Here is a 114,052-nt window from a genome sequence, read left to right on the forward strand (position 1 = left end):
AGAAAATCCGATTTTTTAGGAAAAACGGAATTTTTTTTCGGATTTGGGTCTTGACCTTCCCACTATTGGAAGGTTATGTTTATGAATATCGGAGAAGTTGCCAAATTATCCGGAGTAAACCCGAAATTGGTCCGGCATTATGAGTCCATCGGATTGGTGTCCAAGCCCATTCGTGCAGAATCCGGATACAGATTGTATTCGGAAAAAGACATACACACATTGAGATTTATCAAAAGAGCAAGAGGCCTTGGATTTTCCTTAGCTGAGATCAAGCAACTATTGGGACTTTGGAAGAATAAATCCAGGGCAAGTGCTCAAGTAAAATCTTTGGCTATGACTCATGTAAAAGAAATGCGGGCCAAAATTTTAGAGTTACAATCTATGTGCGATACGCTTACTCATTTAGCAAAACATTGTCATGGAGATCACAGACCGGATTGTCCTATCTTGGAAGAGTTAGAAGGAGAATAGGCCCCTTCAAACTCTTTTAGCTTCTTGAGAGAAAGACGAATGAAGTAGAAAGAAACGGCTACCGAAACTACTGCAGAGATAAAGAACATACTTTTTGGTCCGGAATAAAACCAGATCAACCCGCCTAGATTACTCGCTATCAATGCGGCAATACTATTCAAACCCGCAAATGTTCCGATAGCGGAAGCTGAATCCGTCGTGGGAGTAATATTTGTGATCAATGCTTTGGAAATTCCTTCCGTGCTGGCAGCATAGATCCCATATAAAAAGAATAAGGAATAAAAATGGATTTTATTTTCCGCAAATGCCATCCCACCATACACAAAAGCAAATACAAATAAGCCGAAGATCAAAGTAGGTTTGAGTCCAATTTTGTCCGCTAAGACACCTGCAGGAAGAGAAAATAAAGCGTAAATTAAATTATAAAATATGTATATTCCGATTACTTGAGAATCTTCTAAACCTTTACTTTTTGCCATTAAAAGCAGGAAAAGATCGGAGCTATTCACTAGTCCGAAGAATAAAAGTCCGATCACTAATTTTTTATATGAGATCGGTGCATTCTTCCAATAGATAAAATAAGAGAGAAAATTCGATTTCTCTTGTGTTGCTAGTTTGGCTTTTTTATTTTCTTTTAGAAGACCCGAGATCAGAAATGCAGAAAGCCCCGGGATTGCCGCTATAAAAAATAGGACCGAATAATTCTCCGGATAAAAATACAAAAACACTAAAGCGAATGTTGGGCCGATCACCGCTCCTAAGGTATCCATAGAACGATGGAATCCGAAAACTGTACCTTTGGTTTCAGGCGTTGCCTCGTCTGAAAGTAATGCGTCTCTTGCACCGGTTCTGATCCCTTTACCCAATCGATCCATGGTCCTGGATAAAAAGATCCAAAGAGGAAAAGTGAAAAATCCCATAATCGGTTTGGAGACAGCGCTTAATAGATATCCGAACTGAACATAAGGAACTCTCTTACCGTTTTGGTCCGAGAGTTTTCCGAAATATCCTTTGCTAAGTCCTGCTATCGCTTCTGCAAATCCTTCCAAGACTCCGATCAGGACTACGGAGAATCCTATACTTTTTAAATAAAGAGGCATGATCGGATATAACATCTCACTGGATACGTCCGTAAAAAGACTGATGAAGGAAAGTATCCAGACTGCTTTGGTGATTTTTTTCATTCTGCCCCTTTTTGATAAATGCTAGTTGTATTTCGAATAAAAAAGGATTTTTTATTAAAAGAATCTTATATATTTTGAGTATTATGGACGAACATTCTCATCACAAGCATAGCCATCAACCGGTAACGCAAAAAGTTTCCGAATCCGTAAAACCGTTCAGAAAAATAGAATATGTTTGTCCTATGCATCCTGAAATACGTCGAGACCAGCCGGGGGATTGTCCGATCTGTGGAATGACTTTGGTGCCTCAAGGAGGGGAGCCCGACTCTGATGCTGAAGATAAGGAGATCCGTTCTTTATTCGGTAAATTCGTATTATCCTCTATCTTGACGCTTCCTTTATTTTTTCTAGCGATGTCGGAGATGTTTTTTCCTCATTCCATTCATGAATTCACTTTCGGTTTTGGGGACCGTATACAATTCGTCTTATCTTCTCTGGTATTCTGGGGACCAGGATTCTTTTTAGTGAGAAAAGGTTTAATTTCCTTCAGGAGTATGAATCTGAACATGTACAGCCTGATCCTAATAGGAGTAGGTGCGGCTTACTTATTCTCCACTGCGGCTCTCTTCTTTTCCGATTTTTTTCCAGACTCTCTTCATTCTCACGGTAAGACTGCCTTATATTTCGAGGCAGCTTCCGTTATTCTCACCTTAGTTATATTAGGCGAATACCTTCAAGCCAGAGCCCAGAGAAGGACTGGAGGCGCAATCCAGGCTTTATTAGGATTATCTCCTAAAACTGCTCATTTACTCGAAGGAAATTCGGAAAGAGAGATCAAAATAGATGAGATCCGTGTGGGAGATAGACTTAGAGTTAAGCCTGGAGAAAAAATTCCCATTGACGGTAAGATAGAAGAAGGTTCCAGCTATGTGGAAGAGTCTATGCTGACTGGGGAACCTCTTCCCGTAAAAAAAGAAAAAGGGGATCGTGTATTCGGTGCTACCATAAATCAAACAGGAAGCTTTGTTTTGAGAGCGGATAAGATAGGCTCTGAAACAGCACTATCACAAATCATTCATATGGTGGAAGAAGCTCAGAGAAGTAAGGCACCTATTCAAGGTTTGGCGGATCGTGTGGCAGGTTGGCTTGTTCCTTTTGTTCTTTTGATCTCTGTGATTACTTTTTGCATTTGGTATTTTTTCGGTCCGGAGCCTTCTCTTCCTTATGCTATTTTAAATTCATTATCCGTTCTGATTATCGCTTGTCCGTGTGCTTTGGGACTTGCAACTCCTATTTCCGTAATGGTGGGAGTAGGCATTGGAGCTCAAAATGGAATATTAATACGAAATGCGGAAGCATTGGAAAAAACGGAGAAGGGAACGGTTCTATTTACGGATAAGACCGGAACATTAACGGAAGGGCGCCCTAGAGTAACGGAAGTTTATCCGGAGAATGCGCAAATCTTAAAATTGGCCTCTGCTTTAGAATCAAGGAGCGAACATCCGATCGCTAAAGCAATCGTTCGTAAAGCGGAAGAGTCAAACGTTTATATCCCGGATGTAACCGATTTCTCTTCGATTACGGGTAACGGAGTGACCGGTAAAATAGAAGGCAAATCTGCATACGTTGGTAAGAAAAAATATTTAAACGTAAAAGAAATACCGGAAGATCTATTAAAGAAAGAAGAAGTTTTTTTAAACCAGGGAAAGACTGTAGTTTGGGTCGCCGAAGACGACAAATATTTAGGTATTATCTCAGTCACGGACCCGATTAAGGAGACCACTCCTAAAGCAGTTTCGGATATCGGATCTTTTGGAATAAGGATCGTAATGCTCACTGGGGATGCAAAAACTTCCGCGCAAAAAGTCGGAGACCAAATCGGAATAAAAGAAATCTATTCTGAATTAAGTCCGGAAGGGAAGAAGGAGATCGTAAAAGCGGCAAAAAAAGAAAACGAGGTCCTACTTGTAGCAGGCGACGGCATTAACGATGCTCCGGCGCTCTCCGAGTCGGATGTGGGGATCGCTATGGGATCCGGGACGGAAATTGCGATCCAAAGCGCGTCTATTACTTTGGTTAAAGGTGATCTATTAGGAATATCTAAAGCGATTCGTTTGAGCAAAGCGACTATGAATAATATAAAAATGAACTTATTCTTTTCATTCGCTTATAATTTTCTGGGAATACCGATCGCTGCAGGACTATTATATCCTTTTTTCGGGATATTACTTTCTCCAATGATAGCAGGAGCAGCAATGAGTTTGAGTTCTGTTTCCGTAGTGATGAACGCACTTCGTTTGAGAAAGACTGAATTATGATCCTTCAGGCGTAAATGGATCAAAAACTTTTAGGAGTCTCCCCAAGAAGGATCTTAGTCCTTAACCAAAGGGGGATAATCCTTCCGATACGAGTGGCAAACGCGGTTCCAAAGGGAAAACGATTTTCTTTCCATTCTTTTTGGAAACCTTTTAAAATGAAAGCCGCGGCCTCTTCTTCGCTGATTTGATTGGGTGCAGGTATTCCATCGTTTTTTACAGCTTCTGTGTCCACAAAACCCGGATGTAAGGTTTGGATCCTAATATGTTTGAACCCGAAATGTTCCAACTCCATCCTTGCGGTTTCTAAGAATAGACGTGCAGCTCCTTTGGAAGCGGTGTAATCTCCTTGCATCGGTATTCCGAAATAAGTCGCCAAAGAATTCATATGAGAGATCATACAGGTTTCTTTTTGTTTTTTCATCTGGCGCATAAGTGGTACATAAAAGTTAATTAAAGAACCGTAATTTATGTTCATACAATCTAGGATTGTCTTGGCGGTTGCCGTTAATGTGTTTGAAGGGGGACCGATCCCAATATTAAGTAAAGCGATGTCGATCTTACCGTATTTTTTTACAATCTCTTGTACTACGAATTCCGCGTGAGCTTCATCCCTTCCGTCTCCTGCAAAAGTAATACATTCACTTCCTTGTTTTATGATCTCTTGAGAGACCTGTTCTAGGAGACTTTCTCTTCTTGCGGTTAGTATGATCTTGTTCTGGAATTTAGCCAGGGCCAATGCGGTTGCTCTACCTATTCCGGAGGAAGCTCCGGTGATTAAGATCACTTTATTTTTATAATCCATTTGACTCCGAGGCGAAGGAAAATAATTAAATATAATGCGAGCATTTGCTCACATTTGTAAAGCAAAATCTTGACCCAGCCAGGGATGCGAAAGGCACGAGCGTCCTAGCGCGTAAGGACAGATAGCTGATAGTTTCGGCATGTCCTCGGTCACGCCTCCGGCTATCTCGGACTTGCTTACTCCTCATAGGTCGTTCGCAAAGGCGGATCAAAAACTTTTAAGATAGTGGCTTTTTGTCTTTGTCGAAGAACTTTTTGTGGATTAGGTCTTGTATGAGATCTTTGTCTTCTTCGGAAAGGCTGATGAAGATTACGTTCGCTTTTTTTCCGGAGACTCTGATTACTTCCGATTCAAGTTCCATGTTTTTGCCGTTGATATTTCCGAACAGGATGATCCTGTCTCCTTCGAAAACGGAAGTGCGAGTCTCTATGCCTGCTCCTCCAGTTCCTATATCAACGATGAATACAGGAAATCTTTGGGTCTTACCCTTGACTATAAAATCACCATCAATGGTGATCTTGACGCGAGCGTTCTTCCTCTTCTGTTGAGAAGGGTCCCGGTATTCGTATTTGTCGTCGAAAAGGGAATTAGTGCCCGCCATACGACAATCATGCAGAAGTTCGAAATTCAGTCAAAGTGAAATTGTAATCTTCTTCAGCTCCCTCTTCACAAGGCTGAGAATTCTTGTAAGAGAAATAAACAGAAGCTCCATCTAAAACAATTAAAGTCCTGGAAACGGAATGTGCGTCTCTTCTGTGCATACAAGGGGATAGAGCGCCTTGCTCCGGTAGATGCGAAGATAAGAAAGCCTTAGCAATGTTTGTAAAGCCTACGGCATTCGGAAGGGAAGAAGGACGAAAATTTGCATCGAAGGTTTCTCTTCTGACTACCTGGGCTTTCGGCCCTTGTGTAAAAGAACTTCCGAATACTGTAAATGTTTCAGAGTCTGTTTCTGTTTGGTAAGTCTTGCCGTCCCAGATAAAAATTTCGGTCTTCTCTTTGCTTACCTTGAATAGTTTGAATGGATAATATTTTTCCAGCTCAGAGTCTGTATAAGATTCAGGTGTTCTTTGTCCAAGTAGAATGGAGCGGACTAGTAGTCCTCTGCTCACAGGATTACGCAGCAATTTTAAAGTAGCTTCGTAGTAATTTAATAGGCAGATGATTTCTCCGGTTTGGGAAACCCCGATCCAGGTACCTCCTGCTTCTCCGTCGATTGGAGCGATCGCTTTTCCTAAATCGGATTCGAGTAGTTGTGGAGAAAGAGAAGGCTTTCTTTTGAAAGACTCGTCTCGATTAAATCCGACTCCAAGTATACCTTTGCTTGGATCTCTATATATCAAGGAAGTGCACATTTTATTTTCCTACGCTCAGGAAGAAATCCACTCTTTCGTTCCGATCTACTTCGTAAGCTCCGTTGCCTGGGATCAAAGGTAATGTTTCTCCATAACCTCTGTATCTATATCTTCCGAATTCATAATCTTTTCCGAATAAGGATTGGAATACCTTCTTCGCTTTTTCTTCGGAAGCTCTTAGATTGTATTCGTCATCTCCTCTATGAGATGTGTGGATCTGCAACTCTGCTTTGTATCCGGGAAATTTACTTAAGACAGATTTTAGTTTAGAAGGTAATGTCCACCATTTATCTTCATAGATGCGATTCGGAACGGAGAATCTGAACCCGTCTTTTTCTTTTACGACTAGAATATCAGTTTTGATATCTCCTAGTTCTAATTCTTCTTCTCCGCCGAACACGTCTTTGTAGGAGAGAACAAATCTGAGCTCTGCAAGAGATCCGATTTTTCTGCCCTGATCGTCCAGTCCGTACCAAATCAACTTGTCTGGGCCGTTCCCGGTCCCGGTCCAGCTTCGGACGATCCTCTCTTCTTGTTTGTCCCCGTCGTAGTATGATTCCATAATATTGATCTTCCAGGACACGATTGGAAGCCCCTTGGATCTTAGACGGATCTCAACCAAGTCTTTTTGCCAATCTCCATCAGGAGTAAATCCACCGGGAGAAACATCGTAGGAGAATTTTGGTCTATGGTCTGAGAGAAGGAATTTTTTAGGAATACTTGTGTATTTGTCGTATCTATTGTATACCGTTAGACGATATAGATAAGTTCCGGGACCTAACGGTTTATTTTCCTTGTTTTTTGGCTCCCAGAGCAGTTCGGCGGGAGGCTCTCCTAGTGATTTTTGGGAGAAAACTATATTATCTTCTTTTGCTTCGTTCTTAAAAATTTCCAATTCATACGAATCGGATTTAAGTTTAGAAGAAACGTATGAGTTAAACTTAATGCGATTTAAAGGGTTGCTTGGATCGGAAGGGAATAGATCTCCCTCTACATTTAAATCTACTCCGGAAGAATCATTTTTGACCGTCAGGTTTTCGATTTTGTCTATGGATTCGTTTCCTGCAGGATCTCTACCTGTGAGTTTGTATGTATATAAACCGGGAGGGACCGGTCTGCCGTTGGAGTCCGTTCCATCCCATACAAGTTGGAAAGGAACTTCTCTATATCTCCAGGTATAAGCTTTTAGGGACCTGCCTTCAAAATCTAGAAATTCTCCGATAAATATATCCGCAGATTCTCCGGAGGCTTTTTGTTGTATGATGATCTTGGATAAATTCCTGTCTTCGCTTAATAATAACCTGATTTTGCAATTTGCTTCTGCTTTGGGAGGTCTTGCATCCAGATAAAATGTAGACTCTTCGGAGAGGATCCTTTCTTTATTTGCAGTGAGCAAAAATAACTGATAGGTATAATATCCATCTCCAACCGGAATTCCATTCTCATTTTCTCCATCCCATTCCAGGATAGAAGGCAGATAAATATCTTCCGGGGCGAATTCATTCTCATCTGAAAAAAGTGTGAATCCTTTTTTGCGGATCTTTCCTGCTTCGAATTTTCGGACAGTTTCTCCGGAGGCGCTTCTGATCGTTAATTCCCAGTCCTGTAGTTTTGGCAAAGATGAAGTTTGTATCTTGAAACGTAGAATGTCGGAGATGCCGTCCCAGTTCGGAGAGAAGGAGCCGGATTCCGTGCTGATAAGTGAATTTGCGGAAACCGAATAGGAGAGCAAAACTCCTAAGAGACCTAAAAAAGGAAAAAGTTTTCCGAACATGCTACTAGAAAATTCCTTCCGAGAAAAAATGCACTTATGTTTTATCCTCTAGTTTTCTGTTACGGATCGATCCCAAATGAGTCCCAGCATCGGTGACCTTGGATTTTTCGGTGTAACGTTTTAAAGCAAATGTGACCGAAGCAAATGCGATCTCTTCCCAAGGGATTTCTTCCGGAGAGAATAATTTTACTTCTTCGGATTCAGGACTTTCCGAAAAAAGTCCATCTACTAAGTTTGCGAGAAAGAACATATAAACTTGGCTGATATGAGGAATGCTGTATACGGAATGAAGTCGAATTATATCTATCTTCGCGTTTGCCTCTTCCGAGGTTTCTCTTGCGGCTCCTTCCTCTACAGTTTCTCGGTTTTCTAAAAATCCTGCCGGTAAGGTCCAGTATCCTTTTCTTGGTTCGATTGCACGTTTGCAGAGTAATATTTTTCCTTCCCAGACAGGGATGGTACCAACGATTACTTTTGGATTCTGGTAATGTATAGTTCCGCAGTTCTCACAAACATATCTTATGAGACTGTCTCCTTCCGGGACTTTTTGGATTACTTCAGAGCCGCAAACGCTGCAAAATTTCATGCTTTAGAAAACCTTCTCCAAGCCAGGATCGCTTCTAATAATAACCAAACGGTTAAAAAAATCAAAACTCCTCCAACTGTCGCGAGTAAGTAACTAGGAGACTTGGAGAATAAGAAATCGTAGAAGTTAATAACCATTGCCCAGAGAGTAGCGCCTAATACGAATATCATCGGTATAAAACTGATCCAGGTCTTTTTCTTAGAATACAGCAGATAGATTGAGATTACAAGCAAAGCCAAACCTGCTAATAACTGATTTGTGGTCCCAAATAGTTTCCAAAGCGCTAGGCCGGCTGTAGTCTTTTTACCTCCTTGGTCTATCTGTAAGAATGCAAAAAAACCGATTGCAACACAGGCAATGATGCTGGAAACATAACGATTTCCTAAAGTTTTTTTAATCGTTTCCGATCTGAAACTTTCCGCAATTTCTTCTATATTATATCTTAACAATCTAGTCGCAGAATCCAGTGAAGTTAACGCAAAACTCACGACAACTAACGCGATGAAACCTTGTGCAAAACTTTCGTCAAAACCTAATTGAGAGATAAATCTTCCTGTTCCGTAGATATAAGCTCCTACGGAAGGCGCTAAACCTTGGATCCCGGACCAAGATTTATAGAAAGAAGACCATTCTCCTGCGGATGCAAAACCGATCGTGCAGGCGACAACTGATGTAAGACCTAAAAGGGATTCGCCGATCATTCCACCGTATCCGATCACTCTTGCGTCTATTTCTCTATCCAATTGTTTTGCAGTGGTTCCGGAACTTACCAAAGCGTGGAAACCGGAAACTGCACCGCAAGCAATCGTGATAAACACGAATGGAATAATGTCCATATCCACTTTTTCAGTGCGGATCGCTTCCGCGTTAAAAGAAGAAAATTCTCCGAAGATGCTGCCCTTCACAAAGCCGAAATAGATAGCGATGATCCCTAAATATAATAAAAAGGAATTGATATAGTCCCTACTTTGGAGAAGCAGCCAAACCGGAGTCACAGACGCCAAAAAAGCATATGCAAGAAGTATAATTTTCCAGATCGGAACTCCCGGAGACTTATCAATATCGTTCAGACCTGTCCAGGAAAGAATGGAATCGTTCATTCCAAGCACCATTACTACTAAGGTGAGTGCCACGGAAGCAAACGTAAGAGGCCCAAGTTTCATTCCTTTTTTATAATGAAGCCAACCGACCAAAATTGCAAACACCATGATCCCTGCAGTAGGAATTACAGCTTCCGGAAAATGACTTCTGAGTTTTATCGGAGAAGAAGGAGTTTCTACCCTAACTTCGGAAGGATGCACATGGTCCTTGATACTCGGAGTAGTTTGAGTTTGTTCGATTTTAGGAGGAGACGCGATTGGAGGCTGCTTCAATTTGGGATCCGCAGAAAACATTTCCGCCAGAACGATCACGAACACACCCATTGCCAATGCGACTAAGAAAAAAATGATCGCATGAAATAAACTTCTCGCTCTTGGCCCTAAAAGATCCTGAGCAACTTGGCCTATTGATTTTCCTTGGTTACGAACGGAAACTACGATTGCTCCGAAATCATGTACGCAGCCGATGAAAATTCCACCGAATACCACCCAAAGCATTGCAGGCAACCATCCCCAGATCACTGCAACCGCAGGCCCTAAGATGGGAGCAAGCCCAGCGATAGAGGCATAATGGTGTCCGAATAGAACTGCAGGTTTTGTAGGAAGATAATCCACGCCATCGTTGAACTTATGGGCAGGAGTATCACCTACTGTGTCTTTGAGTTGGAAGATGGACTTGGATAAAAATCCGGAGTAAAACTTATAGCCTAAAAAATAAAGAGTGAAACAACCGAAAACCGCGAGAAGGGGTAACATGTGGGAAAAATCTCGTTTTATGCGGTCCGGATCAAATCTTTTTTCTCGGGAAAATGAATAGACAAACTCAGGTTCAGGCAGAGGGTCTAAGTATAGGTTCTCGCTTTGAACGCCCGTAGTTTCGATCAGGTCAAATCATCCTTAGAAGACGTAATCTTCGAATTACAGTCCGGGAGCAATGATTGTGAATGGTTCATTTCCTCCGAAAAACTGATCGAAATTTTAGAGATCCGACGAGAGGATTATTTTAAACTTCTATATACTCTTCGAGGAGAAAGGGAATATTCTTCCAAGGGTTCCCAAGGATTTACACAAGACAATGCGGATCTTCTCATATTATTATTGGAGAAGGTCCTAAAAATAGAAGGCTTGGCCTACGAATTTGCAAAGGGCGGAGTATATTTCGACGATGCCTATCTGGATGAGTTTCGCGCTTATTTGAAGGAAATCGTTCTTTCCAAATTAGAAAGACATGATCTGGACAAGGAACTTCTGCTTTTACTTATCTCTTCCACCAAAAAATTCGAAGACGCATTCGACTCATACTTCGACGATAAATTCGATGTGCAAAGATTAGTGGACAATGGGATCACTGAATTTTTGGACAGAAAAGGCTTTTCGGGAGATTACGGAGCTGATGTATTCTTAAGAAGTTATTTCTTTCAGATCTTAAATACAAAGTTATTCCCAATCCGCCAAATCACTTCAGAATACAGAGACCGCGCGTATTACGAAATTTTCGGAAGATTTAGAGAAGAAGAGAAAGAAAAGACTAAAAAGAAAAAATCCAACTTCCGCAAAAAATTCTCTTCGAAATCATTTTACGAAGATGAAGACGCAGAAACAAGAGAACATCGCGAATTTTTAGGTCTCTCCGAAGAATATTCGAAAGCTGAATTAAAAAATAAATACAAAGAGATGATCAAAAAATACCATCCGGACGTAAACAAAGAAGGTCTGGAAATGACACAAAGGATCATCGCTTCATATAACTTTTTAGTAATGAAAGATCGCTAATTAAGGATTTGTTTCCTTTCTTGGCAATACCTTCCATTGATGATCCGCTTTTATAATATTTCCCGGTACATCTTTTTCCCAAAAACCGTGAACCTTCTCGTTATAGTTTAAATATAACTTTCCGGAGACAATTTTCCAAGCTTTAGGATCAGTTTCGTAAGCTTCTCCGTCTCTCATTGCGTAAGCACAATAACCTCCATACTGAGGAGCGAAATTTTCGGGAGCCTTCTTAAAAGATTCCAAATTTTTTTCGGAAGAGAATTTCCAGTCTGCACCTTTCCAACGAAAACTGAATTTAGGATTTCCTTCTTTAGGTTTGGATTCCGTAAAATAAGCAACCGGATCGTAACCATGAATGGCGGTCTTTCCGTCTTGTTTGAAAACAGGATCCACGAGTTGTCTACCTGAGCAATCCAGGAGAATTAAAAATACGATCGGTAAAAAATACGACTTGTTCATGTATCCTTCTTCGGATCGAATCGAAATAGGTTACATCGGAGAATATATGTCTTCCATTGGAGTGGGCTTAAGAAAAGAACATTATCCTTATTTAAGAAAGGGTGAACCTGTCAAAATTTCTTGGTTCGAAGCAATCACCGAAAATTATATGGATACCCAAGGTCGTCCCTTGGAAATGTTGGAGTTCATCCGCAAAAATTTTCCAATCGCTTTACATGGAGTTTCCTTATCCATTCTGGGCGGAAGTTTTCCTAATAAAAAATATTTGGAAAGATGGAAAGAGCTCATCCATAGAATTGATCCGTTTTTAGTTTCGGATCATCTTTGCTGGACGGAACAATCCGGAAAGTATCTACATGATCTTTTGCCTTTTCCATTCACAAATGAATTTTTACAATTTGCGATAGATAGAACGCAGCAAGTCCAAGAAATTTTAGGTAGAAAGATCCTATTGGAGAATGTCTCCACTTATTTGAGTTTTCCTCAAAGCGAAATGACCGAATGGGAATTTATTTCCGAACTTTCTAAAAGAAGCGGCTGCGGAATTCTATTAGATATAAATAATATATATGTAAATTCGATCAACCATGGATTTTCCGCATTTACATATTTGGATTCTATTCCTTGGGAGAATGTGGGCCAGATCCATCTTGCCGGCCACACAGATACTGGAGAATTTCTATTCGATACTCATTCTAGGCCGGTTGCAAAAGAAGTATGGGATTTGTTCTCTTCCTTTTCGGATAAGATCCGAGGAATTCCAATCCTATTAGAATGGGACGAGGACATACCAAGTTTTCCCGAAATGGAAGCAGAAGCACTCAAAGCAAAATTCATACTGGAATCTGTGCCTAAATGAACCCGGAAGAATTCAGGAAAATTTTTTCGAGCACGCTTTTAGGAAAAGAAGAAGGTCCGCTATTGTTGGATTTCCTACTGCCTGGCGGGAAATTGGATGCTAATTCCGCGATCTCTGTTTATCAAAACGGTTACAGCGCCAGATTTACGGAAGCCTTGGGAGAAAAATACGAAACAGTTTGGAGAATCCTGGGAGACGAAGATTTTTTTGAAACAGCAAAGAGCTTCATTAAGGAGCACTCATCACATTCTTATAATATATCCGATTATGGAGAGAAATTCCCGGACTTTTTAAAGAAGAATTTTCCGGAACATCCAGTGTTGGCACAGATTGCCGATTTTGAACTTTATGTTTTTAGGATATTCCATCTTTCTAAAAATGAAGGAACCGACTTACAAAACGGTTTGCACCAAGGAGAAACGGAAGATCTAAAAGTTGTTTTTCATTCTTCTATCTTATTTTTAGAATATTCGTATCCGGTATATCAGTTATGGAAGTCCGAAGACCAGGAAGATCTTCCTCAATTTTTAAAGGAAAAAAAACAATATTTGGTCTTAGGAAAAAAAGGGTCGGATCTATTTGTTTCGGAGATCGAAGAATGGGAATGGTCCTTCGGTAAAAGTTTGCACGAAGGAAAAAGTATTTTAGGATCTTTGAAAATTTGCGGAAGCCCTCCGAAAGGACTCGGATCTATTTCCGAATTCCTTTCGGGAATGACCAGAAATGGTTTGGTCATTCAGGTTAGCTCTTGAATGTACCTTTTTTGGAATCACATTCTTTTTTGGTAAGAGAGATCCAGCCTTCTCCTTTGCAGGAATTTTTTCCAGCACAGCTATGGCCTTTTCCTCCACAATCTCCGGTTCCTTTACAGGAATTGATCCCGTAACATTCTCCTTTTGGTTCTTCCGTCTTTGCCTCTTTCTTTTCTGCCATCACTCCTGTGGTAAATAAACCGGTAAGAGCAGCTCCTATAATCATACTTTTGGTTAGATCGTTCATGTTTTCGTTTCTCCAGACGACTTAATCGAGATCGGACTTATATTATTCGATCTGTTTTCATTTCGCAGAGAAAAGTAGAAGGTTACGTGTAAAAAAGGGGAAAGGGAAGAATGTGGGAAGATATCAGAAGATCGGGACCTTCTTCGAAAGCCCCGATCGTATAAAGTATTATTCTGGAAGTGCTTCGCCTTCGATACGGATAGAAACTTCTTCACCGATCAGAAGTCCGCCTTTTTCCAAAGGTTTGTTCCAAGCGATATCGAAATCTGCTCTTTTGATCTTAGTTTCCGCTTCGAAACCTAGGTGAGTGTTTCCCCACGGGTCTTTTGCAGAACCGGCAAATTTAACTTCAAGAGTAATCGGTTTAGTAACTCCTTTGATAGTCAATTCTCCTTGGATCTTGGAAACTCCGCCTTTTTTAACGGTCGCTTTTTTAGCTTTGAAAGTAAGAGAAGGATGATCTTCTACATTGAAGAAATCTTTTCCTTTCAAATGTCCGTCTCTTTTCTCATCGTTAGTGTGAATGGAAGCTGCTTTGATGGTTACGTCCAGGTCGGTAAGAGTGCCGGTAGCTTCGTCATAACCGAATTTTCCGCTGAAGTCTTTAAAACTTCCGGATACGTTAGAAATGGTAAGGTGTTTGATCTTGAAGCCAACGCCGGTGTGAGCGTTATCTAATTTGAAATTTCCGGCTTGAAGGCTGCCGAAAGTTAAAAGTACCAGAAGGCTAGGGATCAGATAAAGTTTCGTTTTCACGAGTGATTTTCTCCTTTGAGAATGTTTGGGTTTTAGACTGATCTCCTGGTGTAATTATCTAAATTACAAGTAAAAATACAAAATTTATTTCGAAAAACTGAAAAGGCAGGTGTTTGTACCGGCAAGAATTCGTTTCATAAATTAGGGGGTGGGGGATGCTTGCCTTCGATGAAAACAACCGGAATTTCAAAAGGATTCTTTCTATTTAGCGTATTTTATTTCGGGATCCTAATTCTACTAAAACCTTGGGAGGCGCTTTTTTCAGATCAGTTTTTGAAATACCACCAAGCCTATTCCATGTTCCAATCCGGTTTTAGCACCGAAAATCTAATCTATCCTTCCTTGGATCTGGATCCTAGTTACAGTTATTTTCTTTGGAAAGCACCAATGGTTTTCCAAATCGGAGATAGAATGATTGGTCAATATCCGATCTTTCTTACACTTCTGATCGCGCCTTTTTTAGTTTTCGGTTGGGTTCCAATCGTTTCCATTTTGATGGGAATATTCAATCTTATCTCTGCTTATATTTTGAGAAGGTTCTGGGAACTTTCCTGGTTCTGGCTCACCTTTACTTTTTTCGGAACATATATCTTTTTGATGGGACCCGAACTTTCGGAACATCCTCCTCTTCTTCTTTTAGAATTATTAGGACTCACTTTCTTCTATAAGACTGAAGATAAAATTTCAAATAAGCTTATCGGAGGAATTGCTTTAGGACTAGGAGTCTGGCTTAGATTGGAAGTTTTGATCTTTTTTGTGATCTTCTGGGCTAGCGGTTGGATCGTTTTCGGAAAAGATTGGTGGAAAAAATCTTTTTGGTTCTCCGTGTCTTTTTCAGTTATTGTACTACTTCTATTCTTATTCCATACTTTGGATTACCAACATCCAATCGGTCCTAGATATTTCCAAAATTTTAATACTGGAGAAGACCAAGGAACCGTTCTTTCCAGGGCATTTACGATCCTCGTTGGGACTTATTCCATGCCAGGACTTTTGATCTATTTACCGATACTTCTTCCTCTTCTATATTTCTTTGTTAGAAAAGCCAAAGAAGGAAAGATCCAAGCCTCTTTTTATCATTTAGGGATCAGCGCTTATGTATTTATTATAATGATCGCATTCCTCGCTCCGAACGATGGAGTTTCCAATTGGGGACCTAGATATGTTGGATTGGCATTGATCCCATTCGTTTTGGTTTTGAAAGAAGTTAGTGAGATCTCCGAATGGAAACTAGGAAAATCCGGCAAAAACTTAGCGTTTTCGATTTTAGTAATTTATTCTTTTGCAATGACCTTGGTCGGATTTGCGAATTACCAAAGAAGTTCCAAAGAGATCAGATCAATCCGTTCTATTTATACGGATTCCCAAGCTTCTAGTTTGCTATTCCTGGACGATGTTCTTTGCGGATCTATCGGGCCTTCTTATTTCCAAAAAAGAGTATTATGTATTCATAATGAAACTTCCGCACAAGGAATGGATACTATCGTATCTTTCCTTTCTAAAAAACATCCCGGCGAAAAAGTAGGATTTATCTCTTATTCCGATGCTGTGGTAGAATATGCAGCAAAACTCCCCGAGTCCAATAATATTCTGATGCACAAATATCGTATGAAAGTATTATCAGAGGCGGAGATCCGTCCAGTTTGGTTGGAGTTATTCAGTCATGCTTGGAAAGAGGGAGAAGTGAAAACGAAAGGTCTTTGGGAATATCGAGAATACGAAATTCCCAAAGAAGAAAAGACTATATTAAGAAAATAGATTGTATCTTAGGATACAGTAGATTGCTCTAAATCCGTCTTTCCAACCAATCTTTTTACCTTCTGCGTACGTGCGTCCATAGTAAGAGATCCCTACTTCGTAAATACGAATATCAGGGATCTTTGAGATCTTTGCAGTGATCTCCGGTTCAAATCCGAAACGATTTTCTTTGATATCGATCCCTTGGATGACTTCTCTGCGGAAAGCCTTATAACAAGTTTCCATATCAGTCAGGTTAATGTTCGTGAACATATTGGAGAGTGTGGTCAGGAATAGATTTCCGAGGCTATGCCAGTAGTAAACAACTCGATGAGGTCTTCCACCCATGAATCTACTTCCGAAAACCACATCCGCTTTTCCCTTGTAGATCGGATCGATCACATTCGGAATTTCGAACGGATCATATTCCAGGTCTGCGTCTTGTACGATGACTATATCACCTTTGGCAGCTTTGAATCCTGTACGGAGTGCGGCGCCTTTTCCCTGGTTCTTCTCGTGGAATACAAGTTGGTCCACCAACTTCTTAAAAGGAGCGGTTTGTAGGAGTTCCCTAGTTCCGTCCGTGGAAAAATCGTCCACAAGGATGATTTCTTTATCCTTGTATGGGACCTTTTTTACGGTTTCTAAAATGTTTTTGATGGTCTGTTTTTCGTTATAACAGGGAATTACAATGGAAAGTTTCATTTAGCGTCCAGACCGACTAAGTCGCTCATCCGGAAATCCCGGATGATATTTTCGGCTTTAACGATTATTTTTTCCAATGCGATACCGAAAAGTAAATTCTTATACGCTTCCGAAGCTTTCGGATAGTCCCTATCGTTGACTTGTACGGTCATTCTGTCGCTGACCCTGTTTTTCTCCACACATTCCAATGCTGTTTTTCTGAGGGCAGCGAGTGCAATGCATACTTCTTTAAGAATATTCTGGGAATCCCTTTCCATTGCAGATTGGTTTCCATTCGCATCTAATAATGCCTTGATATGTTCGGAAATACGAAGAGAAGGCATTCCTCTTTTTGTGACCCCGACCCTTTCAATCATTGAAATACTATCTTGGAAGCCGGAGTATTCAGGAGTTCCTCTAAATATATGGATTAGAACAGGTAGATCGGTTTCTGCGAATGAGGTCATGGCTCCGTAAAAATATCTCATTTCCGGTCTGGCCAATGGATGGAAATCCACCTTTTGGTATTTGGAAAGTTTTTCCTCTTGTTCGTCCAGGATACGATTGATCGTTTCTCCTTTGGAGGCGTTCCTTCTTTCCGTCAGTTCTTTATGTTTAGTTTTGATCTTTTCCAGAAAGTCTACTTCGTCTTTCAGGAAATTGTCCAGGTTTCCCCTATGTTTCAGGGTTTGGATATAACGATCCTCGAAACCTTTGGCGTCGAAAACTTTCGGACTTTGTTTGGCCCCTTCCCGGTATTCGGTTCGGAGTTTTTCTACGATTGTTTTTATCTCTTGATCGCTAAGTGCCATGCAAAAGGTTTCTATCCTTCGCTATCGGCCCATTTTTGCAAGGAGATAAGTAGTCCACCTATATCTTCCGAACAATATAATAAGGCGCTTCTGGCATCCTTATACATCTGTTGTTGGTTATAAGCTACTTGTTTTAGATGATTTTCGTTTTTTGTGTTCAGTACATTTAATGCGTTCAGGACCATTTTTTTGAGTTTTCTGGCCAGATCCAGAAGAAGCTCCTGCATTTCCCAACGGATCACTAGTTTTAATTTTTCCATATCGGAAGTTTTGGACTGCAATGCCTGTTTACGATGGGATTCGTACTTTGCTATATAATAGGTAATAGATCTAGGATAAGAAGTCAGCTCTTTGTGATAGTTTAATATCTTGTCCAACTTTTGGAAGAACTCGATATCGAATTCTCTAGCGAGATTTCCCACTATGTTTTTGTTTTCGGAAGGATCTCCGGTTGCTTCGAAAATTTTGGAATTGCGAATATTGTTTAGTACCGATTCGATCCTGTCCTTGATCTTCTGGAATTGTTGAACACTATCTTCTATATATTTGGTTTCTCTATTGGAGCCTGCTTCTATATTGTCTATAAAAACGGGAGTATCTTCTTTTCCGGTATCAGTAACAATTCCTGCATCTGCGATATTCAGATCTACTTTGGAAAGGTCGAATATATCGTTTTGGACAGAATTCATTCTTGCAGATAGATCAGGACCTTCCGTAGCGGTGATATCTAATTCTTTTGGAGAGTTGGGAGTATAAGCAGGCTTTTCCAAATTTGGCTTATTATGTTTTGTTTTTTCAGCCAGGTTTTCCACCCAATCAGCACTAGGATGTTTTGTATTTTTAAGAAGATTTGATAATTTTTCTAGATCTAAAGGATTGGATGTCGCCTTAGGATTTACTCTACCAAGTTTAGGTCTATTTGCTTCCGCTTCGGAAGCTTTTTGAAGAGTGATCCGAATGATCTCTGCCTTTCTACTATCTTTATTGAAACGAACGGCGAAACGGTTTCCGTTCCTATCCAAATATTTGGTTCCTAATTGAGCCAAAGAAAGTTTATTCGGATCGATCTCGTCGATCGAGTTCACGATGATATAGTCTTGTGTTTGTCTGGATATCATGCGAGGCGTCCTTGGATCTTCCTATAGGACGAATAATTAATTTCCAATCTTTCGGATTACAAAAAATAGAAGTAAAATCATAGTAAGCAAAGCAAAAAATTTTCACAGACTGTAGTTTAGTAAATTTATTTCAAGTATCCCTCAGTTGAGGTAATGACAAATAACGCAACCGCCAAATTCGAAATGACTTCTTGTATGTAGCGTTGGGATGGCGTATCCGCCGAGACTTGGGCGGATTTTTACGCGACAGCGATCGTAGCGGAAATCCCGCGTAGCGGATTGGAGCGTAGAGCGCGGCGCGAGCAAAGCGAAGCGAGTCGCCCATCATTCGAACAAAAGAAGTAAAAGCTCGTTGACAGGCTGCCTGGGTACGAAAATCTGGGTCTAATCCCTGAATAGGAAGTAGAGATCCTTGGCGAATATTAAATCTTCAGAAAAAGATATCCGTAGAACGAAACGCAGAAATGCGGCGAATTCTCAAAACAGGAATCGCCTTAGGACCCAAGCTAAAAAGATCCTAAAAGCGCTCCAAGACGGAGAGAAAGACTCCTTAAAATCTTTGTTCGGACAATATTCTTCTCTTCTGGACAAAGCTGCGAAAACCAACCTGATCCACTCTAAAAATGCAGATCGCAAAAAGAGTCGGATGGCATTGCGTATCAATCAGGCTGCAACCGCATAATAACCGTAATCATTACGGGCGATTAGCTCAGCTGGGAGAGCGCCTCCCTTACAAGGAGGATGTCGGCAGTTCGATCCTGTCATCGCCCATGTTCTCATCCCAATTTAAAAAACATTCCTCGGAATCATGGCTCTAAATCATCAAAAACCGGTCTTCCAACACCCGGATTTGATGGTTTCAGTGTCCGGAATCCGGGGAATCATTCCCACCGGATTAAGTCCCGACGTAATTTTCCATTCACTCATGGCTTTTGGGTCCAGACTCAAAGGTAATACAGTAGTCATCGGAAGAGATTCTCGTCCGAGCGGTGCTTATATAGAAAATATCGCGATCGGGATTATGCTCGCAATGGGCAAAAATGTGATCCGTTTGGGGATTGTTCCTACTCCTACTGTCAAAGCAGTGGTGGCCCAGTCCGGTGCTGCCGGTGGGATCATGATCTCCGCTTCTCATAATCCGGTGATCTGGAATGCATTTAAGTTTATCGGCCCAGGCGGATTTTTTACAAATGCGCAAGATCTAGAAGCTCTGTTAGATCTGGTCCGAAAAGAAGATTATAAACCTTTCCAATTCAAACCGAATACAGATGTGGAAGATGGAACCGACAGGATCCAAGCGCATATCGACTCCGTTTTAGCTCGAGTAAACGTATCTGCGATCAAACGTAAAAAATTTACGGTATTTCTGGATGCAGTCAACGGCGGGGGGAGTTTCGTTTTACCTGAATTGTTAAGTCGCTTGGGTTGTAAGGTGATTTTGCAACATTGTACTCCTGATGGAACATTTCCTCGTCCACCTGAACCTACACCTGACGCACTCAAACAATCTTCTCGTCTGATCAAAAAATCGAAGGCAGATATCGGTTTCGCTTTGGATCCGGATGCGGACAGACTTGTAGTTTTATCTCCTAAAAAGGGAGCTATCTCAGAAGAATTAACTCTTCCTCTGAGTTTTATGTCCTACCTTGCTTCTAACTCTCTTCCGAAGAAGGCGTCCATCACTGTGAACCTTTCCACAAGTTTTGTGAACGATTGGGTCGCTGACTCTGTTGGAATTCCGACTTATCGATCTAAGGTGGGAGAAGCCAACGTTGTTGCAGAAATGATACACCGTAAGTCGGTTTTTGGAGGAGAAGGAAACGGAGGAGTCATCGATCCGGCGATCCCTTCTTTCGGTAGAGACTCTCTTTCGGGGGTGGCTCATATACTGAATCTGCTTGCCCTAAAGGGGGAAGATGCTGAAACTGTGATAGGTAGTCTTCCTGCAGTCCATATGCGTAAAATCGCCTATAAGATCGCGGGGCAGAAGACGGAGCAGATTTATTCTAAGTTTCGCAGCGCCTTCTCCGAATATAAAGAAGATTCGAGAGACGGTTTACGTTTAGCGAACCAGGACTCTTGGATACATATTCGACCTTCGAATACCGAGCCGATCCTCCGGTTGATTGGAGAGGCCAGAACCAAAAAGGATCTGGAATCCCTTTTAAATAAAGCCGGAAAGATCATGGAGAATTCATAATATATGTGTGGAATCGTAGGATACGCTGGCGATAAGAACGTAGAATCTGTACTCATAGTAGGGCTCATCGGTTTGGAGTATCGTGGATACGATTCGGCCGGGATCGCGGTCCTGGACAGGGGAGAAATCCAAGTCCGTAAACAAAAAGGCAAAATTAAGGATTTGGAAAATTACCTAAAGGAACATCCGATCCGAGGTAATGTTGGGATTGGCCATACTCGTTGGGCGACTCACGGGGAACCGAACCAGATCAATGCTCACCCTCATACTGATTCCAAATCTACCGTTGCAGTAGTTCATAACGGAATTATAGAAAATTATTCCGAACTCAGACAAGAGCTCAAACAAAAAGGGTTCGTATTCCATAGTATGACGGATACGGAAGTTCTTCCCAATCTTTTGGCGGAGAGCAGAAAAAAAGGTAAATCCAACAAGGAAGCTTTTTTAGAATTATTTAATAGAGTTCACGGAAAATGGGCAATCGCAGTCGTATTCGACAACGAGCCGGATCGTGTGTATTTTGCACAAGATGGTGCACCTTTACTTTTAGGAAGAGGTAAGGAAGAATATTATCTGGCTTCCGATATTTCTCCCCTAACTAGGAACTGCAGAGAAGTTTATTATATCAATTCCAAGGAATGGGGATACTTTACGAAAACCGAATGTAAAATTTTCGGATTCGACGGTGCCGAGAAGGAATTCGAATTTAAGACCCAAGATATCAAATTCGAGGATGTCGACAAAGGCGGCTATCCTCATTTTATGATCAAGGAGATCCACGAACAACCGGGGATTTTCCGTAGGATCATCCAATCCCGTATCGCAGAGAACGGTGAGATCGAATTCCCTGAGAGTACGATCTCCAGAGAGATGATGTCTAAGGTAAACCGCATCATCATCCAAGCTGCAGGAACTAGCTACTATGCAGGAATGCTTGGAAAACATTATCTGGAAAATTTCGCAAAGATCCAAACAGATACCGAAACTTCTTCGGAGTTCCGTTACAGAAATCCGGTAGTCGAAGGAGATACTTTGATCGTAGGGATTTCACAGTCCGGAGAAACTGCAGATACTCTTGCTTCTTTACTGGAAGCAAAAGCGAAGTTTATCAAAGTCCTTTCTTTGGTGAATAATGTGAACTCTACAATCGCAAGAGAATCGGATTCTTTTATCAGAACGGATGCAGGTCCTGAGATCGGTGTTGCGAGTACAAAAGCATTTACTGCTCAGGTAATCAACCTTCTTCTTTTTTCATTATACGTTGCTCGTTTGAAGTGGATCGTTTCCGACGAAGAATTAAAAACCCTTTTAGAAGAAATCAGACTTCTCCCTGGTAAAATGGAAAGAATTTTGGCTCAGGCCCATATTCTAGAAACTTGGGCCGCCGATTTTACTAAGACGAAAGATTTTGTATTCTTAGGTAGGACTTACAACCATCCTGTTGCGTTGGAAGGTGCCTTGAAATTAAAAGAAGTCTCTTACATCCACGCTTCCGGTTATGCGGGCGGAGAATTCAAACACGGACCGATCGCTCTCATTACAAATGAAGTGCCGGTTGTATGTATTGCGACCAAATCAGAAATTTATAGTAAAATGCTTTCCAATATCCAGGAAATCAAGGCCCGAAACGGGATCATCATCTCCATCGTAACCGAAGGGGATAAAGAGGCAAGAGAGCTTTCAGACTATTGTTTTGAAGTTCCGGACTGTCCGGAAATTTTGAGTCCGATCCTGAATGTTCTTCCTCTCCAACTTCTGGCCTATTATTCTGCCGTGGCTAGGGGTTGTCCTCCGGATCAACCTAGAAACCTAGCGAAGTCCGTCACAGTGGAGTAGTGAGCGTGGGCAGAATTCAGAGAATTTGGATCGATGAGAGGGAAACTCCTCCCGGTTTGGGAGCCTTGACCAGGATCCGATCTTTCTCGGAGATTCGAGATGGGGTTTTGACTCCGCTCCAACGTTTAAAAGAGCAGTATCCCGATTCAAAGATACTGTATTCAAATTCCAATTCTGCCTTCCAGAAAACATTCTTCGAAAGAAATCCGAAAATATCTGAATACGATGGTAAGGATGTAGATCTAATCATCCGTCCTGAGGAATTTCTACCTTGGAAATCCTTGGATTCCGTAGGCAAAAACATAGAGCAGGATTTGGAAAATCATAAGGACCTACGTAAATGGGCCCGCAAACTCAAGGTAAAATCAGGTGATTTCCAAGTAGTAGGAAAATCAAAACACGTTCATATCCATCCATCCGCTAAAATTTATCCAGGTGTCGTCATTGATGTAACCTCAGGGCCTGTGATCATTGATAAAGATGCAAAAGTAACTTCTTTCAGCTTTTTAGAAGGTCCGTTATACGTAGGCCAAGGCACTCATGTGGACAATGCGCGAATCACCGGAAATACTTCCATTGGGAACGTGTGCAGGATAGGCGGAGAAGTCGGCGACAGTGTTATATTAGATTTTACGAATAAACATCACGAAGGGTTCCTCGGGCATTCCGTGGTGGGAAGTTGGGTCAATCTGGGAGCGTTATCCACTACCTCCGATCTAAAGAACAACTACGGTGTGGTCAAGATCAGAGAAGAACATTCTGAGGTCACAACCGGTTCCATCAAGTTCGGTTCTATTATTGGAGATTTTTCCAAGATAGGGATCGGAGTGATGTTGAATACAGGAACAGTAATAGACTTCGGATGTAATGTGATCTCTTCTAGGGCGAGCGGATATCTTCCTCCTTTTATTTGGGCGGATGGACAACCTTATATCTTAGATCTATTCCTTCGTGATTCTCGCAAGATTATGGCAAGAAGGAACAGAGAACTTTCTCATTCCGAATCTGAACTTATTAGAATTTTATACGAAACCAAGGTCCGGAAATAAAAAAGGACCGGAGGCTCCATGGAAGTTTTGGAATCGCGTATTAGTACGTCTTCCCCTGAATATAAAGAGAATTTCAAAGATCTTTCAGAGAAGGTCGCGGATTTACGTAAACTTCTCCAAAAAGCCGGACAAGGCGGAGGAGAAAAATCCATCCAGAAACATAAGGGCCGAGGAAAGCTCACTGCAAGAGAAAGGATACAAGGACTAATAGATCCGAATACTCCTTTCTTGGAATTCTCTGCGTTAGCAGGGGAGAAGGTTTATGCGGATGATGTTCCTTCTGCAGGGATCGTAACTGGGATCGGTAAAATTTCAGGAACTCCTTGTGTAATCGTTGCGAACGATGCCACAGTAAAAGGTGGGACTTATTATCCACTTACTGTCAAAAAACATATCCGCGCACAAGAGATTGCGTTAGAGAATCGTCTTCCTTGCGTGTACCTTGTGGATTCGGGAGGAGCATTTCTTCCGATGCAGGATGATGTATTCCCTGATAAATGGCATTTCGGTAGGATCTTTTATAACCAAGCAAATCTTTCCAGAATGGGGATCCCTCAGATCTCTGTCGTAATGGGAAGTTGTACAGCAGGTGGCGCGTACATTCCTGCAATGTCCGACGAATCAGTGATCGTAAAAGGAAACGGTACTATTTTCTTAGGCGGACCCCCTCTTGTAAAAGCTGCAACTGGAGAGATCGTTACTCCGGAAGAATTGGGTGGCGCCGATGTTCACTGTAGGATTTCAGGTGTGACCGACCATTATGCGGAGAATGATCCGCACGCACTCGAGATCGCTAGACATATCGTTTCCAGTTTGGGAGCGAGGGCAAAGAAATTAGAAGAGCAGATCTATTATGAAGAACCTCTTTATCCGTCCGAAGAAATCTACGGGATTATCCAAAAGGATATTCGCAAACCTTATGATGTGAGAGAAGTGATCGCGAGAGTGGTAGACGGTTCCAGATTCCAAGAATTCAAAAAATATTATGGAACTACGATAGTCACAGGTTTTGCGAATATTTACGGAAAGACTGTGGGTATTATTGCGAACAACGGAGTTCTATTTTCCGAAAGTTCTTTGAAAGCGGCTCATTTCATCCAGCTTTGTAACCAGAGAGAGATCCCTTTACTCTTCCTACAGAACATCACAGGTTTTATGGTAGGGAAGAAATACGAGAACTCAGGGATTGCAAAAGACGGCGCCAAAATGGTAAACGCAGTCTCTACATCTGTAGTTCCTAAATACACTGTTGTGATCGGTGGTTCTTATGGAGCTGGAAATTATGGAATGTGCGGACGCGCATTCGGGCCTAGATTTTTGTGGATGTGGCCAAACGCTCGAATTTCCGTGATGGGAGGAGAACAGGCGGCAAACGTTTTACTCACTGTGAAGCAGGAACAATTGGAGAAGGAAGGGAAATCGCTTTCCGCTGCAGAACAAACAGAATTCAAGAGACCTATATTAGAAGATTATGATAATCGCTCTTCTTGTATTTATTCTACCGCAAGACTTTGGGACGATGGTGTTCTGGATCCTGCTCGTACAAGAGAAGCATTAGGTTTGGCATTGTATTCCGACCTTTCTCCTAAAGGTATAGAACCTTCTTACGCAATCTTCCGGATGTGATTTTCCTCCGGAAGAATGATACCTAAGTATCGTTTTTACTTCTAAAATTTTATTTTTCTGGCAGATTCCAAAAATCTGCCTAATATGTACGCAAACTGCTAGGCTGCATTTGGGAATTTTCTACCGGAACTAGGGAAAAGACTGCCTCAGATAAAAATTCGGGTCTCTTTTTCTAGAGAAAACCTCATTTAAGCGCCTTCAGATTCCTATTCTGCTTTTTTAATCTTTTTTTGGACTAATTTTTAATTCAGGTACTCTTCTTGCATCATTTCGATTAAACATATTTCGAGATGAGATTTGAGAAAATGAAAATTGCCCAAAAACTTATCGCGCTCTTGATCTTAATCGCTCCAGTACTGATCTGGGGTCAAGACGCCACACCAGCACCAGCCGCACCTGCTGCCCCCACTTTGGATAAAGGGGATACCGCATGGATGATCGTGGCTTCCACTTTCGTGTTCTTCATGATCCCAGGACTCGCGCTGTTCTACGGCGGTATCGTAAGATCTAAGAACGTTCTTTCTACAATGATGCATAGCTTTGTTGCGATACTTGTCTTAACTATTCAATGGACAGTATTCGGTTACAGCTTAGCATTCTCCGGCGATAGCCCATTTTTCGGTGATTTTCAACTTTTACTGTTGAACGGTATTACCGACGAAACATTGGAAGGAACGATCCCGAAATACATTCACTTCCTATTCCAAGGAATGTTTGCGTTAATCACTCCGGCCCTAATTTCCGGTGCGATCGCAGAAAGAGTGAAACTTTCCGGTTATATCGTATTCATTCTAGCATGGTCTACCTTGGTTTACGATCCAGTCGCACACTGGGTATGGTCCGCTAACGGTTGGCTTTTCAAAAAGACCGCTCTTGATTTCGCGGGTGGAACAGTGGTTCACTTGATTTCCGGTATCGCAGGTTTGGCCGCAGCAATCGTACTCGGAAAACGTAAAGGAGAAGGTCCTGCACTTATCGCTCCGAACAATTTGACTTACACCTTGATCGGTGCAGGATTCCTGTGGTTCGGATGGTTTGGATTTAACGCAGGTTCCGGTCTTGCTACAAATGGTCAAGCTGCCAGAGCTTTCGTTGTAACTCTTGTCGCTCCTGCAACAGCAGGTGCCGTTTGGTTATTGATCGAATATCTTCACACTAAAAAAGCTACTGCTCTTGGAGCAGCTTCCGGGATCGTTGCAGGTCTGGTTGTGATCACTCCTGCTGCAGGATTCGTGGACGCTACCGGTGCATTGATTATGGGAGCAATCGTATCTCCTATTTGCTACGGTGCTATCCTTTTGAAAGGTAAACTCGGATATGATGACTCCTTGGACGCTTTCGGAATTCACGGCGTTGGTGGAGCTATCGGTGCGATCCTTACAGGTGTATTTGCACTTGCGAATTATATTCCTGAAGGAGTTACTCGCGGAGACCAAATTATCGTTCAGATCATCAGTGTTGTTGCAACCGGTGCTTACTCTGTCGTAGTATCCTTGATCTTGGTCTTTATCATCGACAAAACAATCGGATTCAGGATTTCAGAAGAGAAAGAGATTGCTGGACTCGATTCCGAGATTCACGGAGAAAAAGGTTATATTATATAACCTTTTGAATTTATACATTAAGTAAAGGAGAGCATATGAAATTAATCGTAGCAATTATCCAGCCCCATAAACTGGAAGAGGTTAAAGCGGAGCTTACTAAGAATGAAATTTATAGACTTACCGTAAGCGACGTGCAAGGCTACGGGCAGCAAAAAGGTAAAACCGAAGTATTTCGTGGACATGAATACCAAGTTAACCTTCTTAGAAAAGTAAGATTGGAGATCGCGGTTAACGACGAGTTCGTAAAACCTACCGTTGATGCGATCTTAAAAGCTGCCAAAACCGGCGATGGAAAGATCGGAGACGGAAAAATTTTGATTCTTCCTCTCGAAGATGTGATCCGCATCCGCACCGGAGAAAGAGGAAGCTCAGCGATTTAATTCTTCCCCAATACGAGTCGAAACTAGCTTCGGGGTCGGTGATACCGGCCCCATTTTTATGTACGAACTTAATATCGTCTGTTTTTTGTTAGACGATCTGTTCTCAAAAGTGTATATCTAATCGGTGCGTCTCATGATTAGATCTCTAAAATACTTCACTGTAGCATTTTACACGACATTCTTATTAGGGTGTTTCTCTAATTATCAATCCGCATATGTAAATAATGGTGCAGGTCTTAGGATACGTTCCGCTCCAAAACTTTCTTCCGAGAAGATGGGAACGGTCCCTTATAAAGGAGAAGTAAAGATCCTCGAGAAGGACCAAAGATTGGCCCATATAGATGGATTCGAAAACTATTGGTATAAGGTTAAAAGTGAAGAAGGAGAAGGATGGGTTTTCGGAGGGTATTTAAGCTTTAAACATCCTGACTTTTTGCCTCCAGGTTCTAATTCATATACTGGATTAGTTTATCATCATCCAATTCAATCTATAAAACTAATTCGTACTCATATCATAAACGAAGGCTTGTACTTAAATATTTACCAAGCGGATCCAAAACATATCTTCGCGTTTTTAGAGAGAAAGAATCAAATCTCCGAAAATATAACCGAATGGAGGATCTTGCATGCGATCACTTTGGACATTCCTCAAAAAGACGAAGAGATATTAAATCGGGTTACTGCCCAATGTTTTACTCCTGGACTGGATGGAAAAGAGATCATACTTGCGATCTTAAAAATACAAATGCGCAAGACAGGTGTAACGATCGGAAATCACTACGAGTTGGCGTTGGATAAACTGAAAGTCCGTAAGGCATGGACTTTGAGTGAAGATGAGCTGTTTCTACAGCCGGTTCTGAAAACGAAAGGAATAGAATGTACTATCTTCGATCCAGGGAACCAGCTGAAGGCGATTTCGGATTAAAATACTACAATTTCAATCTTACAAAACTATCCCTTCCGGAAAGATCCTTTTTTAGATCCGCTTCGGAGTATCCGAGAGAAAGTGCAGTTTCTTTTAGCCAAGTGGAATATCTAGGATGCGTTTCTAAATATAATCTGCCTTCTGGTTTTAGTTTGGACTTCGCTTCTGTTAGGATCTTAGTATGGAATCCTTGGAAATCGGATACAAATAAGGCAAGATGAGGCTCATAATCTGCAACGTCAGGCATGATTGTAGATTTATCTGCTTCAGGGATATAAGGCGGATTAGAAACGATCAGATCGAATTTGGTTTCGCCTGGAATGGGGGAGAGTAGGTCTCCATGATAAAGTTCGAAACTTCGTTCCGTATTTAAGATTTCTTGAATATTCTTTTTGTTGATCTCTAATGCAGATTCGGAAGCGTCCGTGAAGGAAACATTCCATTCTTTTCTGGCCTTGGCTAGGCTGATCCCAATACAACCGCTTCCTGAGCATAGGTCCAGGACTTCTAAGTTGTTTTCTTTGTTTGGATATTCTTCTAATACCCAGGCGACTAGTTCTTCCGTTTCCGGTCTTGGGATCAGGACTGACTCGTTTACATGGAATTCCGAATCGAAGAACGCCTTCTTCCCTATGATATAAGCTGTAGGTCTGAATTTGGATCTTTGGACGATCCTTTCTCTATATTCGTCTTTTTCAGTTAAGGAAAGTGGCCTTTCGAAATCTATATAGAGTTTGACTCTTTGGATCTTGAGTAGGTCTGCGAGTAATATCTCCGCGTCCAATCTTGCGGAAGGTATGTTTTTCTTTTTTAGAAATTCTTCCGATTTCTTGAGTAGGTTCAGAACGTTGTCTTGGGAATCTGCCATGATTTGATGGTGGCCCCGAGAGGATTCGAACCTCCGACCAAAAGTTTAGGAAACTTCTGCTCTGTCCACCTGAGCTACGGGACCTTTATCTTTAGAACGCGGGTTTTCTGTTAAGAAGGTTTGCGCTTCTGAGAGACTATTCTCTGGAAGTCGTTAATATTGTGAATTACGATTTTGTCGGAGTATATCTCGATTTTACCGCTTTTAGCGAATTGGTTTACTACCTTCTGGACTTCTCCCACCGGTTGGGCGCACCAATCTGCCACATCTTCTACGGTAACGTTGAGCACGACTTCTTTGAATTCGGTATGCGTATGCATCTTTTCATACAACATTAAGAATACGTCGGCTACTTTTCCGATGATATCATCCAATAATAGAATGAGCAATCTTCGTTTTGCGTCGTAAATCCTTACGGAGAATATTGTGAGGATCTTGAGTGCAAGTGTAGGGTTCTTGGTCATCAATAGTTCGAAGTTTGCTCTATTGAAATTCAGGACTTTCACTTCTGAGATTGCGATTGCGGTCGCACTTCTAGGTTGTTCTTCTAAGATCGCCATCTCTCCGAAGATATCTCCTTGTTCTAAGATATCTAAGGTTTTAATGGAATTCCCCACAGTTTTGGTGATCTTTACCTTTCCGGCTTGGATCAAAAAGAAATCGTTTCCTGGTTCATTTTCGCAGAATATGATCTGGTTTGGTTCGAAAGTTTTTCCGAACTTTGAGAACATCGACTCGAGCATTAAATCCATTTAGGCGCTGAGCTCCTTGGCTTTTTGGCGAGCCTTTTGGGAGAGACTGTCTCTTTCCGGAGGGAGTAATGCTACCTTGCCGAATAACATCCCCGCTCTCTGACGATCTCCTTGTTGTTCCGCTATCTCCGCCAAATGAAATAAAGACTCTTTTACAGATTCTCCGGATGGATGCTTTTTAATATAAGCGGAGAAGGTATTGCTCGCAGTATCCAAATTGTTCAGCTTGAGAAAACAAACTCCCATTTGGAAAAGCGCATTGTCTACGAGCTTCTTCTCGCTATCATATTTGAAATCTGTACGGACCATTAGGTCTTTGAATATACCGGCAGCTTCTTCAAATTTTCCTACGTTCAAGAACGTATGAGCCCGGTTATAGAGAGAGGTGATCGTATTGTCGGTGCCTGCTCCCATATTCGATTTTTCAGCGGCAGGCTTCATAATATTCTGCAGATTTTCCTGGGACATAGGCGCTCTGGTAGAAGCAGCATCGTAAACGAGAGGAGGCATATTGATCGGGTAAGGTGTTCCCTTTCTTGCTAGGTCTTGCAATTCAGTTGCTCTTCCCGCGTAAGGTCCACTCGGATAATGTTCCAGATATTTTCCGAACCCGTAAGCAGCGTGTTCGAAGTTATTGTTTTTATAAAATACTTCGGCAACGTTCATGAGTTCGAATGCAGGGTTTCTAGCTTCTGCCTGACCTAAGATCTCTCTCAATTTTTTGTGAACCAGTCGCAATTGGCTGGAGAATACTTTCATCATCTTTAAGATCAGATGAGTTTTTTCGGCTACGAATGTTTCGAAGTCTGAAAGTTTGAAGACTAGGACGGTTGCTCCGCCTACAACCTGAGCGGTTTCTTCCCTAGGATACTTTCCGAGTGCGGATTTGACTCCGAAAAATTCTCCCAGTCGCACGTCTTCTTTGACCTCGTAACCGGAATCGATCGCGGTGTACGTGAGAACGACTCGACCTTGCCTGAGGACATAGATATCCTCCGATCGATCTTTCTCGAAGTAAATAATAGAACCGCCTTTATAAGTTCGGATTATGGGCCCAGCCAAGACCGTTACCTTCCACTCTAAATCTCACCCGACAGGAAAAAATGCCAAATCCTTTTTGTAACCAAGGGCCCGGGTGACCGATTCTAGCAACCCTAGGGGGTCTCCTGCAAGGTATTTATCGGTTCCGGCGATCTTAATTTCGCGCCCTGTCACACCAGTTTCGTCAAAAAAATCTTTCAAAGAAAGGTCGCCGTAGGAAGGTTTCCCATCCTTCACTACCAAACGTACGGATTTAAGATCCGCATTGCAAAGTGTTTGGTATGCGTCTTCTTTTTCGGAAGAAAGAACTAAAAGATCCGCCTTTTTTCCGATTTCCAATTTGCCCAGGTCGTTCTCTACCCGAAGAGCCTTTGCAGGATTTTCAGTGACCATCTTAAAAACAATTTTAGGATCCAATTCTTTTCCATATTCTTTGGCAAAAAATTCCCGAGCGGATTTAATCTCTTGGAAAATATTTATGGACCCGGACATCGGAGAGTCGGTGCCCAAACTCACATTGATCCCCGCTTCCAGGATTTCCTGAATAGGGGCCGTTTTACCGAACATAAACAAATTGGATTCAGGGCACCAAACCAAGCTTGCCTTTGTTTTGGAAACTATTTGGATATCTTTCGTATCGAATGCGATCCCATGAACGAGTACAGTATTTTCTCCCAAACAGCCTAGAGAGTTTAATTCTTTTAGCGCGTTTTTGGATTCTTCGTCGAATCCTTCGGAGATATGGGTTACAAAGGGAAGGTTCCCTTCTTTTGCCCTTGCATATTCTATCTGAGGTCCGTCTCCCCAGCCGAGAGAATAAGAACAGATGCTATGAGATAGAGTAAAACGTTCCAGGATACGAACCGGAGATTTATCCAGAAACGGTTTTTGGACGAAATGGGGAATATGGTCCAAAACGGAAGTCACACCGCTTATCAAATTTTTATAAGAACCTAATAAATAAAGCTGCTCCGGCTCGAGCTGTTGTCTTTCTGCATATACAACGGAAGATTTGAGATCATTATCCCAAGGAAGCCAATTCAAATAAGGACGGTTTGTTCCAACCTTCGGAAGATAAGTCCCAAGAAGATGGTCATGAGCGTTGATGAGACCTGGATAAACGAAATTTCCTCTTAGGTTGATCCTTATAGGTAAAACATCTTGCGGGATGCCGGAGGAAATAGAAGAAATCCTTCCGTCCTTGATACGGATAGTTGAGTTTTCCAATACTCCTTGTGGAGTTACGGCCTTAGAATTTACGATTTCCCATTCCATTCAGTGCAAAAACCTAATATACTTTATAGCCGCGATCAGTATTTCAAAAGTGGGATCGGATCCACAGCTTTGGTGCCTTGGTTGATCTGAAAGTAAAGTCCTTTGCCTTCTTCCAATTCTCCTAAGGATTCTCCCGCTTTTACCGTTTCGCCTTCTTTGACGGAAACGGATCTGAGATTTGCATACACGCTGGAATATCCGCCTTTATGCTCTAAAATAATATATTTCCGATAACCGTCCATTTGGTCCAGTACAACTACTTTACCGGACCGGATCGGATGAACATCCTTATGTCTGCTCGCCTTGAACAGAACTCCCTTGTTCGGATAATGAGATAGATTAGAATAAGGAAGTGAAACAGGGGGAAGTACTTTTAACGGAGGATGGAACTTAGGACTTCCGAAAGAAGGTACGTCCTCAGGCAGATTTTTTTCTATCTTAGAAGAATAGGATAGGTTTTGAGGGATTTTCAGTTTTTCTCCCGCTTTCAAACCTTCATTTTCTTTTTTGCCATTCCATTCTAGAAGCATTCTCCAATCCAATCTGTACTTTTGGGAGATAGAAAACGCAGTCTCCTTTGGCTGGACAGTATGGATCTTTAATTGAGTTCCTGCAGAATTGATTTTAGAAGGAAAAGAAATTAGGAGCATCATTCCGAAACATATCAGACGAATGAAATGAAGCTCTCGCATACTCTAAAATATCGGCAAATTTTGTTCCCCACCAAAAAGAAAAGGGAGCCCGATTGGCTCCCTTTTTTCCAAAAAGAAAGATATTCTGAAAGATCAATCTTCGTCTTTGGAGTTCGGTTTGTATTTTTTCATCAATTCTTCCGCTACGTTTCTAGGAACAGGAGCGTAACGAGAGAATTCCATAGAGAACTCCGCCTTTCCTTGGGTGGAAGAACGGATCACAGTAGAATACCCGAACATGTCAGAAAGAGGAACTTCTGCTTCCACTTTGCAATATCCGTCTTGCTCAGTGGTGTTAAGGATCATTCCTCGTCTTTGGTTCAAGGAAGCAAGGATTGGTCCTTGAAATTCTGCAGGACCGTCTACTTCTACTCTCATGATAGGCTCAAGGATCTGAGGATTTGCTTTGCTGAAACCTTGGCGGAATGCATAGCGTCCTGCGATCTGGAATGCCATATCGGAAGAGTCCACATCGTGGTAAGAACCGTCGTTGATGGTCAATTTTACCCCGATGATAGGGAATCCGATCATACTTCCACGATCCAAACAGCTCTTGAATCCTTTATCCACAGAAGAGATAAATTCACGAGGGATTGCTCCTCCCACGACACTGTTTACGAATTCGTAATTCTTATCTTCTTCCAATGGGATAGGCTCGATAAATCCGGCAACACGACCGAACTGACCTTGACCACCCGTTTGTTTTTTGTGGGTATAGTCAAAGTCCGCGCGGCTTGTGATAGTTTCACGATAAGCAACCTGAGGAGCACCGGTGATCAGCTCCACCCCGTATTCCCTTCTCATCCTTTCGATATAAACTTCGAGGTGAAGTTCTCCCATCCCTTTGATGATGGTTTGTCCGGATTCTTGGTCTACGTGAGTTTGGAACGTAGGATCTTCCTTGGTAAAGCGGTTGAGAGCTTTTGCCAAGTTGTTCAGGTGTTTGGATTCTTTAGCTTCGATTGTAAGAGAGATTACCGGAGCTGGAACGAACATGGACTCCATGGAAACGTTCATTTTTCCGTCGGTAAAAGTATCCCCGGAAGCACAATCGATACCGAATAATGCGATGATATCACCAGCTTCTGCGTAGTCGATATCTTCCATCTCGTCGGAGTGCATACGACATAGGCGACCAACGTTGTGTTTCTTGTTGTTCGACATGTTGTAGATGGTCATACCTTTTTGGATCTTTCCCTGGTAGACACGAACATAGGTCAACTGACCATACCGTCCGTCCTCGAGTTTGAACGCGAGGCAAACGAGTGGTTTGTCTTTATCGGAAGGTAGAACTACTTTTTCGGATTCGTTTTTAACGTCCAAAGCGGAGTTAACAACGTCGACAGGAGAAGCCAGGTAATCCAAAACTCCATCCAGAAGTTTTTGAACTCCTTTGTTTTTGAAAGCAGAACCCATGAAAACTGGGGTAAGTTTCAAAGAGATCGCTCCGTTGCGGATCGCAGTTTTAATTTGCTCTACTGTAGGTTCTCCTTCCAGCATAGCCTCAGTCAATTCGTCTGAGAACATAGAAGCAGCATCTAAGAGTTCTTCTCTCTTCTTCTGAGCAAGTTCTTGTAGTTCAGCAGGAATTTCCTTTTCAGTGATTTCCATTCCGTCTTTTCCTTCGAAATAAACGGCTTTCATAGTAACTAAGTCTACGATACCTACTAAGTCTCCTTCGAGACCGATAGGGATTTGAACTGGAACTGCGTTATGCTTTAACTTCTCGCGTAATTGGTCGATCACGCGGAAAGGGTTAGCTCCTGTACGGTCTAGCTTATTAATAAAAGCTACACGAGGAACATTATAACGACGCATCTGTCTGTCCACAGTGATGGACTGAGATTGAACTCCGGAAACTCCGCAAAGAACTAAGATAGCGGAATCCAGAACCCGTAAGGAACGCTCTACCTCAACGGTAAAGTCCACGTGGCCCGGAGTATCGATGATATTGATGGTATAATCTTTCCACTGGCAGTAGGTAGCTGCGGATTGGATCGTAATCCCTCTCTCGCGCTCCAATTCCATACTGTCCATTTTTGCGCCGACTCCATCTTTACCACGAACTTCGTGGATCGCATGGATACGGTTAGTATAGAATAGAATCCTCTCGGTCAGAGTGGTTTTCCCTGAATCGATATGGGCGGAAATTCCGATGTTCCTAGTTTTTAGGAGTTTTTCGGTAGGTTTGAAGTCCGCAACTGCAGTGCTCATTAGAGTCCTCTTTAAAAAGTTCACACGGAAAACACTATTACACTCTTTAACAGAGCAGAATAAAAACTTTACGTGGATACTAATCTGACTGGGTTCCCTGGGTAAAGGAACCCTAATTCTTACCAATTTTCGGAAAGGACCGCGTTTGTAAAGATCCTTTCCAAGAACAGATTGCAGGTTTGGTCCCGAGACTAGGAAATTCATTGCCCAGGTTTGCCAGGGTCAAAATAGTTTCTGGAAGGGTAGTTTTTCCCCTCTGCATGAGCCCATACAAATTCCTAAAACGAAACGTAAACCGAATCGCCAGGGCGTTTTTGCTACTTTCCGTAGCAAGGATACTTTGCCTAGCGTTTGCGGGAGCGATCTTGGTTGGGTCTTTTATGATCTATGCTTCGGAAGAAGGTAGGATTTCCTACGCGGATTCATTCTATTTAGCCTCTTCCGCTATCTGTGTTACGGGGCTGACTACCGTTAGCATTAGCGAGCTAGTATTCTCCACCCAAGTGATCATCATGTTCTTATTCCAGATCGGTGGATTGGGAATTATCACATTTACTGTTCTTGTAGGGATCTTAGTTGTTCGAGGGCTTTCCAGAAGTACTAGGATCGCAGCATTTGTATTCGAGGCAATAGACTCTCACGAATCATCAGACGGAAAGAGTAAGAATGCTCCTTATGTCCGAAGGATCTTATTATCTATTTTGAATATATCCGTTTCGATAGAATTGTTGGGTGCATTCTTATTGTATTGGGCAATGCCGGAAGATCTAAGCGGATTGCCTGGAGATCCGAACCGAGTTTTTTTAAGTCTGTTCACAGCAGTTTCCGCATTTAATAACGCCGGATTTTCCATAGTAGACGATCTTACATTTTTATCCAAAGAGCCACTTTCTCTTTTAGTGGTAGAAAGTTTAGTAGTGATGGGAGGTATCGGCTTTCCTGTTATCCTATTCTTTGAAAAAACATTACTCGAAGCATTCAGGAACGTAATGCATAGGGTAGAAGTAGTCATGGAAACCTATCTCATGTCTCGCGCATTAGAGGAAGGTAAAGAACCTTCTTGGATCTATCTCATCCTGATCCGAATGTCTTTCTGGGCAGAGGAAAGATTGGCTCTGTATAGAAAGGCGCTTAAGGGAGAAGCAAACAGGATCCAAATGAAACTTCTACTTTATGGAACCTTAATATTGGTCCATGTGGGAGGGATCGGAGTATTGATGTCGGAATGGGACAATCCTGAGACCATAGGAAAATTCGACTTCGTAGACAAATTATTTAACTCATTCTTCCTTTCCGTATCTTCCAGAACTGCAGGATTTAATACATTCGATCTTTCCGAGATAAGAAGTCCGACCTATGTTCTTCTTTGTTCTTTAATGTTTGTGGGAGGCGGTCCTCAGGGAGCTGCGGGCGGTATTAAGATCACAACATTTGTAATTCTATTAATGTATCTAAGGAATGTGATCAATCCTCAAGCAAGAGTGACTATCATGGGAGAAGAAGTTTCTAAAAACTCGATCGCGATCTCCACTCGGATCTATTTTCTTGCAACCATTTCAATTGTGTTCTTTATGTTGGTGATCACGATTGCAAACGGACATAGACATGGGATAGAAGAAATATTTTTCGAAGTCATGTCCGCTTTCGGTACTGTAGGATTAACAAAAGGACTAACTCCTTATATCACAGGAGTAGAAAAGTTTTTATATCCTTGTATTATGTATGTGGGAAGAGTAGGAGTATTTACTCTTTTGATCGCATTTACGGGCCATTCCGGATTAGGGACCTTGGGGGCGCAAGACGACGGAGTCAAGATCCAAGTAGGATGATAACTCCACCCTTTAAGAGAGTTGGTGAGCTTCTGCCAACTTGAAATAATAGATATAACGATCCATCTTCAGATCATGAACTACTGAAAGGAGTTCATAACCTAATGCTCCTAACGGATCGAATGCATCTTGCGTTAAAGGGTCCTTGCTTTCCACGATCTTGTATGTGATTTTCCTATGCATAGTGGAAATTTGATAAGCTAACAATGAGTAATCGTAAAGCTTAAAATTAAAAAGTGAAGATATCAATTTTAGTCCTTTCAGACTAGTTTTTTATTTTTGTCTCTTGTGGAATCCTCCGTCCAAAACCTGAGAAATCTCCTCCCTTTTTGGAGCCAAAATTCCCTTGCAAGCCTTCCATTTCGGATCAATCTGGCCTCTAAAGCGAACTGATTTCGGGAGAGAGAATGTTATTTTCCTATATAAAACTTTTAAGACCCCACCAATGGATTAAAAATATCATCCTATTTGCTGGGATCATATTTGGAAAAAAATTAGGGGACCTGGAATCGGTAGAAAGGGCGATTTACGCGTTTTTTCTATTTTCACTTACTGCAAGTTGCCAATATGTTCTAAATGATTTTTTAGATCGAAAGGAAGATGCACTTCATCCTGAAAAAAAGCATAGGCCTCTTGCTTCCGGGGCGATCTCTCCCACTATCGCACTTTTACTGACGGCAATTTTACTTTCTATAACGTTAGTTTTGTCCTTCAAATTGCAGGCTGAGTTTTTCTATTGGGTAGCCGGTTATCTGATCTTCAATATAGTTTATAGCCGCTTCTTAAAACATATGGTCATCCTAGATGTGATGAGTATTTCTTTCGGATTTGTGGTGAGAGCGATCGCAGGTTCTATCGTAGTCGGGGTGAGTTTCTCTTCTTGGCTTCTTCTTTGTACATTCATGTTGGCTTTGTATTGGGGCTTCGGAAAAAGAAGGGGAGAACTTATCATCCTGGAAGAAGGTGCTAAGGGCCACAGAAAGATCCTGGAAGAATATTCCGTCAATTTTCTAGACTTGATGATGGGAATTGTCGCCACCATGACTTTAGTAACATACGTTATGTACGTTACCAGTCCTCATACGATTGAAAACCTTGGTACGGATAAAATGGTGTATACGATCCCGATCGTAGTTTATGCCATCTTTAGATCTTTGTACATTATCTATATCAAGAACATGGGCCATAATCCTACTAAAGCGATCCTGACTGATTGGGGTGTCCTTGTGGCGGGATTTTTATGGCTTTTGTTAGTTGTCTGGATAATGTATTCAGGTTCCGGACAAAGTCTTCCTTTTCACTTATAGTATAGGTCTAACTAAGGCATGAACAAAAATGTAAAAGCAGGATTTCAGTATGGAGGAGCATTAGCCCTTCTGCTTTCTGCGACTTTTTTTCTAGCCTGGTTTAGAGCCTTAGATACGGAACCTGTAGTGAGTCTGGATGGAAAAGAATTCAGGACTCCTATCGGAGAAAAAGCGAATATAAAAGGTAAGACCACCGTAGTATATTTTTGGGCGACCTGGTGCGGAGTTTGTAATACGAATCTTCCTCTAGTCAAGTGGTATGCTTCCACTCTCAAAGACCAAAATCATTTTGCGTTCATCAGTGTGGAAGAAGGAGAAAATTCCTCCGCGCTCAAAGACTATCTCGAAAAACAAGCGGTGGATTTTCCGGTCATTGTAGGAAATCCTATGTTACTTAGAGATTGGGGGATCAGAGGTTATCCTAGTTTTTATATTTTAGACGGAGAAGGTAAGGTCAGATTTGCAGAATCCGGAATTATGAGCCCTTTGGGTATGTTCCTAAGGCTAATCTGGGCAAGAATTTTCTGGTCCTGATCGTCCTAAAAGTATACGTCTTTCTTATCATCTTTGAATTTCAGACTTCCAATTTCCGATAATCAATCCGATGGACTCGTACAAACCGAAACCACTTCTAAACAAATCGGAACTCAAGCAGATCAAACGTTCCAGGACTCGGGTTCACGGCCAAAAAGTAATCACAGACGATGTCAAAAAATTAAAATCACTTAGCGTCACTCCTGATTTACCTGAAGAAGAATTAGTAAATTATTATAAAGAACCGATCTGGATAGAATATTATATTCCTAGAGAATCTAGATTTGCATACGAGATCAAATATCTTTACGTTTACCTTGTAAACTCTGAGCCAAGACCTGCTCCGATGGACTCTATCCTAAGAGATGCTTTAAAGAACGATCAATTCGTGGATCTAGTAGAAGTTGCAAGGCTTCATCCTGAAAAAGAAAAACTGATCAGGACTTCTTACACAAATTCTTGGCCATTCTTCGAATCCATTTCCAACGGATTCAATCAATACCAACAAACTAAAGACCCGCATTACTTGAGAGTTCCTCTTTATCATACTGAAAATCTAATGAAAAGAGAACCTTCTCTTTCCACTTTAGAATTCACAGGAAACTTTTTTATCCATAATCTGAATTGGTTGATCCGCAGAATGAATAGAGGTGGAAAAGAATTCTCTTTGGAAGACGAGACAATATCCATTCTGATCAAAAGAAGGAACGAATACTGGGAGAAAAAAAATCTACCAGCAGACGAGGACTTCGATCTATTTGCAGCGCTATTCTACGAGCAGGCATTCCCGAATAGAGGTTTGGAAGAAATAGAAGCAGCAGAACTTCTGGACGAAGATTAATTCGCTCTTCTTCTTACTAAAAAAAGGATGCGCTTTTTTATCTACTTGTAAGTCTAAGGATTACAGGAGAAGGCATTGGAAACTAGTATCTCAATTTATTCGGACGTAGTTTGTCCTTGGTGTTATATAGGCAAAAAAAGATTGGAGAAAGCGATAGAGTCTTGGGAATCGAATCATCCTGAAGACAAGATCATCGTAGAGTGGAAACCATTCCAATTAAATCCTGATCTTCCGGAAAAGGGAGAAGATAGAGAAGCCCACATGGTCAAAAAATTCGGTTCTTTGGACCGAGTAAAAATGATGACCCAAAGAGTTTCAGACATCGCGAAAGAAGATGGATTACAGTTTTCGAATATTCTGCAGGGCCATCAGCCGAATACCTTTCTGCTCCATGCTCTCATCCGTAAGGCTAGAAAATACGGAAAAGAAGCCGAACTCGCCGAAGTATTTTTCCAAAAGTTTTTCTCGGAAGAAAAAAATCTTTCTAACGATTCTATCATCCAAGAAAGCCTAACGCAGGTTGGAGTTCCGACATCGGAATTGGAAGAAGTTCGCAAGGATCCTTCTCTTCTTGCCCAAATAGAAACGGAAGAAAATGAAGGAAAAATGCTGGGAGTGACCGGTGTGCCCTTTTATATATTTAATGAGAAATATGCGGTTTCTGGCGCGCAACCGGTAGATCTGTTCAAGCAGGTTTTCGAAAAATTAGAATCGGAGGCGAGCGCTTAGGCTGAGATCTCCGTGCCCCGATTGGCTCCTTCTCCCATCCATAAAAATAAACGGCGGATCCTGTATAAATAGGCAGCTTCCGCTCTTTCTAACATTCCGTCAGGAACGTTTGGGAATTCGTATTCTCTGATATTTCTGGGACTTCCAGACCAGTCGATCGCTTGGAAAAATGAATCCTTAGGAGGAGATGCAAGGGCAAGTCTGTCTCTTAAAAAAAGAAGAAGATCCTTAGGTTCAAAAAATGCCTTTGCGATGTCCTTCAAACCGGTCGCCAAATTTTGGTACACATTTTCCTTATTAAAATCTATCAGACAAAAACTGAGAGGAAAATAAGGAGTTCCTAAAAGACCTTTCATCTTAGGAACAAGTTCTCTGATGGAAAAGGATTCGGAATCTAAGATCAAAACTCCCGGTTTGGTTTCTTTTAGCATATTAGGAAGTCCTAATATATCTTTGCACCAGTGGGCGTTCGATCCACAAGCCCTGAGAAGAGATCTGAATTTAGAGAACAGATCGGAACTTTGAGTAAGGACCACCATCTCCGGATGTAAAGGTTTTGAAAATTTGAAGAATGGAAATTCTTCCAATGCAAAAGAATTCAGATCGTAGATCCGAGTCGCTCCGGCTCTCAGGAAAGAATTTTTTTCTTCCGAATCAAATCTTCCGATCAGAGAAACTTCTCTGGACCAATCATGAGCGGAGCGGACGTCCTCAGGACTCGCATCCTTCTTCCAAACTAAAACTTCTTTAGTGGAAGAGGGGAACCCGGAACTTCTTACCCATTCTAGATGATCTATTCCTTTCCACTTCAACAAAGCGACTAGGAACTCTTGTTCATCCGAGCTGAGTCGGTGCAGAAGTAAAGCATCGGATAGTAAGTTCATCTCTTTGCAAAGGACGGGTTTTTTCCTTGACCTTGGGGATTTTCGTCCGATCCTAGAATTGGTGCATTGCGGAAAACCCGCAACTAGAAAGGGGAATCGGAAAGAAAAACAAGTTTGCCTTTCGGGCGAACTGCTTTTACGGGCTTGTCCTGAAAGCGTTGATTACGAGCAAAACCAAGAATGAAAGTTCTGAAAAGATACGCAAACAGAAGGTTGTACGATCCCGAAACCAGCAAAACGATTACTCTAGAAGATGTCGCCGAGATGATCATCGCAGGCGAAGAGATTAAAGTGATCGATAATATGAGCGGTCAGGACATCACTCCTAAAATTTTAGGCCAGACCTTTCTCAAAGTGAGTTTAGGCCAGAGAAACGAAGAATTTTCCAATTACATGCTTTCCGCTCTGATCCGAGAAACGGGCAAAGATATCAGTGCATTATTCGGCCGTTTGGTCTTGGGAGGAATAGGTCTTGCCTATCTCACTAAGGAAAAAATGGACAAGATCTTGCAGAGTATGGTGGCTTTGGGAGAACTTCGACTAGAAGAAGTGAAAAGCTACCGTGAGGACCTACTCACCCATTTGGCACAGAGAGCCAGCGAAAACAGCGAACAGATCCAGGAAGACCTCAAAAAAGTGGGTCGAGAATTGGAAGAAGGCGGCGAAAAGGAATTGGCTGTCGAGGATCTATCGGAGAAAATTCGCAAGATTGCGGAAAGAGTCAAGGAAACCGAGTCTCTTTAAGGGATTTGCGGTCTTCTAAAAGTTAAGATCGACCTTACTAAATCCGATAAACAAGATAGGGGGAACCCATGTCGACCGTAAGAATCCTAATCCTCGGAATTATATTATCACTAACTGCTCAGATTTCCGCAAAGGAAATGATCCATGAGAAGTTGGACCAATTGTTTTACGACCAAGTCAAAAATTTGGAAAGTGGCAATCTAGAAGAAAGGATCCAAGCAGCGGATTACCTAAGATTCGTAAGTAGTAAACTGGCTGTTCGTCCTCTCCTTAAGGCATTAAAGGGAAATGCAAATGTTCCTAAGTCGGACGAAAATTCTCCTACATTAAAATTCACCATCGCTCAAGCATTAGGAGCAATGGAGTCCGATATCGCAGGACCTGGAATGGTGGAAGAATTTAAAAAGATCTCCGCTACCGTTCAGGAAAGCGACTATCCTGCATTCAGCTCACCTGAAGGTTATAATCTGGTGATCGCTGCCGGAGAGATTATCCGAAATGTGGGACTTCTTCCTTATACAAAGGAAAACCAAGAAGCGATCATAAACGCTCTCGGGCATCCGAATTTTTACGTAAGAGCTTCTGCAGCGGATGGGCTAAAAAACTTAAACCGCAAGGATGCGCTCTCTCAACTGAACTCAGCGATCGATAAAGAGAAAAATCCTTTTGCAAAAGTTGCGATCCTAAATGCGATCGTTTACATTAATCGTATCGCAAACCAAAAGTTCTACGATCTATGTGCATTCTTAAAAGATGAATCTCCAATGGTTCGTTATAGAGCTTCTATCGCAGTCGGAGAAGTAGATTTGAAAGCGGGAGAATATTCTCTCAGAGAAGCGTTACTCATAGAGCATGACCAAATGGTAAGAGAGCAGATCAAAAAGGACCTGGCAAGTGTAACAGGATTTAAGATGCCTGCGAATCTTCCTCTTTTCTTGAAAGATTAATACTTTTTTAAAGTGTGCTAAGATAGAAAAAGCCTCCGAGTTCGGAGGCTTTTTTGTATTTAGGGAAAGTTATTAGCCCTAAAATGGGAAAACTAAATTTGATAATTAAATCGTTATGCGGTTTTGCGCAAAATTAATAAATAATTGAATATAATATAATCGACAAAAATTTATATTAAAAGATGAACTATCTTGATTCCTAATGAGAAATATAGTAAATAATTTAAATCTTAAAGGTTTTGTATTTTAACTGATGCGAACTTTTATATATTTCAAAAGTTTCATATTACTGGTCATCTTTTTTGGTCTTTCGTTCTCAAATTGTAAGTCAAAGAAAGCAAATATTTGTAGAGCCGGATTTCAAAAACAAATAATCTACGAGAATGGCGATAAGAAATTATTGGCATTAATTTCCGACAATCCCAATGTTCCACGTGTAGTATTGGCGGAATCCATCTACGATCGATCGGCATTTGGTTTGATATCGATTCAAAAAAGTTACTTCGATAACGGTATGATCGATTCAGAGGGAAATATTATAGTAAAACCAGAATATTCGAATAGCAATCTTTTTGTATATCCGACATTCTTACCGATATTTTGGCTCCAAGATCATCAAATATCTAAAGTTTTCCTTTCAAAAACTTTGTTACGGACTTTCCCCGGAAAAGTAAGAGTCATTAGTACCTTTGATGAGGAACAAATCGTTGTTATTCAACAGCAGGATCAATTTGCTGCCTTTGACTTTGCGGGAAGAGATTTGATATCCCTGCGTCGAGGGAATTATTCTGGATACGCAGAGGGAATGTTCTTAATTAAGATCGATGAAAAATATCAATTTCTGGATCGTAACGGGAAATTGCTTGGGAACAAAACTTTTGAAGACGCCAAGATGTTTTCAGAATCACTAGCACCAGTGAAATTAAGGAATAAATGGGGATTCTTTAATATTGATGGGAGGTGGACAATCCAAGCAACTTTCGATGAGGCAAAGCGGTTCCAAAACGGTTTGGCAGCAGTTAAGGTTGCCGACCAGTGGGGATACATAGATAGAAGCGGCAAATTTATAATTCCGCCACAGTTCAAAGATGCTGACGAATTTACAACGGGTGGTATAGCAAAGGTATTGCTGCCGGAAGGTTGCCAGATTGTTAGTAAGAACGGCACATTAGGACCGAAAGGCGATTATTGCTATATTAAAGGAAATCAATTAATTTATATCTCTTCGGATGGATCGGAACGTTATGTATTATTTAATGAACGCTCAGGGTTCGCTGAGTTAGGCGAAGTTGGAGAATCTTTTCCAAATTATTTTTCGTTCCAGCAAAACGGGCGGACCGGATTGGTTTCGCCGGAGACCGGTTTTGTAATATCTCCTGAATACGATTCTATTCGTTATAATCAGACTGACGAATTGTATATATTGGAGAAAGGCGACTTTACTGATGTTCTTAATCCGGACGGATCTTGGTTCGTACGCGGGGCAAAGGGAAGTATTTTCGGATGCAAAGAAAATATTTGTATCACCGTTGATCGAAAAACCGGGCGTAAGGGATATATTAGATCAAATTTAAAGAAAATAACCGAGAACGTATTTACATATGCTGATAGTTATTCCGACGGATTAGCAAAAGTTTTTCGAGAAGGTAATTGGGAATACATTGATATTACCGGGAAAACTACTTTTAAAAGTGTCTTTAAAAATTCGGGCAATTTTTTTCAAGGACTTGCTTGGTTCGAACAGAACGGTAAGTTTGGGTACTTAGATCGTAATGGGAAAACGCAAATTCCAGCAGAGTTTAACACTGCAGGAAATTTTTCCAACTCGTTAGCAATTGCCAGAAGAGACGGCCAATTCGGATTGATCGACATTAAAGGCGAATTTGTAATTTCTCCCATATTTGAAGCCATTCAGCTGATCGAACCTAAGCGATATCGAGTTCAATTTGAAAAACAATTTGGAATTTTGAATTTAGAGAGGTGTGGATTATGAAATTTAAGATCCAATCTGTCCGAGATATTTTTCGGATAATTTGTGTATTATTTATAACGGCTGGCTTTGGCTTTTTTTGTAAGAAAGAGGTGCCAAATACTGGAGTGGAACAGAAGTTTTTCCTTAAAGATACGGATGGTGTATATTTACTAAAATACCGATCTTTATTATTCGATGCGTATAATGAAAATAGAAAAAAAGAAACGAGTTATATTAAACCTGAGAATTTTGAAATTAATTCCGAAGAAATTTCCGCATGCGTTCGTGTAGACTCAAATGCGAAAACAATTAAGTTCTATTTACCTTTAACGGAACAATCTTACGATTTCCAAATTGCAAGTGATTCCAGTTTTTCAATCGAAAACGATTTACAATCTTTGAAAGTAAATATGACAACTCCAACTGGGGAAATTCCGTTAACTTTTAAGTCTAATGGATTATTAGATTTACCATGGGCAGAAGGGACCCGCATCGTTAGCCTTCTCGGTCGTCCAATAAAAATAGAAACAGACTGTAAGGGGCCGATGACAATGCTTAGTTCGGATTGTCGAAAGCCGGACGATGGGATATTACGATACCAGGCCAATAATAAAGAAGGCGTTGACCTTAGGGAGAAACCAGATGCTAATTCGGCAATTTTGGAACATTTGTCTAACGGTTCTGAATTAGAAATAGTAACGAAAGATTTTTCGGAATGGATGATTCCAGATGCTTGGATCCAGGTACAGACTAAATTTAGAAAATATGGATATGTTCAACGTAAAGAAGTGAAAAAAAGACATTATGAGTGCTATACTGCGAACACTAAATTGAACGAAATATTTGATTTTGTTGATAGCTATTCCTCCTTTAGCATTAGGCCTGATTATAAGGCTCGGATCGGTCGATATCGGAATTCTAAAAATGAATTAGAATGGACCTGTGGTATTAATCCATCTGAATTAGAGTATTATAGTTGCGAATTCGATACTATTAAGTTCGCAAAGGAAAAGGTTGTCTTTTCATACTTTTTTTGGGGCAATGACTTCGCTCGAGATGAAAATCGGAAGAATAAATTCACGTGTGAAATTTCCAGAGAAGAATTGTTAGATTTTACTCCATGGAACTCAGAGCTCAATGTACTCAATTGTCAATCGGCTGGAAGTTTTGCTCGTTGAAAAACTAGCTACTTGATCTTTTTTTACATTGGTAAGAGTGAAAAAGCCTCCGAGTTCGGAGGCTTTTTTGTATTTAGGGGTGGGGAAGAAGGGCGTGAAATAAAACCCTGGGAGATACTGGGATCGAACCAGTGACCTCTACCATGTCAAGGTAGCGCTCTAACCAGCTGAGCTAATCCCCCGGTAATAGTCAGTATTTAGGTCCAAAGCTCAGCGTAAAGCGTTTGTTGTTTAAAAGGAGAAGGTCCGTTCTCGCTCAAATTCTTCTTTTTAATCGCTGATTTTTAGCAAAACGACCGCTATAAAAAGAGCTTTCTTGGAGAAATTTCCTTCTTTTTCTGGCCGATTTCAAAATCAGCAAGGGTTTTCCGGGATCGGCGGGCGGACCTGTTTGGAAAGGTTTATAGTAACCTCCACGAAACCCGAAGAAAAGGGGAGATAGAAATGTCAGTGAAGGCAGAAAAGAAAGAACGGACTATTAAGCCGATCAATGGTGATTCTCCAACCGTTCGTAAGATGGACTTTGAAGGGTTGGACCAATTATCAGATTATTATGTGGCAGGGAATTCTTTTCTGACCCATACGGTTAACGCATACCATGTGATCTTTCCGGAAGGAGAAAGATTTTTTATTAAAAGTGTAAAAGCTTTCGCGGATCAAGTGAAGGATCCTGCATTACAAAATAGTATTAAAGGTTTTATTGGGCAAGAAGTACAACACGGAAAAGAGCATGAAAAAGCTTTAGAGATGTTGGAAAAACAAGGACGCCCAGTTTCTAAGATCCTGAATTTTTACGTGAAGACTGCTTACGGATTCTTCTGGCCTGCTTTGGAATTTATCTTCGGTAAAAAGTTGAAACTTGCGGTGACAGCAGGTTTGGAACATTATACCGCTTCCTTGGGAGAAGTTACTCTAAGATTCGGACTTCATGAACAAGCGGAAGGAGAAATGAGAAATCTACTTCTTTGGCACGCATGTGAAGAGATTGAGCATAAATCTGTTGCTTATGATGTTCTGCAAACAGTTTCTAAAAGTTATATTTTAAGGACCTTCGGATTTATCGTAGCCTCCATTATGTTCTGGGGATACGCATTCACTTTACAACATATGTTTATCTTTGCGGATCCTAAGATCGGATTCAAAAGATACTTTTCGGACCTTATTGCAGCAGGTTCTTATGCTAGAGTAGTCGTCGTAGAAGTCGGAAAATTAGCCTTCTTATACTTCAAACCGGGTTTCCATCCGAATCAAACCGGCGGTTACGATCTGGCTAACGCTGCATTAGCAACTATTTAAGTGGAGAATATAATGAGTACCCAAACTAAGAATAAAAATCTAAAATCAATAGATGCAAATTCTCCTACTGTTCGTAAGATGAATTTCGAAGGTCTGGAAAATTTACCGGACCATTATATTGCAAATAACTCATTCATGACCCATACTGTGAATGCGTATCATATTCTATTTCCGGAAGGAGAGAGATTTTTTATCAAGAGTGTAAAAGCTTTTGCGGACCAAGTAAAAGATCCTGGTCTTTCTTCCAGAGTGAAATCTTTTATCGGACAAGAAGTGCAACACGGAAAAGAACACGAAAAGATCTTAGAGATCTTAAAAGGCCAAGGAAGACCTATCACTCTTATGGAGAAGTTTTATAAATGGACCGCTTTCAGTTTCTTCCTACCTATATTCGAGTTTTTCTTCGGTAAAAAACTGAAACTTGCAGTAACTGCGGGTCTGGAACATTATACAGCTAGTATGGCGGAAATTTCTATCCGCAATAATTTCCATGATGATGCATACGGAGACATGAGAAGCCTACTTCTTTGGCACGCTTGCGAAGAGATAGAGCACAAATCAGTTGCGTATGACGTTCTTCAAACGGTTTCTAAAAGTCATTTCTTGAGGATCATGGGATTCATTGTAGCGTCTTTCATGTTCTGGGGATATGCTTTAAGCTTGCAACATTGGTTCTTACTCACCGATAAGAAAGTGGGATTTCGTAAATATTTCGAAGATATGAAGTCTGCACGCAGGATCGGAAGGATCTTATATCCTCAACTTTTCAGCGCGGCGCTTCTATACTTTAAAAAAGATTTTCATCCGGACCAAACAGGCGGATACGAGCTTGCGAATGCGGCTCTGATAACTATCTAGCACCCATCCAATCACTTTGCTCCCCGCTTCCCGTGCTCCGAAAGGAGTCGGGAGGCGGTTTTTTTCTTTAAGCTTCTAACCAACTTTTTAGGAACGTCTGGTGTTTGACTGGATGGAACTCGGTGTATTTATAATTTGCGTAACCTAATTTTGCGAAAGGATCTCCTTTCATTGTTTCGCTGATCTTTTCTAAAGAGATAGATTTTGCAATAATCATTCCGCCAGCTCTAGGTTCTTTTGGTCCGGAAAGAAGAAGGGTCCCAATATCATACAAGGTTTGCAAAAACTCTCTATGAGCCGGGACCACTTGGTCTAATTTTTCGAGGGGCACTAAATATTCTAATTCGATCAGGAAAAATTTCATTCTGGAATTCAGACTTGCTATCTTCCTTTAAAAATCAATTCCCAATCGTTTTAGATAGAAATTTTTAAGTAGCAGCAGTTTCTAATTCAGGTTCCGACTCATCCTCGTCATTGAATGCTTCCGAGTAGGTCATCCATTTTCCTGTGCCAGGATCCATAAGTTTGCATTTGGATGTAGATTCTATATAATCTTTCCAAATGGATTTTCTTTCCACAACATAAGGTCCATAATGGACTTTGATCTCTTCTAAAGCCTGGCCCAATTTGTAGAAAGGAATTTTCATATGAACATGGTGAGGGGAGTGAATGAAGATGTTATGCATGAAGAAGTTTAACAACTTAGGCACGTGATAATTTACGGTTCCTCTCATTTGCCCGTAAAAAGGAGTCCATTCATTCGCATCTTTCCAAGGAACTTCCGGACGAATATGATGCACATATACGGTAATTCCGATGAAATAATTCCAAGAAATAAAAGGAAGAAGCCATACTTTTAGGAAAAACCAAGTCCCTAATCCAAGATCGTACCCGTTCGGAGTATTTCCTCCGAAATAGAAAACCGCCGCCGCAGACCCGAATGCAAATGTAAGCATGAGCAATTTATCCCTGAGAGCTTCTTTCATAGGAGCGGTAAAAAGGACCATTCCCTTTAACCAAATCTCTATTAGATAATAGATCCCGCCTCCGAATGCAGACCAGGAAAGTCTATGGAATGCCTTTCTGAATATTCCGAAATTTTTATATTGTTCTGGAGTAACCGGATGCCATACGAAATCGCTTTTTAGTTTGATCGTATGTCCGTGGTGGACCCGATTATGTCCATAACCCCATTGATTGTACGCGTGAAGTGAAGGAAGCATTGAGATCTGTCCGATCCAATAGGAAAGTCTTTCGCTTTTGAATAAGGCTCCGTGACAAGCATCATGTCCAATAATAAAAAGAGAAGCGATGCTAAGTCCCGCAAATACCCAAAGAAAAGGAAGATAATACCAAGTTTCTACATTCCAAAGTAAGAACATGGTGACCGAGAAGAAAAATAGATCCCGGATAAAATATGCGATCCCTAGATAAGTAGGATTGTCGAAGCTGCTATCGGAGATAATCTCTCTTACACTTCCAAGAGTTTCTTTCAGTTCTGTATTCTTTTTCATCTTTTATCCTATATTTCCTTTAACAGGAGTTTTTATTTACGGATTGTTAGATGAGAGCAGATTGTAATCGCTTTGTTGCAGAAAAAATTTGGAATTTAAAATAATTCTCCGATTCAAAATTTTAAGATCGGGATATCTCTATTAAAATAAGAGAAAAATAAGTCTTCTGCGGTTTCTCTGCCCGAACTTGTCTTTTTACCCAGGATGATGAGACAATCCTTAGCTCTGGAGAGTGCAACGTATAGAACTCTGTGTTCTTCTTCTTTTATCTGCTCGGGAGAATCTTTTCTAAGATTCCAACCATCCGCCAAATCCACGATCACAGTGTGAAATTCCAAACCTTTAGCAGAATGGATTGTAAGCAATAATTCAGGCGGAACTCCTACATGCAAATATTCTCTGATCCTATGATTGGAACGGCATAATATCTTTAATTCTCCTCCACTTCGTTTATACAATTCTCCCAAATAAGTAAATATTTCCGGGATCCTATCCATTCGAATCCTGGAAACGATCGCTTTTCCTTTTCTATGAGCGATTACCTTTTTCTCTATTTTGTTCTTATTTTTAGAAATAGGAATGGAAGAAGTATCTACGATCTTTGGAAGAGACCTATAATTTGTGTTCAGGAATTTTCGAGTGCAAGGTTGGAACATCTCGGGAAAATTCAAAAAATTGAATATATCCGCTTTTCTGAACGAGTAAATTCCTTGGCTGTCATCTCCGACTACCAAAATCTTGGATTGTTCAGACAACAATTTCAAAAATCTAAGTTGTTCCGGATCAGTGTCTTGGAATTCGTCCACCAAGATCCTTTTTAAACTTCTCTTCGGAATTTCAGTCCAAGGGTCCCCGTTTTCTAAGGAATCCAAAAAGATCGTGACCAAATCATCCAGATCTAGTTTTCCTTCTTTGCGTTTGAAGTTTTTATAATCTTCTAATAAAGGGCTTTTCCAAGATTGGGGGAAATTAGAAGGTAATGTAGAAGCTCCGATCAAAATTTCGTACGGAATTCCACCGATAATATCCGATTCTTTACGAAACCATTCTCTAAAAAATCGGTTCTTTTCGGAAGAGGTTAGGATAGAAGGTCTTCTATTCCGAAAATCAGGATGCCAGGTGATCAATGCCCTTAGACAGAATGCATGAAATGTATGTACTCTTACGGAATCTGTACCGGTTTTCTTTTTGATCCTTTCTCTGATCTCACCTGCTGCTTTTCGAGTGAAACTCAGGACCAGTATTTCTTCTCCGCTTGTACCTTTAGAGAGTTCGCTTTGTACTACTCCTACTAAGGTGCTGGTCTTTCCGGAACCTGCCGCGGCTATAACTTGTAAAAATCTGGAGCGATCTCCTATGATCTCTTGTTGGGCTTCGCTGAATTGGGAAAGGTTCATACGGAACCGTTTCCCAATTTTTATTCAGCGCGCGCAATTTTTGAAAAAACGGACCTTCTTCTTTATTTATCTCCTGCAGGAGGCAGATCAACAGGTCTTGGACCGTCCGTCGGAGTATTTATGATCATAGGAAGAGAGTCTTTCCCAGTCGGAACGAATAGAAGTTTCGTATTAGGATTTTCAAAAGCTTTTAGTTGAATATATTGTTTTGTCAACTGGGCCGCGATCATCTTCTGGGCTTTTGCTCTTGCTTGGGCTTCGATCACTGTAGCTTGAGCGGTTCCTTCCGCTTCTATCACAGTGGATTTCGCTTTCGCTTCTGCGTGGATCACCGTAATTTCCGCGTCCTTCTTCGCTATATTTATCTCGAATTTCATTTGTTCCTGTTCTTGCTCTTTAGTGAGTTTACCTTCTATCGCAGTCAGGATGGGACGGCTGTATTCTATATCATCTATGATCACATCGTCTATTTCCACATGCTTGCCTCTTAACTTTTCTCCCAACGCTTGGCGAATATCCTGGGATACCTTAGGTGTTTCTTTGGAAATTTTGATCATACTATAAGCGGATAACGCGTTACGAACCGATGTCCTGAACTGAGGCCGCACCACTTTTTCATAATAATCAGGACCGATTTCTATTTGAAGATTATAGATCTCTCCTGGGACGGGTCTCAAAATGACTGCTGCCACGACGTTAATAGTCAAATCATCTCTGGTAAGAACATCCACTTTCTCTTTGTAAGAGGTCCATTGGGTTTGGTACAACACTACATCGTTCCATGGAGCATAGAAATAAATTGCGTTGGTCAATAGATCCTTTTGGAGCCCGCTCGTTAAAGGATGATATCTGAGCCCTGCCTCTCCCGGACGAATATTTGTATAACAACCTGTTCCCGCGAGCAAGCTCAGGGAAAGAAGGGCAGACAAACTCAAACTTTTTGTTAATAATTGAAACCTGGTCATATAAATCTCCGTAGGACCTGTATATAGTTGGACCATGTTCCGATTAGGAACGTTTCCCGATCATCCGAAATAGGAATGGGCGACAATGAAAAACGAATGTACGGAACTGTACTTTTGATTTGAATTGGTCTAACGGATGGAAGGCATGGAAGAAGATCTCCAAAACTTGCCTAAAATCAGGACCAGATTCAGAGGGACTGTGGAATCTATTTCGATAGACCCCAATCCGGAAAAAGCAAGGATCTTGATCAAAGACATAAAACTGCTGGTTTCCGGCAGAAAGGTTATCTACGCTCAGGACTTTTATTATTCTTTTCGTTTTAGAAAGCAAAATCTGAAACAGGGTGATCCGGTAGAATTTGATGCCAGGATCCGACCCGACAAAAGAGGAGTTTCCTCCGGAAAAATCCGATTAAATTATCCTACAAAAATTTATAAACAAGGCCCGGACCAAGCAGGCCTATTTCCGGAAGTACGCTCTAACATTTGACTTCCTCGCAAGGCCCTTGAATCTGACTTTCGGAGCTTAAATTGGAAACTATCAAATATCTTTTAGACTTCTTCTTGCATCTGGAAAATCATTTGGATGCATTGATCATTGCATACGGCACTTGGATCTATCTGATCTTATTCTTGATCATATTTTGTGAAACAGGTCTTGTTGTAACTCCTATACTTCCGGGAGATAGCTTGCTCTTTGCTTTAGGTGCATTTGCAGCCAGGGGAAGTTTGGATCTTGGGACATTACTCATCCTTCTTATCATCGCTGCGATCTTAGGCGACACAGTCAATTATGCGATCGGCCACCTAGCGGGAGAACAGATTCTCGCAAAGGAGAAGGTCCCCTTCTTAAATAAAAAACACCTCGAAAAGGCTCACCGTTTTTACGAGATATACGGCGGGAAGACAATCATTATTGCAAGATTCATCCCGATCGTAAGGACATTCGCTCCTTTCGTTGCAGGGATCGGAAGTATGACCTATACTAAATTCATTTTGTATAATATAGTCGGTGGAGTGATTTGGATCGCCATTTTCTTATTCGGCGGTTATAAATTCGGAAACCTGGAGTTCGTACAAAGGAACTTCAAGATCGTTATTCTTGCGATTATAATCATCTCTGTAATGCCTGCAGTGATCGAGTTTATAAGAGAAAGAAGAAAGGCGATATCTCGCGAAAAGTAATCTTCTTATTGGCTACAATCCTTGGTCTGATTTAAACTTTTGACCAAGGGTTTGTCCTTAAAACGTTTGAATGGAGGAGCTTCCATATCCCTTGCGATATCCGAATCTCCCCCTTTTCCTCCTGGACTGATCCCCACAGGCCCGAAATTAGAGGCAGGATAAAAACAAACCGGGAATTCTTTCGCTTCTTCCAACTTTTTAGATTTTTCATTCGTTTTGAAAACTTGGTTTTGGACTCGAATGTATAGAAGATCCGAATTCTCAGACCATCGGATCCTAAATTCCGGAGTCTCTTCCCATTTTACCAAAGGAAATTCAAAATAAGATCTATCATAAGAAGAAGATTGCCCATTTACGTCCGCTATGATCAGTACAGGGGACTCTATCTCCAGATCTGATCTCAATTTTCCTAATATAATTGCGGCCTTTCCTCCGTCGGGAGACGGTACGAATTGAAAGATTGTCTGGTCTTCTTTTTGGAAACTTTTAGGTTCGAAGGAACGAAATCCTTTCGGGGACCAAACTGCAGGAAAACGAATAGCTCCACCATATTCGTCGTTTATACCTTGGATCCAAAATAAACGATTGGTTGCCGAATGAAAATAAACGGATCCGGGCAATGTCCAAGAACCTATTTCATAAGAATAAATTGGCGGATCTCCGGAATCACTTAAGGTTCCTGGTATTTCATAAATTCTGAATTTAGTTCTATAATTCTTTTTGTGAGTAGTCCCGCTTAAAGGATTCCATGCATCCTTTTCCTCGTAGATCACTTCAGTTTGAACTATGTTTTTGCCGGTTTCAGACCATCCTCTTTCGACCGCTAGACTTGCGGGTCTCCATTGGATTTGTGAGCAGTGGAATATAAATAAGGGGAGTAAAATAATTAAGATTTTCATAAACGATAGCGCGCCGGTTTTTCGACGCGCTATTTTGGAATGGATTATCTCCAGCCTTCGTTTTTCAATTCACTGTGGTTCAAGTATAATCCGGAAGACCCTACGGAAGAAGCTCTCGTATGACCTTGGAATTGAGTATAGGTCACATTAGAACCGAAAGGCCAAATCCCTTCGTACTGAGTTACAGAGGATTGACAAACGCTTAATCCACCCGACTTGTTATAAGCGCAGGAAGAATGGAAAGCGACTGCATAATCGTCCTCTCCCGGAAGAATCGCGGAAGCTCCGATCATACCTTTATAACCTGGTACTTGGTATACGGTGATACCTGCAGTGCTATTATGGTTGTACGCGCCACGAGCGGTTCCAACGATCAGGGATTTATCCATTGCGTTACCGCCGAATCCGAATGTAATACCATTCAGAGCAGAAGCAAGCTCGGATCCGCCAGAAGCAGAAGCTAAAGCAGTAACTTTAGTTAAGTTATAACCTTTGCTTGATGCAGTGGCTCCCAGGTTAGATAACCAATACTCAATCGCATAACAACCCGCGCTATGACATACGATCTTGCAGGAGTTAGAACCCTTGCAATATGTATTCAAGCCCGTAGTGACATTGGTTTGCGCTCTTGCCGTTCCGTAAGTTCTTGGGTCAGTAGTTCCGTCGTAACCAACGAAAATTTTTGCTCCGGACACAGAGTTCGGTGCTGTTCCCCAATAGTTATTCACGTCAGTAGTTCCCACGCCGTTGTGATTGCTGTCAGACTTTCCGTGAATGAAAACCGTATAGGTTTGCGCAGAAAGCGAACCAGCAAATAACGATGCGAAAACGCATCCCAATACCATAGTTTTCCAATTTTTCATTTTTCTCTATTCTCCGATCTTTTGGGAAAACCAAAACCTTAGCATTTGATTTTCCCGGTCTACAAGTATGCGCTAGGTGGCTTTCCGAGTCAAGTGATTGGACTTTTTTTAACATAACGGGTCGAATGTAAAAAAACATACAAATTAAAAATCATATTATGAAATAATGATGTATAGCAGTCGCTACAATAGCGTGCAGTGTTAGTTACAATTTATTTCCAAGCAATTGTTACGAAGGTTTGTAAGTGAGAAATAAGAAGATTGGCAAACCAAATAAGAAGACTGAAAAGAATCTGTTCTAATAAAACTAGTCCAAAAGGGTTATCGAATTTCTCCTTTAAGGATTCTTAAAATAAAGGTTGAGAAAGGCTTCGCATTTCGTATACAGGTGAACCTGTACTGGGCACTGAAAAACTAGAGATGAGTCAAAAAAAAATTTTTATCTACCTTGGGCTTGCGATTGCAGCCGCCTTGGTTTTCTATCTATTAAGGGATGAAGCTGAAGAGAACGGTTGGTTCTTATCAGAAGAAGAGAAAAAAGCAAAAGCAGAATGGATGGCGAAAGGAAGTCCACCGGGCGGTGGTTCTGCGGCGGACAATCCCAACTTTTTGGAAAGTCTGGACGAGTCCATTCCTCCGGAAAAAATTTTGAAAGATTATTTAGAATGGTCCGAGTATCCGCCTAACTCCAGGCCTTTGACCAAGCATAACGAAGATCTCACAAATCCATATTTTATCCAACTTTCTCCCATCGCGATGGTGGATAAGCCTGAGGACAAAAAACCAAACGGTTATTCCTGTAAATTGCAACCTTTACAATGGGCTGCAATAGGAGTGAAGGATCCTATTTATATCACTTTGGAATGTTTTAATACTAGTAATTTCGAGAAAGTTCCATTAAATATTCGTAATGTAAAACTTTGGAAAGAATTCGACGGTAATAAATTCGTGGCTCTGCCTCCTGATGGAAACGATAAGGGAATCGACGGAGATGCTCAGGCTAAGGACAATATTTTTACCTTCGAATGGAGGCCCACCTACAAAGACTGGGGAGATATGTTCCTGGAAGTAGAGTTCGAATATGCAAAGGAGAAGAAACAGGGCAAAGTACTAACTTCCTTCTTCTCCTCTCCTTACCAACCTGCAGAATGGAGCGGTTATTTTTTAGATGTTCCTAAGGACGGTTCTCTGAGCGTAAAAACGGGGGTGAATGTATTCAAAGCTGGGACTTATCATTTAGAAGCCAATCTTGTGAATGCTGGAAATGGGGATCCTATCGCTTGGGCGAGCTTTGACGGTAAATTGACCGGTGGAAGGCAAGAAGTGGAGTTTTTGTTTTTCGGCAAATTGATCCGGGAAAGCGGCTACGAGGGCCCTTATGCTTTAACCCAATTGAGAGGATATAGGGTCAATCTTCCGGTGGATCCTGAATGGTTCGGGCAAGGGGAAGAAGGAATGAGGAGGATCCTGGCCGCAAAAACTACCGAGCCTGATAAAGAGTTAGTCGGTCCTTATAAGGAAAACTATACTACAAAAGAATATAATATGAATACTTTTTCCTTAAAGGCTTATGAGTCTCCGGAGAAGGACCAGAAGGTGAAACAATTACAGGACCTTGCACGATAGTCAAAAATGACTGGGCTTCTTTGGAATAAAAATTCTTGTTCTTGGAACGATATTAGGAATGAAAGGGGGTGGATCCGGAATGAAAAAAGTAAATGATATATATGATGCGATCCGAGAATGGTTTCAGGCTAAAAAAATTACTAGTGGACTGACTCAATCCGAATCAAGGCCGGTCCGCACAACATTTTACACTCAATTGAGTATGTTTGCGGTCCCGACGCTGCTAACTATCTCAATATATTTTAACGAACCTCCTGAAACCCATCTTTTTTCTTTTATCCATTATTTCCTTCTTATCATTCCGATACTATTTGCATTTTATTTACTAAGATTACGTTATTATAATTTATCTGCGGTAATTACGTTAATCGCCGTTAATTATCACCTTTTAGCACTGACAATGTCTCAAGCGGATGATCCTGCACAGTTAGGGTTTCTACTTACTTCCACTTTGTCATTTCTAATGATCTCTAAAAAGTTTAATACTGCAAGGATCATAATCTCTATTTTGCCTTTAGTGCTTTTTCTTTTTAGCCAGTATTATTATAAAGTTTTGGGTGGGAGTGGGATCTTTGGTCCACCTAGATGGGTAGTACCGGCCGAGTATCTTATGCCCCCTCTGATATTGCTATCTTTTGTTTTTTTTCTGGTTGTTTACCAATTTGTGAAGGCGGTAGATTTGGCAGAAGCAAAGTTAACAGAAGAGCATAAAAAGTCGGAACAATTGCTTCTTAACATATTGCCGGAAGAAATTGCCCAAGAGTTGAAAGAGAAGGGAGTTTCAGAACCTCGTTTGTATAACAGCGCAACGGTTTGTTTTACCGACTTCAAGGGTTTCACTCAGATTGCTGAGACTCTATCGCCTACGGAACTCGTTGCAGAGCTAGATCGTTGCTTCTCGTATTTTGATAGTGTAATGGCTCGGCATAATCTAGAAAAACTCAAAACGATCGGGGACAGTTACATGTTTGCGGGTAGTATCCCGGAATCGAATAGTACACACGCTGTCGACTGCGTAATGGCTGCTCTGGAGATCCAGGCATTCATGAATCAAATGAAAGAAATCAAAGCGAACCAGGGCCTACCATACTGGGAGCTTCGACTCGGGATCCACTCGGGTGATTTGATAGCAGGTGTAATTGGTGAGAAGAAGTTTGCATACGACGTTTGGAGCGATACGGTCAATACTGCAAGCAGATGTGAATCATCAGGTATTCCCGGCCGTATCAATATTTCCGGTGCCACATATGAACTAGTAAAAGATTTCTTCGACTGCGAATATAGAGGCGCTGTGCCTGCCAAAAACAAAGGAGAGATCGAAATGTACTTTGTAAATGGTCTTCTGGCGGATCTTCGACGAGCAGGAGAAGAGCGGATCCCGAACGAAGAATTCCGCAAACGATACAATCAACTTTAAAGAAAAAGGAACTAAAAAAGGGATTGACATTTAGACTTTATATAACTATATGATTATATAATAATTTAGGTATGCAAAATCTCGATTCTACTTTTGCCGCACTTGCTGACTCTACTCGCCGGGCCATACTCATGCGCCTAGCGAAAGAGGACCTAACCGTCATGGAGCTCGCTAAACCCTTTAAAATGAGCCAGCCGGCTATTTCGCGGCATCTCAAAGTTTTGGAGGATGCAGGTCTTATCTCAACCACGGTAAGAGCGCAGGCACGTCCTCGCCGACTCGAAACTGCGCCGCTCAAAAAAGCGACAGAATGGATTGAGAAATACCGCCAGATGTGGGAGAAGCGCTATCAATCACTGGATGGGCTACTCGAAGAATTGCAGACCATGCAAACAAAAGGAGATCATTAAAATGAAAGCAGATCTAAAAGAACTAAAGGTAGAGCTGAGAGGTGAAAGAGAAGTTGTTGCTACACGATATTTTGCCGCGCCTCGTCAATTGGTATTCGATTGTTTCACTAAACCTGAGCTTATGCTTCGTTGGCTGACTGGTCCGGAAGGATGGACGCTTAAAACTATAGAGAACGATCTTAGGGTTGGAGGCAAATACCTGTACGTATTTGCAGATCAAAATGGGACCGAAATGGGTGTTTATGGAAAATTCCTAGAGGTAATCATACCAGAGAAGGTAGCGAATGACGAGAATTATGCGACAGACATGTCCACGTTTAATCCTAACGGTCCGGAAAATCCGGATGCTACTGTAGAGTCGCGTACCTTCACAACGGAAGGTGATCTAACTCTTATGACTCACGTGGTCAAATTCGCTTCTGCCGAAGTCCGAGAGATGGAAATCGGTGCGGTCGAAGCTTGGAAGGATCTCTGCCTAGTACTAGATAAACTATTGGCGGAACTTGTTGGATAAATCCAAACATTAGGTACTTCCCACAATGCATGGGCGAATGTTTGCCCATGCAAGCGCAGCCAGTGGGTTCGATTGACCTTCTACCAATCCAAATAAAATGAATCTTTAAACAGATCCGCGTAATATTTTTTCCATGGCCTTTCCTTTGGCCAATTCATCTACCAACTTATCTAGATAACGAATTTTCTGCATAAGTTTGTCTTCTACTTCTTCTACACGAATACCGCAGACTACTCCTTTGATCAGTGAAACATTATCATTGAGATGAGGGGCCTGATCAAAAAATTCTTCGAAATTTACTTCATTCTTAAGTTGTTTTTGAAAACTTTTAGAATCGTATCCGGTAAGCCAAAAAATAATTTTATCTACTTCTGCTTTTGTTCGTCCTTTTCTTTCCGCCTTTTGAATATACATGGGATAAACGCTTGCGAAGGATGTAGTAAAGATTTTATGTTTTTCCATTTGATTTTCAGACCTTATTGATTGTCGCTAATTTCGTTTAATGATAAGGACTTTATTTAAGTTCCTCGGCTAATGCGATGATGAATCCTTCGGGGGTTCGCAAATAGCAAAGAAGATAACTATCTTCGTACTGTTCCAATTTGCCGACGAGCGTAACTCCATGCTTTTCTAGTCGAGCAATAGTATCTTTGATATCTGTAACTGCAAACATTACTCGAAGATAGCCTAAGGTGTTGGAAGGGGCATTTTTCGGTTCTCTGCTTATTGCCGTTGGTCTGATAAACTTAGACAATTCCAATCGACTGTGTCCGTCCGGTGTTCTCATCATGGCCATATCGACTTGCATTCCTTCGATCCCCACGACATGATCCGCCCAAGATCCTTCGACTCGCATTTGTCCTTCTAACTCTAAACCAAGTTCGGTGAATAAAGAAATCGTTGCCTCAAGATCTTCGACGACAATGCCAACATTGTCCATTCGTTTCACTGTCATTTTCTCGGATCCTCCGTTTGGCTAGTATAGGCTCCACTTTTGCTTGGGTGGTCGATCCATTTATTGATCTATTTGTTAGTAATTTTTTCAGTATTCTGTTTGACATGCAGGTATTTACCTGCATATTATTTTCTTATAAACGCAACGAATGGATGCTGATAATGTTTTTAAGGCGCTGGGAGATCCGACACGCAGAAAGCTGTTGGACCTTCTATATGAGAAGAATGGCCAAACTTTGGGCCAGCTTTGCGAGCACTTGGACATGACTAGGCAATCGACCACTCAACATATCGGTATTCTTGAGGCGGCCAATCTGATAAGCACGGTTTGGCGCGGTAGGGAGAAGTTGCATTTCATCAACCCGGTGCCTCTACATGAGGTTTATGAACGATGGGTGCGAAAGTTCGAACACCAGCGGCTTAGTCTGCTACACGACCTGAAGAAGGAACTTGAAGGAGAGAATAATGAGTAAAGAGAAGACAAGCTTTGTCTATGTAACTTATATCCGCTCGACACCTGAAAAGGTGTTCGAGGCAATCATGAAGCCGGAGATCACTCGACTCTATTGGGGTCATGAGAATATTTCCGATTGGAAGCCCGAGTCAACCTGGGAGCATGTGCGCGCTAATGATCGCACAGTTAATATTGTAGGTAAAGTAGTCGAAGTCGTTCCGCCAACTCGTCTAGTAATCACATGGACGAGTCCTTCACAAGCAGCTGATCCGGAAAGTTATAGTCGAGTGACATTTAACGTAGAAGCTTACGATGATATGGTACGACTAACAGTCACTCACGATGAACTTGAAGCAGGTAGTGGAATGGCCAAAGGAATCCAACAAGGATGGCCGATCGTTCTTTCCAGTCTGAAATCTTTATTGGAAACAGGGCAGGGCATCGATGTTTTTGCAAAGCCGAAGTCTGCATCCAGCGGAACTCTCACATGACCAAACCTTACACCGGCGGATGTGCGTGCGGTGCAGTCCGCTATACGACTAAACATGAACCAATCTTTCAAAACCATTGTCAGTGTCGCGATTGCCAACGGAGGAGTGGCACTGGACATGGATCTTATCTAACTTTCCCTGCGAGAGCTGAAATGACAATCACTGGTGAGGCGACTCACTGGGAAATAGCGGGTGACAGTGGCAATATGAAGATCCACTCTTTCTGCCCTGTTTGTGGAACGCCGGTTTACTTGCGTTTTGCTGCAATGCCGGACTTGATTGCAGTTCATGCGGGAAGTCTAGACGAACCTGAGAGATTTGCACCTCATGTGCTTACTTACAAAGTTCGCGGGTTACCTTGGGATGCGATTGATCCTGAATTGAAAGTATTCGAGAAGATGCCGACAGGTTAACCGGACGCGCATGTCCGCCCGCCCGGTTAACAACGCATGGGCGGCGTAGCACTTATTTGCTTATATGATCCAAATAATCCAAAGCATAATTCTCAGCTTCGGATAAGTTTTTAATTTCAGAATTATATAACACCGATCTCAATTCCTGGTACAATTTAACTGAATTTAATATGCAACTTTTAATGGATAGGAAATCATAACTTGGAATTGTGGATTTTAGTTTTTCAAGATCGATCGGATCAATAATAAACTCTAATTTTCTAACTCCTCTGGGCAGGGAATTATTTTTGAGATGAAGTAAAGGACCTAAAACTGTATTTCTAATGAACGATAAAAAATCAATCGTCTCAAAATACTCTCCTCTTCCCAACTTTGCTCCGGCGTAATGTACCCAAACCCAAAATCTATCTTCTATCCATTGGAAATCCGGATTCGGCCATTCTGCTTTTGACGATTCGAGAATTAATTGGATCTCTTTATTGTTGTGATAAGTAAATACAGGGTTTTCGATCCGGCTCTTTAATTCGGAAAGCTGGATAAATTTAAAATCAACATGGAGAAATGGATCCTCATACAAACAAATTAAAAGCCTTCTCTCTCCAACATGTTCACCGGTAAATGCTGATAGCAAAGTTCCGAAGTTCTTTGCGAAATCGATCATTTCTTTTTTCTGATACTGAATTCCATCTTTCAATATTATAACAAAATCAATATCGGAGTATTCATCAAGTTGCTTTGAAATGAATGAGCCTGCTATCGCAATCCCTTCAATTGTCTCGGTATTCGAAGCAAACTCATTCACTTGATTGATAAAACGATCTATCTTTTCCATATTATTTATATGCTAACCACTATAATACTTTTATCCGTCTTGTTCTTACAAGACTAGACTATAACATAGTTCCTGATTTTACGACGTCTTGCATAGGAGGGTTTCCGAATAATCGTTTGTATTCCCTATTGAATTGAGAAGGGCTTTCGTAACCTACTCGTATAGCAGCATTATGCGCTTTTGCTCCTTCGTGCATCATGAGCATCTTTGCCTTGTGAAGTCTTACGTTCTTTATATACTGGAGAGGTGCCATTTTAGTGATAATTTTAAAATTTGTATGAAAAGCGGAGACGCTCATTCCTGCTTCTATAGCTAGAATGTTTATATCTAATTTTTCTCCATATGATTTGTGAATTTTATCTAGAATTCTAGATATTTGGAAAAAATGTTGATTACGATTTGCAAGCGAGCGTAACGCAAATCCGTTTTCTCCTTGGATAACTCTGTAAATAATTTCCTTAACGATCATCGGGCCCAACATGTGGCTGTCCGAAGGTGAATTTAATGCTGTTAATAAACGAATACTCGCATCTAATATTTGAGAGTCCATGGCAGACGAATAAATTCCATGCGGAATAGATTCAGTATTTTCTTTTACTTTGTCCATTGATTGCATGATCTCTCCAACTGAAATTGCATCCACTCGGATCCTAAAACCCAACATGGGTTTTTCCTTGCTGGCTGTGGTTTCGCATTCCATCGGGATCGGCACGGATAGAACAAGATAATGCATCGGATCATAAAGAAAAACTTCTTCACCTAAAAAGGCTTTTTTCTGCCCTTGAGCCAGAATGATAATTCCAGAGTCGTAACACTGGGGTAGTCTAGGAGTTGAATTGTTTGTACGAAATAGATCAACTTTATCGATCACATTTTCGTGGAGTCCCTCTTCAGGAATCAGTTTCTCTAATAGTTCTAGCATACTTTTTGATTTCACATTCATTTCTCTCTATCCTCAAAGAAATTAAATAACAATATGTAGGATTAGGCAATTGCAAATAGGATCAGGCATTGACGGCTAGATTAAAAAACATTATATCTTAAACGGTATGAATGAACTATCAATCAACAAATCGACGAATCGCAATTCTCGATTCTATCAAATCTTTAGACAGATAACGCAGCTTATAGGAGGGTTGTTTTTGATTATAACAACCATTGGATGTTCCCAAGAATGGGACAAAAAATTTCCGAAGAGCGAGAAAATTACTTATAAGAAAGTATCTTTTCAAAATAGGTATGGGATCACACTCGTAGGAGATTTGTATCTTCCGAAAAATTACAACAATCAAGTTTTGCCGGCGCTTGCCATAAGCGGTCCATTTGGGGCAGTCAAAGAGCAATCCTCCGGTTTATATGCGCAGACTATGGCAGAACGCGGATTTGCAGCTCTTGCTTTTGACCCGTCTTATACCGGTGAAAGCGGAGGTGAACCTCGCAATACCGCATCACCTGATATTAACACGGAAGATTTTAGTGCGGCGATCGATTTTTTAGGCCTGCAAACCTTTGTTGATAGGAATAAAATTGGGATTATCGGCATCTGCGGATTCGGCGGTATGGCGTTAAACGCTGTCGCAATCGATAAACGTGTTAAGGCCGTTGCAGTTACCAGTATGTACGATATGTCTCGAGTTATGTCGAAGGGATATTACGATAGTTTAACCGCCGAGCAACGTGCACAAATGTTGGTGAAAATGAGCGAGCAACGTTGGGAAGATGCAAAAAATGGAAAACCTGCGCCTGGACCTAGGAACTTACCGGAAACTCTGGATGGTTCCGAGGTTCGATTTGTAGTGGATTATTTTAATTATTACCGCACTCCGCGAGGTTTTCATCATAGATCTCTTAACTCAAATGGAGCTTGGAACGCAACCACGCCCTGGTCTTTTATGAATATGCCGCTTTTAACTTACATAAAAGAAATTTCACCACGTCCTGTTCTGATAATTGCAGGGGAAAAAGCTCATTCTCGATATTTCAGTGAAGATGCTTTTAAAGCGGCAAACGAGCCGAAAGAGCTTATGATCATACCTGGAGCAGTTCACGTGGACCTATATGATAGATTGGATGTGATCCCTTTTGATAAACTCACCGATTTTTTCAAAGAAAATTTACATTAAAAAGCGAACGTCGTGGAATTTGAATATCGAAATATAAAATGACTCTTCTTGGGAGATGTCGGATAACTGACGAACAGTATCGGTCGGATTTAAAGTTATATCTAAACACGAAGCTGTTCGTATCGTCTAACTGTCCCCGATTATCTTGAGCTTCTCTAGATTATACCTCGCGCGCGATAAACAGGCAAAACGAAACAAGAACTGGAACTATCCAAGCCATGAGCATTAGGACCGCCGCTCTTCTTCTGGAAGACCGGCGATCAGGTGATATCCTAATATCCAGCTGAAAGCGGATCGGATCTTAGTTATCATTAATGAGTCTGTAACCAGTTCACTAAATCACCCAAAACTTTTGCCTTGTCCGCTGGAAGTTCATTCATAGTTTCGTGGTACAAGCCATCATAAATTTTCATAGACTTGTCTGAAGAAGGAATCACTTTAAATGCTTCTTCCGTTCCTACAGAAAGTGCGATAGAATCTTCTTTTCCATGGAATAGATAGACTGGGAAGTTGATCCGCGCGGCTTTCTCCAAAGCTTTTTCTTTGGAATTCAGAAGGAAATCACCTAAGTAAGCTCCAACGGAACCGTGAACTAAAGGATCTTTTTTATAAGCTTCTACAACCGACTTATCTCTGGATAATGCGTTCGCATCTAATCCGGTTGGAACGGTCAGAGTAGGAAATGCTCCAGCGAGTAAACTTCCCGCACCTTTTTTGATATTCATGACTAAGTCTGTTTTTACCGCGATCGGCAATCCGCTCAGCACAAGTCTGTCTAAGTTTGCTTGGTGAGAAGGTTCTCCTGCGTAAAACAGCGAGATCAATGCTCCCATAGAATGCCCCATTAGAGTGACCTGCTTGACTCCTTCTTTCTGTTTTGCAATGCTGATCAGTCTGTCAAGGTCCGCTAAATATTGGTTAAAATGAGTGACTACTCCTCTGCTTCCTCCGGATTTTCCGTGGCCGCGAGCATCTATTAGATAAACATTATATCCTTTTCCGGAAAGTGCTTCGAGTAGGTTGTCGTATCTTTTTCCGTGTTCTCCGATCCCGTGATGGACCACTAAAGTTCTAGGATTTTTTGCGTCTTTTGCACGATAGGCTCGGTAATAGATAGGTACGTCGCCTGCTCCTGCAAAGGTTCCGTCTTCCAGATGGTAGTTTTGTTCCCAATTCATTCGGTAAATATCAGATCTGTCTGAAAAATGGGGAAGGAAATTTCTATCCAATTCGCTTCTTTCTTTCTGCTATTTCGAACAAACGTAATGGTTATGACCTATGTTATGGTACTTATTCCGGAAAGAGTCCCGGTAGGAATTCCTCTTGTTTTTTCTTTTTCAGAAGATAGTGGGAAGGGACAGCGAACAAGTCCGTTCTCAATTCTCTTCTTTTCGTGAGTCCGAACCTTTTGATGCAGATCGAAAATCTTTTTTGGAGAAGTTCCGCATAATTTCCTTCTCCTCTCATTCTTTCTCCCCAATTGGCCTTGTATAATTTTCCTCCTCTTGCTTCCGAAATGACTTTTAGCACTCTTTCTTTTTTGAGAGGGAAATGTCTGGTAAGCCAGTCTTCGAATAAGGGTGCAACTTCGAATGGGAGTCTGACGAATACCATTCCGGCTGATTCTGCACCTGATAAAGATGCCTGTTCCAATAGATGTTCCATTTCGAAATCATTGATGAATGGAATTACCGGAGCGAATAATACTCCTGTTGGAATTCCAACGTCGGTGAGTTTACGAAGAGTTTCCATTCTTCTTACGGGAGCTGGAGCTCTAGGTTCTAACTTGGACCAAAGTTCTTTGTCCAAAGTGGTGATGGAAAGAAACACTTTCAAAATTCCTAATTTTCCCATTTCGGAAAGAATGTCCGTATCTCTCTGGATGATAGAAGACTTAGTAATAATTACTGCAGGTTGTTTGAATTCCAACAAGACTTCTAATAATGATCTTGTGTTTTTGTAGATCCTTTCTCCCGGTTGGTATGGATCTGTGGCTGTGCCTATTGTGATTGGTGAGAGCGCTTGCTTCTTCTTTCTTAATTCTTCCGCTAAAAGTTTGGCCGGCTCCTTCTTTACGAATATTTTTGTTTCGAAGTCCAATCCCGGAGAAAGATCCACATAAGAATGGTTCGGTCTTGCAAAACAATAGATACATCCGTGCTCGCAGCCTCTATATGGGTTGATACTCGCATCGAATGGAATATCGGGTGATTTGTTTCGAGTGAGAACCGATTTGGAATCTTCCCAAAAGAATTGGGTAGAAGGAGATGATTCCTCCGTTAGATCTATCCTATCTTCCAGCCAAACTTCCCTTTGGATCTTATCAAATCTACTGGGAGGAACTTCTTCTGTGCCTCTTTTCTTAGAATTCATAAGATTGAATTCTAAGAAATACTAAACAAAAAACAAGCAAAAATATGATTGTATTTTGTTGGAGGTCCTACAAAATGATCTTGCTTAGTTAATTTCTAATTTTGCTCCTTCTCCCCAAGCTTTGTAAGAAGGTAAATTAGAAATGGTCTCTACATACTCGCTTGCTTTAGGCCCAAGCTTTACTCCGTAGGTTATGAATCTAGAAACAACCGGTGCGTAGAATGCATCTGCTATGGAGAAGTTTTGGCCGAACAAGAATGGTCCACCGTAGGAGCTCAAACATTCTTCCCAAAGAGTTTGGATCCGATCGATATCCTTCTTTGCATCTTCCGGAACGGAGAAGTCGGACTTTCTGCCATGAAAATTCATGCTTAGATTGGATCTTAAGCCTGTGAATCCTGAATGCATTTCTGCGGTTACCGATCTTGCCTTGGCTCTTGCGATTTGATCCTTGGGCCAGAGTCCCTTCTCCGCATATTTTTCTGCCAAATATTCCGCAATGCTAAGGCTATCCCAAACTCTTAGGTCTCCGTCGTTTAAGACAGGGACTTTTTTGGAAGGTGAATACTTATCAATTATGGCTGCATATTCTGGCGTGAATAGTTTTAAGGAAATCTCTTCGAAAGGAATTCCGAATTGAGTGAGTAGGATCCATGGACGGAAAGACCAGGAGGAGATGTTTTTATTTCCAATTACAAGTTTCAGATCGCTCATAACTTTATGATCTTTCAAGGCGGGATGATTCTGCAAGAAAGTAATCCTTTCGAATTAGCAAGTTTTGTAGGGATTGATACAGAGGCTTTGAACTAGTTTGCCTTTCTTTTGCAACAATTAGCTTGGGGAATTTCCCTGATCAAGTGCACATAATCCTGCGAAGGCTAGGAGTCTTCATTTAACAATGAGGCTTCTTCTTAGTATTCTAAGAATGCTTTTGTAGGATTTTTTTGAAAATACATGTCTTAAGTTATTAATAAGAGAGAAATCTTTTCGAAAAGAATCGAGCGGTTTCTTAGATACAAAACAAATCGGATGGATCTAAGCTTGGAAAACGTTAAGGAAATTATTCAAACACAAGAAAGTATGCCCGATATTTTGTTAATTTGTGATTCGAGCGGAAGGATCCTTCATATTAACGAGAATGGAAGGAAGATCCTAAGTATCGCTTCCATTGAATCAGCTAAAAGTATGAGTATTACCGATCTTCTTTCCGAAACTGATCAAAAATATTTCGAATCCGTTATACTACCTAATGTAAGCAAGTCGGGAGAGTTTGAAGGAAGAGGGCTTCATTTAATGAAGAAGGACGGAAGTTTCCTCCAAACAAAACAACATGCTTATCTAATGCCGGAGAAATCTTATCTATTCGTATTCACAGAAGATCAAGAATCGGAAGCGGGAAAGAAGGAAGCTTTGTACAAAGCGTTCCAACAATCACAAAATGGAATGTTCTTAACCGATAAAGAAGGTGTAATCCTTGCGGTGAACAAACAGTTCGAAAAAATTTCCGGCTTAAAAGAAAATGAACTCATAGGAAAAACTCCAAAAGCATTCCAATCCGGAATGGGAGCTTCTAAAACTTTTTATGATGAGTTTTGGGAATCAGTTCTTCAGGGTTCGGTTTCAATCTCTAACTCGAATCTCAAAAACGGTTTTATAAAAGATTGGAAACAAAATGTTCTTCCTATCAAAGATCGTAATGGAGAAGTTTCCAGCTTCTTAAGCACTATCTTTGCAAATCCTGAACATTCGGAGTCCGGAGAAGCAAAGAACAATTCTGATTTTGGAAAATCTCCATCCGATACTTTCAGAAAATATGAAGGTATGGATAGAGAAGCTCTAATCGGAGTTTTAAGAGATAAAACAAAGCTTACCAAAAAAGAAACAGAGATCTGTGCAGGAATTGCTTCCGGTAAGGATAAGAGTCGGATCAGCGAAGACCTGGGTATCCATCCTGGGACTATGAAAAACCATCTCAAATCGATTTATAGAAAGACTATCGATTTGGAAAAAGAGATCCCTGGTCCGGAGAGGGATAAGCTTCAGAGACTTACGATCTATTTGTTCCGCCTACTCGGATAATGAGTTAGTCCGGCTTAGCTCCCCAAACCTTGATCACATAATCCTCTCTTCCGGAACCCTTTCTGTATTGTTTATAATGCGTAGGGTTCTTTTTATAATAATCCTGATGGTATTCTTCCGCGGGATAAAATTCCGATGCAGGTAATATTTCCACAGCGATAGGAGAGGAGAATTTTCCGGAAGTTCCTATTTTATCCTTAAATTCTTGGGCCAATTTTTTTTGTGCTTCATTCTTATAATAGATAGCTGATCTATATTGGTTGCCTCTGTCTGCGAATTGTCCTCCTGAATCAGTCGGATCAATCTGTCTCCAATACGTGTCCAATAGTTTTGCGTAATCTATCTTTTTGGGATCGTAGGTAATCAATACTGATTCTCTATGTCCTGTTCTTCCGTATCCTACGTCTTCATATGTTGGGTTTATCTCTTTTCCGCCAGTATATCCTGAGACCACGGATATGACACCGGGTAGTTTTTCGAAAGGTCCTTCCATACACCAGAAACATCCTCCTGCAAATATGGCTGTTTCTGTTTTCGGACTTTCTTTTGAGAAAAGAATATTCGAAAAACCAAATATTATGAATATTATAAGTGTGGATTCTAATCTTATAAGTTTGAACAAATTTGCTCTCATAAAGTCCCTCGCGGTTTCGTTTTTATATGAATTTTTAATCTATCTATTTCCTACCGATCGGTTGTTCGTATTTTGATTTTTTTCAAAAAAGCCTGGTAAGGACAAGCTAGATCAATTTCAGTAGCCTGTAGATACTTTCGACTGACGTCGGAAAAAGTTACGGACTTATCAACCGTTTCCAATTCTGGGTTTTTTATTCTTCATGTAGAATATGCCCGCCCGTGCGAGTATCATGAATTTAAAAACAAAACAATTTCTTTCCAATCTTCCTTACGATCTTTCCTCAAGTATCGCAGTCTTTTTAGTAGCTATTCCTCTTTGTTTGGGGATTGCTCACGCGTCCGGCGCTCCCTTATTTTCAGGGATTATCTCCGGGTTTATAGGCGGGATCGTAGTAGGAACTTTCAGTAAATCCGCCTTAAGTGTTTCGGGGCCTACGGCAAGTTTGACTGCGATCGTTCTTTCAGGTATCAAAGACTTGGGGAATTTTGAAGCTTTTCTTCTTGCATTATTAATTGCGGGAATGATCCAAACTTTGCTTGGGATCTTGAGAACTGGAGCATTATCCGCTTATCTTCCTTCCGCAACAGTAGTTGGAATGTCTGTCGCGATCGGCCTACTTTTAGTCATCAAACAATTGCCTCACTTGATCGGTTACGACGTAGAGGAATTCGGGGTAGAAGAATTCGATATCACTAAAGAAGACGTAAACGAATCCTATCACGATCCTCATGAAGCAAAAGAGACAAACTCACTCATGTTGCTCGTACATGCCTTCAGGAATCTTCAGAGTAATGTTTTAGTGATCGGAGTGATTTCCCTTTTATCTTTCTGGATTTGGGATAGATACTTTGCTAAAAAATTCAAATATATTCCTGCTTCCTTAGTGGCGATCATTCTCGGGACCGGTTCGAATTTACTTTTAGGGCATCTTCTTCCTGGAGGAGCTTTAAGCCAAGATCACTTGGTCACTCTTCCTATTTTTAAAAATCCTTCCGAATTGTTTGCTCATTTGGATTTTCCGAACTTTTCCTATTGGGATCAGGGCCCTGTATGGACCTTGGCATTTACGATCGCGTTTGCTTCTTCTTTAGAATCATTACTTTCCGTGGAAGTGGTGGATAAACTGGATGAAGAGAATCGTAAAACTCCTATGTCCCAGGAATTAATCGCGCAAGGATTAGGGAATATGGCCTGTGGACTTGCAGGTGGGATCCCGATCACAAGTGTGGTGGTTAGAGGTTCTGTAAACGCTTCTTCCGGTGCAAAAACCAAATTTTCGGCAATCTTTCATGGGGCGTGGATCGGGATCAGTGTATTACTTTTTCCTAAATTTATGAACACCATTCCTTTGGCATCTCTTGCTGCGATCCTGACTTTTACAGGTCTCAAACTCGCAAAACCTGCGATGTTCCGTCTAATGTTCCAAAAAGGCTATTCTCAATTCTTACCATTCTTGGTAACTGTAGTCGTCACATTCTTCACTAATGTTTTGATCGGAACATTCTGCGGTATCTTGGTGGCTTTGATTTTCGTTCTATATGAAGATCATAGGACCGCGATCTATAGAGAAGAGCTTCATGGAAAGTTTAGAAGGATCATCTTGGGAGAAAATTTAGGCTTCTTCCATAAGGCAAAGATCAAAGAGGTTTTAGAAAGCCAACCTTCCGGGATCACATTGGAAATAGACGGGACTAGAACACTTCATATGGATCAGGATATTCGAGAGCTGATCCACGAATTTAGAAAAAATGCCCACCGTAAGGAAATTACGGTGATCCTAGGAGGGATACCGAATATGGAAAATGATATCGAATCCTTAAAAAAAGAAATGAGCGAGTCTTATCAAAAATTATTAAGAAATAACCAGGAATGGGTAGAGGAAAGGACAACGGAAGATCCTGAGTTTTTCTCTCGCCATGCGGAAGGCCAAGCACCTCAGACATTATTCATAGGTTGTAGTGATTCTAGGGTCCCTGTGAATGTGATCACTAAAACAAATCCTGGGGAAATTTTCGTAACCAGAAATATTGCTAACGTAGTTTCCGTGGACGATATGTCCCTGTTTAGCGTTGTTCAGTATGCGATCGATGCATTGAACGTAAAACATATTATTGTTTGCGGTCATATCGGCTGCGGAGGGGTTAGAGCGGCTCTGCAAGGAAAGGCTACCGGTCTCATAGACAACTGGATCACTCATATTAAGGATGTGTATCTAAAACATAGAGAAGAATTGGATGCTCTTCCTGAAGACCAACGAGAGGAAAGACTGATCCATCTGAATGTCGCGGAACAGGTAGTGAACTTATACAAGACCGGAATGATACAGAATGCTTTGGCGAAGTATGGTTTTCCGGAGATACACGGATGGGTATACGATATCCGAAATGGACAGATTAGCGAAGTGGATTATAAGGATATTCTCTCCAAGGAGCTTGGAGGATTGTACGGTTATCCTAAATAGCGGCCGGTTGGTAGAGTAGTTCTTGGACTCTCAGGTATTTGTCCATTCCGTTGATCTCCCAACGGACTACTTCTCCTACTCTGGCACCTAATACTGCCGAACCATGAGCGGAGAATAAGGACAGTTTGCCATTAGCAGGTGCGTTTTCGGTATATTCGTCCGGATATACTAAGGTGAATTGGAATGCTTCTGCGTTGCCAAGGTCTTTGAGCACGAATTTAGAATTCATAGTGATTAAGTCTTGGGGAACTTGGTTCTGGTCTATCTTTTTGGCCTTAGATAGCGTCTTACGTATAATCTCTAAGATACTTGGTTGGACTATTGTAGATTGAGCGGAAACCTCAAGGGTAGAAAGAATCCTTTGATGATCATTCTTTGAAAGAAATCTTTTACCACTCATAAGCAGTGCCTCCCCTAGAAAACAAATCCGAAACTTACATATCCGCATAATGTACTCAAGCGTTTTTCCTTTTCTTGAATTTTACAAAAATTGCATTCGTTTATGCGACATAGAATTTCCTGTTTATTATAATTTATACTAAACGAAAGATAAGTTTCGTTCGACATAAGGAGAAGACATGTTCCTGACTTTGTTCCAGCCGACTAGAAATAAATCCTTCGCATTAGTTAAGTACCTGTTTCGTTTGGTTCGCAAAGACGTTCGACCTATACTGATCCTTCCAAAAGGAAGTTTGGGTCTAGAAGACGGACTCAGTTTCGGGAGAATGATCTCCAGGATTTCCAATCATCACTCAACTGCGGTATTGGGCTTCGCAGAAAATTTTTCCCAAGCAGTTAACTTCTGCAAAGAGATCCGATCGGGTGCCCTTGGTCATGCGGGAAGAGATCTTCCTATCTTTGTGGATGCGACTAGACTAACTCTCGGCTCCGACTCAGAAGATCTAGAGGAAGCCATTCTAGGATTAGGGGAAAATTGGAGCAGGATTTTTCCACTGACTTGTTTTATAGAAATAGGAAGGGACAGCTCCAGACTGGAAGAGGCGAGCGGCCGCACTTCTCTATTCAGAATTTCTTCTTTGGTCATGGAAAGAAAGGGGAAAGACTGGAGGTCTCTCAAGAGTGAGAAGATGGATGAGGATCCGTACGGGGACTGGACCTACGAACTGATCTCCGATCTTCTTCCTGATCGAGGAGTTTGAAATTTTTTTCCAATTATGAAGAAGACCCGTCAGGACCGGCCTTTCTTTTTTAGGGGCTGAGCTAGGGGGTATTTCATATTTTTAATTGAAGTTTTTTCGATCTCGGTCTTGACTGATAAAAATTTTGCCCCTAATGGGGAAGAGCAGGTTGATCTTGCATGATCGAAAGACGCACGAACAAGTTCGGGGAAAACGGAATCTTCGCCTCTCAACCAATCGCTAAGGGAACATTACTGTTCAGTTATAGCGAATGGATCGAAGATGAGGAATTCGGATGGAAAGTACTCTCCGTCTCGGAAGCCGATGAACTTCCGGAAGAGGAGAAGGAAATCTTCATGAAATACGGCTATGATGTAGACTTCGGCCTAGTCACCGGCCCTTCCGGACCTGAATTTGTTATCAATCATTCTAACTTTATGAACCATTCCTGCGATCCGAACATGTGGTACGATCAAATGGACAATATTATAGCCAAAAGGGATATAGAAGTTGGGGAAGAGCTAAACATCGACTACGGTAACTTCGTAGTGAACTTCGACCAGACCTTTGAATGCGCTTGTGGGTCTTCTAACTGTCGCAAATTCATCCGTAAGGACGATTGGAAACTCTTACTACCTCAGTACAATCTCAACTTTCCTACGTTCATGCATAAGGAAATTAAGAAGATCTTAGTAAAAGTCCCTGCCTAAGGGACTTTTTTGTTTCTAAATCCAGGATCATTTCCTGATCCTGGATTGCCTTCTCCATAGGATGCGGGCAAAACTTTCTCCTTCCTGTCCAGAAGTCTTCCATAGTTCCGGATCGCTTGTTTTACGAGCATTCTCTATCGTATAAAAGGCCCCAGGCGCAGTATTCTTCAGTATTCCAAGCACAATGGGTATATCCTTTCTTCTTAATAAGGATAGAATGACTTTAACCGGTCCTCTGGCTCCTTGTGCTTCCAACGTGGTGGTGCGGTAGCCTGCCTGGGTCAGGTTCTGGACGATCTCTTCTCCTTTTTCCGGAACGATGATACGGATAAGCGAATGTCCTAAGGCTAATTTCTCTTCTACTACCATACCGAGAAAAGTGCCTGTGGCAAATCCACCCGCGTATGCGATATAACAAAAAACGTTGCTCAGGTTTCTCATGATCTGAGTGATTACTATCAGCCAGAGAAGCACTTCTACAAAGCCTAGGAGTGCCGCTAGGACCTTTCTTTCTCTGGAGATTAGGATGATACGGACAGTGCCTATGCTTACGTCCGTCATTCTGGCTAGATAAATTCCGAGGGGTAAAATTAGATAATCGAAGGCCCAGTTAGGCATTCGATTATTCTGGGAAATCCTAGGCGCTTGGCCAGCAATTTACGGTTTGCAATACACTTCTACCGTCTTGGTAGTATAGAAGGGGCCGATCAGAGTATGAATGACCAAGTCCACGAAGCCGGTCTTGATGATCACTTCTGGATGGTTCCTATCGCAGCTCGCCTCCATTGGAGCGGTAGTAGAATAGATCCCGAAAACTGTGCTTCCTTGTTTTGCTTTTTTATCGGGACCTGGAGTTTCCTTTGCCAATGCGTACGGTGTATCTCCGCCTTTATGAACCACGGTGGTGGTATGGCAGCCCATAGAAAATCCGAAGATTAGAACTAAGATTTGAATTCTGACTATTTGTAACATTCTATCTCCACTGTTTGGGGGGAATAGATTGCAAGTGTTAACTGCTCCCAAAGCCCATTCCAAAAACTGGTGTACTGATGGACGGATCGAGGTCCTTCTGCGCAGTACTTAGAAGTATCCAGGACTAGATTTCCAGGATAAAGTCCGAAGAGGTAGTAGGTATGTTGGACCTTATGAATTTCTCCGCCTTGTTCCGCCTGAGCAGATCTTATATCTAAAGCACGTTTACATTCTCTGGAAGTAGGGTAGATCCTGCACGCTTCCGGAAGGCTTTGAGGATAACGGACCATGGCATGTCTGCATGATTCCCCGAATCCAAAACTTAAGAGTATGATCGAGAGTATGGGTAGAATTTTATCTGCGCGCAACTTCTTCCTCCCAAATTACCGAGGCATAACCCGGGCCATGCACAGCGGCGAATATTCTGTAAGAAAGAACTTCCGAAGGGTCGGAAGAAAGATGATTTAATACCAAGGAATAATCTCCTTTTTCAGGATTGTTTATTTCAAGTTTACAGGGAGAAAGTTGGCTGATCTTATCGCCACATTTGATCTTTGAATCGAATAAGATCCCTTTTCTGGACAAGGTCACTCCCAGATCGGGTTTATCCGTCAAGACTTCTACGATCAGAGTTACTCTATCTGCCTGTTTGATCCTAAATCTATATTCCCAAGGATCTGTGAGAATGGTTCCGTCCACATGTGCCTGGAAAGCGGAACTCTCCGCTCTGGAAACTTTTTCGAAACGTAACGGTTCGTATCTCTGATCTTCCCTACAATTATATAGAAGGACCAGAGATAATAAGCTGAATACGAAACCGATACCTAATGTCTTTTTCATAAGTTCTGCTGCCTATATACTCTGACGGGAGTATTGTTCTTTCCAACACTCACATAAAGATAATAAACTCCGCCGGTATTTACGGAAACAGAGGAGAAAATCTGCTGCACATTTGTGGAATCTGTGAGTCCACCGTTCGCAACCAGGGTCCATACGTTAGAAGCGGATCCAGGGTTGGTCGTGTTCGTGCGATAGATACGGATACCGTTCGGGTTATCGAATCCTACATAGAGATAAGATCCGTTTTTAGCCACCATGGTAATCGTTTTGTTGGTGGAATCTCCGAAGTTGGTGATACCGTTTCCATCGTCTCCCACGACTGTCCAGTCTCCAGAATCACATTCAGTACTTGTTGATGTGAGTGTAGGATCACATTTCCAAAGTTGGGCCCTACGGTTTGTGTCTGTTCCATCAGTACATCCTGTCACAGTTCCTGCAGTTGTGCGGATCCCACTTGCCTGAGTTCCTTGGATACAGATGGTCCGAGTCACATACAGTTTATCGTTGTATTCCGCAAATTGAGCGAATGCCCTATCCGCAGGGATGAGATCGTAGAATTTTGCAAGTTCCAAAGAGAACCAGTTATTGGTAGTGCTGTTATGCCATTTTTGATTGGTTCTTGGTCCTACCTCGGTCCAGTCAGAGCAATTATTCTTAGAGGAACAAGCGTTAATTGGGCTTGAAGAATTGGAACGGATGATTGAACCGTTATGCCCAACCGCATGTAGTCCACCGTTAGCAGCGTAAATTCTATCCTTGAACACTATAGAAGAATCCACTCCGATATAATATCCCCAGTTCGGACTATTATTAATACTACCATTTCCTCCTGCGGAAGGTCCTCCAAAGAAAGGCATATAGTCGATACGGATCCTTCTACCGTTGGTACCATCGTATGCATCACAGTTGGAACCTGCAGTACAGTTTCCTGTGCTGCCTGAATCGGAACTGTTGAATGTGATAAACCCGAAGTCGGGAGCGTTCAATCCGCCGCCGGTTCCTGTTCCATCGTTACTCGGTTTTGCAAATCCAGGGAATACTCTATCGTTCAGAACAGCGATGGAAGAAGTTCCAGCAGTTACAGTTCCAGTAATGGAACCCATATCGATGTACTTATAGTTCAGGTTGGTAGAAGTATCGTTCGAGTAGTAGATATAATCGAAGTTATAGTTCGATCCGCTCGGAACTGTTCTTGCTGCCGCGATGAAGATGTATGGATTACTAACCAAAGAACCAGTGGTGAAAATTCCCCTTCCACTTTCATTGTCTGGACCACAACCATTTGCTAGAGTAGCATCGTTTTGGGTACAACCTGAGTGTCCTAAGGTCACGTAAGGTGGAACTGCAATGCTATTTTCTCTCGTGGTGGCTGAGTTGGAACTGACGTTAGAAGTGTCCGAGTTTTGGCCGTTCGTATCTTTTACAAAAGAGAACTGAACCGATTCTGGGCCAGAACCGTCATAAGCAAAACGTAATGCTCCGTTACCTACGTTGTTAGGTCCGGTGTAGATCTTACTATTGAAGTCTGCAAGATAACCAAAAGTAGAACCGTTCGGATCTATAGAGATCGGACCGTCCTCAAAGTTTACAGGAGAAGTTCCGCAGCCTAAGAAGGAAGCTCTATCTCTTGGAGAAGATTGTATATTTTCGGAATCTCCTGAATCACGGATGGATCCCCAAGAAGTATTGTCGAAACCGTCTCCATTTACGTTATTCGCAGCTATGATAGTATATTGAGCACCGGTTTGTAATAAGCTATGGGTCACGCAAACTTTTGCGGAGTCTGCAGTTGCTCCACCGCATACCACTCCGTCTAGGATCTTAGCGGAGTTGATCGTACCTAAGTCGGTTGTTCCTACAAAAGAGTAACGGTTCGCACATTCTGCAGTACTACTACATTCTGCCGAATTGCCCACATTGTTTCCGGATTTGATCGGTTTGGAGAAGTTGATGATCACAGTGCTCGTGCTTGCGCAAGAAGCCGAACTTACTTTTAACTGCTCTTGTCCTACGAAATCTCCATAATTTGCACAACCTAAATTGTTCGGACTTCCGGAGAGATCTTGGATGCCGCTCTTATTCACGATCACAGTATAGTTGGTACCGGAATTTTGAGAAGAAGCTAAGGTCAGAGTGTAGATCGCGCCGCTTCCACTTACCGAAGAAACCGAAATATTAGAAGCAGAGGAAAAGTTGCTATTGTCGGAACAAGAACCGCTTACTGCAGAAGTCAGAGCTAACTTATAATTTGCAGCAGTAGTGGCCTGAGTCGAGTTCACAGATTCGGAGAATGTTACTCTGACTGTAGTCGGACTCAAAGAGACCACATTAGATACGGTTGGAGCTGTAGTATCTAAGAACACAACAGTCAGCTGAGTGTTCCCGCTCACTGAACCGCTAGTAGCGGAAATAGTGATCGTTCCTGCCGCAACACCTGTTGCCTTACCTTCTGTTCCGGAAGCGTTGCTAATGGTAGCCTTGCCTGTATCGGAAGAAGCCCAGGTAACTGAAGTTGTCAAGTTCTGAGTTGTTGAATCTGAGTAAGTACCAGTCGCAGTGAAGTCCTTAGTTTGAGTCGTATATACGTTACTATTTGTAGGAGATACTGAGATAGAAACTAATACCGCAGCAGTCACAGTAAAGTTAGTAGAAGAAGATACTGAACCTAAAGTTGCGGAGATAGTGCTTGTTCCAACCGCAACTGCAGTTGCCACACCTTCATTTCCACTCGAATTGCTAATCGTAGAAGAAGAAGTATTGGAAGAAGCCCAGGTCACTTGAGCTGTAATATCCAAAGTTGTCGCATCAGAATACACACCGTTCGCAGTGAATGGAGTGGTATATCCTTTTGCTAAACTGGAGTTAGTTGGAGTGATGGAGATACTATCCAGGGCGGCAGCAGTTACTGTAACCGCAGTATCCGTGCTGGTTACGGAGTTATAACTTGCAGAAATCTGAGTGCTTCCTTCTTGGAGAGCGGTCAATTTACCGTTTGTTCCTGAAGTATTGCTAACAGTCGCCTTGGTTTGATCGAAAGAACTCCATGTCACCTGAGTTGTCAGATCAGAAGTGGAACTGTCTGTATAATGTCCCGTTGCCGTGAAGTTTTGAGTGCGTCCTTTCGCAATACTCAAAGTTGGAGAAGGAGCGATCGTAATGCTGGTAAGAGCCGCAGCAGTCACAGTCAATACGCTTGCAGGAGAAGTTACAGATCCCAGAGTTGCTGTGATATTTGTAGTTCCAGTTGCAAGAGTAGTTGCAAGACCATTACTTCCTCCCGCATTGCTGATAGTAGCTTTACTTGTGCTGGAAGAAGCCCAGGTAACCGAAGTAGTCAGATCCTGAGTGCTTGCATCGGTATATGTTCCTGTAGCAGTAAAGTTCTGAGTAAGTCCTTTTGCGACACTTGGATTTGTAGGATCCACTTGGATAGAAACCAAAGTTGCAGCAGTTACAGTCAGATTTGCATTTCCACTGATACTTCCCAACGTAGCAGAAATATTAGATATTCCTAAAGAACCATTATTTGGAGAAGTTAGTGTCTTTTTAGGCGCAGCAGTTAAAACTCCCAATTGGATGATAGAAGTTTGAGAACTGTTCCAAACCACTTGGTCCGTAATATCTGAAGTAGTCCCATCAGAATAAGTCCCTGTAGCTTCCGCAAGGGTAGAAGTTCCCTTGGCGATCGAAGAATCCGTAATATGGACTTCAATCGAATCTAACGCAGCGGAAGTTACCGTAAATGTGATCGAGTTGGATACCGATCCTAAGGTTGCTGTAATTGTTGCAGTTCCAACTGAAACACCTGTGGCTTTTCCTTTAGTTCCATTTACGTTACTTACGCCGACTGTGGAATTATTGGAGCTTGACCAAGTAACTGAAGTAGTCAGATCCTGAGTGGAATTATCAGAGTAAGTTCCAGTTGCACTTAAATTTTCCGATCTTCCTTTTGCAACACTTGGATTAGAAGGTGTGATCGTGATCGATTGTAAAACCGCGGCGGTCACCGTCAGCGTGGTAGAAGGAGAAGTAATTGTCCCTAAAGTTGCAGTGATATTTGTAGTTCCGATTGCGGCAGCTGTCGCCTTTCCTTCCGTTCCGGCGGCGTTACTAATAGTCGCTTTACTCGTATCGGAAGAAGCCCAGGTAACGGATGCGGTTAAGTTTTGAGTAGAACTGTCTGTATAAGTTCCTGTAGCAGTAAAGTCTTTGGTTAAACCTTTTGCTACACTTGGATTTGTAGGAGTTACTGCAATGGAAACTAATTTTGCAGCAGTTACAGTGATATCCACAGTGCCGCTAATACTTCCGGAAGTTGCAGTGATTGTAGAAGTTCCGAGTGATCCGCTATTCGGAGAATTTACCTGCTTTTTAGGAGTAGCAGTTAATGTTCCTAATTGAATAACCGAAGTCAGTGAACTGCTCCAAGAAACTGAACCGGTAATATTTTGAGAGGAACCGTCAGAATAAACTCCAGTCGCTAATATTGTAGTGCTTGTTCCTTTTGCGATAGAGGAATCATCAGCAGTTAATTGGATGGACTCTAAAACAGCGGCAGTTACCGAGAAGGATACAGTTTCTTCTATTCCTCCAATCCCTGCAGTGACGTCTATTGTTCCGACATTAATACCGGAAGCTCTACCTTCAAAGCCGGAACCGTTATCCACAGTTACGATAGAATTATCTTCGCTAGACCAGGTCACCTGGTCTGTGATGTTTTCATTATGCCCATCGGAGAAAATACCTGTAGCAACCAGATTTAAAGTTCTTCCTTTAGGAGTGCTTGGGCTAGAAGGAGTGATAGAAATACTTTCTAATACTGCCGCAGTAACTGTAACATCAGTGTTTCCTGATATAGAATTCAGAGTAGCGGTAATGGTAGAAGTTCCCATATCTTCCGTGGATAAAAATCCTCTGGAACCTGCAGTATTGCTGATTGTAGCAACTATCGTATCCGAAGAATTCCAAGTTACGGAATTTGTAATGTCTTGGTTTGAATTATCCGTATAAGTTCCAGTCGCCGTGTACTGTTGGTTTTTTCCCAATGCTAAAGATTTATTGGTAGGAGTTACTGCGATAGAAACTAAAGCAGCTGAACTAACAGTTAGAGATAAATTAGTGGCGTTGAATGAATTATAAGAAGCTCTGATCGAAGTAGTCCCTGCATCTATTGCGGTTACAAGTCCTGTAGAATCTATTGTAGCTATAGCGGAACTTCCTGTACTCCATGTAGCATTCGGATCGTTTGTTAGATCTTGGTTAGAACCATCCGCAAAGTTACCGGTCAAGGTACACTGTCTAGTGATCCCTTTAGGTAAATTATCCGTTTGGTTTATACACGAAATGGAAATTGAGCTCAAAGGAGCTGAAGTCACTGAAAGAGAAATTTGGGCAGTTTTATTTTCGTAAGCGATGCTGATATCTGCAGTTCCCACTCCGGTTCCTGTGGCTTGCCCGCCGGCAGACATAGAAATGATGCTGGAATTGCTAGAACTCCATACAGCGTCCGCAGTAATATCTTTATGAGTTCCGTTCGAATACGCAGCGGTCGCCACCAAGGACATGCTTGTAGTTTTTGCAAAACTGGAATTCGGAGAAGAGATCTCCACTCTACTTAACGTAGGAGTTCCTCCGCCAGGAAGAAAGAATAATCCTCCACCGCCTTTTTTCCCTGCCGCGAGCCCAACAGCTCCAGTTAATAAAGGCCAGGCAACGCATCCTTGGAAAAGAATGAAGGAACACACCAGTGCTGTGCAGAATTTTTGAGTGGGGTTGATTCTGGAGCTCATATATATCTCTTTTGGTTCGACAGACGCTATAGATTCTACTATCGACCTAATTCTATCGGACGATACTTATCTAACGACTATTTCAAGAAAAAATAAATAATATGGTCTAGTTTTGTAAGTAATTACTTACACCAACCAAAGATGTAGCCTCTGGACTTTAAAAAGTGCAGAACTTGTTTTAGTTTCTAAAAAATATCACTTGAGTGGGTAAAAACTATTCAATTCTATTTGCTTTATGGGATGCTTACTCAGAAAAAATAGAAAATCCGACTAACAACTCTAAAATATAAATCAAATATAAGTAAGTAAATATACGATTACATTTGGCGACTTAAGGCGGAGCATATCTGTACCTTTTTCAAGTTAATTTACTAAACTCTTTGACTCGAATTTTACACGGATACAAATATTGTTTCTTTGTGTACGATTTTATAATATGATTTAGAGACAGAATATTGAGAAGAATGTCACCTAACGTCCGGAAGGATCCAATCTTTGTGAAAAAAATCGTCCTTCACCTTCATTAGATCTCGATTCGGGTCTATGAATGGAAGGCTTTTTTTACCGTTTAAAGAAACCCTTACTTCTGCATATACTGCGGTGTCGTCACCTGATCTTTTCTTTTCTTTCTCTCCCAAGAAATGAGCAAATTGTAGGATTAGATCGGGCTGGGTGCTCATCATCGTTTTTTGCACTTCGTTCAGATAAGACTCAGGCAAAACATATTGGATCTCTCCGGTCCGCAGATTAACCACTTGGAAACTTGCGATACCGTTCTTTTGGATGAGCATAATATGCCATGCAAATCTAAAGCCTTGTTTGGTCCATAAATGGTTCCCAGGATATAAAAAATGCCTGAGAGGAAAAAGAATCTGGATCAAAACATATAAGGAAACTGCCCAAATTCCGAATTTGGAAGAAAAAAGAGAAACGAACTCACTTAGTTTGATTTCGATACTTCTTCCCCATATATTCGGTTTTTCTAAAGCACGTAAAAGTATGAGCAAAATTTTTGCGGAAAGAAAGCGGAAAGTGACGGGAAGTTTATTCCAAGCCGTTTTGAATAAATTCCTTAGCTCTCCATAAGGGAAAATCCCCCTTCTTTTTAAAAATCCTCTAGCTTTAATCGGCCAATCCGGAGGGAAAAATAATAAAGCTGAGAAGATCATGATCCAAGGAAACATTCCGATCGGAAAAAGCCTCCACGTGAGAATATGAAAGATCAGAACGAAACTGTAAGCCCAAGGTCTTAAGTTTTTTTTCAAAAGACAGAATGGAACGAGCAGATCGAAAAATAATCCGACATAACTGAAAATATAACCTGCAATCGGATAAGAAAAAAATCCTCCGATTACAGGAAAGTCGGTATCTCGCACTAGCCAGATCCTAAGAGGTTGAGCAGAAAATAACCAGTCCGGAACTAACTTTGCCAAACCTCCGAAAAAATAAACGCATCCAATTTGGAATCGAAGGATCCATAGGGACCAATTCGGGATTTTAGGTATGGTCCATCTTCCGTTTCGATAGGCCTCTAAAAAATGTGACAAAGAAAAACAACGATCTGCAGGGATCCAAAACAAAAGAAAGAGTAACAGGAAGACTAAATAATAGTGATCCAGGTAAGCAGAAACATCTATAAGATTAAAATATGTAAATCCTAACCAATAAGCAAAAATAGAGGTCCTATATAAAATTCCCAGGGAAATAAATAGGGAAGTAATACATAATATTATGAAAACAAAATATAGAAAAGGAGAAGGCAGGGCTCCCACCCAGGAGAAGCCGAAATGTTTGAAATGAAAACCAGGCTCTAAAAAATATTTTTGTACCCAGCCGTAATGAAGATAACGAGCTGAGATAAAAAATAGAAGAATGCCGAACCCGAATCTGAAAAATCCTAAGGACCAAGCCGGAGATTGTTCGAATAGTTCGGACTTATACCGATTCCAGAGGGACAAGTTTGATTCCTTTTACTATTTATTGAACAGATCGAATGAAACCGTTTCCTATATCGATCCAATTACCATTCAATTTGTTTTTTCCCAATCGAGCAAGCATTCCGGGAACTTCTTCGAAGGAAGAAGGGAGAATTTCCTCCAAATGAAAAATTTTCTCTCCTTCTTTTTGATAATTATCAAACGAAATAGGAGAAGCTCCTTCAAAGAGTAATTTTTTCCCTCCTTGGTTCTGAGTCTGCAATGGATGATCAAAAACAAAAACATCTCTATCTTGAGAGATTGCATTAGATGCAGAAGATAACGCTCCGCTTTTAGAAGGAGCTTCCATTACTAAGAGGGAAGGTGAAATGCCGGTGATAATCCTATTCCTTTTTGGGAATGCATATTTTCTGACTTCAAAACCGGGAGGACATTCAGTGATCACTAAACCATTGATAGAAGATTTCATTCTTTTGTATAAATTCCTGTTTTCGTAAGGATATTCTTTTTCCGGGCCTGTGCCCATGACTCCTATCACGGGAATTTCTTGGTCCAGGGCTTGCGACATTGCTGCCTTATCCACTCCTAAAGCTAAACCGGAAATAATACCGTCCAGCCCAAGAGAATTTACAAGATCCGGAATTAATTTAGAATAATGTAATGTTACAGGAGAAACTTTCCTGGTCCCCACCACGGCCAGATAAGAAAGTTTTAGGAGCCCGATGTTGCCAAAACAGAATAAATTTGGTGGAGGGTCATAAATTTCTTTCAGGAGGCTCGGATATTCAGGATCGAAATAAGAAACGATTTCCGCTCCCATCTTTTTTAAGGAAGATGAGTAATTTTTAGAATCGAATTTTGCTTTTTCTTTTAGATCTTTCGGGAGTATTTCTTTTAATTTTTCCAGGACCTCTAATTCGGAGAGGCTCTGGGATAAAAATCTGGACCTGCTTAGAATTTTATAAAGGATCGGAGAAGAGAGAGAAAGAAAGTCCATAACGGATCCTCCGTATTAATTCTCGGAAGATCCCATTTTATTCAGATTATTAATTACGTTTTTATAAGATTCGTTCTCGTTCAGATCTTCTTTGATAAATCCGTCTTTTTTAAGACCTTCTATCGTATTTTTCAGATGTAGATAGATATCTTTCGCTTCTTGTGCCTTTCCGAATCTATACAAAAAATTCCCTTTTGCAAATAACACTGGAACATTGCGAGGTTCTTTCTTTAAGATAGAATCCAAAAGTGTAAACGCTTTCTCTTGGTCTTGAAAACCGGCATTGATCCCTTCCCAAGAAGAATCCGCCATGGAGGAATCAAAATAGATCAAAGCCAATTGGTATGGAAATCTAGAATCTCTGTTGTCTTGTCTGGAAAGTGATTGGAAAATTTCGATAGCGATCTGCCTTCTTTTTGGTTCCCAACCTCTGTCCTTGGAAGCGTTTGCATAAGACAAAGCAGTTTCAAAAAGAAGCTGCTGGTCTATCGGCATTAAAAGTTGTGCTTTGTCGAAATATGGTAGAGAAGATTCGAAAAAATGAACGTCGGCGCCGATCACTTCTGTTTTTCCGGAACCTTCTTCTTGAATCGCTTTATTATAATATTTGGATGCTAGATCGTAATCGCCGATCTTCATATATCCTTGCGCGATCTTCCAACTAAGAGCGCCAGCGGATCTGGTTTTGGAAGCCATTTCTCGGATTTTCTTCTCTAATTCAATGATCTCGGATTCGTCCATGTTCAAACGACGTTTCCAAGCTTCAAGATCCTCGACAGTCGGAGGTTTTGTATTCTTTCCTGAAAATTTACTTAGGTTCTTACAATCGGAAATCAGAAATACAAAAAGAAGAAGGAATATAGTCCTCATTGATTCCACCTCGGGAAGAAAGCGTATTTGAAATACCATGTCCGAGAAGTGTACGAATGGTCCACGGAAAATCCTGAAAAAAGGATTTTTTTGAAAGGAAAAAAAGGAAGATCTAAAGAAAGGAAAGGGAGAAGTCCTGAAGCCTTCTCCCTTTGTAAATTAAGCGTTGTCTCTGGAAATTCCAGCAATTACTAAAGCTCCACCTAAAAGACCCAGATCTTTCAAGGTATTGATAGTGGAGGACATATCTCCTTTAATTGCTCCAGGTAAGTGTAGAAGAACAATGTAAATTCCTAAAAGTACAGCTAATAGGATCATGGCGAGTTTGGTTTTTTTATTTATAAAAATGCTGACCGAAGCTGCGATCATAGCGGCTCCTGTTACATAGATCCAAATAACTCCGCCTGGAACCGGAACCATTCCGGCCATTTGGCTTCCGGCTACAAAATGGTTAATTCCAAAAAGTAGGAACGGGACAGCATACACATATTTCCCGATTGTTTGCATAAATATTTTCTCCTCGAGTTTGATCGAAAATTGCTTTCGCAAAGCGACCGTTAATTAGTATGGAAGATCCCGACTCACGCAAGGAGAAAATGGATTGGATCTGGGAAAAAAGAATGATCTACCCCAAGGTTGGAGAATGGTCCTACCTGAAGATTTACAAACTCTGATCAAAATGGAAAAAACAGTTTTTGGAAATTCTTCCTGGTCGAATTATTCCATCCAAAGTCATATAGAAAATCATCCTGCTTGGATCAAAGAAGATACAGGCTATGTATTTTATATCGATCTCGTTGATTTTTCAGAATTGTTGCGGATAGGAATTCTTCCTGAGAAACGTAAAAAAGGAGAAGCAGGATCCATTCTAAAAACTCTATGCGATCTATTTCCTAAAACTATTTTAGAAGTTTCTAATTTGAATTCTTCGGCTATTTCCTTATATTCTAAATTAGGCTTTTTGGAATCGGGAAGGAGGAAGTCTTATTACGGCCCGGGAGAAGACGCGATCTTAATGGAGAAGTTCCGCTAAATTGGAAACGACTTCTTGATCACTCGGATCTGCACCAATTGCTGATTAGAAAATAGAAAGTATAATTTCACTCTTAAGGGAAAAGGTTTTTTCCAAAATCTGAATTCTTTCAGATTTACATACATTCCCAAATTAACTTCAATAAAACTACTCTCGGTTGGGATCCAATGGAATGCGTTGGATTGAACTGTTCCTTTTTTGGTGAATACCATGATATCCGAAACATATTCAGGGTCGTCAGGAAATTGCCCCTGGTGAAAGCCGACCAGGTCCAGTTTTTTTCTTTTGATATAATCCATTACCTTTCTTTTGGAACTTCCGAGAGGCAATTCTTCCAATACTTCTCTCCTCAATAAGTAAGAAGAAGTTTCCAAATACGGTCTTTTTAGAATATATAAGAATATCGTAATAAATACGAATAAACCAACGATTGATTTGATCGCGATTTTATGAGAAGGTTTTAGTTTTTCTGTAAAAGTACCACGCAACTTGCGCCCAATCCTTCGGTTCTGCCCAAGGCTCCCATTTTTTCGGTAGTAGTCGCTTTCACTGAAACACAATCCTCAGGAAGTCCTAATAAATTAGAAAGTGAGGATTGTATCTTTATTCTATGTGGAGAAATTTTCGGTCTTTCTCCGATCAAAGTGCAGTCAATATTTACCAAACTGAAACTTCTCTCCTTCGCAAGATCTAAAGTCTTTTGCAGGATCAGTTTGGAGTCCATATTTTTGAGGGAAGGATCTGTATCCGGAAAATACTGTCCTATATCTCCTAACCCCATTGCTCCTAAAATTGCATCGGCTAACGCGTGTATTACGATATCCGCATCCGAATGGCCGATGAGAGCATATTCAGACTCGATGATCGCTCCGCCCAAGATTAATGGGCGAGCCTCGTTTGTTTCCAGTCTGTGGAAGTCTAATCCTTGTCCTATTCTGTACATTAAGTTACTTATAACTCACTTCCAGCATTCTTTGGACCGCCATTCTTCCTTTTTCCACGATTTCAGGATCTAACTTGATCTCGAATTGTTCGTATAGAAGTGCATCTTTAATTTTTTCTAATGTGATCCGTTTCATATGGGGACAGGTCCTACAAGAAGAGACAAATTGTCTATCAGGGAACTCGGATCTGAGATTATCTCCCATCGAACATTCGGTGACCAAGAATACATCTTTAGCTCCTGAATCACGGATATACTTGGACATCTGAGAAGTGGATCCGGCGAAATCAGAAACTTCTACCACGTCTGTGTTACATTCAGGGTGAGAGATGACTGTGACTCCAGGCCATTGTCTTCTGACAGATAGAATATCTTCCGCAGTGTACATCTCGTGTACCATACAACGTCCGGGGAAGGAGATGATCTTTTTGTTAGTTTGTTTCTGCACATTCCCCGCAAGGTATTCGTCGGGAAGAAAGATGACCGTGTCGCTATCCAAAGAATTTACGATTTGGACCGCATTTGCAGAAGTACAGCAAATATCAGTCTCAGCTTTTACTTCTGCAGTGCAGTTGACATATGTCACTACTGGCACTCCAGGATATTGGCTTTTTAGTTTTTTAACATCTTCTCTAGTGATACTTTCCGCGAGAGAACAGCCAGCTTTTAGATCAGCGATGAGTACCTTCTTATCCGGAGACATAAGCTTTGCAGTCTCCGCCATAAAATGGACCCCATTAAAAAGAATAATGTCTGCATCGGTTTCCGCAGCTGCTTTACTTAGATAGAGTGAATCCCCAATAATGTCTGAAACTCCGTGAAAAACATCCGGAGTCATATAATTATGTCCTAAAAGTACTGCATTTTTTTCTTTTTTGAGACGGTTGATCTCCTGGATGAGGGGAAGTTTTTCCTCTATCTCATGTTCCATATAAGTGGATTCCAGGGATTTTCGAATATCCTCTAGTGTTTTCATTAGGCCCCCAGCCAGTTTAGGCGGTTCTATCTCTTTTTAATTTCGACTCCAAGATATAGGAGTCCGGCAACCTAAATGTAAAATCGCCGAAAGAACTAGGTTTTGCAAGTGTTTATAATCTATCCGGAGCCCAAAACCTGTCGTCCGTTCGCTGGGAGCCTCAAGAATCCGGCCGAACGGACGGGTTCTTAAAATAAATTGACAGAAAAAGAAATGCCGGAACAAATACGAAGTTATTCCTAAAAATCATCCATAAAGGATTGGTATTAACCCAATGAAAAAAATTTCTGCTCTGCTCCTCGCAGGAGCATTGGCACTTTCGGTTTCCAACTGCGGCGAAAAAGTTGAAGTCGAATACCCTGTTTTTCCTAAATCAAAAGAGGGACGCCAGCTTCAAAAATTCCTAGGCTCTATCCGCAATGTTGGATTAGCAGTCGAAAAACCCCAAAAAAGTCTTTGGGAAACCGTTTTCGGAGCAGGTTCCAGCTTTATCGATCAAATGCCTTCTAAAGTTTTCGAAGCTTTCGACAAGGAAACTTATTACAAACTGATCGACCTAAGCAAAAGAGCTGACTCTATCAATGAGGCTTCTTTAACTCTTACCGGAATTACTAAAAGTCGTGTGAAACTCGGAAACCAATTAGGTGCTGAGGCAATTCTTCATATCGGTTATCAAAAACCATACACAGAGTGCGGAAGCGAGATGATGGTAGATTACGGCGCGGCTGCGTTGAAAGTAGGTGGAGCTATCGCTTCTATGGCATCTGGCAGAAATGTTGATACCGGAAGCGGACCTGTTAGCAAACAAACCGGTATCCGTTATATGTTGATTCCACTAGATGCTACTTTAATCAAAGTAGAAACTGGAGAAGTTAAAAAGGCTGTAGTTTCTAACCCTGCAAAAGTTGATGCAGGAGTTGGTAATTTAGATTGTCCTTCCGTTCTTGACTCTTTCGGAAAAGCTTTAGACGAAGCTGCTCTTTACATCAAAGACAGACTTTCTCCAAAAGTTAAAACCGAATATATCAAAGTATTCAAAGACGACGAAGATCCTGAAGTTGCAGGATACCTTGACGACGGATACCAAGAGATCACCGGAGAAACTCCTAGCTTCAAAAAAGCAAAAGAGAACTGGGAAAAAGCAGATAAGAAAGCTGGTGGAAAGTCTTGGGGAGCGAAAACAAACCTGGGAACTTACTACTTCCAAGCTGGTGACTTTGAAAAAGCAATCAAGCTTTACGAAGAAGCGATGAAACTCAGTGGAGCTGACAAGAACTACGTGAGAGAACTTCGTAAACGTGTAGAAGCGGCTGCTGCCGTTGATGACACTGAAAAATAAGAAAGTTCAACTTTCTTTCGGTTTCGAGAAAAGCGGGCGGATAACGTCCGCTTTTCTTTTATGTACTGCCTTCTTTTTCTTGTCAGATTGTAGCAGAACGAAACCAAATTTGGAAGAATGTTCAGATGCCCAAATCCATATTTCCAAACTGATCGCGAACGATGAAACTATGGAAAAAGGTGTCCAAGCATTGATGTTAAGATCCATACTAAAACCTGAGACCAGCGAAGCGATCATCAGAAGTTGTGTGGAGAATAAAAGTTTACTCCAAGTACAATGTGAACTCTCCAAGGAGAAGTTTTCGGATCTACAGGATTGTAAGAAACACGCTCCGAATAGGGTAGAGACAGAGGGATAAGCTTCCATTTCCGGATTGTAGAAAGCGGAGAAGTCTAAAGTTTTGTACTCAAAGACTTCTTATGGCAAAGTTAAAGCTAGTACAATTGCCTGTTCCTCCTCCTACTGCCTTCGCAGCTACTGGAAATGTTCCTTTGGCTGCTGGATGTTTGGCCGTATCCGCTCGGGAGAATGGTCTGGAAAAAAAAGGCCTAGAGCTAGAAGTTCTGGATCCTGATATCACTGATAAAGAAGGTGATAGCCAACTTGCTGATAGGATCGCAAAAGATGAGCCTGAGTTCTTGGGCTTCTCTCTTTATCTTTGGAATACTGAAAGAAGTCTTCATCTCGCAAAAGAAGTAAAACGTAGATCCCCATCCACAAAAATTCTGATCGGCGGACCGGAAGTAAATCCGGACAATCCATTCGTTCTTTCCGAAACAGGTTATGATATAGCAGTTTCTGGAGAAGCAGAACATACATTCTTTGCTCTCATGGACACTCTTCTCAAAAAAGAAGATCCTAGAAAATTACCTAATATTGCTGTTAGAGAGCTTGATGGAAAGATGGGAACGTTTTCTAAAGAAGAGAATGCTTCCTTTCCGCTGACGAGTTATCCTTCGCCTTATCTGCAAGGATTTGTGCCGGTAGATCCTGCAAGATCTACTTATCTAGAAACTGTAAGAGGATGTAGATCCCAATGCACTTATTGTTTTTATCCTAAGAGTAGCAATGTATTAAGGACTTTAGATATATCTGAGACGGTCAAACTTCTTTCTAACTTAAAAGATAGGGGCGCCAAAGAGTTAGTATTCTTAGACCCGACATTCAATCATAGGCCAGGTTTCGAAGAATTTTTAGACGCGATCATAGATGTAAACTCGGACCGATCTATGACAATGTTTGGAGAATTAAGATCGGAAGGAATTACGGAGAAGATCGCGGACAAACTTGCGTTAGCCGGTTTCAATCGAATAGAGCTCGGTATGCAATCCATCAATAAGGAAACCTTAAAGCGTGTAAAACGTTTTGGAAGTCCAGAAAAGGTGGCAGAAGCCGCAAAAATGTTGGCCGATCGAGGAATTGAGCTCTTATTGGATCTGATTATCGGACTTCCTGGCGATACCCCTGATGATGTGATGGAAGGAATTGAATTCTTTTACGGTCATGGACTGGGAGAATGGGTCCAGGTATTTCCTTTGTCCATTCTGCCTGGAACTGCGATGAGAAAAGATGCAGAGTCAGAAGGGTTGGTATATCTTCCTAAACCTCCTTACCGAGTGATCCGAACTCCAAATTTTAGTGCGGAAGCACTCAGCTCCACATTATTTCGTTCGGAAGATAGATTAGATAGAAGGTTGGATGAAACTCCTCGAAGTCTATTATCCGATCCGGATCCTGCGGTTTCCGATATATTCTCGTTTTCGCCTGGATTGCAGGAAAAATTCGGATTAGAAGATTTTTCCATTTCAGGAGCCAGACATGTTTCCATCTGGTGGAGAGGGGATAATTTAGAAAAATCTAAAAAAGAATTTTTTAATAGATTAAATGTCAGATTTATCAAAGACCCTTTTGCAGTTACGGATCTGGTATTGTATCCTGAGTCCACTTTCGATCCGGAACTAGTCACTGAGATTTTGGAAGAATTTTCCAAAGTCCCCGCATCTTATCTATCTCGGACATTAGCTCATCGAGGAGAAAATATGCTGCATAGGATCGTTCTTGTTCTTCCTCACAAGGTTTTTTTTCCCTTAGAATGGGTTTCCGAGATCAGAGAATATATTCCTGTTTTCCAAGAAATGGAATGGGAAGAAGCGGTTCAAAAATCGACAGAGCTCGGAGGAGAATTTCCGGGAGCAAGGATCATTTCCAAAAATGAAAATCGCTCAGCTTGGAAAATTCTGAAAGAAAATTCGGATCCTGAATCCGTAACGTTTGCCGACAGAGTTTTAGAAAAACGTTGGTGTTGGGACGTTTTAGGTTATTCGGAGAAGTGAATCTACATGAAAAGTAATTTATCCGTATTGTATCCTATCTTATTTGCTCTTGTGGCAGCGATCGGAAATGCATTGTTTGCGTTCGGCCAAAAGAAATCTTCTCCTTCTGAAAATCCGTTTCTATTTCTGATCTTTCTATTGGTGGTTTGTTTAGGACTTTTAGTTTTTTCTTCCTTATTCGTCGGAAAGGAAAATTTAACGGAATACTTTTCTAAGAATACCACGGAGATCATTGTGGGGGGAGTAGGTTTGTATCTCACATTTTTAGGATTTTATTTTTTATTCACAAGGTACGGAACTACCTATTACATTTTGTATGCAGTACTTTCTATTTTGACTACTTCTATCTTTCTGGGAGTGATCCTGTTTCGAGAACATTTTAATTTTTATCATATGCTTTCCGTTGGTTGCGCATTGGGAGCGATTGTAACCTTTCATTTGGGGCAAACGTTTGGAAAATAAGATCGATTTTTCTTCTTAAAAAAAATAGGATCGTCCTTCGAAAAATCGGCTTCTGACGATTTTATACAATTTTTCCTTTGAGTTTACGGTTAGGATTTCCCTATTACTGGAGAATGAAATGCAGAATAACCGTAAGAAAGTATATGATTTCCCTCATAAAGCCCTCCGTTATGGGATCTCAAAATTAGTACAAGAGTCAGGACGAACAGATTACTCTGATCCAAAAGATGTACTCCAACTTTTCGAATTAGGAAAGGAAATCTTTCAAATGTTAAAGATACATGCGAGAGATGAAGAAGGAGTGAGTCTTAGACATTTGGAAGAAAAAGATCCAGAAGCTTCTCTTAAAGACAAAGAAGAACATAAATATCTGGATAAAAAAATAGAAGTATTGGAATCACTTTTAGATAGGATCAAAGAAGAAAGTGAACAGGCTCAGACTCTCTCCGAAGAATTTTATACAAAACTGATTCGTTTTCAAACAGATTACTTCTCTCATATGAGCAGAGAAGAAGAGGAAACTCAAATCAGACTACATTTGTATTTTTCGGATCCTGAATTGGATGATCACCAAAAAGAGATCATGAGTTCTTTGGGCCGAGACGAACTCAAAATTTGGGCCAAATATTTGATACCAAATGTTCCGACTCCGATCAAAAATAGATTCGAGGAAATGTTAAAAACATTCTTCTGAACTATGGTATAAGGCAAGTAAGTCACTTGATTTTTGGGCCGACTTCTTATAAAATCCTTCTATGAAGTCGGATAAATCCGAGATATTAAAAGAATTTCGTACTCTTCCTGGAGTGGGTAAAGTAATCGCAGAAGATCTTTGGAATCTAGGAGTTCGCAGTAAGGCAGAACTTGCAAAACTAGATCCCGAAAAATTATACGAAGAAATTTGCGAATACCAAGGCACTAGAGTAGATCTATGTATGCTATACGTATTTCGTTGTGCAGTATATGTTTCCGCAACTCCCAATCCTGAACCTGAGAAAATGAAATGGTGGTTCTGGAAGGATCTGATTTGATCCAAATTTCTTGGAGTCATAAAGAATCTCCCGAAACTTATACAGTTCTTCCGGGAGAAAAATGTGTAATTGGAGTCCAAACCAAAGGTCGGATTTCCTTAGGTTCAGGCGAACGGTCCAAGACCCTTGCTAAGGCGGGGATCACGGGGATCTTAAGAGGACCCAGAACATTCATCTCCGAGAAAAATACAAAATCACTTTTGATTTATATTTCTCCTTTAGTTCTTTCCAGAATGATCTCTGTCCCGATGGATCAGATTAGCGATTCAAGTCTATCTTTAGAGGATCTGTTTTCGAAAGAAATGATCTCAGGATTGATTGCCGATTGTGAAGAAGCGGATTGGAAAGGTCAGGAGACTTCTCTTACCTTGGAAAAATTTCGGCTCCTTCTTCCTATAAAAGAAGAAAAAGAAAAATTCCTATTAGAAGCAGTTCATAGGATCAAATCATCACTCGGAGAAATCGGGATCAAAGGTTTGGCAGAGGATCTGGGTGTAAGCCAAAGCAGTTTAGAAAGAGGTTTCAGATCCAGAGTGGGCTTAAGTCCAAAAGAATATGCAGGACTTGTACGTTTCAGAAATATATTCAGATTTTATAATTCTTCTTCCAGCCTGACTGAGCTGGCTTTAGAGGCCGGTTATTATGACCAGGCACATTTTATCCGCGAATTTAAGAAGAAGACAGGGTTCAGTCCAAAACAATGGTTCCGGCAGAACGCTTCCTTCGGATTAGATCCTAATCTTTAGAAAAGAATTCTCTTTTGATCGAAGGATGTTTTCGGATCAGATCCAAGGATTTTGCGATCAGTATCTTAGCTTCTCGGGAATGATTCCAAACATTTAGTCCGGATGGATGAGGTAAAGGGATCCAATCTAGCTCTACACCATAGTAGTTTTTCTTAAACTTCTTACCGATGACCTCATCAAGTTTGTAATTTTTATTCTCCACCAATTGATCGATCGCCAATTTGCCTATAGGGATGATGAGTTCGGGTCGATTGAATTCCACTTCGAAGCGCATAAATCTAGAACAATTTTCTACTTCGGAAGGGTTCGGTTTTCTATCTCCGCTTTTTGCTTTGCCGGGAAAACATCTGCATACTGCGGCCATGTTCACTTTGGATCTATAAATCTCTTCTTCTATCCCTATGGATAAAAACCATTTGAATAAAGTTTTACCAGCAGTGTAGGCGAATGGTCTTCCGAATTTTTCTTCATGGATCCCGGGGGCCTGGCCTATACTCATAATTTTTGCGCCAGGAATACCGCCATGCACAGGATTGCCCACCATGTCCGGACAAAGTCTGCAGTGAATTAATGTATCTAGATGTTTTTTGAATTTTTGAGAATCGTTCATCGCCAGCGGGTCAAGGCGCTAAAAGTTTCCAAGCCTCTTTAGAGGTACTGCCTACTCGGATCAGACTTTTTAGTTTGGTAAGTTCTAAAATTTTGTTCACTTGAGAAGAAGGGGAGAATACCGCGATGCCACCTTTACCGCTCTTTACTAGTCTGGAATGTGTCGCCATAAAAACTCCCAGCCCGGAAGAATCTATGTACTTCACATTTTCCATATTTACTAGAAGATAAATGAATCCTCGATCGAGTAGATGAAAGAACCTTTCTTTCATGATCTGGGCAGAGTATAAATTAATCTCACCGGAAATTTTTACGACCACTGCCTCTCTAGGTAGACCATCCGGAATATTGTCCTGATCTAAAAATACACCTAACTCGGGTGCATCATGATCGAATTCTTTACTGTCCAGGTTCCAAGGAGTATCTGCCATAGTAAGGTCGCTTATGCGAAGACTATCGAAGTGCCATCGGTTTCTGCAAGGATTTTATCCGTTTTTCTACGATCTTGAAATAAGAAGAATACTTGTAAGAGCGAAGGTTATATCTCTTAAGTGCTTTCTAAGAGTCTTCTCTTACACCTTCCGAGATAGTGAATTTATAGATCTTTGCATTTAGTCCGAATTTTTGGGAATATTCCTTTTCGAATTTGGAGAATAAGAAAGAAGATCTGCCTTCTTTGTCTAAAACTAGGACACAGCCTCCGAAACCTCCTCCTATCATTCTGGCTCCTAATACATTTTCGGAACGGAACCATTCCACTATAAAATCTGTTTCTTCGCAGGAGACTTGGAAGTTTTTAGAAAGCGATTCATGGCAAGAGAAAAGTTCCTTTCCCACTTTCTCCGCATCCTTATCTTTTAAGGAGCGGATAACGTTTTGTGCCCTTGATCTTTCTCCCAGAATATGAGTGGCTCTTTTGAATTCGTTCGGAGTCAATCCCGCTTTTTCGATTAATGAGAAGTCTGCCTGGCTTAATGTTTTTACCTCTGGAGAAAGTTTATTACATTTTGAAGTCGCAGATTCCACTTCCTTTCTTCTGTCATTGTATGCACTTTCTTTCAGACTATGTGGTACATTAGAATCGATCAGATAAAATTCATAACCGGGCAAATCCAAACTATGATAAGAATATTCCAAACTTTCCGTATTTAAAGAAATACAGGTAGAAGATTTGGCTACCGCAATCACGAACTGGTCCATGATCCCACAGTTTACTCCTACAAATTTATTCTCCGCAGCTTGAGCGAGTAGCGCGATCTTTTCCTTACTGATGTCCCAGTGGAAAATTTTAGAAAGTGCGAATGCGATCCCAACTTCTACCGCAGCAGAAGAGGAAAGTCCGGCTCCTTGTGGAATGTTACCTGTAAATGCAAGATCGAAACCTTCTACCATTAAACCTAACTTAAGAGCCTCAGAAACAACTCCTAGGATATAATTTGCCCAAGGTTTTTCTTCGGAGTAGATTGGATTTTTTGTTACAAATTCGGATTGGAAATCCAAGGAATACAATCTAAATAGCCCGAGGCCATTGGTTCGAACAGCAAAGTGTGTTCTGAAATCGATTGCAGCAGGAAATACGAGACCTCCTGCATAATCCACATGTTCTCCAATGATATTTACACGACCTGGGGCGGAGAAAAATCGAATCAGACCAAGGCCCGGAGCATCCGGAAAAATGTGGGAAAGAGAAGAGGAAAGATTCTCTCGGATTGAAAGAGTCATTTTGGAAAATAAAATCTAAGACTTAATTACTTACAAGGGATTTTGGAAAATTAGAACATTGAATTGTTTCGTTTTTCCTTGCTATTCCAATTAACATAAGTAATTTGTCTCGGATGTCCGATATTAAGGAATACGATGGCCTTTTCTTTAGAAATAAACGATAGATTTGCCTCGGAGTTTGCAGATCGCCAAACGTACGAGCTCTTATTGAAAGAGTCTGGCATCGCATTACAAAATCTTCTCTCCGGAAAATCCCCAGGTTCCGAATTTTTAGGCTGGGTTCGACTTCCAAAAGAGATCCAAAAATCCGAATTAGAAACAATTCATTCCGAAGCGCAAAGACTCAGAAAACAATCTGAGACTATCGTAGTGATCGGGATTGGAGGTTCCTATTTAGGTGCAAAGGCAGTCATCGAGGCTTCTAAACCGTATTTCAAAACTCCAAGTTTAGGATCACCTGAGATCGTTTATGCGGGACATCATTTAGATGCACGTTATCATTCTGAACTTTTGGAATATTTAGAGAACAAAGAATTTTCGATCAATGTGGTTTCCAAGTCAGGAACTACTACTGAACCGGCTCTTGCATTTCGTTTACTTTGGGATCTTACCAAAAAAAAATACGGTGCCAACGCAAAAGATAGAATAGTTGCTACGACCGATAGATCTAAAGGTGCTTTACGTAAAATGTCGGAAGAGTTAGGATTCGCTACCTTCTCTATTCCGGATAACGTGGGTGGGAGATACTCGGTTTTGACACCTGTGGGACTTTTTCCGATCGCTGCCGCCGGCGTGGACATCTTTTCTTTTTGGGAAGGGTTCTCGGAAGCAGCAGACTTTTTGATCTCGGAAACTTCTCCTCATAAAAATCCCGCATGTATTTATTCAGCTTACAGAAATCTATTTTATAGATCCGGAAAGAAGATAGAAGTGATCGCAAATTATAATCCTTCTATCCGAACTTTAACCGAATGGTGGAAACAATTATTCGGAGAAAGCGAAGGTAAACAAGGCAAGGGTATTTTTCCTGCTTCTGTAGAGCTTACAACCGATCTACATTCTCTTGGGCAATATCTACAAGAAGGGGAACGTAATATTTTTGAGACGGTACTCTATTCCAAAGACACAGGAGTAAAGTTACCGGTTCCTAAAGATTCTGACGATTTGGACGGTCTGAATTTTTTAGCTTCTAAAAACTTGGAAGAAGTAAACTTACAGGCATTTCTCGGCACTTTAGTAGCACATTCGGAAGGCGGGATACCATGTTTGGAGATTTTGTTTCCGGATACAAAACCTAAAAGCCTAGGCCAAATGATGTATTTTTTTGAATTAGCCTGCGGAGTTTCGGGGAATGTACTGGGTGTAAATCCATTCGATCAGCCTGGAGTAGAGGCTTATAAAAAAAATATGTTCGCATTACTGGGAAAACCAGGTTTTGAGAATTTAAGAGAATCTCTTCGTCAAAAAGGAGTCTAAGCAAAAGGATTTCTTTTTGGAGTGGTTGCTTTTTGGCATATCATTTCGGAAAGATTTTTCTAAAAGCTTGACAGAGATTCGTTCAGGTTTCGGATTAGATTCAGTATGGTCCTAAGAGGAAAAAAACTAAGGTTCGTTTCGGCTTCCTTAGCCCTATTTACTCTATTATTCTTTCTCCATTCCGGACCATCCAACAGCCCTTATCCCGGGAAGAAGTCCGACCAATCACAAACAATCATCGGACAAGAGACCGATATAGAAGAATTAAGCGATCTCGCCGAAACCTCCGATCCTTCGGAAACGGTTTGGGGAGATTTTTTAACTTCTAAAATAAACACTCCAGGTCTCTCTAACTCAAACCCTTCCCGCCAGGATAGGTTTCAATTTCTACACAATAAATTATTATCTCAGCATCTGCTGAATATTCCTCCACCTTCTATCTCCTAATCTAAGCTTCGAAAGCCAAGACTAGCTCTAGCTGTGCTCCGCTTTCTTAGCAAAGCGTACCCTAGTTTCGCGCTCAAAATAGAATTCTCGGAGATCACATCGTAATATTTTCCCATCCAATATAGCACCAATTTAGCCGGTCCCAGGTTTTGGGCTTAGGCCCTCTCCGGGGACCGGTTTCTTTTTCAATCATAGATCGATAAAAAAAGGCAGACAGAGACCTCAATCTCCCGATACTTTTTGGGGAGCCAGAACTCCATAAGCGGATGGAAATAGAATTAGCCAAAAAGGAACGTTTGATCCGAGGAATGGAACTCGGAAAAAAGATCGTCCTTCATGGAGTGGTACTTTCCCAATATTATAAGTCCAACGTGGAGAATTATCTACGGTTCTGTTTGGAATATTACCAAAAGACCGATATTCTTCCTCCTTCTCTTTCTCTCATTTATTCCCTGCTCGAAATGGCATTCAAAGAGAATTGTAGGAATTCCTACTATATGGAGAAGGGTTGGGATCCTCTTAGTTCAGAATCATTCACCGAAAGAGAGGCTGAATTTGAGACCAATTGGGACTTCTCAGATCCGTTAAAATTAAGAAATAGATTAAAAGAAGAAGGTTCCGTACTTAGGACCACGATCCACCACTCCGGCTCAGGAGTTTCTTTAGAGATCGCCAATTTAGCTCCCATTACTTCTGAAGCGGAAGAAGCGCTGACAGAATATCTTTCCAGAGCTAAGTCTTACCAAGATCTCTCCGAATATTATGAAGATTATCCTTTCGATGAAGAAGGGCGAGAGATTGGGATAGCATTGGCTATATTACAATTTAAGGAAATAGGATTGGATCCGAATCTTCTCAGATTCGATACAATGGATGGAGAACATGTCTTCCGATTAGAGATCGGTTTTGATGGAGAAATTCTTTCTCTTAGGACAAAACTGGAAAATGACGAAGATGTTCGACCTTTCCGATTTCATTCCCAAGCGGAGAAGGACGAAGAAACTATCTCTCCTTGGAAAATTTCAGTCTGCAAGATCTGCGGAAGGACAGTCGACGATCGTATCTTCTTCCATACTGTTCCTCCGGACGTAGTTGCAAAAGCAAAAGATCTTCCATTTACGGAAGAAGTCTGTGCCTGGTGTTTGTCCGGCTATTTGAAGTTGTAGATCCCAGGTATATTATAAAATCATGATCCATTCTACTTACTATCCTCCTAAACCTATACACCTTTCCGGAGATCGTGTAGAACTTGTGCCTCTCGTTCCGGATCACACAGAAGCATTGGCAGAAGCGGTGCAAGATGGAGAACTCTGGAAATTATGGTACACGAATATTCCTGAACCGGAAAGTATGACTGTTTGGATCCAAAAAGCATTAGAAGAGCAGGAGGCGGGACTTTCTATCCCTTTTGCTATTATTAGAAAGGAAGATTCTAAACTTTTAGGAACTACAAGATATATGAATATCGAGAAGGATGCACGAAGGTTGGAGATCGGCACAACATGGTACTCAAAATCAGTCCAAAAAACTTTCGTGAATACCGAATGTAAACTTCTACTTTTGGAACATGCGTTCGAAACCTTAGGTTGTATCGCTGTAGAATTTAGGACCCATTTTATGAATTCTACATCCAGAAAGGCGATTGAAAGGTTGGGAGCAAAACTGGACGGTATACTTAGGAATCACCGTATTAGTAAAAACGGTACCTTAAGAGACACCGTAGTTTACAGTATTACGAAAGAAGAATGGCCGACAGTACGAGGGAATCTTTTGTTCAAACTAGGAAAACCTCAGGTTTAAAAACCTAATTTATTTCCAATTTTCCATGATCCCGTCGATCACACCGTAGATTTGTGCTTCAGAAGGAGTAAGCCATAGGTCTCGATCTGTATCTCTTTCCACAACTTCTAGTGGTTGGCCTGTTCTTTCAGAAACGATACGATTGATCTCCTTCTTATCTCTTTCGATCATAGAAGCAAAAATCCCGATATCAGTTGCCTTTGCCTGATAAGTTCCAGGAACATGAGGTTGGTGTAACATGATCCTGCTATGAGGAAATGCGAATCTTTTACCTTTTGTCCCCGAAAGAAGAAGTAGAGCGCCAAAACTCGCAGCGAGTCCCATACAAACTGTCCTCACATCATTCGGGATCAGGTCCATTGTATCCAGAATAGACATACCGGACGTGTTTGCACCTCCAGGACTATTGATCACAAGAGTGATATCTTTTTCGGGATCTTGATTAGAAAGATATAATAAACGTTCTACCACATGTTTTGCAGAAGAATCATCCACCTGTCCCCAAAGAAAAATTTTTCCTTCTTTGAGTTGGTTGTCCTCTAACCTGAGTCCCGGAAATTGGATCGGCTCTACTAAAGTATCAGTCATTCGATTCTCCAATCAGGAAGCGATTGCCATAGGTCCATGTAGGACTTCCAACCAATCTTTTCTGTCCGATTTATTCAAAAGTTGTCTACGTAATAATTCTCTACTTCTTCTCAAACGGTTTTTCAAATTACCGATTGGGATCCCTGTTTTTTCGGTGATCTCTTCGTAGCTCATCTCACCAAAATATCTCAGATTCAAAAGTTGTTTCTCTTCGTTAGGAAGTTCTTCTAACGCATCTAAAACTTCTGTCCTCCAAGTATCTCCGGAACGAGGAGCAGCCTTAGTGATCTCAGGATTTAACTCAGTCCCGAGCAGATCTTTTTTTCTTAAGATACGATCCGAATGTTTCAGCACTAACCTTCTGAGTAAGAACGGAAATGCCTCCGGCTGTCTTAGAGATGGAAGAACTTTCCAAGCTTCTAAAAATACTTCTTGGCTTAGGTCCTCCGCCTTGGATTGATCTCGGATCCTTTTGATAGCCTGGCTACTGACGTATTTTTCGAAACGGGTCATCAACTCCGTCCAAGCCGGTTCTTCTCCTTTGGAAGCTTCTGTGACTAGTACTTTAAAATCGCGCATATCTGTTAGAGGGTCCCAGTTTGCATTTTGGAGTGTACGGATCTAAACTATTTTTGCATTTTTAAGGTGCCTGACCTTGGTCTAGCTTCTGGAAATTCTACTCTGGACCGCGATGTAGGAGCTCCTACATGTGATTTTCCTTTCTAAACTCAAACCAATCGGCCGAAAGCCGATCTGAAAAATCAGTGTTCCTATATTTCTCGTAAAACTGCTTTTCTCCCAGATCCAAAAATGTGCCTGGGAAAACTTTTCCGCCGAGACGATTTTGAGAAGAAAGTTTACGGAATATATCCGCAAGATCAAAAGATTTGTTCGGCTCCAACTCGGAAAGACAACTTGCTTTCATCCAGGAAAGTCCCAGATAAAAATATCCTCCCGGCGTAAATTGGACCTGGTCGTTTTTTAGACTGAGTCCCGTATAATTTGCATTTTCAGGAATTTTAGCTAAATATAATATACAATCAAACTTCTCTCTGTCTTTTGCGCTTGGCCAAGGATTAAATCCAGGTTCTGGAAAAAGAATAAAATCCGGATTTAAAACTAAGAAATTATCCTGCAAACTCCAAAATCTTTCGATTCCTGTACGAATTCCCCCGCCAGTTCCTAAAATTTCAGGAGTCTCTGAGGAGAAATGTAACTGAAAATTCTGAAAACCTTTCAGCTCTTCCTGTATCTTTTCTCCGAAATAATGTAGGTTAAGAATAGCATCATTGACTCCCCAAGATTTTGCAAGAAACAGGGAATAATAAATGAGAGGAATATTATTTATTTTTAAAAGAGGCTTGGGGAGTGATTTGGTCCATTCTCCCATTCTGGTCCCGAAACCTGCGCATGGAAAAAATGCCTTCATCCTAGAGTTTTTCCAAGAATAAGGCATTGCTGGATAATTCTTTTTTTAGAAGATGAAAGAATAAGAACAATTGGTCCGGAAAAAGACCTACTTGCACAATTTCTAATAAATTATCCAAACAGTTTAAAACACTTTGTCTGTATTTGTCCTGTTTTTTGTCAGCGACCAACATAAAATAAGATCCAAGTGCTTTGTAAGATCTTTGTAGGCATTGTAGATAATAACATTCTCTAGGTTTTTTGAATCTATTATCGCTTAATTTTAAGAAGAGTAGAAAAAGCCCTTGTCTCATTGCAAATGGGATCGGTCTATAAGCATCATATAATAGACTAGAAATATCATAAAATGGAGTCCCCATTCTTGCATCTTGGAAATCGATCAACGTCAACTCTCTAGTAGGGGAGAGCATTATGTTTCGAGCGTGAAAATCCCGATGGCAGAATACCTTTTCCTTATATTCCGCTAAGAAACCGGAAGCTTCTTCTAAGAAAAAAACTATTTCCGGTCTAAGTTTGGTTTTGATCTTAAACATCTCGGAGAAGCCTATATATGAAGAAAACGTAAACTTATTCTCGAAATTTAACTTTTCATAATCGAATTCACGAGTGGAAACTGGAGGCTCCGGTCTAGTCTTTTGAAGAGAGACCAAGAGTTCTAGAGATTTTACTAAGAAGGTTCTATATTCCGCATCGTCTTTGATGGAGCTTAGGTCGGAATCTCCCTCATCGGAAAGAAGCATTAGCTTATTGAATACATCGGTCTTATATATTTTAGGGACTTTGAAACCGTGGTGTTCTAAAAAATGTCCGACTTCTTGAAAGTCATGTTGGAAGACTTGGTCCTTACAAAGGATCTTTGTGGCGCCTCCAGGATATGTTGCACGATAGTATCTGCGCGCGGAAGCCTCCGGGTTGAGTGGGTCTATTTTTTCGGGAAACTTTCCATCGATCGCAAGGAAACGAAAATCTATTTCACTTAAAACTTCGTTCATAGCCACGTATGGCTAGTTCTACAATTTGTCCGGAAAGACCAAGCGGAATTCGGTGCCTTTTTCCGGCTCAGAATCGATTTCTATTCGAATATTGAATACGTCTGCAATCTCTTTTGCTACGAACATTCCTAGACCTGTACCTTGGCCGGTTTTTTTAGTAGTGAAGTAAGGCTGGAAGATCTTACTAAGAATATCTTTGCTCATTCCGACTCCGTTATCCTTAATCTTAACCATCGGGTGATGATTTTTTTCTCCTACTGAGATCTCTATCTTTCCTTTGTTCTCTGTCGCGTCCGCAGAATTTAAGAAGATATTAGAGAATAAAAGGCTCAATTGATCCGCGTTTGAATGAACGGATGTTTTGTCCTGGTTTCTATTAAAAACGATCTCACAATACTTTAAGCGAGTAGTCTTTCTGAAAACCTCTATGACGGATTCCACTACTTCGTTTAGATCCAAGTCTTCTTTGTCTCTACCTGAATCTCCTGGTTTCCCTAATTGAAGTAAATTGAAAGTCAGGTTCTTTAATTTTGTGATTTGGTTCCAAGTAACTGAGATTGCCTTATCTTTGATAGGTTCATCTGCATCAGGAAGTCTTGCTACTTCTATAAAACCTTGGATGGCAGTGAGTGCGTTATTGATCTCATGACCGATACTGGAAGCAATTGTAGTTAAGAATGCTCTTCTTTCCGCATCGATCAGTTTTTCGGAGATAATATTTTTCTGCGTGATGTCCCTAGCGATGCCGGTATAATATGTTTTACCATTCAATTCGTATCTACATACGGAAATATCGAAATTGAATTTTTCCCCGCTCCTGCCGATCAATTCTGCGTTATGTAATCTGGCGATATTATGATCTGATTTGCGGCTCATCAAATGAGCGATCCTTTCCAAATACGCGCCCGTATTTTCATCAGAGATCAAAAGTGTGATCTTTTGTCCTACGATTTCGTTTTCTTCGTATCCAAAATTTCGGATCGCGGCTTCGTTAGCTCCGCGAATAAGAAGATCTTCGTCTAGGGTGATCACGCAGTCTCCGGTAGTTTCCAAAATTAAACTATTTCGATAATCTAGATCTTTGGATTGTTGTGCGAAATGTGTTTTTTCTCGGACAGCTTTTATGATCTTTTTGGATTTTCTATCTCTATCTTCTTTTTCTTTGCGGGCATTCTCTAATGCGGCAAGAATGTTCTGTCTGCTTACCGGTTTGGAAATATAATCGAATACTCTGTTCCTGAGGGCTTCTTCCGCAGTGTGAAGTTGAGGGTTACCGGTGATGAGTATGACTGGAATATTAGAATTATATTTTTTAATCTCTCTTGCGACTTCGATCCCATCTTTGCCGCCCATTAGGATATCGGAAATTACTATATCTACCGCATAATCTCTCACGATCTTCATTGCGGATTCAAAATCTTCCGCAAGAAAAACGTGATACCCTTCTCTAGAAATTACACGCTCTAAAGCGGTCCTGATTTCCGCCTCGTCGTCAATGATCAGAACGTTGGGATTTTTTTCCCTTGTCATATGATTTTAAAGAATAAGTTCATCATACCTTTCCTACAGGCACTCGGACAGTAACCTTGGTGCCTTGTCCCGGATTGGATTCCAAGTGAATGGTCCCTCCGTGATCGGTGATGATCCGTTGAGAGATAGTCAATCCAAGTCCCGTTCCCTGTTTGGTTCTCCTGGTCGTATACAAAGGTAAAAAGGCCTTCTCTGCGACTTCGGCGTTCATTCCGGGACCGTTATCTTGAATGGTAAAACTCACCATCTCTCCGTTCAAATATAATTCTTTTCGTGCGGAAACTTGTATCAATGGATTAGTCGGCTTATGTTCCATTTCGGAAATTGCGTTAACTGCATTCACTAAACAATTGATCAATACTTGTTCGATTTCCTGCCAAGCTACATGGATCTGAGGAAGTTCCGGATTAGTAACTCGTTTCAATTCGATTCCATTCTTTTTACAACTCACTTCGATGAGTTCGCAGGCTCTCAAAAGAATAAAATAAGGAGAAACCAATTCTTTCTTTCTCGGAGCCCTTCTTCCTAAATCCAAAAGTCCTTTGATCAGATCTCGGATCCGCAGGGCGGCGCCTTCTACTCTCTTATAGACTTTTTTTCTTTCTATTGGATCCGGATCTTCATGTTCTAAAAGATCTTCTAGATATAATAAACTGGATTGGAGAGGGTTATTCACTTCATGAGCGATACCTGCTGCGATCTCCCCTATAGATGCGAATTTTGCGGTCTCATACAATTGTCTGTCCAAGATCTTGGTTTGAGTCACGTCTGAGAATATCAACATCGCCGCAACGGGAAAATCTTGGTATTTTTTGAGAGGAAGGAACTTTATAGAAAAGTAATTTTCTTCTTCTCCTAATAATACCATGGAGAAGTCGAAGTAGGCCGCTCTTTGTGTGCGGATACATTCTTCTAATTTGACCAAAATCCCTTTTTGCGCCTCTTCCGGGAAAAGAGAAGGGAACTCGTCGTGCACATCCACATTCAAAAATTGGAATAAGTAAAATTTTAGAATAGGGGCTACTTCCAGTACTTTTCCTTGCGGGTCCAAGATTACGATTCCATTATTCATGGAGGCAAATAAGTTCCGGAGTTTCATTTCGGAGGCACGGATCAACTCTTCATTCTTTTTCTGTTCCGAAATATCCAAAAGAAGTAAGATTGTCCCAATCCTATTCCCATAATCATCTTTCAAGGAAGAAGAAGCTAATAAAAACGGGACCTCATGCCTGCCTCGGATCGTGATCCTGGTTTCCGCTCTCGAACCCAAAAGGATCATATCCATTGCTTCCGGCTCTAATTTTAGAAGTTCTCTGACTTGGATGCCAATAATCTCTTCTTTAGAAATTCCTAATAGAGCACTGATATTATTATTCACATAAGTAATAAATCCTTCGTCGTCTGTGGACAAAAGAGGAACTTCCAAGGAGTTTAAGAGTGCACCTTGGAATTGTAGGATTTTTGCGGTTTCTCTTCTTTGTTTTTCAATCCTTAAATATTGAAGAGAAGAAAGAAGATCTTCCACTATCTCGAAATACAGATAGTTCTCTCCGGAATCGAAAGCCATGTTCTCTCTAGAGATGATTTGGATCCCGCCTATAATTTTGCCTTCTTCTCGAATGATCAGGCTTAAGGATCTTCTGAAATCTTTTGCGACTAGTGCTTCTTCCCATTCCGGATACACGTTGGAACCGAATTCATAGATATGGAATTGTTCTTTTCCTTCTATAAGAGTTTCGAAAGGAGATTTGGACTTTTTTTCTTCCCAAGCGGTTTCTAAATTTTTTCTCCATTTAGAATCTAAGTCCGATTGGATCAATATCTGATCTGTTCCGTCTTCTCTTCTATAAAAACCCCAGACCAAACTATAGTGAGGGTTTTCTTTTAGTGTATCGCAGATCTTTTGAAAGAGTGTACTCTCGGAACTTAAGCGAAGAGATCGTAAATTCAGTTTTAAAAGTCGGAGAGTTCTTAAGATACTTTGCAGATAATATAATCTGAGTTCTATCTCTCTGATCTCCGATCTTTGGTAGATATGAAAAATTAAAGGTGAGTTCGGAGTCTCGGAGAACGCGTTGATCGTAAAGTCCGCAAGAAGAAGTGACCCGCTCCTTTTTCTCAAGTTCCAAAGGAGAGAAATGCCTAATTCTTCCGCTCCGCTCCCGTAATTCCCGATGCTGTCCGGCCTAGCGAGTAAATTGCTTAGGCTTAGGTTTTTTAGTTCATCGGGATCGTAGCCTAAGATAGAGCATGCCTTAGGATTTGAACCGAGTATACTATAACTTCCGGGTTCTAAGATTAGAATTCCTTCCTGGGCGGGAAAGAAGGCCTTTTCTAAGAGTAGAACTAATTCCCGGTTCTTCATGAATTGCATATAATATCGGAATTCCACATCGTAAAATTGATTTGGATTCCTTGCTAGATTCAACTAGAGAGGGAATCATTGACCCAATCTATGGATTTTGTATACGAACTTTTTCTTCGAAATTATACCAGGCAAAAAATTCGATTTATGGAGAAGGAACTGGGATTTCAGCGTCTTCATCTGGATCTTGGCGGACACAAAATTTTCTTTTTGAAGAGACCTTCTGCCCAAGGATCGGATAAAACTCTTTTTTTCATCCACGGACTTCTGGATTCTGCCACAGGTTTCAGGAGACTGGCTCCTTTTTTACGAAATGACTTCAATCTTTTGGTCCCGGACATTCCAGGGTTCGGGTTAAGTCCTCTTCCTAAGGTAAAATATTTGTATCAAGTCGATGTATTTGCGGATCTTCTTTACAATTCGATCCGCAAACTCGCGTTAAACGATCTGGTTTTGGCAGGACACTCCATGGGTTCTTTGATCGCAATGATGATCGCTATGCGTGATTCTGAAAAAGAAAAAAGGGTCCAAAGACTTGTGCTGCTCGCTCCGGGTGGGATCCCTCATCCGCAAAGAGACGAAATGAGAAAATTACTTTTCCCTTCTAAAACAGAAGAGATTGAAAGACTTCTCACAGCATTGTATCAGGAGAATGTTCCGGAATTGGGTTGTATTGCTAAAAGAGCTCTGCTCAGTCAGTGGAATAATGTAGCTCACCAATTTTTAACGGAGAATACTTTAGACAGAGAGAAAGAAATTTTTCTAGGCAAAAAACTCTCTGCAGTTTCCCAAAAAACTCTGATCATTTCCGGCACAGAAGATCCAATCACCGGTCCCACTATGGTGAAAAAATTACATTCTTATTTAAAGAGAAGCAAACTGGTCTGGATCCCGAATGCGAAACATGCTCTGCACATGGAAAGACCAAAAGAAGTTGCAGAAAAGATCAATTCTTGGCTTTGAGAGGCTGGATGAACCGATTTTTATTACTTGAATGGGGGAGAAGAAGAAGTTCCGTTATCAAATATTGGATATTCGTTTGGAAATAAATTATTAAAATCTAATACTCTTTTTATTTATTTTTATATTCGTAAGTTCTATCTATGAAATAAAAAAGACAGACACATGAATTGAAAAAAATCATGAAAAATTTCGCATAACCTTCTTCCCAAAAATTTAGATCAACTCTTGATCTAAATCACATTTTATAAAATTTAAAAAAATCTTCCTACCTTCGTCCGAGTTTTTTGAAAAAAGAATATAGAAATTAGAATCAAAAAACCGTAATACAAGGGGCCGGTCGGCGGATAAAAAATGGAAAAAGTAAAAATTGCTATAGTTGAAGACAATTCAGAGTTTGCTCAGAACTGTGCAAACACTCTCTCCGTAATGGAAGAAGTAGATCAGGTAGAAGTATTTTCTTCTACCGAAGATTTATCACAAAATCGTGAGGATAAATTTGATCTTGTATTTATGGATATCGTTCTCCCTGGAAAATCCGGGATTGATTATATAAAAGAAAGATCCGATTTTGATAACGATCCAAAATACATTATGCTTTCCACGTTAGACACGGACGATGCTTTGATACAAGCGATGAAGGCAGGTGCAGTTGGATTTGTTCTTAAAAAAGATCTGAAAGACATAAAAGAAGTAGCGAGAATGGTGATGAAAGAAGGTGGAATACTTTCTCCCGGTGCTGCGGCAAAAGTGATCTCTTTTTTCAGAAAATCACCGACTAAGGAAACACATTCTCTAACTCCAAGAGAAAGAGAAATTTTGAACCATATCATCAACGGTTATAGAACGAAGGATATTGCGCGTAACTTCGGAACAAAAGAAGGTACTGTTCGGATCCAGATCAAAAGTATTTTTAAAAAATTACAAGTGAACTCCAGAGTGGATCTAGTTCGTAAATATTCTCGTTTCTAAGAAGTTCACTAATCCAAAGTGTCTAGTTTTACTGTGACAGTACACATTAGTTTTTGCGACACGGAAAGATTAGTTTGGTAAGAGTTTGTAATAAAAAATTCGTTAATTTAAATTAATAAGGAAACTTGCTTTCATCGAATTGTTACTAGTGTATGGTATACGGCATGATGGAGATCCGAGAAACGGAATGGTCCGAAGCTCTCGCTCGTCTTGCTACGGTAGTATCTACTTACAAACATGTTGGAAGTACTACAGACCAAGTCTTTCTAGCTTGCGAGTCATTATGGGCAGATTGGGACGACTTCGAGCCTACTGGGCCTGATTGGTTACAAGGTTTCGAGGAATCCATGGACGAGGGAGAAATGCAGTATGCTGCAAACTCCTTCTCTCAAGTAAGATCTTTATTGAGAGAAAAATTAGACGCTGTTAATCACACATTCGAGAACGGAGAAGATTCTGCGATCGGAGGTTTGATCTTAGAATTGTCCGACGGAATATATTCTCTATTAAACGGGCCGGAAGAGCCGGATAAGACCGTCGAATCTATACTGATAGAAGCAGAAAAACTTTTAGAAATACTTTTAGAGTCCAACGATCTCAAATTTCCAGAAGACGAAAATTTGTCTTCTATCGATTTAGAGTTGGTTTCCGATCTAGGGGAAAGAGAAATTTTAAGAGAATTGATCTCCGCTTTTGAATTTGCTGCGGAATCAAAACAGAACGGAAGAGCATTGTATTTATTGATGTCCAGGATTTTCATAGTTCACTGGAGTTTTTACAGATTGAAGGTGGCTTAATTATAAATTTCTAATTTTATTTGAGTTTTCTTTTCTTCTGTGCTGCCAGTCTTACTTCTTCCCTTAAGCTTTCTGCCTCTTGTTGGGAGATCCCTATTTGATCCAGCATGAATGTTTCGAATTTTTTTCTCCAAAGTTCGAGATCTTCTTCTCCCTTAAGTTTTGGAACGTAAAACGGTTCCGATATAAAGAATTCCGCTTTTGAGAATAGTTTTGGAACAGGCGTCCTATCCCAGCTTTGTACAATTTTATAACGATCATATTTAGCGTAGTAGGATAATATAGGAAAGCCTGTCATCGAGGCTAATTGGATGATCCCCGGCTTGAGAGTATAAACGGGACCAGTGGGGCCGTCAGGTGTGATCAAACTGATACTTCCTTTTTTGGCGTCTTGGACCAATGCCTTTAATGCTGCGGCTCCTCCTCTTTTACTAGAACCCCTTTTGGGTCGCATTCCGAAATGAGAGATTACTCTAGTGACCAATTCTCCGTCCTTAGATTGAGACGCCATAGGGATCACTTCCAAGCCGTAACGTTTTACATAAAACTTATATGTGAAATCTATAATGAATGGGATCTGATTATGCCAAAGCGCTAAGACAAATCCTCTTTTTTTAAGAAGTAATTCTTCCGCTTTTTTTGGGACATGTATCTCGGACCAACGAACAGTTATATAGATAATTTTTAATATGAAAGTTGCAAGGAAGGAGGAGATTGCGATCTTCATGACCGATTTCTCCCCTGGAAAAAAGGCAATAAAAAGAGCCAGATTGATGATAGTGCAAGTCCTATACTATCTTTGAAAACTTCGGAATCGGGATCCTGTTTAGGATTATCTAAGAAATTATAAAATCCCCAAACAAAATAACCGATACCGATCGATTTTCCTAAACCGGCGATTAAAATCCTTCTTCCTTGGTTATGAAAGTAAGAATACCATTCTGTGGAATACAAAAGACTCACTGTTAAATAAGTCGGGATCCAAACTTGTGGTTCCGACTTTATATAACTTAAGCCCGCAAATACGATCCAGGTAATTACGGTCAGAAACCTAAAAAAACCGGATAGTTTTCTTTTCATGGCTTTAGGGGAGAATTTTCCCCGGATTTAAAAGATTTTTAGGATCCAGCGCTTTTTTGATCATCCTCATCACTTCTATCTCAGCAGAAGAACGAGAGAAATGTAGAAAGTCTTTTTTCAAAAGACCGATCCCATGTTCTGCACTAATCGATCCATGATGTTTTTGTAATAGTTCAAACATAGACGGATCTACCTTTTTGCACTGGGAGAAAAACTCCGCATCCGAAAGATCCTTAGGTTTTACTATATTCAAATGAAGATTTCCGTCACCGATATGTCCGAAAAGTGCGATCTCAAAGCCGGGATATTTAGAAGAAAGCAAAGACTGCATATCTTCCAAGAACGGATTCATATTCCGCAGAGGGAGAGATATATCGTTTTTGTGAACTGTATAATCAATGGAGATAGATTCGCTGATCCCTTCTCTGTATTTCCAGAATGTTTCAGCTTGTCTGGAATTCTGAGCAAGGCTTCCGTCGGAAACATAACCTTTTTCCATAATAGTTTCTAAAAATGAGAATAATTTCTCATCGTCGGATTCTTCGGTGATCTCGAATTCCATTAAAACATAGTATGGACTTGCTTCCGGAAATGGATCCGGAACATTTAAATGGTCCATTACCTTATCCAAACAATATTTGGTCAAAAACTCGAATGCCAGAATAGGTAAGGACATATTATGAGTTTCTTTAAATAATTCTAATATAGAAGGAAAATCAGGAACTGCTGTGAAAAGGATCCGATTGTCCGCAGGTTTTTTAGTAAGTTTTAAGGTGCATTCGGTGATGATCCCCAATGTTCCTTCGGAACCTATGAATAAATGTTTGAGATCGTAACCGGTATTGTTTTTTAGGATCTCGCCATTAAATTCCAGGATTTCTCCCGTTCCTGTAACTACTTTTAGTCCTAAGACCCAATCACGGATCAGTCCATAATGAACTACTCTGACGCCACCTGCGTTAGTCGCAATGTTTCCTCCTATATGAGAAGAACCTGTTGCTGCAAAATCTACAGGGAAATAAAAACCTCTTTCTTCCGTTTCTTTATGTAGATTTTTAGTGATCATCCCTGCTTGTACGGTTATGGAACCGAAGAATGGATCGAAATCCAAAACTTGATCCATCTTAGTAAGAGAGACCACTATTTCTCCGGATTTGGCCACTGCTCCACCCGCGTAACCTGTTCTTCCTCCGGAAGGAACTATCTTGATATCATTCTCGAATGCGAATTTTACGATTTCTGAAACTTCTTGTGTGTTTTTAGGGAATGTCAGGATTTCATAGTCCGGCACATATACTTTTGTTCTGTCCATCCCGAAAGAGAGGAATGTTGCCTGATCCATTTGGGTTTCGTCTTTGAAAAAAACCCTGTCTTCTCCCAATAGGGATTTGAGTTTGTTTTTATTTTCCTGGCTGATACTCATATTTATTCCGTGAAGTTCATTCTTTCGATCTGGCTATCCACAGGCTTCTCGCCTTCTACTCTTTCTCTCTTACGATAGATCCCGTCGGACGAAAGTAGTCTGGCTTTTACGTTGTCCCTGATCTGAACATCTAAGATCTTTTTAATCCTATCTTTGTTCTTCGCATCCAATATTGGAAATAAGACCTCGATTCTTCTTTCAAAGTTTCTAGGCATACAGTCCGCGGAAGCAAGGAAGATACTCTCTTCTCCGCCTGAAAGGAAATAATAAATACGTGTATGTTCTAAAAACCTGCCTACTATGGAGATGACAGTGATATTTTCCGAAATTCCGGGAAGCCCGGGCTTTAAACAGCATATTCCACGGATGATCAGTTCTATGATCACTCCAGCTCGACTAGCATTATACATTGCTAATATAATATGAGGATCTACTAGGCTGTTCATTTTGAAAATAATACGCGCAGGTTTTCCCGCTTTTGCGTTTTCAGTCTCTTTTTCGATCAGAGCCAAAAACACGGTTTTTAGGTTATGAGGAGAAGCTGCCAACTTGTTCAAAAAAGGCATCTTTGCATAACTGGTGATCGTATTAAAGATAGTGGAAACATCTTCTGTAATATCTTTGTTAACGGTAAAGAAGCTGAGATCCGTATAATATTTGCTAGTTGTGGAGTTGTAATTTCCGGTCCCAAGGTGCACATAACGTACTAGATGTTCTTCTTCTCTTCTTACGATCAGAAGCATTTTACTGTGGATCTTAAGTCCCACAACTCCATATACTACGTGGACTCCTCTTTCTTCCAGCTTTTGTGCCCATTTGATATTTCGTTCTTCGTCGAATCTTGCCTTTAGCTCCACAAGTACGGTGACCTGTTTTCCATTTTCTGCGGCCTGCCCCAAGTATTGGATGATAGGAGAATCTCCACTTGTGCGATATAGGGTCATCTTGATCCCCAAAACTTTCGGGTCTTCGCTGGAAATCCTGAGTAGATCCTCGATTGCACCGAAAGATTGATAAGGGTGATGTAGCAGCCTGTCTTTCTTCTTGATTGCGTCGAAAATTTTTTCAGGAGATTCGAACTTTAAAGTGGTCTTCTGTTGGAAAAATGGATACTTGAATTTGGAAGTATGTTCCAATCCGTAAAAATACATCGTATCACTAATATTTAATATAGAAGATACATCGAAAATTTCATGGTCTTGTAGTTCCATGAGTTCTTTTAAAGTATTTCGTACGAAAGAAGAAGTTCCTTCGTAAATGTCCATCCTGACCGCATCTCCCCAGATACGGTTCCGGATCTCTTTTTTCATAGTGATGAGCAGATCTTTTACGGAAGCTTCTTCGTCGATCGAGATATCTGCATCCCTTAGGATCCGGAAAGGATATACTTCTTTTACTGTCATTCCGTAGAATAGGTCATCCACATGTAGTTTAATGATCTCTTCCAGTGGGAAAAATCTTCTGGTTTTACCTTCTCCTTTCAGTTGTAAGAACCTTGGCAATACGGAAGGTACTTGAACTACGGCGAACAGATCTTTTTTAAGTCCTGTTTTTTCGTCGTCTGTGGCGAGAACAATCGCTAAGTTTAAGGATTTATTAAGTATGTGCGGGAATGGGTGAGATGGATCTATGGAAAGTGGAGTTAAAATAGGAGAAACATCTTCTTTATAATAATGTTTAATGTCTTCTATTTCATTTTTATTTAATTCATCTGGATTAAAAATAAGATGGATCCCATTCTCTTTCATTTGTTCCAGAGTTTGGGTCAGAATTTCATATTGAACATTTACGAAACTTCTTACCTTATTGGATAACTCAGTTAAGATCTCGG

General features: G+C 41.0%; 116 protein-coding genes and 3 tRNA genes (1 of these 119 cut by a window edge). 56 read left to right on the forward strand and 63 right to left on the reverse strand.

The window, feature by feature from the left end:
* The first annotated feature begins 81 nt into the window (after positions 1–81).
* Positions 82–471: a Cu(I)-responsive transcriptional regulator gene (cueR, locus tag CH352_RS02840; RefSeq protein ID WP_100705745.1), complete on the forward strand. Its 390-nt coding sequence runs from the start codon at positions 82–84 to the stop codon at positions 469–471.
* Here cueR and CH352_RS02845 read toward each other — a convergent pair.
* The gene (locus CH352_RS02845) at positions 426–1,655 is read right to left on the reverse strand and encodes an MFS transporter (RefSeq protein ID WP_100705744.1); all 1,230 of its coding nucleotides are present in this window, start codon (positions 1,653–1,655) and stop codon (positions 426–428) included. The two genes, cueR and CH352_RS02845, sit on opposite strands and share 46 nt — an antisense overlap.
* 83 nt (positions 1,656–1,738) lie before the next feature.
* Here CH352_RS02845 and CH352_RS02850 point away from each other — a divergent pair, with 83 nt between their 5' ends.
* Complete coding sequence (locus tag CH352_RS02850) at positions 1,739–3,913, forward strand: copper-transporting P-type ATPase (protein ID WP_100705743.1); 2,175 nt, start codon at positions 1,739–1,741, stop codon at positions 3,911–3,913.
* 19 nt (positions 3,914–3,932) lie between these two features.
* On the opposite strand, the gene CH352_RS02855 is transcribed toward CH352_RS02850, so the two are convergent.
* From CH352_RS02855 to CH352_RS02880, 6 genes are all read right to left on the reverse strand, one after another.
* Positions 3,933–4,715, reverse strand: coding sequence for an SDR family NAD(P)-dependent oxidoreductase (locus CH352_RS02855; protein ID WP_100705742.1), 783 nt, complete (start codon positions 4,713–4,715; stop codon positions 3,933–3,935).
* A 217-nt stretch (positions 4,716–4,932) separates the two neighbouring features.
* Positions 4,933–5,316, reverse strand: a complete 384-nt coding sequence (locus tag CH352_RS02860; RefSeq protein ID WP_100705741.1) for a PilZ domain-containing protein — start codon at positions 5,314–5,316, stop codon at positions 4,933–4,935.
* Between the two features lie 7 nt (positions 5,317–5,323).
* Complete coding sequence (locus CH352_RS02865) at positions 5,324–6,070, reverse strand: NRDE family protein (protein WP_100705740.1); 747 nt, start codon at positions 6,068–6,070, stop codon at positions 5,324–5,326.
* A 1-nt stretch (position 6,071) separates the two neighbouring features.
* On the reverse strand, positions 6,072–7,844 hold the full coding sequence (gene lsa66, locus CH352_RS02870; protein ID WP_100705739.1) for a fibronectin-binding adhesin Lsa66: 1,773 nt from the start codon (positions 7,842–7,844) through the stop codon (positions 6,072–6,074).
* A 34-nt stretch (positions 7,845–7,878) separates the two neighbouring features.
* Positions 7,879–8,430 (reverse strand): NUDIX hydrolase, encoded by a 552-nt coding sequence (locus tag CH352_RS02875; RefSeq protein ID WP_100705738.1) that lies wholly within the window; start codon positions 8,428–8,430, stop codon positions 7,879–7,881.
* Positions 8,427–10,286: a carbon starvation CstA family protein gene (locus tag CH352_RS02880; protein ID WP_100705737.1), complete on the reverse strand. Its 1,860-nt coding sequence runs from the start codon at positions 10,284–10,286 to the stop codon at positions 8,427–8,429. The genes CH352_RS02875 and CH352_RS02880 overlap by 4 nt, the downstream gene beginning before the upstream one ends.
* A 105-nt stretch (positions 10,287–10,391) precedes the next feature.
* On the opposite strand from CH352_RS02880, the gene CH352_RS02885 reads away from it, so the two are divergent.
* Positions 10,392–11,303, forward strand: a complete 912-nt coding sequence (locus CH352_RS02885; protein WP_100705736.1) for a DnaJ domain-containing protein — start codon at positions 10,392–10,394, stop codon at positions 11,301–11,303.
* On the opposite strand, the gene CH352_RS02890 is transcribed toward CH352_RS02885, so the two are convergent.
* The gene (locus tag CH352_RS02890) at positions 11,304–11,762 is read right to left on the reverse strand and encodes a YHS domain-containing (seleno)protein (RefSeq protein ID WP_100705735.1); all 459 of its coding nucleotides are present in this window, start codon (positions 11,760–11,762) and stop codon (positions 11,304–11,306) included.
* Positions 11,763–11,808: 46 nt separating this feature from the next.
* Here CH352_RS02890 and bufB point away from each other — a divergent pair, with 46 nt between their 5' ends.
* Together bufB and CH352_RS02900 are read left to right on the forward strand one after the other, a co-directional pair.
* Entirely contained in the window at positions 11,809–12,621 is an 813-nt protein-coding gene (gene bufB / locus CH352_RS02895) for an MNIO family bufferin maturase (protein WP_100705781.1), read from the forward strand.
* Complete coding sequence (locus CH352_RS02900) at positions 12,618–13,373, forward strand: HvfC/BufC N-terminal domain-containing protein (protein WP_100705734.1); 756 nt, start codon at positions 12,618–12,620, stop codon at positions 13,371–13,373. Before bufB ends, CH352_RS02900 begins: the two co-directional genes overlap by 4 nt.
* Here CH352_RS02900 and bufA2 read toward each other — a convergent pair.
* Together bufA2 and CH352_RS02910 are read right to left on the reverse strand one after the other, a co-directional pair.
* Entirely contained in the window at positions 13,363–13,620 is a 258-nt protein-coding gene (bufA2, locus tag CH352_RS02905) for a BufA2 family periplasmic bufferin-type metallophore (protein WP_100705733.1), read from the reverse strand. The two genes, CH352_RS02900 and bufA2, sit on opposite strands and share 11 nt — an antisense overlap.
* Positions 13,621–13,788: 168 nt before the next feature.
* Entirely contained in the window at positions 13,789–14,376 is a 588-nt protein-coding gene (locus tag CH352_RS02910) for a YceI family protein (protein ID WP_100705732.1), read from the reverse strand.
* 168 nt (positions 14,377–14,544) lie between these two features.
* Here CH352_RS02910 and CH352_RS02915 point away from each other — a divergent pair, with 168 nt between their 5' ends.
* Positions 14,545–16,134: an LA_3751/LA_3752 family putative glycosyltransferase gene (locus CH352_RS02915; RefSeq protein ID WP_100705731.1), complete on the forward strand. Its 1,590-nt coding sequence runs from the start codon at positions 14,545–14,547 to the stop codon at positions 16,132–16,134.
* Here CH352_RS02915 and CH352_RS02920 read toward each other — a convergent pair.
* Genes CH352_RS02920 through CH352_RS02930 form a run of 3 tightly spaced genes read right to left on the reverse strand, consistent with a single transcriptional unit; the run spans position 16,123 to position 18,727 of the window.
* A complete protein-coding gene (locus CH352_RS02920) occupies positions 16,123–16,818 on the reverse strand; it encodes a glycosyltransferase family 2 protein (protein WP_100705730.1) in 696 nt (231 codons plus the stop codon). The two genes, CH352_RS02915 and CH352_RS02920, sit on opposite strands and share 12 nt — an antisense overlap.
* Positions 16,815–17,609 (reverse strand): hypothetical protein, encoded by a 795-nt coding sequence (locus tag CH352_RS02925; RefSeq protein WP_100705729.1) that lies wholly within the window; start codon positions 17,607–17,609, stop codon positions 16,815–16,817. Before CH352_RS02925 ends, CH352_RS02920 begins: the two co-directional genes overlap by 4 nt.
* An 11-nt stretch (positions 17,610–17,620) precedes the next feature.
* Positions 17,621–18,727 (reverse strand): LIC_10450 family protein, encoded by a 1,107-nt coding sequence (locus CH352_RS02930; RefSeq protein WP_100705728.1) that lies wholly within the window; start codon positions 18,725–18,727, stop codon positions 17,621–17,623.
* Between the two features lie 412 nt (positions 18,728–19,139).
* Between CH352_RS02930 and rpsT the strand changes: the two genes are divergently transcribed.
* The 9 genes from rpsT (at position 19,140) to CH352_RS02980 (ending at position 28,347) form a co-directional block, all read left to right on the forward strand.
* Positions 19,140–19,409, forward strand: a complete 270-nt coding sequence (rpsT, locus tag CH352_RS02940; protein WP_086458106.1) for a 30S ribosomal protein S20 — start codon at positions 19,140–19,142, stop codon at positions 19,407–19,409.
* Positions 19,410–19,425: 16 nt separating this feature from the next.
* Positions 19,426–19,498 (forward strand) — tRNA-Val (locus CH352_RS02945).
* Between the two features lie 37 nt (positions 19,499–19,535).
* A complete protein-coding gene (gene glmM / locus CH352_RS02950; protein WP_100705727.1) occupies positions 19,536–20,927 on the forward strand; it encodes a phosphoglucosamine mutase in 1,392 nt (463 codons plus the stop codon).
* Positions 20,928–20,930: 3 nt separating this feature from the next.
* Positions 20,931–22,763 carry a glutamine--fructose-6-phosphate transaminase (isomerizing) gene (glmS, locus tag CH352_RS02955; protein ID WP_100705726.1) on the forward strand — a complete coding sequence of 611 codons (1,833 nt, stop codon included), beginning with the start codon at positions 20,931–20,933 and terminating at the stop codon, positions 22,761–22,763.
* Positions 22,764–22,768: 5 nt separating this feature from the next.
* Positions 22,769–23,812 (forward strand): GlmU family protein, encoded by a 1,044-nt coding sequence (locus CH352_RS02960; protein ID WP_100733503.1) that lies wholly within the window; start codon positions 22,769–22,771, stop codon positions 23,810–23,812.
* A gap of 18 nt (positions 23,813–23,830) precedes the next feature.
* Positions 23,831–25,438: a carboxyl transferase domain-containing protein gene (locus CH352_RS02965; protein WP_100733504.1), complete on the forward strand. Its 1,608-nt coding sequence runs from the start codon at positions 23,831–23,833 to the stop codon at positions 25,436–25,438.
* 305 nt (positions 25,439–25,743) lie between these two features.
* On the forward strand, positions 25,744–27,042 hold the full coding sequence (locus CH352_RS02970) for an ammonium transporter (protein ID WP_100705725.1): 1,299 nt from the start codon (positions 25,744–25,746) through the stop codon (positions 27,040–27,042).
* Positions 27,043–27,077: 35 nt separating this feature from the next.
* The gene (locus CH352_RS02975) at positions 27,078–27,422 is read left to right on the forward strand and encodes a P-II family nitrogen regulator (protein WP_008595143.1); all 345 of its coding nucleotides are present in this window, start codon (positions 27,078–27,080) and stop codon (positions 27,420–27,422) included.
* Positions 27,423–27,555: 133 nt separating this feature from the next.
* Positions 27,556–28,347 (forward strand): SH3 domain-containing protein, encoded by a 792-nt coding sequence (locus CH352_RS02980; RefSeq protein WP_100705724.1) that lies wholly within the window; start codon positions 27,556–27,558, stop codon positions 28,345–28,347.
* Between the two features lie 4 nt (positions 28,348–28,351).
* On the opposite strand, the gene prmC is transcribed toward CH352_RS02980, so the two are convergent.
* The 7 genes from prmC to fusA all read right to left on the reverse strand — a co-directional run bounded on the left by prmC (position 28,352) and on the right by fusA (position 35,189).
* Positions 28,352–29,215 (reverse strand): peptide chain release factor N(5)-glutamine methyltransferase, encoded by an 864-nt coding sequence (prmC, locus tag CH352_RS02985; protein ID WP_100705723.1) that lies wholly within the window; start codon positions 29,213–29,215, stop codon positions 28,352–28,354.
* A 7-nt stretch (positions 29,216–29,222) separates the two neighbouring features.
* Positions 29,223–29,299 (reverse strand) — tRNA-Arg (locus CH352_RS02990).
* Between the two features lie 26 nt (positions 29,300–29,325).
* Entirely contained in the window at positions 29,326–29,967 is a 642-nt protein-coding gene (locus tag CH352_RS02995) for a Crp/Fnr family transcriptional regulator (RefSeq protein ID WP_008594423.1), read from the reverse strand.
* Positions 29,968–31,029, reverse strand: coding sequence for a cyclic nucleotide-binding domain-containing protein (locus CH352_RS03000; protein ID WP_100705722.1), 1,062 nt, complete (start codon positions 31,027–31,029; stop codon positions 29,968–29,970).
* A gap of 24 nt (positions 31,030–31,053) precedes the next feature.
* Complete coding sequence (locus CH352_RS03005) at positions 31,054–32,283, reverse strand: amidohydrolase family protein (protein WP_100705721.1); 1,230 nt, start codon at positions 32,281–32,283, stop codon at positions 31,054–31,056.
* Between the two features lie 35 nt (positions 32,284–32,318).
* Complete coding sequence (locus CH352_RS03010) at positions 32,319–32,975, reverse strand: LIC_10271 family cell wall hydrolase (RefSeq protein ID WP_423789682.1); 657 nt, start codon at positions 32,973–32,975, stop codon at positions 32,319–32,321.
* Between the two features lie 93 nt (positions 32,976–33,068).
* Positions 33,069–35,189, reverse strand: a complete 2,121-nt coding sequence (fusA, locus tag CH352_RS03015; RefSeq protein ID WP_100705719.1) for an elongation factor G — start codon at positions 35,187–35,189, stop codon at positions 33,069–33,071.
* A gap of 260 nt (positions 35,190–35,449) precedes the next feature.
* On the opposite strand from fusA, the gene CH352_RS03020 reads away from it, so the two are divergent.
* Complete coding sequence (locus CH352_RS03020; RefSeq protein WP_165780147.1) at positions 35,450–37,018, forward strand: TrkH family potassium uptake protein; 1,569 nt, start codon at positions 35,450–35,452, stop codon at positions 37,016–37,018.
* A 12-nt stretch (positions 37,019–37,030) separates the two neighbouring features.
* Here CH352_RS03020 and CH352_RS03025 read toward each other — a convergent pair whose 3' ends face one another.
* Positions 37,031–37,225, reverse strand: coding sequence for a hypothetical protein (locus CH352_RS03025; RefSeq protein ID WP_100705717.1), 195 nt, complete (start codon positions 37,223–37,225; stop codon positions 37,031–37,033).
* A gap of 200 nt (positions 37,226–37,425) precedes the next feature.
* On the opposite strand from CH352_RS03025, the gene CH352_RS03030 reads away from it, so the two are divergent.
* The 4 genes from CH352_RS03030 to CH352_RS03045 all read left to right on the forward strand — a co-directional run bounded on the left by CH352_RS03030 (position 37,426) and on the right by CH352_RS03045 (position 40,429).
* Positions 37,426–38,325 carry a decaprenyl-phosphate phosphoribosyltransferase gene (locus CH352_RS03030; RefSeq protein WP_100705716.1) on the forward strand — a complete coding sequence of 300 codons (900 nt, stop codon included), beginning with the start codon at positions 37,426–37,428 and terminating at the stop codon, positions 38,323–38,325.
* Positions 38,326–38,343: 18 nt separating this feature from the next.
* On the forward strand, positions 38,344–38,859 hold the full coding sequence (locus CH352_RS03035) for a TlpA family protein disulfide reductase (RefSeq protein ID WP_100705715.1): 516 nt from the start codon (positions 38,344–38,346) through the stop codon (positions 38,857–38,859).
* A gap of 70 nt (positions 38,860–38,929) precedes the next feature.
* Positions 38,930–39,700: a hypothetical protein gene (locus tag CH352_RS03040; protein WP_100705714.1), complete on the forward strand. Its 771-nt coding sequence runs from the start codon at positions 38,930–38,932 to the stop codon at positions 39,698–39,700.
* 75 nt (positions 39,701–39,775) lie between these two features.
* A complete protein-coding gene (locus CH352_RS03045; RefSeq protein WP_100705713.1) occupies positions 39,776–40,429 on the forward strand; it encodes a DsbA family oxidoreductase in 654 nt (217 codons plus the stop codon).
* Here the strand turns inward: CH352_RS03045 and CH352_RS03050 are convergent.
* On the reverse strand, positions 40,426–41,313 hold the full coding sequence (locus CH352_RS03050; RefSeq protein ID WP_100705712.1) for a hypothetical protein: 888 nt from the start codon (positions 41,311–41,313) through the stop codon (positions 40,426–40,428). The genes CH352_RS03045 and CH352_RS03050 overlap by 4 nt on opposite strands.
* Before the next feature lie 180 nt (positions 41,314–41,493).
* Between CH352_RS03050 and CH352_RS03060 the strand changes: the two genes are divergently transcribed.
* The 4 genes from CH352_RS03060 to CH352_RS03075 all read left to right on the forward strand — a co-directional run bounded on the left by CH352_RS03060 (position 41,494) and on the right by CH352_RS03075 (position 46,154).
* On the forward strand, positions 41,494–42,057 hold the full coding sequence (locus CH352_RS03060; RefSeq protein ID WP_100705710.1) for a polyhydroxyalkanoate synthesis regulator DNA-binding domain-containing protein: 564 nt from the start codon (positions 41,494–41,496) through the stop codon (positions 42,055–42,057).
* 68 nt (positions 42,058–42,125) lie between these two features.
* Complete coding sequence (locus CH352_RS03065) at positions 42,126–43,004, forward strand: HEAT repeat domain-containing protein (RefSeq protein ID WP_100705709.1); 879 nt, start codon at positions 42,126–42,128, stop codon at positions 43,002–43,004.
* 400 nt (positions 43,005–43,404) lie between these two features.
* Positions 43,405–44,997, forward strand: coding sequence for a WG repeat-containing protein (locus tag CH352_RS03070; RefSeq protein WP_165780146.1), 1,593 nt, complete (start codon positions 43,405–43,407; stop codon positions 44,995–44,997).
* Positions 44,994–46,154 (forward strand): SH3 domain-containing protein, encoded by a 1,161-nt coding sequence (locus CH352_RS03075; protein ID WP_100705707.1) that lies wholly within the window; start codon positions 44,994–44,996, stop codon positions 46,152–46,154. The genes CH352_RS03070 and CH352_RS03075 overlap by 4 nt, the downstream gene beginning before the upstream one ends.
* A gap of 108 nt (positions 46,155–46,262) precedes the next feature.
* Here CH352_RS03075 and CH352_RS03080 read toward each other — a convergent pair.
* Positions 46,263–46,336 (reverse strand) — tRNA-Val (locus CH352_RS03080).
* A 262-nt stretch (positions 46,337–46,598) separates the two neighbouring features.
* Between CH352_RS03080 and CH352_RS03085 the strand changes: the two genes are divergently transcribed.
* Together CH352_RS03085 and CH352_RS03090 are read left to right on the forward strand one after the other, a co-directional pair.
* Positions 46,599–47,450, forward strand: a complete 852-nt coding sequence (locus CH352_RS03085; protein WP_100705706.1) for a metal-dependent hydrolase — start codon at positions 46,599–46,601, stop codon at positions 47,448–47,450.
* 12 nt (positions 47,451–47,462) lie between these two features.
* Positions 47,463–48,308 (forward strand): metal-dependent hydrolase, encoded by an 846-nt coding sequence (locus CH352_RS03090; protein ID WP_100705705.1) that lies wholly within the window; start codon positions 47,463–47,465, stop codon positions 48,306–48,308.
* 67 nt (positions 48,309–48,375) lie between these two features.
* Here CH352_RS03090 and CH352_RS03095 read toward each other — a convergent pair whose 3' ends face one another.
* From CH352_RS03095 to CH352_RS03110, 4 genes are all read right to left on the reverse strand, one after another.
* Entirely contained in the window at positions 48,376–48,672 is a 297-nt protein-coding gene (locus CH352_RS03095; protein ID WP_100705704.1) for a YciI family protein, read from the reverse strand.
* A gap of 64 nt (positions 48,673–48,736) precedes the next feature.
* Positions 48,737–49,822: a fatty acid desaturase gene (locus tag CH352_RS03100; RefSeq protein ID WP_100705703.1), complete on the reverse strand. Its 1,086-nt coding sequence runs from the start codon at positions 49,820–49,822 to the stop codon at positions 48,737–48,739.
* Positions 49,823–49,935: 113 nt separating this feature from the next.
* A complete protein-coding gene (locus CH352_RS03105; protein ID WP_100705702.1) occupies positions 49,936–51,219 on the reverse strand; it encodes a UvrD-helicase domain-containing protein in 1,284 nt (427 codons plus the stop codon).
* A 62-nt stretch (positions 51,220–51,281) separates the two neighbouring features.
* Positions 51,282–52,184, reverse strand: coding sequence for a prohibitin family protein (locus tag CH352_RS03110; protein ID WP_100705780.1), 903 nt, complete (start codon positions 52,182–52,184; stop codon positions 51,282–51,284).
* Positions 52,185–52,329: 145 nt separating this feature from the next.
* On the opposite strand from CH352_RS03110, the gene CH352_RS03115 reads away from it, so the two are divergent.
* Both CH352_RS03115 and CH352_RS03120 read left to right on the forward strand, forming a co-directional pair.
* Positions 52,330–52,674, forward strand: coding sequence for a hypothetical protein (locus CH352_RS03115; protein ID WP_100705779.1), 345 nt, complete (start codon positions 52,330–52,332; stop codon positions 52,672–52,674).
* 41 nt (positions 52,675–52,715) lie between these two features.
* Entirely contained in the window at positions 52,716–53,369 is a 654-nt protein-coding gene (locus tag CH352_RS03120) for a DedA family protein (protein WP_008594287.1), read from the forward strand.
* Positions 53,370–53,374: 5 nt separating this feature from the next.
* On the opposite strand, the gene CH352_RS03125 is transcribed toward CH352_RS03120, so the two are convergent.
* Positions 53,375–54,268, reverse strand: coding sequence for a hypothetical protein (locus CH352_RS03125; protein WP_100705701.1), 894 nt, complete (start codon positions 54,266–54,268; stop codon positions 53,375–53,377).
* 44 nt (positions 54,269–54,312) lie between these two features.
* On the reverse strand, positions 54,313–55,131 hold the full coding sequence (locus CH352_RS03130) for a hypothetical protein (RefSeq protein WP_100705700.1): 819 nt from the start codon (positions 55,129–55,131) through the stop codon (positions 54,313–54,315).
* Between the two features lie 420 nt (positions 55,132–55,551).
* Between CH352_RS03130 and CH352_RS03135 the strand changes: the two genes are divergently transcribed.
* From CH352_RS03135 to CH352_RS03150, 4 genes are all read left to right on the forward strand, one after another.
* Entirely contained in the window at positions 55,552–56,757 is a 1,206-nt protein-coding gene (locus tag CH352_RS03135) for a hypothetical protein (protein WP_100705699.1), read from the forward strand.
* A 79-nt stretch (positions 56,758–56,836) separates the two neighbouring features.
* Complete coding sequence (locus CH352_RS03140; protein WP_100705778.1) at positions 56,837–58,174, forward strand: adenylate/guanylate cyclase domain-containing protein; 1,338 nt, start codon at positions 56,837–56,839, stop codon at positions 58,172–58,174.
* Positions 58,175–58,245: 71 nt separating this feature from the next.
* Entirely contained in the window at positions 58,246–58,584 is a 339-nt protein-coding gene (locus CH352_RS03145) for an ArsR/SmtB family transcription factor (RefSeq protein WP_100705698.1), read from the forward strand.
* 1 nt (position 58,585) lies between these two features.
* A complete protein-coding gene (locus CH352_RS03150; protein WP_100705697.1) occupies positions 58,586–59,098 on the forward strand; it encodes an SRPBCC domain-containing protein in 513 nt (170 codons plus the stop codon).
* Positions 59,099–59,203: 105 nt separating this feature from the next.
* On the opposite strand, the gene CH352_RS03155 is transcribed toward CH352_RS03150, so the two are convergent.
* Both CH352_RS03155 and CH352_RS03160 read right to left on the reverse strand, forming a co-directional pair.
* Positions 59,204–59,560, reverse strand: a complete 357-nt coding sequence (locus tag CH352_RS03155; protein ID WP_100705696.1) for a DUF2200 domain-containing protein — start codon at positions 59,558–59,560, stop codon at positions 59,204–59,206.
* A gap of 52 nt (positions 59,561–59,612) precedes the next feature.
* Positions 59,613–60,053, reverse strand: coding sequence for a VOC family protein (locus tag CH352_RS03160; RefSeq protein WP_100705695.1), 441 nt, complete (start codon positions 60,051–60,053; stop codon positions 59,613–59,615).
* Positions 60,054–60,070: 17 nt separating this feature from the next.
* Between CH352_RS03160 and CH352_RS18990 the strand changes: the two genes are divergently transcribed.
* From CH352_RS18990 to CH352_RS03175, 4 genes are read left to right on the forward strand one after another with little or no spacing between them, the layout of a single operon-like run.
* Positions 60,071–60,319 carry a hypothetical protein gene (locus tag CH352_RS18990; protein ID WP_165780140.1) on the forward strand — a complete coding sequence of 83 codons (249 nt, stop codon included), beginning with the start codon at positions 60,071–60,073 and terminating at the stop codon, positions 60,317–60,319.
* Positions 60,202–60,525: an ArsR/SmtB family transcription factor gene (locus CH352_RS03165; RefSeq protein WP_100705694.1), complete on the forward strand. Its 324-nt coding sequence runs from the start codon at positions 60,202–60,204 to the stop codon at positions 60,523–60,525. Before CH352_RS18990 ends, CH352_RS03165 begins: the two co-directional genes overlap by 118 nt.
* Positions 60,518–60,997: an SRPBCC family protein gene (locus CH352_RS03170; protein WP_100705693.1), complete on the forward strand. Its 480-nt coding sequence runs from the start codon at positions 60,518–60,520 to the stop codon at positions 60,995–60,997. Before CH352_RS03165 ends, CH352_RS03170 begins: the two co-directional genes overlap by 8 nt.
* Complete coding sequence (locus tag CH352_RS03175) at positions 60,994–61,410, forward strand: GFA family protein (protein WP_100705692.1); 417 nt, start codon at positions 60,994–60,996, stop codon at positions 61,408–61,410. The genes CH352_RS03170 and CH352_RS03175 overlap by 4 nt, the downstream gene beginning before the upstream one ends.
* A gap of 52 nt (positions 61,411–61,462) precedes the next feature.
* Here the strand turns inward: CH352_RS03175 and CH352_RS03180 are convergent, their stop codons facing one another.
* A complete protein-coding gene (locus tag CH352_RS03180) occupies positions 61,463–62,242 on the reverse strand; it encodes an aminoglycoside 6-adenylyltransferase (protein ID WP_100705691.1) in 780 nt (259 codons plus the stop codon).
* A gap of 58 nt (positions 62,243–62,300) precedes the next feature.
* On the reverse strand, positions 62,301–63,185 hold the full coding sequence (locus CH352_RS03185; protein ID WP_100705690.1) for an AraC family transcriptional regulator: 885 nt from the start codon (positions 63,183–63,185) through the stop codon (positions 62,301–62,303).
* Positions 63,186–63,378: 193 nt separating this feature from the next.
* Between CH352_RS03185 and CH352_RS03190 the strand changes: the two genes are divergently transcribed.
* The gene (locus CH352_RS03190; protein WP_243396233.1) at positions 63,379–64,365 is read left to right on the forward strand and encodes an alpha/beta hydrolase; all 987 of its coding nucleotides are present in this window, start codon (positions 63,379–63,381) and stop codon (positions 64,363–64,365) included.
* Positions 64,366–64,676: 311 nt separating this feature from the next.
* On the opposite strand, the gene CH352_RS03195 is transcribed toward CH352_RS03190, so the two are convergent.
* The 3 genes from CH352_RS03195 to CH352_RS03205 form a co-directional block, all read right to left on the reverse strand.
* On the reverse strand, positions 64,677–65,543 hold the full coding sequence (locus CH352_RS03195) for an alpha/beta hydrolase (RefSeq protein WP_100705776.1): 867 nt from the start codon (positions 65,541–65,543) through the stop codon (positions 64,677–64,679).
* A 112-nt stretch (positions 65,544–65,655) separates the two neighbouring features.
* On the reverse strand, positions 65,656–66,738 hold the full coding sequence (locus CH352_RS03200; protein ID WP_100705689.1) for a PA0069 family radical SAM protein: 1,083 nt from the start codon (positions 66,736–66,738) through the stop codon (positions 65,656–65,658).
* Between the two features lie 84 nt (positions 66,739–66,822).
* Entirely contained in the window at positions 66,823–67,452 is a 630-nt protein-coding gene (locus CH352_RS03205) for a glutathione S-transferase family protein (RefSeq protein WP_207766644.1), read from the reverse strand.
* Positions 67,453–67,818: 366 nt separating this feature from the next.
* Here CH352_RS03205 and CH352_RS03210 point away from each other — a divergent pair, with 366 nt between their 5' ends.
* Positions 67,819–68,817, forward strand: coding sequence for a PAS domain-containing protein (locus tag CH352_RS03210; RefSeq protein WP_243396232.1), 999 nt, complete (start codon positions 67,819–67,821; stop codon positions 68,815–68,817).
* Between the two features lie 4 nt (positions 68,818–68,821).
* Here CH352_RS03210 and msrA read toward each other — a convergent pair whose 3' ends face one another.
* Positions 68,822–69,451: a peptide-methionine (S)-S-oxide reductase MsrA gene (gene msrA, locus CH352_RS03215; RefSeq protein WP_100705686.1), complete on the reverse strand. Its 630-nt coding sequence runs from the start codon at positions 69,449–69,451 to the stop codon at positions 68,822–68,824.
* A 232-nt stretch (positions 69,452–69,683) separates the two neighbouring features.
* Here msrA and CH352_RS03220 point away from each other — a divergent pair, with 232 nt between their 5' ends.
* Positions 69,684–71,915 carry a SulP family inorganic anion transporter gene (locus tag CH352_RS03220; protein WP_100705685.1) on the forward strand — a complete coding sequence of 744 codons (2,232 nt, stop codon included), beginning with the start codon at positions 69,684–69,686 and terminating at the stop codon, positions 71,913–71,915.
* Here the strand turns inward: CH352_RS03220 and CH352_RS03225 are convergent.
* Positions 71,908–72,315 carry a GreA/GreB family elongation factor gene (locus CH352_RS03225; protein WP_100705684.1) on the reverse strand — a complete coding sequence of 136 codons (408 nt, stop codon included), beginning with the start codon at positions 72,313–72,315 and terminating at the stop codon, positions 71,908–71,910. The two genes, CH352_RS03220 and CH352_RS03225, sit on opposite strands and share 8 nt — an antisense overlap.
* Before the next feature lie 178 nt (positions 72,316–72,493).
* Between CH352_RS03225 and CH352_RS03230 the strand changes: the two genes are divergently transcribed.
* The gene (locus CH352_RS03230) at positions 72,494–73,075 is read left to right on the forward strand and encodes a hypothetical protein (protein WP_100705683.1); all 582 of its coding nucleotides are present in this window, start codon (positions 72,494–72,496) and stop codon (positions 73,073–73,075) included.
* Between the two features lie 158 nt (positions 73,076–73,233).
* Positions 73,234–73,764 carry an SET domain-containing protein gene (locus CH352_RS03235; RefSeq protein ID WP_100705682.1) on the forward strand — a complete coding sequence of 177 codons (531 nt, stop codon included), beginning with the start codon at positions 73,234–73,236 and terminating at the stop codon, positions 73,762–73,764.
* A 27-nt stretch (positions 73,765–73,791) separates the two neighbouring features.
* Here CH352_RS03235 and CH352_RS03240 read toward each other — a convergent pair whose 3' ends face one another.
* The 9 genes from CH352_RS03240 to CH352_RS03280 form a co-directional block, all read right to left on the reverse strand.
* Positions 73,792–74,382 carry a DUF2179 domain-containing protein gene (locus CH352_RS03240; RefSeq protein ID WP_100705681.1) on the reverse strand — a complete coding sequence of 197 codons (591 nt, stop codon included), beginning with the start codon at positions 74,380–74,382 and terminating at the stop codon, positions 73,792–73,794.
* Positions 74,383–74,421: 39 nt separating this feature from the next.
* Positions 74,422–74,736, reverse strand: a complete 315-nt coding sequence (locus tag CH352_RS03245) for an LIC_10461 domain-containing protein (RefSeq protein ID WP_100705680.1) — start codon at positions 74,734–74,736, stop codon at positions 74,422–74,424.
* Positions 74,724–75,104, reverse strand: a complete 381-nt coding sequence (locus CH352_RS03250) for a Bor/Iss family lipoprotein (protein WP_100705679.1) — start codon at positions 75,102–75,104, stop codon at positions 74,724–74,726. The genes CH352_RS03245 and CH352_RS03250 overlap by 13 nt, the downstream gene beginning before the upstream one ends.
* Complete coding sequence (locus tag CH352_RS03255) at positions 75,091–75,576, reverse strand: LIC_10463 family lipoprotein (RefSeq protein WP_100705678.1); 486 nt, start codon at positions 75,574–75,576, stop codon at positions 75,091–75,093. The genes CH352_RS03250 and CH352_RS03255 overlap by 14 nt, the downstream gene beginning before the upstream one ends.
* The gene (locus tag CH352_RS03260) at positions 75,573–81,365 is read right to left on the reverse strand and encodes a beta strand repeat-containing protein (RefSeq protein ID WP_100705677.1); all 5,793 of its coding nucleotides are present in this window, start codon (positions 81,363–81,365) and stop codon (positions 75,573–75,575) included. Before CH352_RS03260 ends, CH352_RS03255 begins: the two co-directional genes overlap by 4 nt.
* Before the next feature lie 467 nt (positions 81,366–81,832).
* Entirely contained in the window at positions 81,833–83,323 is a 1,491-nt protein-coding gene (locus tag CH352_RS03265; RefSeq protein WP_100705676.1) for an HTTM domain-containing protein, read from the reverse strand.
* A 19-nt stretch (positions 83,324–83,342) separates the two neighbouring features.
* Entirely contained in the window at positions 83,343–84,299 is a 957-nt protein-coding gene (locus tag CH352_RS03270) for a DNA-processing protein DprA (protein WP_100705675.1), read from the reverse strand.
* A 15-nt stretch (positions 84,300–84,314) separates the two neighbouring features.
* Positions 84,315–85,169 (reverse strand): tetratricopeptide repeat protein, encoded by an 855-nt coding sequence (locus tag CH352_RS03275; protein WP_100705674.1) that lies wholly within the window; start codon positions 85,167–85,169, stop codon positions 84,315–84,317.
* A 159-nt stretch (positions 85,170–85,328) separates the two neighbouring features.
* On the reverse strand, positions 85,329–85,676 hold the full coding sequence (locus CH352_RS03280) for a DoxX family protein (RefSeq protein WP_100705673.1): 348 nt from the start codon (positions 85,674–85,676) through the stop codon (positions 85,329–85,331).
* 94 nt (positions 85,677–85,770) lie between these two features.
* Here CH352_RS03280 and CH352_RS03285 point away from each other — a divergent pair, with 94 nt between their 5' ends.
* Positions 85,771–86,202, forward strand: coding sequence for a GNAT family protein (locus CH352_RS03285; RefSeq protein ID WP_100705672.1), 432 nt, complete (start codon positions 85,771–85,773; stop codon positions 86,200–86,202).
* Here the strand turns inward: CH352_RS03285 and CH352_RS03290 are convergent.
* Genes CH352_RS03290 through nadA form a run of 3 tightly spaced genes read right to left on the reverse strand, consistent with a single transcriptional unit; the run spans position 86,199 to position 88,121 of the window.
* Complete coding sequence (locus CH352_RS03290; RefSeq protein WP_100705671.1) at positions 86,199–86,690, reverse strand: hypothetical protein; 492 nt, start codon at positions 86,688–86,690, stop codon at positions 86,199–86,201. The genes CH352_RS03285 and CH352_RS03290 overlap by 4 nt on opposite strands.
* Complete coding sequence (gene ispF / locus CH352_RS03295; protein WP_100705670.1) at positions 86,663–87,145, reverse strand: 2-C-methyl-D-erythritol 2,4-cyclodiphosphate synthase; 483 nt, start codon at positions 87,143–87,145, stop codon at positions 86,663–86,665. The genes CH352_RS03290 and ispF overlap by 28 nt, the downstream gene beginning before the upstream one ends.
* Before the next feature lie 4 nt (positions 87,146–87,149).
* Complete coding sequence (gene nadA, locus CH352_RS03300) at positions 87,150–88,121, reverse strand: quinolinate synthase NadA (protein WP_100705669.1); 972 nt, start codon at positions 88,119–88,121, stop codon at positions 87,150–87,152.
* A gap of 274 nt (positions 88,122–88,395) precedes the next feature.
* Here nadA and CH352_RS03305 point away from each other — a divergent pair, with 274 nt between their 5' ends.
* The 7 genes from CH352_RS03305 (at position 88,396) to CH352_RS03335 (ending at position 94,032) form a co-directional block, all read left to right on the forward strand.
* Positions 88,396–89,460: a lipoprotein LipL41 gene (locus tag CH352_RS03305; RefSeq protein WP_100705668.1), complete on the forward strand. Its 1,065-nt coding sequence runs from the start codon at positions 88,396–88,398 to the stop codon at positions 89,458–89,460.
* Complete coding sequence (gene lep / locus CH352_RS03310; RefSeq protein ID WP_100705667.1) at positions 89,444–89,818, forward strand: LipL41-expression chaperone Lep; 375 nt, start codon at positions 89,444–89,446, stop codon at positions 89,816–89,818. Before CH352_RS03305 ends, lep begins: the two co-directional genes overlap by 17 nt.
* A gap of 61 nt (positions 89,819–89,879) precedes the next feature.
* Complete coding sequence (locus tag CH352_RS03315; protein WP_100705666.1) at positions 89,880–91,793, forward strand: B12-binding domain-containing radical SAM protein; 1,914 nt, start codon at positions 89,880–89,882, stop codon at positions 91,791–91,793.
* A gap of 6 nt (positions 91,794–91,799) precedes the next feature.
* Positions 91,800–92,255, forward strand: a complete 456-nt coding sequence (locus CH352_RS03320; RefSeq protein ID WP_100705665.1) for an EamA family transporter — start codon at positions 91,800–91,802, stop codon at positions 92,253–92,255.
* 118 nt (positions 92,256–92,373) lie between these two features.
* Positions 92,374–92,949, forward strand: coding sequence for a hemerythrin domain-containing protein (locus tag CH352_RS03325; protein ID WP_100705664.1), 576 nt, complete (start codon positions 92,374–92,376; stop codon positions 92,947–92,949).
* 61 nt (positions 92,950–93,010) lie between these two features.
* On the forward strand, positions 93,011–93,286 hold the full coding sequence (locus CH352_RS03330) for a helix-hairpin-helix domain-containing protein (RefSeq protein WP_100705663.1): 276 nt from the start codon (positions 93,011–93,013) through the stop codon (positions 93,284–93,286).
* Positions 93,259–94,032 (forward strand): helix-turn-helix domain-containing protein, encoded by a 774-nt coding sequence (locus CH352_RS03335; RefSeq protein WP_100705662.1) that lies wholly within the window; start codon positions 93,259–93,261, stop codon positions 94,030–94,032. Before CH352_RS03330 ends, CH352_RS03335 begins: the two co-directional genes overlap by 28 nt.
* Here the strand turns inward: CH352_RS03335 and CH352_RS03340 are convergent.
* The 3 genes from CH352_RS03340 to galK form a co-directional block, all read right to left on the reverse strand.
* On the reverse strand, positions 94,022–94,642 hold the full coding sequence (locus tag CH352_RS03340; RefSeq protein ID WP_100705661.1) for a uracil-DNA glycosylase family protein: 621 nt from the start codon (positions 94,640–94,642) through the stop codon (positions 94,022–94,024). The genes CH352_RS03335 and CH352_RS03340 overlap by 11 nt on opposite strands.
* Before the next feature lie 10 nt (positions 94,643–94,652).
* Positions 94,653–95,072, reverse strand: a complete 420-nt coding sequence (locus CH352_RS03345; protein WP_100705660.1) for an STAS domain-containing protein — start codon at positions 95,070–95,072, stop codon at positions 94,653–94,655.
* A gap of 127 nt (positions 95,073–95,199) precedes the next feature.
* Positions 95,200–96,363, reverse strand: coding sequence for a galactokinase (gene galK, locus CH352_RS03350; RefSeq protein WP_100705659.1), 1,164 nt, complete (start codon positions 96,361–96,363; stop codon positions 95,200–95,202).
* A gap of 135 nt (positions 96,364–96,498) precedes the next feature.
* Here galK and CH352_RS03355 point away from each other — a divergent pair, with 135 nt between their 5' ends.
* The 4 genes from CH352_RS03355 (at position 96,499) to CH352_RS03370 (ending at position 100,086) form a co-directional block, all read left to right on the forward strand.
* Complete coding sequence (locus tag CH352_RS03355; protein WP_100705658.1) at positions 96,499–97,839, forward strand: glucose-6-phosphate isomerase; 1,341 nt, start codon at positions 96,499–96,501, stop codon at positions 97,837–97,839.
* Positions 97,840–97,944: 105 nt separating this feature from the next.
* On the forward strand, positions 97,945–98,286 hold the full coding sequence (locus tag CH352_RS03360; protein WP_100705657.1) for a hypothetical protein: 342 nt from the start codon (positions 97,945–97,947) through the stop codon (positions 98,284–98,286).
* Positions 98,287–98,552: 266 nt separating this feature from the next.
* On the forward strand, positions 98,553–99,452 hold the full coding sequence (locus CH352_RS03365; protein ID WP_100705656.1) for a hypothetical protein: 900 nt from the start codon (positions 98,553–98,555) through the stop codon (positions 99,450–99,452).
* Between the two features lie 22 nt (positions 99,453–99,474).
* A complete protein-coding gene (locus CH352_RS03370; protein WP_100705655.1) occupies positions 99,475–100,086 on the forward strand; it encodes a GNAT family N-acetyltransferase in 612 nt (203 codons plus the stop codon).
* Positions 100,087–100,095: 9 nt separating this feature from the next.
* Here CH352_RS03370 and CH352_RS03375 read toward each other — a convergent pair whose 3' ends face one another.
* The 6 genes from CH352_RS03375 to CH352_RS03400 all read right to left on the reverse strand — a co-directional run bounded on the left by CH352_RS03375 (position 100,096) and on the right by CH352_RS03400 (position 106,989).
* On the reverse strand, positions 100,096–100,674 hold the full coding sequence (locus CH352_RS03375; RefSeq protein ID WP_100705654.1) for a ClpP family protease: 579 nt from the start codon (positions 100,672–100,674) through the stop codon (positions 100,096–100,098).
* Positions 100,675–100,686: 12 nt separating this feature from the next.
* Positions 100,687–101,253 carry an RNA polymerase sigma factor gene (locus CH352_RS03380; protein ID WP_100705653.1) on the reverse strand — a complete coding sequence of 189 codons (567 nt, stop codon included), beginning with the start codon at positions 101,251–101,253 and terminating at the stop codon, positions 100,687–100,689.
* A 124-nt stretch (positions 101,254–101,377) separates the two neighbouring features.
* The gene (locus CH352_RS03385; RefSeq protein WP_100705652.1) at positions 101,378–102,103 is read right to left on the reverse strand and encodes an NTP transferase domain-containing protein; all 726 of its coding nucleotides are present in this window, start codon (positions 102,101–102,103) and stop codon (positions 101,378–101,380) included.
* A 1-nt stretch (position 102,104) separates the two neighbouring features.
* Complete coding sequence (locus CH352_RS03390) at positions 102,105–103,094, reverse strand: phosphotransferase (protein WP_100705651.1); 990 nt, start codon at positions 103,092–103,094, stop codon at positions 102,105–102,107.
* A gap of 18 nt (positions 103,095–103,112) precedes the next feature.
* Positions 103,113–104,624 carry a hybrid sensor histidine kinase/response regulator gene (locus tag CH352_RS03395; protein WP_100705650.1) on the reverse strand — a complete coding sequence of 504 codons (1,512 nt, stop codon included), beginning with the start codon at positions 104,622–104,624 and terminating at the stop codon, positions 103,113–103,115.
* A 22-nt stretch (positions 104,625–104,646) separates the two neighbouring features.
* On the reverse strand, positions 104,647–106,989 hold the full coding sequence (locus CH352_RS03400; protein ID WP_100705775.1) for an ATP-binding protein: 2,343 nt from the start codon (positions 106,987–106,989) through the stop codon (positions 104,647–104,649).
* Positions 106,990–107,079: 90 nt separating this feature from the next.
* Here CH352_RS03400 and CH352_RS03405 point away from each other — a divergent pair, with 90 nt between their 5' ends.
* The 3 genes from CH352_RS03405 to CH352_RS03415 all read left to right on the forward strand — a co-directional run bounded on the left by CH352_RS03405 (position 107,080) and on the right by CH352_RS03415 (position 109,718).
* Entirely contained in the window at positions 107,080–107,952 is an 873-nt protein-coding gene (locus CH352_RS03405) for an alpha/beta fold hydrolase (RefSeq protein WP_100705649.1), read from the forward strand.
* 351 nt (positions 107,953–108,303) lie between these two features.
* Complete coding sequence (locus CH352_RS03410) at positions 108,304–108,921, forward strand: response regulator (RefSeq protein ID WP_100705648.1); 618 nt, start codon at positions 108,304–108,306, stop codon at positions 108,919–108,921.
* Between the two features lie 164 nt (positions 108,922–109,085).
* Entirely contained in the window at positions 109,086–109,718 is a 633-nt protein-coding gene (locus CH352_RS03415; RefSeq protein ID WP_100705774.1) for a hypothetical protein, read from the forward strand.
* Positions 109,719–109,734: 16 nt separating this feature from the next.
* On the opposite strand, the gene CH352_RS03420 is transcribed toward CH352_RS03415, so the two are convergent.
* The 4 genes in view from CH352_RS03420 to ppk1 are tightly spaced (at most 4 nt apart) and all read right to left on the reverse strand, a layout consistent with a single transcriptional unit that may run on beyond the window.
* Positions 109,735–110,445 (reverse strand): lysophospholipid acyltransferase family protein, encoded by a 711-nt coding sequence (locus CH352_RS03420; protein WP_100705647.1) that lies wholly within the window; start codon positions 110,443–110,445, stop codon positions 109,735–109,737.
* Entirely contained in the window at positions 110,442–110,798 is a 357-nt protein-coding gene (locus CH352_RS03425) for a hypothetical protein (RefSeq protein ID WP_100705646.1), read from the reverse strand. The genes CH352_RS03420 and CH352_RS03425 overlap by 4 nt, the downstream gene beginning before the upstream one ends.
* Positions 110,799–110,802: 4 nt before the next feature.
* A complete protein-coding gene (locus CH352_RS03430) occupies positions 110,803–112,221 on the reverse strand; it encodes an FAD-binding oxidoreductase (protein ID WP_100705645.1) in 1,419 nt (472 codons plus the stop codon).
* 2 nt (positions 112,222–112,223) lie between these two features.
* Positions 112,224–114,052, reverse strand: partial view of a polyphosphate kinase 1 gene (ppk1, locus tag CH352_RS03435; RefSeq protein ID WP_423789684.1) — the 3' portion only. 289 nt of this gene lie beyond the right edge of the window; only the last 1,829 of its 2,118 coding nucleotides appear in the window; its start codon lies off the right edge, out of view — the gene reads right to left on this strand; its stop codon occupies positions 112,224–112,226.

Source organism: Leptospira hartskeerlii (assembly GCF_002811475.1).
Taxonomy (GTDB): Bacteria; Spirochaetota; Leptospiria; order Leptospirales; family Leptospiraceae; genus Leptospira_B; species Leptospira_B hartskeerlii.

Excerpts from the sequence above, each read along its gene's own strand:
- cueR (WP_100705745.1), top strand. The coding sequence starts at position 82 with ATGAATATCGGAGAAGTTGCCAAATTATCCGGAGTAAACCCGAAATTG.
- CH352_RS02845 (WP_100705744.1), bottom strand. The coding sequence starts at position 1,655 with ATGAAAAAAATCACCAAAGCAGTCTGGATACTTTCCTTCATCAGTCTT.
- CH352_RS02850 (WP_100705743.1), top strand. The coding sequence starts at position 1,739 with ATGGACGAACATTCTCATCACAAGCATAGCCATCAACCGGTAACGCAA.
- CH352_RS02855 (WP_100705742.1), bottom strand. The coding sequence starts at position 4,715 with ATGGATTATAAAAATAAAGTGATCTTAATCACCGGAGCTTCCTCCGGA.
- CH352_RS02860 (WP_100705741.1), bottom strand. The coding sequence starts at position 5,316 with ATGGCGGGCACTAATTCCCTTTTCGACGACAAATACGAATACCGGGAC.
- CH352_RS02865 (WP_100705740.1), bottom strand. The coding sequence starts at position 6,070 with ATGTGCACTTCCTTGATATATAGAGATCCAAGCAAAGGTATACTTGGA.
- lsa66 (WP_100705739.1), bottom strand. The coding sequence starts at position 7,844 with ATGTTCGGAAAACTTTTTCCTTTTTTAGGTCTCTTAGGAGTTTTGCTC.
- CH352_RS02875 (WP_100705738.1), bottom strand. The coding sequence starts at position 8,430 with ATGAAATTTTGCAGCGTTTGCGGCTCTGAAGTAATCCAAAAAGTCCCG.
- CH352_RS02880 (WP_100705737.1), bottom strand. The coding sequence starts at position 10,286 with ATGTTACCCCTTCTCGCGGTTTTCGGTTGTTTCACTCTTTATTTTTTA.
- CH352_RS02890 (WP_100705735.1), bottom strand. The coding sequence starts at position 11,762 with ATGAACAAGTCGTATTTTTTACCGATCGTATTTTTAATTCTCCTGGAT.
- bufB (WP_100705781.1), top strand. The coding sequence starts at position 11,809 with ATGTCTTCCATTGGAGTGGGCTTAAGAAAAGAACATTATCCTTATTTA.
- CH352_RS02900 (WP_100705734.1), top strand. The coding sequence starts at position 12,618 with ATGAACCCGGAAGAATTCAGGAAAATTTTTTCGAGCACGCTTTTAGGA.
- bufA2 (WP_100705733.1), bottom strand. The coding sequence starts at position 13,620 with ATGAACGATCTAACCAAAAGTATGATTATAGGAGCTGCTCTTACCGGT.
- CH352_RS02915 (WP_100705731.1), top strand. The coding sequence starts at position 14,545 with ATGAAAACAACCGGAATTTCAAAAGGATTCTTTCTATTTAGCGTATTT.
- CH352_RS02920 (WP_100705730.1), bottom strand. The coding sequence starts at position 16,818 with ATGAAACTTTCCATTGTAATTCCCTGTTATAACGAAAAACAGACCATC.
- CH352_RS02925 (WP_100705729.1), bottom strand. The coding sequence starts at position 17,609 with ATGGCACTTAGCGATCAAGAGATAAAAACAATCGTAGAAAAACTCCGA.
- CH352_RS02930 (WP_100705728.1), bottom strand. The coding sequence starts at position 18,727 with ATGATATCCAGACAAACACAAGACTATATCATCGTGAACTCGATCGAC.
- glmM (WP_100705727.1), top strand. The coding sequence starts at position 19,536 with ATGGCTCTAAATCATCAAAAACCGGTCTTCCAACACCCGGATTTGATG.
- glmS (WP_100705726.1), top strand. The coding sequence starts at position 20,931 with ATGTGTGGAATCGTAGGATACGCTGGCGATAAGAACGTAGAATCTGTA.
- CH352_RS02965 (WP_100733504.1), top strand. The coding sequence starts at position 23,831 with ATGGAAGTTTTGGAATCGCGTATTAGTACGTCTTCCCCTGAATATAAA.
- CH352_RS02970 (WP_100705725.1), top strand. The coding sequence starts at position 25,744 with ATGAAAATTGCCCAAAAACTTATCGCGCTCTTGATCTTAATCGCTCCA.
- CH352_RS02975 (WP_008595143.1), top strand. The coding sequence starts at position 27,078 with ATGAAATTAATCGTAGCAATTATCCAGCCCCATAAACTGGAAGAGGTT.
- CH352_RS02980 (WP_100705724.1), top strand. The coding sequence starts at position 27,556 with ATGATTAGATCTCTAAAATACTTCACTGTAGCATTTTACACGACATTC.
- prmC (WP_100705723.1), bottom strand. The coding sequence starts at position 29,215 with ATGGCAGATTCCCAAGACAACGTTCTGAACCTACTCAAGAAATCGGAA.
- CH352_RS02995 (WP_008594423.1), bottom strand. The coding sequence starts at position 29,967 with ATGGATTTAATGCTCGAGTCGATGTTCTCAAAGTTCGGAAAAACTTTC.
- CH352_RS03005 (WP_100705721.1), bottom strand. The coding sequence starts at position 32,283 with ATGGAATGGGAAATCGTAAATTCTAAGGCCGTAACTCCACAAGGAGTA.
- CH352_RS03010 (WP_423789682.1), bottom strand. The coding sequence starts at position 32,975 with ATGCGAGAGCTTCATTTCATTCGTCTGATATGTTTCGGAATGATGCTC.
- fusA (WP_100705719.1), bottom strand. The coding sequence starts at position 35,189 with ATGAGCACTGCAGTTGCGGACTTCAAACCTACCGAAAAACTCCTAAAA.
- CH352_RS03020 (WP_165780147.1), top strand. The coding sequence starts at position 35,450 with ATGAGCCCATACAAATTCCTAAAACGAAACGTAAACCGAATCGCCAGG.
- CH352_RS03030 (WP_100705716.1), top strand. The coding sequence starts at position 37,426 with ATGTTATTTTCCTATATAAAACTTTTAAGACCCCACCAATGGATTAAA.
- CH352_RS03035 (WP_100705715.1), top strand. The coding sequence starts at position 38,344 with ATGAACAAAAATGTAAAAGCAGGATTTCAGTATGGAGGAGCATTAGCC.
- CH352_RS03040 (WP_100705714.1), top strand. The coding sequence starts at position 38,930 with ATGGACTCGTACAAACCGAAACCACTTCTAAACAAATCGGAACTCAAG.
- CH352_RS03050 (WP_100705712.1), bottom strand. The coding sequence starts at position 41,313 with ATGAACTTACTATCCGATGCTTTACTTCTGCACCGACTCAGCTCGGAT.
- CH352_RS03060 (WP_100705710.1), top strand. The coding sequence starts at position 41,494 with ATGAAAGTTCTGAAAAGATACGCAAACAGAAGGTTGTACGATCCCGAA.
- CH352_RS03065 (WP_100705709.1), top strand. The coding sequence starts at position 42,126 with ATGTCGACCGTAAGAATCCTAATCCTCGGAATTATATTATCACTAACT.
- CH352_RS03075 (WP_100705707.1), top strand. The coding sequence starts at position 44,994 with ATGAAATTTAAGATCCAATCTGTCCGAGATATTTTTCGGATAATTTGT.
- CH352_RS03085 (WP_100705706.1), top strand. The coding sequence starts at position 46,599 with ATGTCAGTGAAGGCAGAAAAGAAAGAACGGACTATTAAGCCGATCAAT.
- CH352_RS03090 (WP_100705705.1), top strand. The coding sequence starts at position 47,463 with ATGAGTACCCAAACTAAGAATAAAAATCTAAAATCAATAGATGCAAAT.
- CH352_RS03095 (WP_100705704.1), bottom strand. The coding sequence starts at position 48,672 with ATGAAATTTTTCCTGATCGAATTAGAATATTTAGTGCCCCTCGAAAAA.
- CH352_RS03100 (WP_100705703.1), bottom strand. The coding sequence starts at position 49,822 with ATGAAAAAGAATACAGAACTGAAAGAAACTCTTGGAAGTGTAAGAGAG.
- CH352_RS03105 (WP_100705702.1), bottom strand. The coding sequence starts at position 51,219 with ATGAACCTTTCCCAATTCAGCGAAGCCCAACAAGAGATCATAGGAGAT.
- CH352_RS03110 (WP_100705780.1), bottom strand. The coding sequence starts at position 52,184 with ATGACCAGGTTTCAATTATTAACAAAAAGTTTGAGTTTGTCTGCCCTT.
- CH352_RS03115 (WP_100705779.1), top strand. The coding sequence starts at position 52,330 with ATGGAAGAAGATCTCCAAAACTTGCCTAAAATCAGGACCAGATTCAGA.
- CH352_RS03125 (WP_100705701.1), bottom strand. The coding sequence starts at position 54,268 with ATGAAAATCTTAATTATTTTACTCCCCTTATTTATATTCCACTGCTCA.
- CH352_RS03130 (WP_100705700.1), bottom strand. The coding sequence starts at position 55,131 with ATGAAAAATTGGAAAACTATGGTATTGGGATGCGTTTTCGCATCGTTA.
- CH352_RS03135 (WP_100705699.1), top strand. The coding sequence starts at position 55,552 with ATGAGTCAAAAAAAAATTTTTATCTACCTTGGGCTTGCGATTGCAGCC.
- CH352_RS03140 (WP_100705778.1), top strand. The coding sequence starts at position 56,837 with ATGAAAAAAGTAAATGATATATATGATGCGATCCGAGAATGGTTTCAG.
- CH352_RS03145 (WP_100705698.1), top strand. The coding sequence starts at position 58,246 with ATGCAAAATCTCGATTCTACTTTTGCCGCACTTGCTGACTCTACTCGC.
- CH352_RS03150 (WP_100705697.1), top strand. The coding sequence starts at position 58,586 with ATGAAAGCAGATCTAAAAGAACTAAAGGTAGAGCTGAGAGGTGAAAGA.
- CH352_RS03155 (WP_100705696.1), bottom strand. The coding sequence starts at position 59,560 with ATGGAAAAACATAAAATCTTTACTACATCCTTCGCAAGCGTTTATCCC.
- CH352_RS03160 (WP_100705695.1), bottom strand. The coding sequence starts at position 60,053 with ATGACAGTGAAACGAATGGACAATGTTGGCATTGTCGTCGAAGATCTT.
- CH352_RS03165 (WP_100705694.1), top strand. The coding sequence starts at position 60,202 with ATGGATGCTGATAATGTTTTTAAGGCGCTGGGAGATCCGACACGCAGA.
- CH352_RS03170 (WP_100705693.1), top strand. The coding sequence starts at position 60,518 with ATGAGTAAAGAGAAGACAAGCTTTGTCTATGTAACTTATATCCGCTCG.
- CH352_RS03175 (WP_100705692.1), top strand. The coding sequence starts at position 60,994 with ATGACCAAACCTTACACCGGCGGATGTGCGTGCGGTGCAGTCCGCTAT.
- CH352_RS03180 (WP_100705691.1), bottom strand. The coding sequence starts at position 62,242 with ATGGAAAAGATAGATCGTTTTATCAATCAAGTGAATGAGTTTGCTTCG.
- CH352_RS03185 (WP_100705690.1), bottom strand. The coding sequence starts at position 63,185 with ATGAATGTGAAATCAAAAAGTATGCTAGAACTATTAGAGAAACTGATT.
- CH352_RS03195 (WP_100705776.1), bottom strand. The coding sequence starts at position 65,543 with ATGAATTGGGAACAAAACTACCATCTGGAAGACGGAACCTTTGCAGGA.
- CH352_RS03200 (WP_100705689.1), bottom strand. The coding sequence starts at position 66,738 with ATGAATTCTAAGAAAAGAGGCACAGAAGAAGTTCCTCCCAGTAGATTT.
- CH352_RS03205 (WP_207766644.1), bottom strand. The coding sequence starts at position 67,452 with ATGAGCGATCTGAAACTTGTAATTGGAAATAAAAACATCTCCTCCTGG.
- CH352_RS03210 (WP_243396232.1), top strand. The coding sequence starts at position 67,819 with ATGCCCGATATTTTGTTAATTTGTGATTCGAGCGGAAGGATCCTTCAT.
- msrA (WP_100705686.1), bottom strand. The coding sequence starts at position 69,451 with ATGAGAGCAAATTTGTTCAAACTTATAAGATTAGAATCCACACTTATA.
- CH352_RS03220 (WP_100705685.1), top strand. The coding sequence starts at position 69,684 with ATGAATTTAAAAACAAAACAATTTCTTTCCAATCTTCCTTACGATCTT.
- CH352_RS03225 (WP_100705684.1), bottom strand. The coding sequence starts at position 72,315 with ATGAGTGGTAAAAGATTTCTTTCAAAGAATGATCATCAAAGGATTCTT.
- CH352_RS03230 (WP_100705683.1), top strand. The coding sequence starts at position 72,494 with ATGTTCCTGACTTTGTTCCAGCCGACTAGAAATAAATCCTTCGCATTA.
- CH352_RS03235 (WP_100705682.1), top strand. The coding sequence starts at position 73,234 with ATGATCGAAAGACGCACGAACAAGTTCGGGGAAAACGGAATCTTCGCC.
- CH352_RS03240 (WP_100705681.1), bottom strand. The coding sequence starts at position 74,382 with ATGCCTAACTGGGCCTTCGATTATCTAATTTTACCCCTCGGAATTTAT.
- CH352_RS03245 (WP_100705680.1), bottom strand. The coding sequence starts at position 74,736 with ATGTTACAAATAGTCAGAATTCAAATCTTAGTTCTAATCTTCGGATTT.
- CH352_RS03255 (WP_100705678.1), bottom strand. The coding sequence starts at position 75,576 with ATGAAAAAGACATTAGGTATCGGTTTCGTATTCAGCTTATTATCTCTG.
- CH352_RS03260 (WP_100705677.1), bottom strand. The coding sequence starts at position 81,365 with ATGAGCTCCAGAATCAACCCCACTCAAAAATTCTGCACAGCACTGGTG.
- CH352_RS03270 (WP_100705675.1), bottom strand. The coding sequence starts at position 84,299 with ATGGACTTTCTTTCTCTCTCTTCTCCGATCCTTTATAAAATTCTAAGC.
- CH352_RS03275 (WP_100705674.1), bottom strand. The coding sequence starts at position 85,169 with ATGAGGACTATATTCCTTCTTCTTTTTGTATTTCTGATTTCCGATTGT.
- CH352_RS03280 (WP_100705673.1), bottom strand. The coding sequence starts at position 85,676 with ATGCAAACAATCGGGAAATATGTGTATGCTGTCCCGTTCCTACTTTTT.
- ispF (WP_100705670.1), bottom strand. The coding sequence starts at position 87,145 with ATGTACAGAATAGGACAAGGATTAGACTTCCACAGACTGGAAACAAAC.
- nadA (WP_100705669.1), bottom strand. The coding sequence starts at position 88,121 with ATGAAAACACTAGAGGATATTCGAAAATCCCTGGAATCCACTTATATG.
- CH352_RS03305 (WP_100705668.1), top strand. The coding sequence starts at position 88,396 with ATGAAAAAAATTTCTGCTCTGCTCCTCGCAGGAGCATTGGCACTTTCG.
- lep (WP_100705667.1), top strand. The coding sequence starts at position 89,444 with ATGACACTGAAAAATAAGAAAGTTCAACTTTCTTTCGGTTTCGAGAAA.
- CH352_RS03315 (WP_100705666.1), top strand. The coding sequence starts at position 89,880 with ATGGCAAAGTTAAAGCTAGTACAATTGCCTGTTCCTCCTCCTACTGCC.
- CH352_RS03320 (WP_100705665.1), top strand. The coding sequence starts at position 91,800 with ATGAAAAGTAATTTATCCGTATTGTATCCTATCTTATTTGCTCTTGTG.
- CH352_RS03325 (WP_100705664.1), top strand. The coding sequence starts at position 92,374 with ATGCAGAATAACCGTAAGAAAGTATATGATTTCCCTCATAAAGCCCTC.
- CH352_RS03330 (WP_100705663.1), top strand. The coding sequence starts at position 93,011 with ATGAAGTCGGATAAATCCGAGATATTAAAAGAATTTCGTACTCTTCCT.
- CH352_RS03335 (WP_100705662.1), top strand. The coding sequence starts at position 93,259 with ATGGTGGTTCTGGAAGGATCTGATTTGATCCAAATTTCTTGGAGTCAT.
- CH352_RS03340 (WP_100705661.1), bottom strand. The coding sequence starts at position 94,642 with ATGAACGATTCTCAAAAATTCAAAAAACATCTAGATACATTAATTCAC.
- CH352_RS03345 (WP_100705660.1), bottom strand. The coding sequence starts at position 95,072 with ATGGCAGATACTCCTTGGAACCTGGACAGTAAAGAATTCGATCATGAT.
- galK (WP_100705659.1), bottom strand. The coding sequence starts at position 96,363 with ATGACTCTTTCAATCCGAGAGAATCTTTCCTCTTCTCTTTCCCACATT.
- CH352_RS03355 (WP_100705658.1), top strand. The coding sequence starts at position 96,499 with ATGGCCTTTTCTTTAGAAATAAACGATAGATTTGCCTCGGAGTTTGCA.
- CH352_RS03360 (WP_100705657.1), top strand. The coding sequence starts at position 97,945 with ATGGTCCTAAGAGGAAAAAAACTAAGGTTCGTTTCGGCTTCCTTAGCC.
- CH352_RS03365 (WP_100705656.1), top strand. The coding sequence starts at position 98,553 with ATGGAAATAGAATTAGCCAAAAAGGAACGTTTGATCCGAGGAATGGAA.
- CH352_RS03370 (WP_100705655.1), top strand. The coding sequence starts at position 99,475 with ATGATCCATTCTACTTACTATCCTCCTAAACCTATACACCTTTCCGGA.
- CH352_RS03375 (WP_100705654.1), bottom strand. The coding sequence starts at position 100,674 with ATGACTGATACTTTAGTAGAGCCGATCCAATTTCCGGGACTCAGGTTA.
- CH352_RS03380 (WP_100705653.1), bottom strand. The coding sequence starts at position 101,253 with ATGCGCGATTTTAAAGTACTAGTCACAGAAGCTTCCAAAGGAGAAGAA.
- CH352_RS03385 (WP_100705652.1), bottom strand. The coding sequence starts at position 102,103 with ATGAAGGCATTTTTTCCATGCGCAGGTTTCGGGACCAGAATGGGAGAA.
- CH352_RS03390 (WP_100705651.1), bottom strand. The coding sequence starts at position 103,094 with ATGAACGAAGTTTTAAGTGAAATAGATTTTCGTTTCCTTGCGATCGAT.
- CH352_RS03395 (WP_100705650.1), bottom strand. The coding sequence starts at position 104,624 with ATGACAAGGGAAAAAAATCCCAACGTTCTGATCATTGACGACGAGGCG.
- CH352_RS03400 (WP_100705775.1), bottom strand. The coding sequence starts at position 106,989 with ATGAAGAACCGGGAATTAGTTCTACTCTTAGAAAAGGCCTTCTTTCCC.
- CH352_RS03405 (WP_100705649.1), top strand. The coding sequence starts at position 107,080 with ATGGATTTTGTATACGAACTTTTTCTTCGAAATTATACCAGGCAAAAA.
- CH352_RS03410 (WP_100705648.1), top strand. The coding sequence starts at position 108,304 with ATGGAAAAAGTAAAAATTGCTATAGTTGAAGACAATTCAGAGTTTGCT.
- CH352_RS03415 (WP_100705774.1), top strand. The coding sequence starts at position 109,086 with ATGATGGAGATCCGAGAAACGGAATGGTCCGAAGCTCTCGCTCGTCTT.
- CH352_RS03420 (WP_100705647.1), bottom strand. The coding sequence starts at position 110,445 with ATGAAGATCGCAATCTCCTCCTTCCTTGCAACTTTCATATTAAAAATT.
- CH352_RS03425 (WP_100705646.1), bottom strand. The coding sequence starts at position 110,798 with ATGAAAAGAAAACTATCCGGTTTTTTTAGGTTTCTGACCGTAATTACC.
- CH352_RS03430 (WP_100705645.1), bottom strand. The coding sequence starts at position 112,221 with ATGAGTATCAGCCAGGAAAATAAAAACAAACTCAAATCCCTATTGGGA.